This is a genomic window from uncultured Dietzia sp. (assembly GCF_937873725.1).
Taxonomy (GTDB): Bacteria; Actinomycetota; Actinomycetes; order Mycobacteriales; family Mycobacteriaceae; genus Dietzia.
Genome location: NZ_CALMYY010000101.1, coordinates 1 through 112,136 on the forward strand (window position 1 = coordinate 1; position 112,136 = coordinate 112,136).

Consider the following 112,136-nt stretch of genomic DNA (forward strand, 5'->3'; position numbering starts at 1 on the left):
TGGTACTGCACTCGCGAGGGTGTGGGAGAGTAGGTCACCGCCGAACACAATTTCACACGAGAGCCCCGATCGCCTTCCGCGACCGGGGCTCTCGTCATTTCACCCGTGCTGTGGGGTTCCCGGGGTGCGGCCGAGCGCGGCGTCCACGACACGACGGGCCAGTGGCGACGTGCGGAGATCCTCGAGGCCGACGAGCGCTCCCCGGCCGTCGGACAGGGGAACCCCCCAGTTGGGGTACTCGTCGGACGTCCCGGGCATGTTGACCGGCCGGCGGTCGCCCACCAGGTCCGCCACCGAGACCGCGCAGAGCAGCGAGGGGGTCGCGGACAGCATCGCGTGCAACGCCACCACCAGATCCTCGGGGCTGTCGCCGCGCAGGAGTCCGCGCCGGCGGGCGGCGTCCGCGTACGAGCGGATCTCCTCCCCGGCGCTGCGGCGCTCCTCGTCGGGATCGCCGGTCAACTGCCCCAGCTCGCGACGGATGTCCACGTGGACGAGATCCGCGTACCCGGCGGACGGGGGGAGATCGTGCGTCGTGACCGAGGCCATGCACAGCCGGCGGTAGCTCTCGGGGGGTAGCGGGCTGCTGTCCCGCTGCTCGAACCACATCACCGACGTCCCCAGGACCCCGCGCTCGGCCAGCACCTCTCGGACCCCGGGAGCGACGGTTCCCAGGTCCTCGCCGACCACCACGGCGCCGGCGCGCGCGGCCTCGAGCGCGAGGACGCCGAGCATCGCCTCGGAGTCGTACCGGACGTAGGTGCCCTCGGTGGGCGGGAGGCCGGCGGGGATCCACCACAGTCGGAAGAGCCCGAGGATGTGATCGATCCGCACCCCGCCTGCGTCACGCAGCGCGGCCCGGACGATGTCGCGGAACGGGCCGTAGCCCTGCTCGGCCAGGGAGTCCGGGCGCAACGGCGGCTGCGACCAGTCCTGTCCGCGCTGGTTGTAGACGTCCGGCGGCGCTCCCACGGTGACACCGCGGGCGAGCGAGCGGTGAAGTGCCCAGGCGTCGGCGCCGGTCGGGTGCACACCGACCGCCAGATCGTGGAGGATCCCCAACCGCATGCCCGCCTCGAGGGCCTTCCGCTGGGCCGCCGCGCGTTGCTCGGCGACCAGCCACTGCACCCACTGGTGGAAGCGGACCTCCCCGGCGTGATCCCGGGCGAAGCGCGCCACCTCGGGGGACTCGGGATCCCGCAGGGCCGCGGGCCACCTCGACCAGTCGGCGCCGTGTTCCGCCGCGAGCGCGCACCAGACGGCATAGCGGCCCAGTCCCGGTCCCTCGGCGGAGACGAAGTCCGCGAGACCGGACTCTCGCTCGGCCCGCCGCGGGGCGGCGAACAGGATCCGCAGCGCCTCGAGTTTGGCCGTCCACGAGGAATCGCGGTCGATGGTGTCCGCGAGGTTGGCGGGGTGCTGCGACTCCGCGAGCGCGTCCACCCTCGCCCTGTCGGCCGGCGGCAGCCCCGCGTATTCCGGGATCTCCTCCGGCCGCAGGTAGACAGGCGAGGCGAACCTGCGGGTGGTCGGCAGGTACGGGGACGGCCCCAGCGGAGGGAACGGCTCCCCGGCGTGCATGGGGTTGACCAGCACGAAGTCGGCGCCCAGGTCCCGGCCCGCCCACTCGGCCAGGGCGACCAGATCCGACAGGTCGCCGACGCCCCAGGACCGCGCCGATCGCACTTGGTAGAGCTGGGCGGCCAGTCCCACCGCGCGTCGCTCGTCGAGTCCGGCGGGGATGGGGATCGTGGGTGGTGAGACCAGGAGGGTGGACTCGGCGCGGTGCGAGGCGGCCTCTTCACCCTCGACGACGGCGAGGAGGCGATGCCACCCGGTCGGCAGCGACCCCGGGAGCCGGACGGCGAGGCGGTCGGTGAGCACGCCGTCGACCTCCCGCGACTGCTCGGGGGTGGGGGACGGGCGTAGCTCGAGGGGGGCGGATCCGTCCTCGAGGGCGATCGACAGGCGCACCCTCGCGCCGCGCGGGACGTGGACCGGGCTCGTGAGGGCGGTGCCCTGCCTGGCCACGACGGTCGGGGGCAGCACACGCCGCCAGGGGCGCAGCCGCACCTCCGTCAGGGCTTCACGGACGGCGGTGTCGCCCTCGTCGTCGTCGCGTCCGGTCTCCACCCCCATGGCGGCGAGGACCGCTCGGAGCGTCCGGGAGGAGATGTCCCGGTGGACACCGTGCGCGTCCTCGTAGCTGGTGGCGACCCCGCACTCCGCGGCGAGCTCGGCCAGGGCGGGGGGTACGGCGTCGATCGGGCTCACGTGTGTCCTCAGTGGTGGGGCGGCGGCTGGTCTCACGGCGTCACGGACGCGCAGGCTCCACTGTGCCACCGGTGCGTACCGGGTGCGGTGAGCCGAAACGGACCGCACTCCGAACCGCCCGGGAGCACCACGTAGTGTGAAGCGGAACACGTACCAGTTCCGCCCAGAGAAAGGCCGTGGACCACCCATGACCGAGGCATTCATCTACGACGCCATCCGCACACCGCGGGGCAAGGGTAAGCCCGGCGGCGCCCTCCACGGAGTCAAGCCCATCGATCTGGCCGTCGGGCTGATCGAGGAGATGCGTCACCGCTTCCCCGACCTCGACGAGAACCGGATCTCAGACGTGATCCTGGGCATTGTCAGCCCGCTCGGGGACCAGGGCATGGACCTGCCCCGCATCGCCGCGCTGGCCGCCAAGATGCCCGACACCGTCGCCGGTGTCCAGATCAACCGGTTCTGCGCGTCCGGCCTGAGCTCGATCAACATCGCCGCGCAGAAGATCCGCTCCGGCTGGGACGAGGTCGTCCTCGCCGGCGGCGTCGAGTCGATGTCGCGCGTCGCGATGGGCTCGGACGGCGGCGCCTGGGCCATGGACCCGGCAACCAACTACGACACCTACTTCTCGCCCCAGGGCATCGGTGCGGACCTCATCGCCACCATCGAGGGCTTCAGCCGCGAGGACGTGGACCGCTACGCGGAGCGCTCGCAGCGACTCGCCGCCCAGGCCTGGGACGAGGGGCGGTTCGACCGGTCCGTCGTGCCCGTCAAGGACATCAACGGCATCACCATCCTCGACCGGGACGAGCACATGCGCCCGGGCACCACCGTCGAGTCGCTCGCCGGCCTCAAGCCGTCGTTCGCCATGGTCGGCGACATGGGTGGCTTCGACGCCGTGGCGCTGCAGAAGTACCACTGGATCGAGGAGATCAACCACGTCCACCACGGCGGCAACTCGTCCGGCATCGTTGACGGCGCCGCGCTCGTGCTGGTCGCCTCCGAGAAGGCCGGCACGGAGATGAACATGGAGCCGCGCGCCCGCGTCGTGGCTTCGGCCACCTCCGGTGCCGACACCACCATCATGTTGACCGGCCCGACGCCGGCCGCGGAGAAGGCCCTGGCGATCGCCGGCCTGACCGCGGATGACATCGACCTCTGGGAGATCAACGAGGCGTTCGCGTCCGTCGTCCTGCGCTTCCAGAAGGACATGAACATCCCCGACGAGAAGCTCAACGTCAACGGTGGCGCGATCGCGATGGGTCACCCCCTCGGCGCGACCGGCGCCATGATCACCGGCACGATGATCGACGAGCTCGAGCGGACCGGCGGCAAGCGCGCCCTCATCACGCTCTGCGTGGGCGGCGGCATGGGTGTCGCCACCATCATCGAGCGCGTCTGATCCTGCCCACCGACACCACAGCCATACAGGAGTAGAAAACCAGTGAGCGACAACATGTTCCGGTGGGAGCAGGACGGCGACGGCTTCGTCACCCTCACCATGGATGACCCCGACCACGGCGCCAACACGATGAACGCCCGGTTCATCGACGACTTCACCACCACCGTCAACCGCATCGAGGCCGAGAAGGACTCGATCAAGGGCGTCGTGCTGACCTCGGCCAAGAAGAGCTTCTTCGGCGGCGGCGACCTCAAGTCCATGATCCAGGCGGGCCCGGCCGACGCCGAGGACCTGTACGCCCGGTCGATGGAGATCAAGGGCCGCATGCGCGCCCTCGAGACCTGCGGCGTGCCGGTCGTGGCCGCCATCAACGGCGCGGCCCTCGGCGGCGGCCTCGAGCTGGCCCTGGCCACCCACCACCGCGTGATGGCCGACGCCCGTGGCGCCAAGGTGGGTCTGCCCGAGGTCACCCTCGGCCTGCTGCCCGGCGGCGGTGGCATCGTCCGTACCGTGCGCATGTTCGGCCTGGCCCAGGCCGTGCCGAACATCCTCATGTCCGGCAGGTCCTTCGCGCCCGCCAAGGCACTCGAGATGGGCCTCGTCGACCAGGTCGTCGACGCCGACACGCTCATCGACGCCGCCAAGGCGTGGCTGAAGTCCGAGCCCGAGGCCACCCAGCCGTGGGACCGCAAGGGCTGGAAGCTGCCCGGCGGCACCATCACCCACCCGGCCCTGGCCGGCGTCCTGCCGTCCTTCCCGGCCAACATGCGCAAGCAGACCAAGGGTGCGCCCTCCCCGGCGCCGCGAGCCATCATGGCCGCGGCCGTCGAGGGGTCGCAGGTCGACTTCGCGACCGCCGAGAAGATCGAGGCGCGCTACTTCGTCTCGCTCGTCACGGGCCCCATCGCCAAGAACATGATCCAGGCGTTCTTCTTCGACCTGCAGCACTGCTCGTCGGGTGGCGCGCGGCCCACGGCCGCCGACGGCTCCGAGATCCCCAAGACCGAGTTCACGAAGGTCGGCGTCATCGGCGCCGGCATGATGGGCGCGGGCATCGCCTACGTGTGCGCGAAGGCGGGCATGGAGGTCGTGCTCAAGGACGTCGAGATGGCCGGCGCCGAGAAGGGCAAGGCCTACTCCGAGAAGATCGAGGCCAAGGCGCTCGAGCGTGGTCGCACCACCAAGGAGAAGTCCGACGCCCTCCTGGCCCGCATCACCCCGACCATCGATCCGCAGGATCTGGCCGGCTGCGACACGGTCATCGAGGCGGTCTTCGAGTCGCCCGAGCTGAAGAAGAAGGTCTTCCAGGAGATCGAGGGCATCGTCAATCCCGACGCGCTCCTCGGCTCCAACACGTCGACCCTGCCGATCACCGACCTGGCCACGGGCGTCCAGCGTCCCGAGGACTTCATCGGGATCCACTTCTTCTCGCCCGTCGACAAGATGCAGCTCGTCGAGATCATCAAGGGTGACAAGACCACCCCGGAGACGCTCGCCAAGGCCATCGACCTGACCCTCGCCATCCGCAAGGTGCCGATCGTCGTCAACGACTCGCGTGGCTTCTACACCTCGCGCGTCATCGGCACGTTCGTCAACGAGGCCATCGGCATGCTGGATGAGGGCATCGAGCCCGCCACCATCGAGCAGGCCGGCCGCATCGCCGGTTACCCGGCCGCGCCGCTGCAGCTGTCGGACGAGCTGAACCTCAACCTCATGCTCAAGATCCGTCAGACCGCGCGCGACGCCGCCGCCGAGGCCGGCGAGGAGTTCGTCGAGGTCGCCTCCGACCGCGTCACCGCCAAGATGGTCAACGAGCTCGAGCGGTCCGGCCGCCTCGCCGGTGCCGGCTTCTACGAGTACTCCGACGGCAAGCGCACGGGCCTCTGGCCCGGCCTGCGCGAGGCGTTCAACACCTCGCCGGACAACGCCCCGCCGCTGCAGGATCTGATCGACCGCATGATCTTCGCCGAGGTGCTCGAGACGCAGAAGTGCGTCGATGAGGGTGTGATCGAGGATGACGCCGACGCCAATATCGGCTCGATCATCGGCATCGGCTTCCCCGCGTGGACCGGTGGCACCCGCCAGTACGCGAAGAACTACTCGGAGCCGGGCGCCAAGGTCGCCTCGGGCTACAAGGGCTTCGTCGCCCGAGCCGAGGAGCTGGCCGCCAAGTACGGCGACCACTTCCTGCCCACCGAGTCGCTGAAGAAGCTGGCCGCAGAGCAGGGCTGATCCTGTTCCAGCCCCACTGAACCGCGCAGACGCGCGCGAGGCGGCCGCCCCCGGTGTTCCGGTGGCGGCCGCCGTCGTCGTCCCCGACCGCATCAGTCGGCGCGTACCCGGCCGCGACCGCAAGGTTTAGGCAAGGCTATCCAAAACTAGGTTAGGCTTGCCTCAGTAATCGTGTTAGTGTTCCCGCATGCTCAGACAGTGCTCAGGCTCCCTGCGGGTGGCGATCGTCTCCGCCCTGGCATTCACGCTTGCCTCCTGTGGGGCCGCGTCCGGCCTGGGGGGCGGCCCCGAGAAGATCTCCGGGATCCCGTCGGCCTCCCAGGTCACGGCGCTCGAGGACCCGCGCTCGTACCAGGGGCAGCTCGCGCTGCAGCTCACGGACGACCCGGTGGAACCCATCGCCGGCGACCCGGTGCCGCAGCTGCCCGCAGTGGTCACCGACAACCAGGGCACGGTCGTCGAGGTGGCGGACGTCTCCCGCGTCCTGCCGCTGGACATCTACGGGACCCTGTCGAGGATCGTGTTCGAGCTCGGCCTGGGCGACAACGTGATCGGCCGCGACATCTCGTCCTCCTTCCCGGAAATCGCCGACGTCCCGCTGGTGACCACCGACGGGCACCAGCTCAACGCCGAGGCGATCCTCGCGCTCAACCCGTCCGTGATCATCACCGACACCTCGCTCGGTCCGTGGGACGTGGTGCTGCAGCTGCGCGACGCCGGTGTCCCCGTCGTCGTCGTCGACTCCCACCGCTCCCCGGAGAACGTCGAGGCACTCACCGAGGCCGTGGGCGACGCCCTCGGCCTGCCGGAGGAGGGGCGCGCGCTGGGCGAGCGGACGCGCGCGCAGATCACCGCGACGCAGGAGTCGATCGCCACGATCACCCCGGAGTCCCAGACGCAGCAGCTGCGCACGGTGTTCCTCTACGCCCGTGGGGCGGCCGGGGTGTACTACATGTTCGGCCAGGACAGCGGCGCGGACGAGCTCATCTCCGCCGCCGGCGGGTACGACGTGTCCTCAGAGGTCGGGTGGAAGGGCGCCAAGCCCGCCAACGACGAGGGGCTGATCGCCGCGCAGCCGGACGTGATCATCATGATGAACAAGGGCCTCGACTCCGTGGGCGGAGTGGACGGGCTGCTGGAAAAGTTCCCGGCCATGGCCCAGACGCCCGCCGGGGCCAACGAGCGCGTCATCGCGATGAACGACGACCTGGTGCTGTCCTTCGGCACCCGCACGCCGGCGGTCCTCAACGCGCTCGCCGTGGCGCTCTACGCCCCCGACGCGCTGTGACCCTCACTGACGCGCGTCCCGCCGCCGCGCACGACCGCGCGCCCGAGACCGGCGGAACGAACCGCCTGCTCACCGGCGGTCTGTTGGTCGCAGGGTTGGCGGTCGCGCTGGTCGTGTTGGCGGTGATCGCCGCCGCGTCCGGCCAGTTGTCCATCCCGCCGAGCGAGGTCGCCTCGGGCTTCCTGCGCGGCGTCGGAATCGGCCTCGGCCCCGCCGAGAGCCATCCCCGCGCCGACGCCACCCTGTGGAGCGTCCGGTTCCCGCGGGTGGCCATGGCGATCGTGGTGGGCGCGGCGCTGGCCGTCGCGGGCGCCCTCATGCAGGGCGCCTTTGGCAACCCGCTCGCCGAACCCAGCGTGGTGGGCGTGTCCGCCGGCGCGGCGGTGGGCGCGGCGTCCGCGATCGTCTTCGGCCTCACCGCCTTCGGCCCCTGGACGAGCGTGGCCTGCGCCTTCATCGCCGGAATCGTCACCACCGCCGCCGTCTACCTCTTCAGCCGTAGCAACGGCCGGACCGAGGTGGTGACGCTGGTCCTCACCGGCATCGCGGTCAACGCGGTGGCCGGCGCGGCGCTGGCGTTCCTCATGTTCCTCGGCGACACCCAGGCCCGCGAGGAGATCGTGTTCTGGCAGCTGGGCAGCCTGAACGGCAGCCGCTGGGAGTACGTGCTCGTGGTGGCCCCGCTGGCCCTGCTCGGGCTGATCCTGGCGTCGCGCCTGGCCCGCTCACTGGACCTGCTAGCCCTGGGGGAGCGCCCGGCCCGGCACCTGGGAGTCGACGTGGAGCGGCTGCGGATCTACTCGATCCTGCTGGTGGGCCTTCTCACTGCCGCGGCCGTGGCGTTCTGCGGGATCGTCGCCTTTGTCGGCCTGGTGGTGCCGCACCTGGTCCGCATGATCGCCGGCCCCGGGCACCGGCTGCTGCTGCCCGCCTCGGCGCTGGGCGGCGCGGTGTGTCTGCTCGCCGCCGACCTGCTGGCCCGCACGGCTGTCAACTATGCCGAGCTGCCGCTGGGGATGGTGACCGCGGCCGTGGGCGGCCCGTTCTTCTTCTGGCTGCTCCACCTCACCCGTCGCACCGCAGGAGGCTGGGGATGACCGCGCACGCGACCCGCACGCCCGTGTTGCGTGCCGAGGGAGTGACCGTCCGGATCGGTGGCCGCGTGCTTCTCGACGCGGTGGACCTGGATGTCCATGCTGGCGAGGTGCTGGCGCTGGTCGGCCCCAACGGGGCGGGCAAGTCCACCCTGCTCGGCGTGGTGGCGGGGGACACGGCGCCCGACTCCGGCCGGACCCTCCTGGACGGCACGGACCTGCGCAGGTGGCGCCTGGGAGACCTCGCGCGGCGCCGGGCCCTGCTGACGCAGGCCAACTCCGTGGCCTTCCCGTTCAGCGTGCGGGAAGTGGTGGTCATGGGACGCGCGCCGTGGACCGGACTGCCCGAGGGGGACGACGACGAGCTGATCATCGACGAGTCCCTGGCCGCCACCGACACCACACACCTGCACCTCCGGACGTTCCCGACACTGTCCGGCGGGGAGAAGGCCCGGGTGTCGCTCTCGCGGGCCCTCGCGCAGCGCACCGGGATCCTGCTGCTGGACGAGCCCACCGCCGCCGTGGACCTGCGGCACCAGGAGATCGTGCTGGGGCTGGCGAGATCTGTCGCCGACGCCGGGGGAGCGGTGGTGGTGGTGCTCCACGACCTCGCGCTGGCCGCGGCGTGGTCCGACCGCATGGTGATGATCGCGGGCGGCCGGGTACGCGCCGAGGGCGCCCCGGCCGAGGTCCTCACGGCGGAGCTGGTGGAAGAGGTCTACCAGCAGCGGGTCCTCATCCACCGTCACCCGGTGACGGGGGACCTGCTGGTCACCCCGGACCGTCGGGGGCTTCGGCGTCCCGCCGTCTGTTCGCAGAGCACCCACCCGGGCGCCTGCGACCCCGTTCTCAAGGAGTTCTCATGACCCACTCCACGGTCCGAACGCCCCACGGCGCGAGTCGGCGCATGGTCGCCATGACGGTCGCCGCTGTGGTCGCCGCGCTGGGCATGGTCGCCGTGTCGGCCGGCACCGCGCAGGCGGTCGCGCGACTGACGGCGACGAGTTCGCTGAGCGGCGCGGTGGCCTCGACCTCGGGGCCCACCACGTTCACGGTGAGCGGGTCGGGCTTCCAGGCCGTCCAGGGCGGTTTCGGTGGCGTCTACGTGGGCTTCGGTTGGGTCAACGGATCCAACTGGGGCCCGTCAAAGGGCGGCGCCACCGGCACCTCCTACGACTACGTGCCCGACGAGCAGTCCAGAAGCAACAAGGGCTACCAGGCGTTCGTCGCGTTCCCGGGGTCGGAGACCTCCGGGGAGGCCCAGGGGACGATGGGCGCGGACGGATCGTTCCGCATCTCGCTCACGGTTCCCGGTCCCACGTTCACCGGTGCCGGCGGCAAGCGGATCGACTGCCGACAGGTCACCTGTGGGTTCCTCACCTGGGGGGCGCATGGCGTTCGCAACGGCGCGAACGAGTCGTTCACCCCGGTGACGTTCCAGGGCGGGGCGGCTCCGGCCGCGCCCGCGGAATCCGGGGCCGCGCCGGCGCAACCGTCCGCAGAGGCACCGGCCGCCGCGGGCCGCGCCGGGTCGGGCCGCACGGCGGACACCGCCGGGCGCGCGGGTCGGGCCCAGACCTCGATCGAGGCACAGGGCGCCCCCGCCGTCGTGGCGGGCGGCGCGGAGACGGGGGCTCCGGCGGCCTCGACGGGTGGCGCCGGTGCGGACGGCGAGGCCTCCATGCCGGCGGAGGGACCTGTGGACGCGACCGGCGGGACCACTCTCAGTGGCGCCGCGGTGATCGAGGTCGACCGCAAGTCGGCACGTGCCGGGGGAGCGATGGGCTTCGCCGCCGCCGGCTTCTGGCCCGGCGAGCAGGTGTACGTGGTGTTGGGCGACGGGCTCGCCGCGGTGGGTCCGGTGGTGGCGGGGGTCGACGGCGAGGTCGCCGGCGTGATCGTCCTGCCCGAGGGGATCGAGCCGGGGACACACGAGATCCGCGCGGCCGGCGCCGGCTCGGGCCTCGAGGCCACCGAGCGCTTCCCGTTGCGGGTGGACATCACCCCGGCCGCGTCGTCCAGCACGCTGCGCGACTCGATGAAATGGCTGTTCCTGGCGCTCGCCGCGCTGGCGCTGCTCGCCGTGGGCGCGTTCGTGGTCAAGCGCCGTCAGGATGCCGCCGATGACGCCGACGCGCAGACCACACACCCCACCACCGTCACGCAGGAAGAGGTTCAGCGATGACCAGGCAGATCTCCTCGACGCTCCGAGGCCCGCTCGCGCTGGCGCTGGCCGTTGTGCTCGCCCTGGCGGCGGCGCTGTGGGCACCCCCGGCACGCGCCGCCGCGGTGGAGATCGCCGACGCGGAGTTCCGGTGGGCGCTGAACAAGCAGAGCTCCGGACCGAGTCACGGCCCCGGACTGAACTTCTTGTCGGCGGGTGACATCTCGGGCGCCATCACCGGGCCCAACACGGTGATCGCGCCGTCCGACTGGAAGGCCACCGCCGGCGACGTCACCATCGAGAAGCGGGCGGCCAACGGATCGTCGGCTCCGGCCACCTGGGACGGCGTACTGACCGACCAGTCGGGTGCCGCGCTGTCCGCCTCGTCGAGCAGATACAGCAGCCTCGAGATGGTCTTCACCGGCGGTGAGGGCACGGTGGACCCGGCGGGCAAGACGGCGGAGATCGAGTGGGACGGCACCGTCTCGGTGCTGTACTACTCCGGGTTCGTCTACCTCACCATCAGCGATCCCGTTCTCACCGTCACCCCTTCGCGCGCCGTGGTGACGGCGACGCTGGGTGGGCATCGAAGTGACCGGGCCGACGCGTCGGAATGGACCAGGATGACGCCCAAGAAGGTCACCCTGGCAACCCTGGACCGTGACGAGGTCGGACTGTCTGATGAGACCGGGTTCTCTTCGCAGCCGGAGTACCGCGGCGTGTCCTATCCGCGGGCGGACAGCAGTACGCCCCAGGTCAAGACCGGGTCGGATTGGGGCGCATTCCCGGAGTCGTTCCTTGACTTCGCCAAAGAATCCGGAAGTGGTGGATTCTGGTATTCCACCGGCGGTTCTTCCGACGCCACCAAGGTGCCATCTCCGATTGTCGTGAGTTGGGATTCCGATAACCCGCACAGTGCGTCCGGCCCGGGCAGTGGGGGATCAGGTGGGTCCGGTGATCCGGGGGGCTCGAACGGGATCATCGGAGAGGTTCTCCAGGACACCGTCGAGGACATCATCCGCGCGGCGGGAACGGATGTCGCAGGGACTGCCGAGGCGTGGATGGACGAGGCGTGGAAGCCGCTGCAGCCGGACGCGGTCAAGGCCGCGCAGGCTGGTATCCCGGCCGCCGCAGGCGATTCCGGCGACTCGGGGGTCCTCGTGGAGGAGGAGTTCGCGGCGCAGTACGAGGAGTACTACGACGCCGGGGTCCCGATGACCGCCGGTACGGTGGGCGCCACCCTCGCGACCATCACGATCCCCGCATCCGGGAGCGCGCCCGCAGCGCCCGCAGCGCCCGCGACGCCCGCGTCGAGCCCCGCTGCTCCGCAGGCCGCGGCCCCGGTCGCGTCGAACCTGCCCCTCACCGAGGTGGCCTACGCACAGACTTCCGGCTCTTCGGAGACGGGGAACCCCGCCGCCCAGTGGCAGTGGTGGGTGGGGGGTGCTCTGCTCGCGCTCGCGGCAGGGCTTTTCTACCAGACAGTTCGCCGAAAGGACTGATGTGAAGACTTCTCGATCCAGGCTCGCGCTCGCCGGCCGCCGTGTCACGGTGCTGGGGGCGGCGGTCGCGCTGCTCTCCGGCGCCGCGATCGTCCCGGTGGCCAATGCCGACGAGGCAGGCCTCGGCGCACTGGTCAGCGCCGCGCTCCAGTCACTCACCTCGGCCTCGGCCCAGCAGGTCGATGGTCCCCGGGTGACGGTCTCGGAGACAACCCTCAGTGCGGACGGCGAGCACGATATCACCGTCTCCGGGACCGGCTTCAAGGATGCTTCCGTGGTCGCCAGCCGGCCCCCGCTGGCAGGGAAGAACCCGGGGATCTACGTGATCCTCGGAAAGTTCGCGGACGAGTGGCAGCCCTCTGCCGGCGCGGTGTCCTCGGCGCGGAAGGTGATCACGCAGTACTGGGCGGTCGACGCCGAGGACATGACGACCATCGGAGGGGCCGCGAGGGGGGCGATCGAGCTCGGCGCGGACGGCAGCTTCAGCACGACGTTCACCGTGTCCAAGGCGCTGGTGGACGAGGTGGCCGGCGGCGTGGACGGCAACCTGGGCATCTACACCTACGCCGGGGGCGGGGCGACGCACGCCGCGTGGGAGACCTACCAGCCGATCACCTTCGGTGAGTCGTCCCCCATGGGCTCGGTGCCGCTCGGCAGCCTCGCCGGGCTGCTGCCCAGCTGACTCCGACACCCTCGTGTCGGGGTCGCCGTCATCGGCCGGGGCCGGCAACTCCACACGCATGCTCGACTTCAACGAGTGAGGCCCCGGATCCGCGGTGCGGATCCGGGCCCTCACGGCAGCGGCGGTGCCTCAGCGGACGCCCGCAGCCTCCAGATCGAGGAAGATCTGGTGGTTGAGCTCGAAGGCGCGGGTGGCCGCGGCCAGCGCCGCCTCCCGGTCCGACTCGCTCAGGGGAAGGGCGTCGAGGGCGGCCCGGTACTCGTCCTTGTAGACCTTGGGCTTGTCGATCTCGAACTCGTAGAAGCTCAGCCCGTCCTCGACCCCGTAGTGGCGGCGGACCATGGTCTTGATGATCTGGCCACCCGAGAGGTCGCCGAGGTAGCGGACGTAGTGGTGTCCGATGAGGGCTGCGGGGTCCGAGGTGCACGCGCGGAGCTCGTCGACGTACACGTTGACGGCCGGGACGACCACGTCGCACGAGCGGCCCTGGGCGGCGTGAGTCTCCAGGTCGGCGCGAAGCGCATTCGTCCGGTCGAGGCGCGGGTCGAGGATCGCCGCCAGTCGGGGATCGTCGCCGGCGCCGCGGCACGCCGTCTCCAGCGCCTCGTAGACGGGGAGGGACTGCCGCAGAAGGGCCACCAGACCGTCCACCGTCCCCTCGCCCGACATCAGGCGGGTGATGAACGAGGCGTTCTCCGCCTGATCGTGGGCCGCCATCGTCGAATCGTGAAGCGCTTTCGACAGGGGGGCGGAAAGGGTGGTCACCATTGTTCCTCCGGGGTTGCTGTAGGGGAGAGGCTCAGGAGCCGAAGTTGAAGAGGTTGCCGAGCGAACCGAAGATGCTGCCGTTGTCGTCGTCGTTCTCGTCCGCGCCGTTGCACGGCGGCGTGATGTCCAGCACCACGGTGACCGGATCGAGCTGCGAACCGGCGGGGTAACTGCCGAACGCGGGGACGAAGTCGTTCCCGATGGTCGACGGAGTGGACGTGACGGTCACACGGCCGCCGGTCCGGAAGTTCGAGTCATTCGGCAGGGTGAAGGTGGCGGCGACAACCTGGGTGCCGCTGACGGGCACGGAGGGTGCACCGGGGGTCATGTTGAGCTCGTTGCCCTCGTAGTCGAGCTTGAGCACGCCCGTCGTCCCGGTGATCTCGACCGTCGGGTTGGACAGGGTCGTATCCAGGGCGCCCCCGTGGCCGCCGAAGTGGACGCTGCCGTCGCCGGAGGCGGTGGCGGCGTTCTTCCCGGTCACCGCGCCTTCGGAGATCGGCCACGCGAACCGGCCGTCGGCCCCGCGCTCGGCACCCTTGAAGGTGACGCCGTCGGAGAGGGTCCAGGTCCCCTGCGCGCCCGTCTGGAAGTAGCTCCGGAAGCTCTGCTTGAAGCCCCACTCGATGGAGCCGCCGGCGACCGAGTACGTGGTGACGGCGGGGTTGCAGGCGGGCGCGTCGGCGCCGGCGGCGGCCGGGATGGCGAGAGCGGGCAGGCAGATGAGGGCGGCGGAGGTCAGCGCGACGGCGGCCGACCGGGAAGCAGTGAGAGACATGTGGTGAATTCCTTCGAGGAATCATCCCGGGCGCCCGTTGCGCCCGGCGGAGTCGACCCCCCTCGGGCGGGAGGCAAGGCTTACCTTAGTAACAACTACTCAGGAAAGGCTAACCTAAGTCACCGATGTGATGTATCCCACACATTGACGGGTCCTCGCGGGTCACGATCGTGAGGACGCGACCCTGCCCATCCGCGCGATCGCCTCTGTGAGAAGCTCCTCCGAGCATGCGAAGTTCACGCGGGCGAAGCCCCTGCCCTCCGTCCCGAACGCCGGGCCGTTGCTCAGCGCCACGCGGCCCTCGTCGAGGAAGAACGCCGCGGGGTCGTCACCGAGGCCCGGGTAGCCGCGCAGGTCGATCCACGCGACGAACCCGGCGTCGGGACGACGCCACCGCGCGCGAGGCAGGTGCTCGGCCAGGAGCGTGTCCATGAGGTCGAGGTTGGCCGACAGGGCGGTCCGGAGCTCGTCCAGCCAGTCCAACGACTCCGTCAGCGCGGCCTCGGCGGCCAGCGCCCCGAAGTGCCCCACCGCGCCGGACAGGGCAGAGCGCCGGACGTGGAATCGCTCCGGGTTGCCGTTGACGACGAACGCGCACTTGAGGCCCGCGAGGTTGAAGGCCTTGGACGCCGACGAGATGGCCAGCCCCACCTCGCGAGCGGAGTCGGAGGCGGCCAGGAACGACCGGAACCCCACCCCGGGCATGGTCAGGGGCGCCCAGATCTCGTCGGAGACCACCACGGCGTCGTGCGTCGACGCCAGATCGGCGAGGGTGGCCAGCTCGTCTGGGCGGTGCAGCACGCCCGTGGGGTTGTGGGGGTGGCTGAGGAGCACGGCCCGGGCCCCGTCCGCCAACGCGCGCTCGATGCCCACCAGGTCCAGACGCGGGGCCTCGCCGTCGTGGTCGATCAACGGCACCGCGACCGGCGCCATCCCCACCCGCCTGATCCACGGCGCGAACGGCATGTACACCGGCGGTGTGTACACCACGCCGCTCCCGGCCGGGAGGATCCGGGCGAGGGACTCGCGGACGCCGACCCCCACGTCGTTGACGGGGACCACCGAGTCCTCGGGCACCTCGTGGCCGAACCTGGAGTAGTACCGCGCGCACACCCCGGAGAGTCGCTCGATCTCCGCGAAGTACCCGGTGTCTCCGTCGGCCACCGCGGCCGCCAGTCGGTCCCGGATCGCGGGCGCGAGCAGGACGTCGGTCTCGGCCACGAACAGGGGCAAGACGTCCTCGGGGTAGGCCACCCATTTCTGGCTCCGCCGCCTGCGGAGCGCGGACTCGGGGACATTCAGGGGGAACGGCACGGTGGCGCATCCTTCCGGGCGGCGGGCGATGGAACGGGCAGAGACCCAAGGGTAGTAGGGGCCCCGTGCTCACCGCGTCGGCAACCGCCCGTGAGCACACCGTGGCCGCCGGCGTGAGCGTGGTGGCCGGGTCCGCGCCGGTGGGCCCCGCGTCGCCTCCCACGATGCGTGCCGCGCTTTGAGGGCGGGTCGTGTCGTACCCGCGCGGTACGGTGAGTCAATCGAACACAGGTTCGTGCAGGGGGCTCGGGTGGAGGGGCCCGGGTGGAGGGGTTCGGATGGAGGAGGATCGTATGGCTGACCAGGGCGGGGTGTCGGCCCCGAATGTGCGGGCGGGATTCCGGGTGGGGTACCCGGAGCAGTCTCCCGCCTGCGAGTTCGGGGGCGGGGAGCCGGGGGACCTGCGCCGGGTGGTGCGGGAGCGCTACCGGGCCGAGGCGGCGGAATGGTTGGCGTTGTTCACCCTCTACAGGCGGGAGTCGGCCAGGTTGTCCGACGCGGTGCTGGCGCGGACCGCCGACTACGAGAGGGTCGAGGCGGCGGAGGCGGCCTGCGCCCTCTGGTGCGTGGCGGCTCCGGTGACCGTGGCCGCGACCCGGTACAGGGTGAAGGCGGCCATCCAGCTCTTCGAGCACCTGCCGTTGTTGGCGAGGTCGTTCCTGGACGGGAAGGTGCCGGGCTCGCTGGTCCAGCAGATCGTGTCCCGCACCTTCGAGGTCGACCCGCGGCTGTGCGCCGGGGTCGACGCGGGGATCGACCAGATGATCATCTCCGAGCTCGCCACCGGCGCGCGGATGTCGGCCAAGGCCGTGACCGCGGCGGTCGACGAGATCGTCATGCTCATGGACCCCGACGCCGTCCGCACCGCGGCGAGAGCGGCCAGGGCGGGCATCGGGGTCGACATCGAGGGGCTTCCGGGTGGGGTGGCCCGTCTGCTGGCTGTGCTGCCGGGGCCGGCCGCGGCGCTCGTCCACGCCCGGGTGGACAGGCTGGCGCGACGGATCCACGGGGCGCGTCCGTGCGACGACGACGGGGCCCGCCTGTCGTTGGGGCGCTGTCGTGCGGTGGCGCTGCTGGTGGCGGTCGCCGGGCGGGCGGGGCTACCGGCGGCAGGCGAGTCGGACGAGCTGGGTGGCATCGTCGACGCTGCACTCGGGTCCGAGGCGGCCGAGGCGGCCGGAGGGCGCACGGGCGCCGGCGGGGTGGCGGTGATGCTGCACACCACCCAGGAGGCGGTGGACCGGCCGTCCCCGATCGTCCCGGTGTGGATGTCGAGGCTCGGACTCGTGTCGTCGGAGGCGGTGGCCGGGGTCCTCGCGGCAGCAGGGAGGCTGTTCCCGCCCGGGGGGCCGGTTCAGCAGGTGCGGCCCGGCGACTGGTTGTCGTGGATAACCACTCCGCACACCAAGCCGGGCGGCACGCAGTGGGACGCCATCGCGGATGACCTCCCCGCCTACGCGCTCCGGTACCGGATCCCGGACTGGCTCAAGGCCAAGGTCAGGATGCGTGACGGCTGCTGCCGGTTCCCGGGGTGCAGTGTCCCCGCCGAGGACTGCGACGTGGATCACGTCCGACCGTTCCTGCACCGCGACCCGATCTCGGGCGGGTGGACCATCGAGGTCAACCTCGGCGCGATGTGCCGGAGCCATCACCGGCTGAAGACCCACGACGAGTGGACGGTGACGGTGGACCAGTACTCGGTGTTCACCTGGGTGGGACCAGACGGAAGCACGGCGCGGACGTATCCCTCCGGTCCGGCCTCCCGGATCGGGCTCGCCGGGGAGTTCTTCGGCGACCCGATGGCGGCGGACGACGAGGCCGGGGTCGGGGAGCCGGGCCCGGACCCGTCCGGCGCCGATCCCGGCGGGGAACCGGACCCGTCGGCGGAGCTCCTCGACGCCTGGGCACTCGACGACCTCGCCGCCGCGGACCTCAACGGCTGGGACCTGGACGGCCGGGACCTGCCTCCCGTCCGTCCCGCGGCGGCGTGAGTGGGCCGCTGCGGGGGTGCGGGCCTGGGTCAGTCGAGGGGGAGCAGGCTCGTGGGCAGGGCGCTGACCTCGTCGACCCGGTCGAGATTCTGCCGGAGGGTCTCCCATTCTCCGGCGGGAATCTCCTTGACCAGCCGGCGCAGGACGGTGGTGTCGGGGGTGGCCCAGGCGACGGGCATGGGAGAGATGAACTGGTACAGGTTGTCCCTGCCCCGCGCGCTGCGGTTGCCCACCACCGCGACGCAGGGGACGCGCTCGCCGACTCGGGTCTCGTGCCCGGGGATCTTCTCGCAACTGCGGGCGACCAGGACGGGGAGCTTACCGGCGGACCGGTCCACGGCGCGGTCGGCCAGGGCGAGCAGGGTCACACCGCGAGGCCGCACGTCGGCGATGACCGCCGGTATCAACTCGGACGTCGCGTAGGTCTGCGCCATCGACCCCATCTTGCGCGGGATGTACCAGATCATCGCCAGGCAGCCGAGGGCGAAGGCGCCGGCCATCGCGGCGATGAACCAGCCCCACGCGGCCGGACCGGAGTAGACGAGGACGGCGATCCCGGCGGCGAGGACGATGCCCCCCAGGATCCCGGCCGACCACTGCAGCCGCCTGACCTCGGCGAGGCTCTCGTTGTTCTTGCGGACCCAGGCGTCGTCCACGGGGAACTCGGCGAGGCGGTACTGCTCGTGCGGGGCGCGGGGGGTGCGATCGGCGGCCATGGGTCGAGTATCCCAGGTTTCCCGGTTCACCCGACCTCGGGGATCTCCGGGCCGAGCAGGTCGTCGGCGTCGACGATCCGATACGCGTACCCCTGCTCGGCGAGGAACCGCTGACGGTGGGCGGCGTACTCGGCGTCGAGGGTGTCGCGGGAGACCACGGAGTAGAAGTGCGCCTGGCCGCCGTCGTGCTTCGGCCGCAGCAGGCGGCCGAGCCGTTGCGCCTCCTCCTGCCGGGACCCGAAGGTCCCGGACACCTGCACGGCGACGCTCGCCTCGGGCAGATCGATCGAGAAGTTGGCGACCTTCGACACGACGAGCGTGGTGATTTCGCCGGCGCGGAAGGCGTCGAAGAGCTTCTCCCGCTCGCGGTTCGTGGTGGAACCCTGGATCACGGGCGCGTCGAGCTCGACCCCGAGCTCCGCGAGCTGGTCGAGGTACGCGCCGATCACCAGGGTCGGCGCGCCGGCGTGCCTGGCGAGGATGCTCTTGACCACCGGGATCTTGGTCCGGGCGGTCGAGCACAGCTTGTACTTGTCCTCGGCCTCCGCGGTGGCGTAGATCATCCGCTCGTTCTCGGTGAGCGTCACCCGGACCTCCACGCAGTCGGCGGGTGCGATCCAGCCCTGCGCCTCGATGTCCTTCCATGGGGCGTCGTAGCGCTTGGGGCCGATGAGGGAGAACACGTCGCCCTCCCGGCCGTCCTCGCGGACGAGGGTCGCCGTGAGGCCGAGTCGGCGTCGGGACTGCAGATCGGCGGTCATCCGGAAGACCGGTGCCGGGAGCAGGTGCACCTCGTCGTAGATCATCAGGCCCCAGTCGCGGGAGTCGAACAGCTCCAACGCGCGGTGCACACCCTTGGTCTTGCGCGTGACCACCTGATAGGTGGCGATGGTGACCGGTCGGATCTCCTTGCGCTCGCCCGAGTACTCGCCGATCTCGTCCTCGGTGAGCGTGGTCCGGGCCAGGAGTTCGCGCTTCCACTGCCGACCCGCGACGGTGTTGGTCACGAGGATCAGGGTGGTGGCCTTGGCCTTTGCCATCGCGGCCGCGCCGACCATCGTCTTGCCCGCGCCGCACGGCAGCACGACCACGCCGGACCCGCCGGCCCAGAACGAGTCCGCGGCCATCTGCTGATAGTCCCGAAGCTCCCAGGGCTCGGTCTCGGTGGACAGGTCGATGTCGTGGGCCTCGCCGTCGACGTATCCCGCCAGGTCCTCGGCAGGCCAGCCCACCTTGAGCAGTTCCTGCTTGATGCGGCCGCGCTCGGAGGGGTGGACGACGACGGTGTCCGCGTCGACCTCGGCCCCGAGCATGGGGGCGATCTTCTTGTGGCGCTTGACCTCGGCGAGCACGGCGGCGTCGAGGGAGATCAGGACCAGGCCGTGAACCGGGCTCTTGACCAGTTGGAGCCGGCCGTAGCGGGCCATGGTCTCGGCGATGTCCACCAGCAGCGGCTGAGGCACCGGAAAGCGCGAGTAGGTGACGAGCACGTCGACGACCTGCTCGGCGTCGTGTCCGGCGGCACGGGCGTTCCACAGCGCGAGCGGGGTGATCCGGTACGTGTGCACGTGCTCGGGGGCGCGCTCGAGTTCGGCGAACGGTGCCAGGGCCTGCCGGGCGTCGTTCGCCCGGTCGTGGTCGGTCTCCAGAAGCACGGTCTTGTCCGACTGGACGATCAGCGGTCCACCACTCACGTCGGTTCTCCTCGGTTCTCTCGGGCCCGCGCGGACCCGACCCTCCAGTGTCCCGGAAAATCGGGCGGCGGGTCGGGTCAGCGGGTCGGGTCAGCGGGTCGGGTCAGCGCGTCGGGTCGAGGTCCGCGACCGAGATCACGCGGTGCAGCGGCAGCGTCACGGTCTCGGCGGAGTCCGGCTCGATGCCCTCGATCCGCCCCCCGGCGACCGACGCCGGCACGACGATCCGCGACGTCGACCGGCCCTGAGCGTCGACCACGGAGACGGTCACCGCGGTACCGGTGCTCGCGGCCTCGTGCAGCCGGGCTATGGCGGCCTCGCCGGTGTATCCGGCACCGGTCCCGCCGCGGGCGGAACGGACGCGGTCCGCCGCACGCATCGCGGTGATCGCGGCGCGGAGCTCGGCGGGGGTGGCGACCCGCGTCGGGACGCGGGGTGCCCTCCGGGGTGCGGTGGCGGTGACGCGGGCGACGGGACGGGACAGCGCGACGACCGCGCCCGTGGTGTCCTCGACGACGGGCGCGAAGCCGTGCTCGCGCAGGGTCTCGACGAGGTCCAGCGGGCGGGCCTGGGAGACCAGGACCGTCGGGGCGACCGAGCGGAGCGAGCAGGCCTCGGCGACAGGGGATCCGAGGACGTGCGCGATCAGGGTGGGGTCGTCGCAGCGGAGGAACGACAACGCGGACCCCACCCGCAGCCGACCGTGCCGGCGGGCCACGTCCTCGATGAGGTAGTCCAGCGACTGTGGCACCGGGGTGATGGACGTCCTGGCCAGCAACTCCCGGATCCCGGCGGCCGTCCGGCCCGAGTCGAGCGCCCGGCGCAGGGAGTTCTCGGTGACCCGGTAGGTCGTGGCGGCCCCGGCCGACTCGACGTCGGCGAGTTGCGCGAAGTCCGCGGCGAGGTCCGGCACGAGCGGGCCGGGGGCGAGGATGGTGAGGTCGGCCTGGACGATCACCTCGGAGACCGGATCGGGCAGCGCCGCGGTGAGGACGGGCTCGAGATCGTCGGTGGTGGGGGAGCCTGCGGCGAGGAGCCTGGCCGCGGTGGTGGCGGTGGTCCCGACGACGAGGCCCAGCCGCCTCGCCTCGTCGACGGTCTCCGTGCACGGCCGGGCCCCCGCCCGCGAGAACCACACCGGCGAGAACCAGCGCACGACCTCCGGCAGCAGGGCGTCGCCGGGATCGGAGGCCGGGCCCAGCTCGGACAGGGCCCGCAGGACCCGGCTGCGTTCGGTCGGGGCCGGCGGGCCGACCGGGTCGCCCAGGGCGGGGACGGGGCCCCCGCCCTCGATCTGGGAGCCGACCCGCCACGCCGCGCGGGGCATCGACCACCAGGCCAGGACGAGCTCGGCCCACCGGCGCGCCGGCTCCCGGGCCGACCACACGTCGGCGGCCTCCGTGGGCGCCCACACCGAGTCGAAGCCCGTGTCGCCGACCTCGGTGTCCCCCACGGCGATCAACCCGGCCGCCGCGAGCACCTCGAGGAGCAGCGGGGGCTCGTGCTCCTCGAGGGCGGCGGCCCGGGCCACGCGGCGGAGCTCCCGGACACCCACGCCCCCGGCCTTGAGGGTGGCGGCCGGGGCGACGGACAGCGCCGAGAGCAGCGCGTCGCACCGATGGAGCAGGTCCAGCGCGGCCACGCCGCCGGAGGCGTCGAGTCCCGCCGAGGCAGCCCTGGAGGCCGCGGCGGGCGCCGACCAGGCGGGGGTGTGGAGGAGGGAGGAGCCGACCGGGCGGACGCCGTGCCGGGCCCGGTCCACCGCGTGGGCCCGGGGGACCACCACCTCGCCGTCGTCCCCGGTGACCTCGGCGAGTCCCGCCGCCGCCAGCTCCGCCGCCGCCGCGCGGACGGTGCCGGAGGCGCCGGCACCGAGGGAGCCGACCGGCGTCCGACCCCGGGCGATGGCCTCGAGGACCCCCACCGCGCCGGCGGACAACCCGGACCACGCGGCCTCGAGCGCGGCGCCGGTGGGTTCACCGGGATGGGGTGCGGTGACGGGCGCCGCGTCGATCGCGGCACCCGTGACGGGAACGATCCGGGCGTGCGTCTCCTCGCCCCAGATCAGCGCGAGGTCACGGAGGCCGCGGACGGCCGTGCGGAAGGCGTCCTCGTCGTCGTCGACCCCCACCCGCGCCGCCACCGCGGCGAGCGGGACGGGACCGGAATCGGCGCCGAGCGCCGCGGCCGTGGCCAGGATCAGCAGGTCCGGCCAGGTGAGCGTGCCGATCGCGCGTGCCGTGGATGCGGGCAGCCGGAGTCGCGAGGCGAGGACGTCCAGAGAGGCGGGGGGAGGGTTCGCCACGTCCGGGCGGAGCTCGCACAAGCGGACCAGGGCGTCGTCGGACAGGGCGGCCAGCCAGGCGGGGAAGTCGGGTTCACCCCTGGCGGCGTTACGTGGCGTGGAGCTCGAGGTGGGCATATCCGTCCAAGCCTAGTGAGAAGTCGCCCGGGGAGAATTCGTGTGGGTGGTATCGGACCCAGTTGCTGACGGATCGGGCGCGAGGTGAGAGACTACCCACGTGGCTGCCAAGAAACTGACCTACGACAACCCGGGATGGCCCGACGCCTCGTTCGGCGAGCACCCGGTGACCGAACTAGCTGCGCTGGTCGCGGGAGGACTGTCCCCGTTCGGACAGGAGATCTTCCCGCTGCCGCAGGAGCGCCTGCACTACATCCACCCGGTGACGGTGGTGAACAAGACCGTCCGATCACGCTGACAGCGGACGCCTGACATACCGGAACGGGCCGCTACTCCCTGTGGGGAGTGGCGGCCCGTTCCGGTGTTGGTCGGGTCGACCGGTATCAGTTGCCCAGGTACGTGGCGAAGAAGCTGTCCACGGCCGCCTGGTTGCCCGCGTAGGCGGCGTCGATCGCGGCCTTGTTGGCGTGGTAGCCGGGCGTGATCGGCAGCTCCAGGCCGCGGCCCTCGGCGAACGCGCTGAGCGTCGCGACGTGGTCTGCGGCGGAGACCGCAGCGGGGGCGGCGGGCGCGGCTGGGGCGGCGGGGGCGGCCGGGGCCGGCTGGGCCACGTCACGCGGCGTCGGGGCGGAGTTCAGGCCCAGCTTGGCCGAGCAGGCGGGCCATGCGCCCCAGCCCTGGCCGGCGAGGGTCTTCTCGGCGATCGCGATCTGCTGCTCGCGGGTGGCCTGGTTGGCGGTCGGCGCGTACTTCGTGCCGCCGTAGGCCGCCCAGGTGCTCGGCGAGAACTGCAGCCCGCCCTGGTAGCCGTTGCCGGTGTTGATGCCCCAGTTGCCGCCGGCCTCGCACTGCGCCAGACGGTCCCAGTCGGAGTCCGGCGCGGCGTTGGCGGCCGGCGCCAGGGCGAGCCCGGCGGCCGAGAAGGCGGTGCCCGCGAGGACGACCTTGACGGCCGTCTTCGGGGCGGAGGTCACGGTGGCGGTGCGGTGGCGTCCGGTGTAAGAGGTCATGTGCGCGTCAGTCCTTTTCACTCTGTGCCTACGAGGTGAGCTGTCGGGTTCGGACGAGTGCGCCCGGCCGCCTTCCGGCGGCTTAACCCCAAGGCGACCGATGGTCGCCGGCCCGTGGTGGGCCCTGTCGGGTCCCCCGTCCCCGCCCGGTAACGGTTGATGAGGCATCGTCCGCAGGGCGGAGTTCGGAGGTGCGGCCGACGCCAACTCGCTGACGAGTATGCACTGAACAGTAGCGGCCTGATGCGGGATCGTCACCATTCCGAGATAAATCCGGGGCGCGCGGGAGGTGGCCAGGCGTTGTTATCTACTCGTTACCTGGGGGTTCTCCGGCGGATCCCGGGAAGGTGGGTTCGGTCACACCCGGGGCGGACGCGACCCGAGGATCGCGTACAGCAGGCCCAGGAGGAAGCCGACCGGGGTGAAGATCATCGCGCCCACGTAGAGCAGGGTGGGCGCGTCGCGGCCGATGACGAGCGGGGTCAGGGCGGCGAGGATCGTGAACACCACGCCCACCGAGAAGACGATCAGCGCCGCGACGAACAGGCCGCGGCGTCGCGGGCGGACCCGGGCGGGCCCGCTGGAGTCGGGCGCCCAGGGGTCGGGGTCGTCCGCGGGCCGTCGATCGTCAGGGGTCACACGGGGAGGGTACCGGCCCCGGAGCGGCGGTGACGAACGCCGAGGCGCGGGTACGCTCGGGGATTCGTGGAGGTCGTTGCTCGCGCGCCTGTGGGCGCGCGCGTGGAGACCGCTGGTGGAGACTCGGTGGAGAGGTGGATCGCGGTGCCCAGCGGCAGGGTGAAGTGGTACGACCCGGAGAGGGGCTTCGGCTTCCTGTCCCAGGAGGACGGCGAGGACGTCTACGTCCGGGCCGACGCGCTCCCGGCAGGGGTGGAGTCGCTCCGGGCCAGGCAGCGCGTGGACTTCGACATGGTCTCCGGCCGCCGCGGCCCCCAGGCGCTACGCGTGGTGGTCCACGACGAGCCGGCCGTCGCCGAGGACCGTGCACCGCGTGGCGGACCCCGGCGCTCGGCGGACGAGCTGCACGGGATGGTCGAGGACATGATCAAGGTGCTCGAGACGACCGTTCAACCCGAGTTGCGGCGAGGTCACCGGCCGGACCACAAGGTGGCATCCCGTGTGGCGACGGTGCTCCGCGCGGTCGCCCGCGAGCTGGACGCGTGACCTCCGGCGTCACCCCTCGTACGAGAAGCCGATCGACCACTCGCCGTTGACGATCGTCTCCGACCCGTCGGCCGCGTAGGTGAACGTGACCGCGCGGATCACCACACCGTCGATGCGGCCCTCGTCAGGGGTCGTCACGGGGATGAGGAGCTGGCCGGGGCCGCCCGGCTCGATGGTGTACGTGCGCTCGCCGCCGGCGCGGATCTCGTAGACGTCGAGAGTCGCCCGCTGGAGCTCCACCGGCAGCCGGACCGTGAGGGTGTGTTCACCGTGGATGGTGAACTCACCCACGGGGTTGGAGTAGCTGTTCCCGTCGAGATCCGTGGCGGTGAAGGGGAGCACCGAGGTGTGGCCGCGATCGGTGGCGACCGTGATCTCGGGTATCGCCCCGTACCGGGACGCCGAGCCCTGCCACGCCCCCGCGATCGCGGCGAACATGACGATCATCCAGGCGAGGATCGCCCACGAGACGGGGCGGATGCGGGGGCCGGGCCGGGGGGCTGCGCTGCGAGACTTCACTCCTCCATTCTGCCGAGCAGCCGGGCTCCGAATGCACGGGGGTCGCGCGGTGCCCCCGGGAACCTCGGCCGGTTGCCCCCGAGGCCCGGAACGAGCGTCGACCCGCGGGCGGTGAGAAGCGACTGGGTGAACAGCAGCGCGCCGACCGCCGCGATCACGGAGAAGCCGACGGTGAAGTCCGGCGGGAGCAGGACCCCGAGTGCGCCGCCGGTGACCCACGCGAGCTGGAGGGCAGTCTCGGACCTGCCGAACGCGGACGAGCGCGCCGCGTCCGGGATGTCGGTCTGGATCGAGGCGTCGAGCGCGACCTTGCCGAGCGCGCTGGACACCGCGGCGATGAGCGCGAGGGCGGCCGCGGCCCAGACGGTGCCGAGGAACGCGCCGACGACGGCCGCCGACAGCGCGGCGCCCGCCGCGGTGGCCGTGATCCGGCCCGGTCGCCCCAGCGGCAGGCGCGCCCCCGCCGCGTTCCCCGCGAAGGTGCCGATTCCGCCGGCCACACCCGCGATCGCGAGGATCCCCGCCTGTTCGGCAGCCGACGCGTGCTCCTGGGCCTTGGCGACGAACGCCAGGAACAGGGTGAGGAACCCGGTCATGAACCGGATCATCGACACGGCCCACAGGTCGGCGAGCACGTGGCGACCGAGCGGGCGGGTGAGGACCGTCCTGAGGCCGCCGGTCAGCGAACCGTGGCGGTCCATGCGCAGGGTCGCGGACTCCTCGTCGGGGGACGCCTCGGCCCGGGCGGGGATGGTCATGGCGACGTACGCGGCCACGAGCGCGACGGCGGCGAGCAACCACAGGGCGGCGGCGGAGTCCCACACCCACGACACGGCGCCGGCCACGGCGCCGGCGATCAGCGAGCCACAGACGTGTCCGAGCACGGTGAGCCGTGAGTTGGTGCGGACCAGGTCGAGCGCCGGCGGCAGGACGTGCGGCGTGATGGACGCCTTGACCACGCCGAAGGTCTTGGATAACACGAGCATGCCCAGGGCGAGCGGGTACAGCAGCCAGGAGTCGAAGTTGAGCGCGAGGATCACGGCGAGCACCGCGCGGAGGGTGAAGGTCAGCGAGACCGTCAGTCGACGTCCGCCACGCAGGCGGTCCAGGGCCGGGCCGATCACCGGGGCGATCAGTGCGAACGGAGCGACGGTGACGAGCAGGTAGAGCACGACATTGCTCCGCGACTCGGCGGTGGCGGCGGCGAAGAACAGCGTGTTGGCCAGGGCGACGGCGAGGATCGCGTCGCACGCGAAATTCGCGACGGTGACGTAACTGAGCTGTGAGAGCCCGGAACGGTCCGCCCCGTCGGCGTGGAAGACCCGCCGGACGCCCCGCCCGACCGTGGTCGCGGCCCGTCGGGCCGGTCCGGGCGCACCCGCGTCTGGCTCACCCAATGAGGCGCACCTCGTACAGGGAGGTCCACATCTTCCCGGTGAGCAGGAGATTCCCGGAGCCGGGCAGCGCGGCGATCCCGTTGAGGACCCCGTCCGCGCTGGCGGGTCTCGGCTGTTCGAGGGAGGAGGCGTCGTAGATGGCGGTGACCGCGCCGGTGGCGGGGTCGATCCGGAGGATCTCGTCGGTCATCCAGACGTTGGCCAGGATCGATCCGTCGGCGCATTCGAGCTCGTTGAGCCGGGAGACCGGGGTGCCGCCGGCCGTCACGGAGAGGGTCCCGGTGGGTTCGAAGGTGACCGGGTCGCGAAAGGTCAGCTCGTCCGAACCGTTGCTCATGACGAGCCCCGTCCCGTCGAAGCACAGGCCCCAGCCCTCGCCCTGGTAGGGAACCGCGGAGCGGATCTCGAGGGTCCGGGGGTCCCGATTGTGGGCGACACCATTGTTCCAGGTCAGGGTCCACAGGGTGTCCGGGGTGACGGCGAGGCCTTCTCCGAACTCGTCGGCGGCCATCGGCACGGAGACCGTGGGTGCGCCGCCCCCCAGCGGGCGCCGCTGCACCAGGGAGCGGCCGTACAGGCCCGTCGACTCGTAGATCTCGTCACCCACGACCTGCAGGCCCTGGGTGAACAGCGCCGGGTCGTGCGCCAACGTCCTGATGACCTCCACCGAACCCCGGGTGGGCTGCGGATCGGCCGGGCCCACCTGCACCGTGCCGGCCGCGCCGCCCGGCGCACCGGAGGAGCCGGCGGAGCCGGACCCGGCGGGCATGCTGGACGACGCCAGCGAGGGGCCCGTCGACGTGGTGCCCGCGGTGTCGTCGGAATCGCCCCCCGAACACGCGGCGACCGCGCCGACGAGGCAGAGGGAGACCGCTACGGAACCGGCGTGACGAAGAGCGTTGCGCATGCCCCCAGGATGCCGCACGACGGGCCGGGCCGTGACCCCGACTCGACGACGCGCATAATGGGACGGGTGAACACCGAGGTAGGCACGGACCAGGAGTCGGGCTCCGTGGGCGGCGGGCAGGCGTCGGACTTTGACGACACGCTGCGCGAGCGGCTCGCCTCCGGCGCGGACGTGGCCCGGGCGGCCGTCGAGGAGTTCGCCACCGACGGGGTGGGCGAGCATCTAGGGTGTGTCGTCGACGCGCCCTTCACCACGACCCACAGGTTCGCCTCCGACCTCGCCGGATACCGGGGATGGTACTGGGCCTGCGTGCTGGCGCTGGTCCCCGGTGGCGACCTGACCGTCGACGAGATCTCGCTGCTTCCCGGCGCGGACGCCGTCGTCGCCCCGGAGTGGGTGCCGTGGGAGAAGCGCATCCGCCGGGGAGACCTCGGGGCGGGGGACCTCCTGCCGCCGGCGGAGGACGACGATCGCCTGGTCCCCGGGCAGATGCTCAGCGGGGACGAGGAACTGGACGACCTCGCGGGTCCCGTCGGCCTCGGTCGGCCGCAGCACCTGAGCCTGGAGGGGCGCTCGGCCGCCGCCGCCCGCTGGGCGGCCGAACGCGGGCCGGACAGTGAGATCGCGCGCGGGGCCAAGTTCCACTGCGGCTCGTGCGGGTTCCTGGTGCCCGTCGCCGGCTCGCTGGGGTCGATGTTCGGGGTGTGTGCCAACGAGTACTCCGCCGACGGGCAGGTGGTCCACCTCCAGTACGGCTGCGGTGCCCACAGCGATGTGCAGGTCAGCGTCGATCCCGCGATCCCCGCCCCGGTGGCGTACGACGACGACGCCGTGGACGTGGTGGTGCTCCCGCAGCAGTTGGCGGCGTCGGCGCGGGCACGGAGCGGGGCGGAGAACGACGATCCCGGCTCCGCAGGTACGGACTCGGCCGCCACCGACTGACGGCGGTCAGGAGCGGTCGAAGTCGAGGCCCTGCTGGGCCCCCGCGCTGCCCCTGAGAACAGCCCGGCGCTGCAGGGCGTAGACGAGCGTGCCGAGCGCGCCCACACCGACGCCGACCCCGCAGAGGATGACGGTCCGCATGTCGACCTCGTCCATGAGCATCTGTGCCAGCAGCGCGATGGTCCACGCGAGCGTCCCGATGATGACGACCGGTCGCGGGTCCAGCAGATAACCCGGAATCCGGGGCGCCTGCTGGTCGGTCGACGGGTCCGTCATGACCGTGACGGTACCGCAGGAGACCGGGCGGTTACTCTATGACGGTTCCTCACCCATTGCCAGGAAGGTCGCCAGATGTCGCAGAGCACCGGGGCCCCGTCGCCGCCCTCAGCCCGGATCGGGGCGATCGACCGGTACTTCAAGATCAGCGAGCGCGGCTCGACGGTGTCCCGCGAGGTCCGCGGCGGTCTCGTCAGCTTCTTCGCGATGGCCTACATCATCGTCCTCAACCCGCTGATCCTCGGCTCGGGCGTGGACGTCGACGGCAACCGGCTGTCGATCGTCGAGATCGCCGCGGTCACCGCCTTCACGGCCGGCGTGATGACGGTGGCGTTCGGCGCGATCGCCCGCTACCCCTTCGCGTTCGCGACCGGCCTGGGGATCAACTCGCTCGTCGCGGTGACCATCGCCAAGCAGGTGACGTGGGCGGAGGCGATGGGGCTCGTCGTGATCGAGGGCCTCATCATCGTCATCCTGGCGGTGAGCGGCTTCCGCAAGGCCGTCTTCGACGCCATCCCGGCGGACCTCAAGGCCGCCATCGCGGTGGGCATCGGGCTGTTCATCGCCATGGTCGGCTTCGTCGACTCGGGCTTCGTCCGCCGGATCCCGGACGCCGCGGGCACCACGGTCCCCGTGGGGCTGGGGATCGAGGGGTCGATCGCCTCGTGGCCCACCGCCGTGTTCGCGTTCGGGCTCCTGCTCTGCGGCGTGCTCGTGGCCCGCCAGATCCGCGGCGGGATCTTCATCGGAATCGTCGTCACCACCGTGGTCGCCGCGGTCGTCGAGGCGATCACCAACGCCGGGCCCTCGTTCGTCGACGGCAGTCCCTCGCCCACCGGGTGGAACCTCGCAGTCCCCGGCATCCCCGACTCGCTCGGCGGCCTGCCCAACCTCTCCCTCATCGGGCAGGTGGACCTCCTCGGAGCGTTCGTCCGGATCGGCCCACTGGCGGCGGGGCTGTTCGTCTTCACCCTGCTGCTCGCCAACTTCTTCGACGCCATGGGCACGTTCACCGGCCTCGGCAAGGAGGCCGGGCTCATGGATGAGCAGGGGAACCTGCCCAACATGAAGACCGCGCTCGTGGTCGAGGGCGTCGGCGCCGTCGCGGGTGGCTTCACCTCGTCGTCGTCCAACACGGTCTTCCTGGAGTCGGCGACCGGTATCGCCGAGGGCGCCCGCACCGGACTGGCCAACATCGTCACCGGCGGACTGTTCCTCCTCGCGATGTTCTTCACGCCGCTGTACGAGGTCGTCCCGGTCGAGGCGGCGGCCCCCGCGCTCGTGGTGGTCGGCGCGCTCATGATGTCGCAGATCGTCCAGATCGACTTCACCAAGTTCTCGATCGCGCTTCCCGCCTTCCTCACGATCGTCACCATGCCGTTCACCTACTCGATCGCCAACGGCATCGGCATCGGGTTCGTGGCATGGGTCGTGATGGCCTCCGCCACCGGCAGGGCCCGGTCCGTGCACCCGTTGTTGTGGGTGGTCGCGGCGGCGTTCCTGGTCTACTTCGCGATCGGGCCCATCACCGACGCGCTGGCCTGACCGGGGCGCCGGAAGTGCTCGTCCTGGACGTCTCCGATCCCGCCGACCCGCGACTGGACGACCTGCGCGACCTCAACCACTCCGATCGGCGTCCCGACCTGCCGGGCGGCCGCGGCCTGGTGATCGCAGAGGGCACGTACGTGGTGGGCCGGATGCTGCTGTCGCGGTTCCGCCCGCACATCCTCCTGGGCACCGACGCGCGGCTGCAGCAGCTGCGTCGCGAGGCGGCGGTTGAGGACTGGGACGCCGACGAGCGGGCCGGCGACGCGGTGTACCTGCGGACCACCAAGGACGTGCTCAGCGAGGTGATCGGGTTCCGGTCCAGCCGCGACATCCTCGCCGCCGCGGATCGGCCGGCCCCGCTCGCGGTCCACGACGTGGTGTCCGGGGCTCGCACGCTGGTGGTGCTGGAGGGCGTCAACGACCCGGAGAACCTCGGGGCGATCTTCCGCAACTGCGCGGCCCTCGGGGTCGACGGGGTGCTCTTCGGCGCCTCGACCGGGGACCCGCTCTACCGTCGTGTCGTCCGCGTGTCGATGGGCCACGTGCTCCGTCTGCCGTTCGCGCACCTGCCCGGGACGCCGACCACCTGGCAGCGTTCGCTCGACGACCTGCGCGGTCAGGGATTCCGGACCGTGGCGCTCACGCCCTCGGGGGCCGTTCCGCTGTCGCGGGCCGTCGACGCCGAGAAAGTGGCGTTCGTCCTGGGCGCCGAGGGGCCCGGGCTCACCGAGCACGCGATGCAGGCCTGCGATGTCCGGGCCACCATCCCGATGACCGCGGGGACGGATTCGCTCAACGTGGCCACGGCCGCGGCGGTGGCGTTCTACGAGAGGTCGCGGGAGAGCTGAGCGGGCAGCCCCGGCACTCGGGCCTGTGCTGCGGGAATGGACCAATCGCCCATCGCGAGCCGCGCGAGAACAGACAGAGGGGCAGCGCAGGTCGAAGGGGCAGCGCAGGTCGGCTCTACCGCCGGTTCGACAGCCGGCGGCTCATGGCGGCGCGCGCCCGGCGCACGGCGTCCCGCGCGGCCCCGGCGACCCTGCGGACGGCCACCGACCCCGGTGGGGAGGCCCGGGCCACCGCGGGTACGAGGGGAGCCCGCTCGTAGTCGTCGTCGACGTAGGGGGTGGACCGGTCCGGGACCGGCTTCCCGGCGCCGGCGTGGCGCCGGGTGGCGGCATGGAGTTCCGCCCGACCGGGTGACCCCACCACGTGCACGGCCGGGCCCGCGGGCGGGGTGTGCGGGCGGACCTCACGGCGACCGTCGGTGGCGAACCCGTGGACCGGGACATCGAGCCCGCCCGGGTCCAGGTCGAAGCCCAGCCAGTCGCGGTGCGCGGCGTGGAGGAGCGACGACGGCGAGAACGGCAGCGCGAGCGGGGTGTCGTCGGCCCCGTCCAGCGGGAACTCGCCGGCCCAGTAGGGCCGCTCGAACGGGAGCGGCATCCCCTCGTCCTCGATGATCCGGTCGTCGGCCCCCGCGAACGAGCGGACGAGCCGGCCGGATTCCCAGCGGGCGAACCCGCTGACGCCGGAATCGGGCTCGTGGGAGAACAGGAGCACCGTGGGGGCCTCCACCAGCCTCAGCCACCTGTCGGAGGTCGCCGAGGGCGACACCGGGTCGTCGAGCAGCGTCTGGACCACCGTCAGCCCGGGGAACGAGCCCACGTAGATCTCACCGGGCCCGGTCGAGGCCGAGCGGTTGAGGGGGAACGCCCCCAACGAGGCGACGGTGACGGTGGGGTGGAGCCTGGAGAGGAGGCGCCGGGCGAAGCCGGGGTCGGACGGGTGGCCGGAACGGATCGGCGCAGCCGGGTCGTCGGTGTCGAGATACCAGAATGTGGCGACGTGGTGGCCCATGACGAGGCGTCAGTCGTCCTTGCCGCGGACTCCGAGCAGGACGTCCTCCCAGGACGGCATGGTCGGGTGGCGGCGGGATCCGCGGCGCTCGGGTTCGGTGGGTGGGTGCTGCAGGAATTCGTCGTCCTCCACGGGGGTGACCGCGGCGGGCGGGGTGAGCTCGGGGCGCCGGGCCGGTTCGACGGGGACGGGCCGAGGGTCCTGCGGCGTCGGCGCCGCCGAGTTCGGGACCGCCCGGATGGGAGGGGGACCGGAGGGGAGCGGGGGAGGGGACGCAACCGTGCGGAGGGCGGTCGCCCGGGAGGGGTCGAGGATGCCCTCGGCCTGGTCGTCCAGCGGACGCGCGGATCCGCCGTGGGAGTCGGGCAGGAAGGACCACGTGGCGGAGGCGTCGTCAGACAGGCCCGCCGGCCACGAGGTCCGCACCACCCAGCCGCCGGCCCGGTCCCGCCAGGCGTCCCAGGCCACCAGGTCGGGGTCGATGCCACGGCGGTCGAGTGCGGAGTGGACGCGCTCGGCGAGCGTGTCGAGTGCCGGGCCGTCCGGGAGCACCGGGTGCGCGGACCGCGCGAGGTCGGCCGCGTTGGCGCGTTCGAGGAGAACGGGAACGGCGAATCCCTCGATCCGCGACAGCGGGACCCCGGCGTCGGAGGCCACGTCCTCGGGGGAGGCTCCGTGACGGATGCGGTCCTGGATCTCGCGGGGACGCAGCGTGCCGGTCACGGGAACCCGCTCGCGGCCGCCGGGGGGGAGCGACTCGCCCCGGGCCGCGGCGCGGAGCCGGTCGTCGAGGGGGAGGGAGAACGTCTCACCCGAGTCCGGGACCTCGCACTCGACCACCGACGACTCGGGGTCGACCCCGACGATCCTCAGCTTGCGCATGCCGCCTCCTCGACTTCTCACGGCCCCGTCGACGGCCCAGCCGGCGCGCACCCGGGTCCTGGGCGTTCCCCACATGGTAGGGCAGCGCAGCCCACCCGGCACGGTGACGGGCCGGGTGGGCTGCGGAAATTCTGCGCCGGGACGGGGGGGAGCGTCAGCCGAGCCGGCCCACCACGTGGTCGATGCAGCGGGTGAGCTGCGTGACGTCCTCGGGGTCGATGGCCGGGAACATGCCGATGCGCAGCTGGTTGCGGCCGAGCTTGCGGTACGGCTCGGTGTCGAGGATGCCGTTGGCGCGGAGGGTCTTGGCGACCTTGGCGGCGTCGATCCCCTCGTCCAGGTCGATGGTGCCGACGACCTGCGAGCGGTGGGCCGGCTCGGACACGAACGGCGTGGCGTAGTCGCTGGCCTCCGCCCAGTCGTAGAGACGCGAGGAGGAGTCCTTGGTCCGCGCCACACACCAGTCCAGTCCACCCTGGGTGTTCATCCACTCGATCTGGTTCGCGAACATCAGCAGCGTGGCCACGGCCGGGGTGTTGTACGTCTGGTTCTTGGCCGAGTTGTCGACCGCGGTGGGCAGCGACAGGAAGTCCGGGCACCAGCGGTCGGTGGCCGCGATCTCGGCGACGCGCTCGAGGGCGGCCGGGCTCATGATCGACACCCAGATGCCGCCGTCCGAGGCGAAGCACTTCTGCGGCGCGAAGTAGTAGACGTCGGCGTCGTTCATGTCGACGGGCAGGCCGCCGGCGCCGGAGGTGGCGTCGATCGCGACGAGCGCGTTCTCGGACCCGGCCGGCCGGGTGACGGGGACCATCACGCCCGTCGAGGTCTCGTTGTGGGCCCAGCCGATGAGGTCGACCGACGGGTCGGACGTGGGCTCGGGGGCGGAGCCCGGATCCGCGGAGATGACGATCGGGTCGGCCAGGAACGGTGCGCCTCCGGTGACCTTGGCGAACTTGGACGAGAACTCCCCGTAGGTCAGGTGGAGCGACTTCTCGCGGACCAGCCCGAACGCGGCGGCGTCCCAGAACGCGGTGGTGCCGCCGTTGCCCAGCACGACCTCGTAGCCGTCGGGGAGGGAGAACAGCGAGGACAGGCCGTCGCGCACCCGACCCACGACGTTCTTGACCGGCGCCTGCCGGTGGCTCGTGCCCATCACGGCGGTGGCGGCGTCGGACACGGCCGCGATCTGCTCCGGACGGACCTTGGACGGGCCGCAGCCGAAGCGCCCGTCGGCGGGCTTGAGGTCGGCGGGGATGGTGGGCAGCTGATCGCTCATGCGTGGGGTGGCCGTTCCTTGTCGTGGGATGGGAATCGTCTCCATGGTAGTCGGGGGAGCCGTCGGGTCGGAGTAGCGTCTGGGGGCATGGAGGATCCAGCACTCGAACCGGCGGATTTCGACACGATGCGGGTCGGCTACGGCCTGCACAGCAGGTTGGACGTCGCCGACCTCGACGGCGACTGGCTGCCGCTGTTCACCGTGTGGCTCGACGAGGCGGGGCGCCGAGGCGTGCGGGAACCCAACGCCATGGTGCTCGGCACCGCCGGTGCCGACGGCCGGCCGTCGACCAGGACGGTCCTGTGCAAGGGCGCGGACGCGCGGGGGCTGACCTTCTTCACCACGACGAGCTCGCGCAAGGGCGCGCAGTTGGCGGCGTCGGGACACGCGTCCGTCACGTTCCCGTGGTTGGTCGTCGAGCGTCAGGTCCACATCGAGGGCCGGTGCGATCCCCTGGACCGGGCGGACAGCCTCGCGTACTGGCGCACCCGGCCCCGGGGGTCGCAGGTGGCGGCGTGGGCCTCCGAGCAGTCGCAGCCGGCGGAGTCCGTGGAGGAGCTGGAGTCCCTCTTCGCCGTCGCCGAGGAGCGGTTGGCGGGCGTCGACGAGATCCCGATGCCCGACCGGTGGGGAGGCTATCTGTTGACCCCGGAGCGGGTGGAGTTCTGGCAGGGCGGCCGGGACAGGTTCCACGACCGGGTCGAGTGCCTGCGCGGGGACGGCGGGTGGACCGTCCGCCGGCTCCAACCCTGAGCGGGACCGGACTGGGGGGACCGGCGCGGAACGCCCTTCGGAACGGGAGCCCTCGTCACGGTAGGGTGTGGCACAGCACATTCGTGGCGGGATTCGACCGCCGGGACCAGTCGTCGGAGAGGGAATCGCGTGACCGCAGGCTCGAACGGTTCGGACCGCAAGGCAACACTGTCCTACCCCGGCGGTGAACTCGAACTAGACGTGGTCGATGCCACCATCGGAAGCGACGCGGTGCAGCTCGGCCCGCTGCTTGCCAAGACGGGGATGACCACCCTCGACGTGGGGTTCGTCAACACGTCGGCCTGCACCTCGTCGATCACCTACATCGACGGTGGCGAGGGGATCCTCCGGCACCGTGGATACCCGATCGACCAGCTCGCGGACAACGCCTCCTTCCTCGAGGTCTCGTATCTGCTGATCTACGGTGAGGACCCCAGCGAAGCGCAGCTCGCGGAGTTCACCGAGAAGGTCCTCGGCCAGACCACGCTGCCCGGCCAGATGATGCCCCTGCTGCAGGCGTTCCCCCGCGACACCCACCCCATGCCGGTCCTCTCCGCCGGCGTGAGCCTGTTCGGTACGCACGGCGACGACCTGGACATCGATGATCCCAAGGCCGTCGACCTGGCCACCGCCCGTCTGCTCGGCCGCGGCCCGACGCTCGCCGCCGCCATCGAGCGCATCCGCAGTGGCCAGGAGGCCATCGACCCGGATCCGTCGCTCGGATATGTGGGCAACTTCCTCCGCATGATGTTCGGCCCGGACTACGAGATCACCGACGAGGTCTCCAAGGCCCTCGACATGCTCCTGGTGCTCCACGCCGACCACGAGCAGAACTGCTCCACCTCCACGGTGCGCATGGTCGGCTCGTCCGAGGCCCCGCTGTACGCGTCCATCACCGGCGGCATCAACGCCCTGTACGGCCCGCTGCACGGCGGCGCCAACCAGGCGGTCCTGGAGATGCTCGAGCGGATCCAGGCCGAGGGTGGCGACGCCACCGACTACATGGACCGCGTCAAGAACAAGGTCGACGGCGTCAAGCTGATGGGCTTCGGGCACCGCGTCTACAAGAGCTACGACCCGCGCGCCCAGATCGCCAAGAAGCACGCGCACTCGCTGCTGTCGCACAGCAACGACCCGCTGCTGGAGATCGCGATGAAGCTGGAGGAGACGGCGCTCGCCGACGACTACTTTGTCGAGCGCAAGCTCTACCCGAACGTGGACTTCTACACCGGTCTGATCTACCGGGCGATGGGCTTCCCCACGGAGATGTTCACCGTCCTGTTCGCGCTCGGGCGGATGCCCGGCTGGATCGCCCACTGGCGTGAGATGCGCGAGGATCCGTCCACCAAGATCAACCGCCCGCGTCAGGTCTACACCGGCCCGGCCGAGCGGACCTTCACCCCGATCAGCCAGCGCTGAGCCCGGGAATCCGACTCCAGGAGGAGCCACATGGACAAGCCCGAGATCGACATGCCGACCGGCCCCGCCCCCACGGGCCTCGTCAGCGAGGACCTCACGGTGGGTGAGGGCGCCGAGGCCGTGGCCGGCGGCAAGGTCACCGTGCACTACGTCGGTGTGGACTTCGAGACCGGCGAGCAGTTCGACTCGTCGTGGGATCGCGGCGAGTCCATCACCTTCCCGCTCAACGGCCTCATCCAGGGCTGGCAGGAGGGGATCCCCGGCATGAAGGTCGGCGGTCGCCGCCAGCTGGTGATCCCGCCGGACAAGGCCTACGGCACCTCCGCGGCACTGCACCCGCTCGGCGGCAAGACGCTCGTCTTTGTGATCGATCTGATCGACGCCTGAGTAGACCCTCGCGCGCTCCGCTCGCCCCGCACTCCCGTCGGAGTGCGGGGCTCCGAGCTCAGATGCGGTAGGTCGAGCACGCCGGTGCAGTATCCGCGCACCTTCCGGACGGATGTCCATGGACCTAGTATTCCGGGTGTACCGGCGGTGACCAGCACCGCGGACCTCCAGGAAGGCATTCGTCATGATCACTGCCCCCCGCATCGCCCGCCGCGCGCTCGCCGCCGCCGCCGTTCTCGGAATGACCGCCGGCGGCCTCGCCCTGGCCGGGCCGGCCACCGCCTCCGCGGTGCCCCGGGTCGAGACCGTCTCCGGGGCCACCTACGTGAGCTTCGACGACCTCCCGTCGTGGCAGTTCGACTCCGTCGAGGACGTCGCCGATGAGGTCAACCGGATCCTCCCCGGCGAGGAGGAGGTCGTCTTCGCGGTCAACAAGAGGGGCCCCCGCTCCGCGATCGGCGTGTTCGCGCCCCGTCGTAGCGGCATCTCCCTGGCGGTCGAGTGCGATCCCGAGGTGGACACGTGGGACTCCTACCTCGGCGGCTCCTGCTCGGGCAACGAGGAGTCGCTCCCGGTCCGGTAGGTCGCCGGCTGGAGAGCCGCGCAGCCTAGCCCTGCTGCCGCAGGAACGGGGCGAGGTCCTCCAGCACCTGCGGGTCCTCGATCGTCGACGGCACGGGAACATTCTCCTGGCCGTCGGCGATCTGCCGCATGGTCTTGCGCAGGATCTTGCCCGAGCGGGTCTTGGGCAGGCCCTGCACCACCGTGCAGTCGCGGAACGTGGCCACCGCGCCGATGTCCTCGCGGACCATCGTCACCAGTTCCGACCTGAGCTGCTCCGGGTCGCGGACCTCGCCGGCCTTGAGCACCACGTAACCGACGGGCCGCTGGCCCTTGAGTTCGTCCCTGACGCCGATCACCGCGACCTCGGCGACAGCCGGGTGCTTGGCGATCACGGCCTCCATGGAGCCCGTGGACAGCCGGTGCCCGGCGACGTTGATGACATCGTCCGTCCGGCCCATGACGTAGACGTAGCCGTCGGAGTCGATGAACCCGCCGTCACCGGTCGAGTAGTAGCCGTCGAACACGGACATGTAGGAGGAGACGAATCGCTCGTCGTCCTCCCACAGGCCCAGGAGCGTGCCCGGGGCCATCGGTAGCTTGATGACGAGGTTCCCCTCCTCCCCGGCGGCGAGTTCGTTGCCCTCGCCGTCGAGGACCCGCAGGTCGTACCCGGGCACGGCGACGGTCGGGGAGCCGGCCTTGATGGTCATGGGGTCCAACCCGCGGAGGTTGGAGGCGATGGGCCAGCCGGTCTCGGTCTGCCACCAGTTGTCCACCACGGGCTTGCCGAGCTTGTCGGTGGCCCACTGGTACGTCTCGGGGTCGAGGCGCTCGCCCGCACAGAACAGGGTGTGCATGCCCGACAGGTCGTACTTGCCGATCTCCAGGCCCTCCGGGTCCTCCTTGCGGACGGCCCGCACCGCGGTGGGGGCCGTGAAGAGCGCGACGGCCTTGTGCTCCGAGATCACACGCCAGAACGCGCCCGCATCGGGGGTGCCGACGGGCTTGCCCTCGTAGATGATCGAGGTCGCCCCCACGAGGAGGGGCGCGTAGACGATGTACGAGTGCCCGACCACCCAGCCGACGTCGGAGGCCGACCACCACACGTCTCCGGGCCGCACGCCGTAGACGTTCCACATCGACCACGCGAGCGCGACCGCGTGCCCGCCGTTGTCCCGGACGACGCCCTTGGGCATGCCCGTGGTGCCGGAGGTGTAGAGGATGTACAGCGGGTCGTTGGCGGCGACGGCGACGGGACCCGCCGGTTCCGCGACGGCCACGGCGTCGTCCCAGTCGGTCCACGTGACGCCGGGGGTCTCGGGGAACACCTCGTCCGGGAAATGCTCCGCGCGCGAGGCGACGATCACGGCGCTGGGGCTCGCGTAGCTGAGCCGGAGGGCCTTGGCCACCATGGGGAAGTAGGGGATCCTGCGGGTGGGCTCGATGCCGCCGGTGGCGGTGACGATGACCTTCGGCCGGGCGTCGTCGATCCGGATCGCGAGTTCCGGGGCGGCGAATCCGCCGAACACGACGGAATGGATCGCGCCGAGGCGGGCGCAGGCGAGCATGGCGACCGCGGCACGGGGGATCATGGGCATGTAGATGACGACCCGATCGCCCCTGCCGACGCCCTCGGCGCGAAGTGCGCCGGCGAAGGCCTCCACCTGGTCGAGCAGTTGGGAGTAGGTGATGGTCTCCTTGACCCCGGTGACGGCGGAGTCGTAGATGTACGCGGCCTGGTCCCCCCGGCCCGCCTCGATGTGGCGGTCGATGCAGTTATACGACGTGTTGAGCTCGCCGTCCGGGAACCAGCGGTAGAAGGGCGGCCGGGACGAGTCGACGGCGGTGGTGGGCTGCCTGGTCCAGTCGATACCGCGGGCGGCGTCCAGCCAGAAGACGTCGGGATCGGTGATCGAGAGCCGGTGGGCGTCGGCGTAGGTCGACGGGGTCGGGGAGTTCGACATCGGGCAGGCCCCTCACGTACGGGAGTGTGCCGCCGATCGGTGCCGGCGGACTGTGACCCGGTTCACTCTAGCGCCAGGCCCAGGTGGCGATACCTGGACATGCGTTCGGCGTACCTCCGCTCGGGGGGGAGGCGCCGGACCTCCATCAAGGCCGAGGCCACGGCGTCGGCCAGGCGGTCGCAGAACGCGTCGGGCTCATCGGCGGCGTCGGGCCGCTCGGGGACCACGACGTCGACGATCCCCGCCGCGTGGAGGTCCGCCGAGGTGATGCCCTGCGTTCGCGCCACCTCCGCGGCGCGGGACGTGGTGTGGTGGAGGATCGCGCTCGCACCCTCGGGTGGCAGTGGCGCGAGCCACCCGTGTCTGGCGCACAGCACCCGGTCGGCCGGGAGCATGGCCAAGGCGGCGCCACCGGTGCCCTGACCCAGGATCACCGAGACGGTCGGGGTGGGGAGGGTGACGAGGTCCGCCAGGCTGCGGGCGATCTCGCCCGCGAGGCCGCCCTCCTCCGCCTCGCGGGACAGCGCGGCGCCGCGGGTGTCGATGAGCAGGACCAGCGGGACCCCGACCTCCGCCGCGATCCGCATCCCCCTGCGGGCCGAACGCAGGGCCGACGGGCCGAGCGGGCTCGATTCGTTCTCCGCGTCGCGGTCCTGGGCCAGGACCACGGCGGACTGTCCGCGGAATCGCGCGAGCGCGAGCAGGAGCGAACCGCTGTCCTCGCCCTGACCGGTTCCCGAGAGCGGGACCCGGTCAGGCGCGACGCGCGCGAGGAACGACCGCGCGCCGGGTCGGTCGCCGCGGCGGGAGCGGGTGATGGCGTCCCACGCGTCCGGCGGTCCGGCCTCATCGGTCTCCGGCGGGCGGACCGGCCCGGGAGGTGGGGCCGGCTCGTCGTCGGACGGCGGGTCCTCGCACAGCACCCGCAGCGCCATCGCGGTGAGGTCCCGCACCCCCTCCGGTGGGACCACTCCGTCGATCATCCCGCGGCGCGCGAGGTTCTCCGAGACCTGGACGCCCTCGGGGAAGGGGGCCTGGTAGAGCGCCTCGTACACGCGGGGGCCGAGGAAGCCGATGAGCGCACCGGGTTCGGCCACGGAGACGTGCCCGAGTGATCCCCAGGAGGCGAACACCCCGCCGGTGGTGGGATGTCGCAGGTAGACGAGGTACGGAAGCCCCGCGGACTTGTGCCCGGCCACCGCCCCGGAGATCTTGACCATCTGGAGGAACGCGATTGTGCCCTCCTGCATCCGGGTGCCGCCGGACGTCGGCGACGCCAGGACCGGGAGCCGCTCCGCCGTGGCGCGCTCGATCGCGGAGACGATCCGCTCGGCGGCCGCGATGCCGATCGATCCGGCGAGGAAGTCGAACTCGCAGGCGATGAACACCACCCGCCGGCCCCTCAGGGTGCCCTCGCCGGTGATGACCGCCTCGTCGACGCCCGAGGACCGCGCCGCACGCTCGAGCGCGGCGGCGTACCCGGGGACCGAGTCGACCTGCGTCGAGCGCACCGGAGCCCTGTCCCAGGACCGGAACGAGCCGGCGTCGAGGACCAGGTCGAGGATCTGCAGAGCTCCGGTTCGCGCCATGACCGCATCGTACGGTGGGGGCGCTCACCAGCGGGTACCGTCATCGAAGGGGTGCACGACCGTACCCCCATCCCGCAGAGGAGGCCCCCGCCGCCATGATCGTCACCGGAAGGGACGGTGCAGTCGCCGTCGTCACCATCGACCGCCACGCCACCCGCAACGCCCTCGACGCGCAGGTGTGTACCGCCCTGCGCGAGGCCATCGAGTCCGCCGGCGCACTCGCGGAGGCCGAGGACCCGGTGCGCGCCATCGTCGTCACCGGGGCCGGGACCGCCTTCTGTGCGGGCGCGGACCTGTCCGGCGGGGTCTACAACACCGACTTCTACGAGGCCCACGCGGCGATGCTCCGCGCCGTGGAGTCCGTTCCCGTCCCTGTCGTGGCGGCCGTCAACGGTCCCGCGGTGGGTGCGGGGGTCCAGCTCGCGCTGGCGGCGGACCTCAGGGTGGTCGCGCCCGGGGCGGTGTTCGCCGTACCGGTGGTCAAGGTGGGGCTGGCCCTGGACAACTGGACCATCAAGCGGCTGGCCAACGTCGTCGGCGGTGGGCACGCCCGGTCGGTGCTCATGACCGCGCGACCGGTCGGTGCCGAGGAGGCGGCTCGCATCGGGCTGGCCAACGAGATCGGTGGGCTGGACACCGCGATGGAACTGGCGGCCGAGATCTCCAGGTTCGCCCCGCTGAGCCTGCGGCACATCAAGTCCGTGATCAACGACGACGACGCCCGGTTGCTGCCGCGGGACGAACACACCGAGCTCCAGCAGCGGGCCTGGAGCAGCGACGACATGGCGGAGGCCCGCGCGGCCCGCGCGGAGAAGCGACCCCCCGTGTTCCGGGGACGGTGACCCGGGCCGCACGTGCGGCCAGCCCCACGTGAGGTGACCGCACCCCCCCGATGGGGGCGGCCGTCGGGCGGTCTTCGCGCAGTTCATTTGCGTTGCCGGGGCGGGGTTCTGCGAAACTCCTGTGTCTCGTGTCACACTCTCTCCGTCACTGTCTGTGAGGTGCACCACAACAGAGGTGCGGCTCGAGCGATCTGAAACGGAGGACCCCCGTGTCCCAACCAACTGATCCGCCGACGGGGGGGCCACCCCGGCGCACGCCGGAAGCGCCGGAATTCGCGGCGATGCGCACCAGCCCGGAGTTCGAGGAACTGCGAAGCCGCTTCAGGTCGTTCGTGTTCCCCATGACGATCGCGTTCCTCGTCTGGTACTTCCTCTACGTTCTACTGTCGATCTACGCGACGGGCTTCATGGGCTCGCGAGCGTTCGGGAACATCACCTGGGGTCTCATCATCGGGTTGGGGCAGTTCGTCACCACGTTCCTCATCACGTTCCTCTACATCCGGTTCGCCAACCGGGAGATCGATCCCCGCGCGGCAGCGATCCGCCACGAGCTGGAAGGTGAGGTGGCCTGATGGGCGACTGGCTGATCAACATCAACGAACTCGTCCCGGGCGAGCAGGTCGGCAGCACCGTGCTCAACATGGTCGTCTTCGGCGTCTTCATCGTCATCACGATGACCCTCGTGCTGAGGGCCTCCAAATCGACCAAGTCGACCAAGGACTTCTACACCGGCGGTTCGAGCTTCACCGGACCCCAGAACGGGTTCGCGATCGCCGGCGACTACCTGTCGGCGGCCTCGTTCCTCGGCATCGCCGGCGCCATCGCGATCAACGGCTACGACGGCTTCCTCTACTCCATCGGCTTCCTGGTGGCCTGGCTCGTCGCCCTGATGCTGGTCGCGGAGTTGATGCGCAACACGGGCCGATTCACGATGGCGGACGTGCTGAGCTTCCGGCTCAACCAGCGGCCGGTCCGGATGGCCGCGGCCCTGGCGACCCTCGCGGTGTGCCTGTTCTACCTCATCGCCCAGATGGCGGGCGCGGGTGGCCTGGTCGCCCTTCTCCTCAACATCGACGACTCGACCGGGCAGGCGATCGTCGTCGCGGTCGTGGGACTGCTGATGATCGTGTACGTCCTGGTCGGCGGCATGAAGGGCACCACCTACGTCCAGATGGTCAAGGCGGTCCTGCTCGTGGGCGGCGTGTTGATCATGTGCATCCTCGTGCTGGTGGCCGCCCGCGGCAACTTCTCCGCGCTGCTCGGTGAGGCGGTGGCCAACTCCGGCAAGGACCTGCTCCAACCGGGTCTGCAGTACGGCGCCACCGAGACCAGCAAGCTCGACTTCGTCTCGCTGTCGATCGCCCTGGTCTTCGGCACCGCCGGTCTCCCGCACGTGCTGATGCGCTTCTACACCGTCCCGACGGCCAAGGAGGCGCGCCGGTCCGTGACCTGGGCGATCGTCCTCATCGGCGGCTTCTACCTGTTCACCCTCGTCCTCGGCTTCGGCGCGGCGGCGATGGTGGGGCCCGAGGTCATCAAGGCGGCGCCGGGCGGCGTCAACTCGGCGGCACCGCTGCTGGCGTTCGCCCTCGGCGGCGAGATCTTCCTGGGCATCATCTCGGCGGTCGCCTTCGCCACCATCCTCGCGGTGGTGGCCGGACTGGCGATCACCGCGTCGGCGTCGTTCGCCCACGACATCTACAACGGCGTGATCAAGCACGGCAAGGCGACCGAGAAGGACCAGCTCCGGGTCTCCAGGATCACCGTGGTCGTGATCGGCCTCGTGTCGATCGTGATGGGGATCGGCGCGATGGGTCAGAACATCGCGTTCCTCGTGGCGCTCGCCTTTGCCATCGCGGCCTCGGCGAACCTGCCGACGATCCTGTACTCGCTGTTCTGGAAGCGGTTCAACACCACCGGCGCCCTGTGCTCCATGTACGGCGGCCTGATCACCACCCTGGTGCTGATCGCGCTGTCGCCGGCCGTCTCCGGCAGTGAGAAGTCGATGATCTCCAGCGTGGACTTCTCCCTGTTCCCGCTGTCCAATCCGGGCATCGTGTCGATCCCGCTGGCGTTCCTGCTGGGCATCATCGGTACCTTCCTCGGCAAGAAGGACGAGTTCCCCGAGAGGCGGATCGAGATGGAGGTGCGCTCCCTCACGGGTGTCGGTGTGGAGAAGACGATCTCGCACTGACGGATCCGCACTGACGGACGCGTCCCGGCGCGACCCACCACCGGCCCGCCCGACCGCCACAACGGTCGGGCGGGCCGCGTCATGTCCACGGGAGGGCTACCCTCGGGGACCACCACACGTAATCGAAGGCGGTAGCGATGTATCCCGGACAGGACGACCAGACACGGCGGATGGGGCAGCAGCCGGAATCCCGCGCGTATTCGCAGGCCGGCGGGAACCCCGCGTACGACGAGCCCTACGCGACCGACCCCGGGTATCCGGAGCGCCGCGAACCCCGCGGCCCGGCGCTCGACGTGGGGAAGTTCGTCGGCAGCGTCGCCGCCACCGCGCTGGTCGCGGCGATCGCCGGGTGGCTGATCTCGTGGGTGGTCGACGCGGTGTTCACCAGGTTCGGTCACCAGTGGGCAGGCGGCGGCAACACCCCCACCATGTACGCCGTGTACGGGGCGGTGGCGGCGCTCCTGGCGGGCCTGCTCTGGTACCTCCTGCTGGTGGGTACCGCGAACCCCCAGCAGTTCTTCTCGTGGACCGTCGGGCTCCTCATCGTGGCCGCGGTGGCCCTGCCCCTGTTGGTCACGGTCCCGTTCCTTGACGGTCTGGCGGCGGCGATAGTGCACCTGCTCATCGGGCTGCCGATCCTCGCGCTGACCGGGTCGCTCAACGCCACCCTCCGGCGCTGACGATCGGAGGGGGCACGTGGTGCCCTCGAGAGGAATCGAACCTCCGACACCGGCTTTAGGAGAGCCGTGCTCTATCCACTGAGCTACGAGGGCGGGAACCGGGGAGAGTCTAACTGATGGCCGGGGCGGGCGTGGCCGCGAGTTGGAGCGACGCACCGCGGCCGGTAGGGTAGACCGCTGGCGTCCGTGTCGTCCCCGTCGCCGGGGATCGACGGACCGCCTCCGCGGGTCACCACCGGCCGCCGCGCGAGGGGGAGGGCGTCCGTCCGGCCGGCAGCCCTACTAGATAGACAGAGGTATCGCCTGTGTCCACGTATGCCCCCAAGCCCGGGGACGTGACGCGCGCCTGGTACGTCATCGACGCCACCGATGTGGTTCTCGGTCGACTCGCCGTCCAGGTCGCCAACATCCTCCGCGGCAAGCACAAGCCGCAGTTCGCCCCGAACGCCGACACCGGCGACTTCGTCATCATCATCAACGCCGACAAGGTCGCGATCTCGTCCAACAAGCGCGAGCGCGTCTTCCACCACCGCCACTCCGGTTTCCCGGGCGGGCTCAAGTCGCAGTCCCTCGGCAAGGCCATGGAGACGCGCCCGGACCGCGTCGTCGAGAAGGCGGTCAAGGGCATGCTCCCGAGCAACAAGCTCGGCAATGCCGTCGCCTCCAAGCTGAAGGTGTACGCGGGTCCCGAGCACCCGCACGCCGCCCAGCAGCCCGTGCCCTACGAGATCAAGCAGGTGGCCCAGTGACCGACGAGAACATCACCCCCGAGGCCGAGGTCGCCGACGACACCGTGGCGGATCTCGCCGCCGAGGTCGCCGAGGACTACAGCGAGGCCGACTACGCCGGTGGCACCGAGTACGACTCCGGCACCGAGACCCAGCTGGCGCCGATCGTCACCTCCGGCCCGACGCAGGCCGTCGGCCGCCGCAAGGAGGCCGTCGCCCGCGTCCGCCTCGTGCCCGGCTCCGGCCAGTTCACGCTGAACGGTCGCACCCTCGAGGGCTACTTCCCGAACAAGGTGCACCAGCAGCTGGTCAAGTCGCCGCTGGTGCTAGTCGAGCGCGAGGAGCAGTTCGACATCGTGGGTCTGCTCCACGGTGGCGGGCCGTCCGGGCAGGCGGGCGCGTTGCGTCTGGCCATCGCCCGTGCGCTCATCGAGTACGCCCCGGACGATCGCCCGGCCCTGAAGAAGGCCGGCTTCCTTACCCGGGACGCCCGCGCCGTCGAGCGCAAGAAGGCCGGCCTCAAGAAGGCCCGTAAGGCCCCGCAGTACTCGAAGCGCTGATCTCTCCCGCCGAGATCGCGTCACCCAGAGCAGGTTCCCGCACCGCGCGGGGGCCTGCTCTGGTCCTTTCCAGGACGCTGTCCCCTCAGCGGTTATCCTGACCGAGGCCCGAACGCCGACTGTCGGCGGCAATGCTCACACGGTGAACATCAGCGGCGCGAACGCGCACACCCGAATCCGGAGGATTCACGACATGACCCGACTCTTCGGCACCGACGGGGTCCGCGGACTGGCCAACCGGACGCTCACCGCGGACCTGGCGCTGCGGCTCGGAGCCGCCGCCGCGGCCGTCCTCGCGGCGGAACGCGACCACGACGGCACCGTCACCGCCCGCCCGCTGGCAGTGGTGGGACGGGACCCGCGCGTCTCCGGCGAGATGCTCGAAGCCGCCCTCTCGGCAGGCCTGTCCAGCCAGGGCGTCGACGTGCTCCTGGTGGGCGAGCTGCCCACCCCGGCCGTCGCCCACCTCACCGCCCAGCACGGGGCCGCGCTCGGCGCGATGATCTCCGCCTCGCACAACGCCATGCCGGACAACGGCATCAAGTTCTTCGCCGCCGGCGGGCACAAGCTCGGCGACCACGTCGAGGACGCCATCGAGTCCGCGCTCACCGGTGAGCCGATCACCGGCCCGACCGGTGACGCGATCGGCCGGATCAGCCGCGCCTGCCCCGCAGACGCCCTGGACGGCTATGTCGGCCATCTGCTCAGCGCCACGCCGGGTCGGCTGGACGGCCTCGTCGTCGTCGTCGACTGCGCCAACGGCGCCGCCAGCGACGCCGCGCCGCGCGCCTACCGCGAGGCCGGCGCCACGGTGATCGAGATCCACGCCAGCCCCGACGGCTACAACATCAACGACAAATGCGGCTCCACCCACCTCGACGACGTGCGCGCCGCGGTGGTCGAGCACGGCGCCGACCTCGGCCTGGCGCACGACGGCGACGCCGACCGCTGCCTCGCCGTGGACGCCGCCGGCGAGGTGGTCGACGGCGACCAGATCATGGCCATCCTCGCCCTCGCGATGCGCGACTCCGGCGAGCTGGCGGAGAACACCCTGGTCGCCACCGTGATGAGCAACCTCGGACTCAAGGTCGCCATGCGCGAGGCGGGCATCGAGATCGCCGAGACCAAGGTCGGCGACCGGTACGTGCTCGAGCGGCTGCGCGAGGGCTCCTACAGCCTCGGCGGCGAGCAGTCCGGGCACCTCGTGCTGCCCGCGCACGCCACCACCGGCGACGGCGTCCTGACCGGCCTGCGGATCATGGCGCGGATGGCCGAGACCGGCAAGAGCCTCGCCGAGCTGGCCGGCGTCATGACCGTCCTGCCGCAGGTGCTCATCAACGTGCCCGTCGGGGACAAGGCCGCAGTGGCCGCGTCCGGCGCCGTGGCCGATGCCGTGGCGGCGGAGGAGGCGACGCTCGGTAGTGCCGGCCGCGTGCTGCTGCGCCCGTCGGGGACCGAGCAACTCGTCCGCGTGATGGTCGAGGCGCAGGACCCCGACCTCGCGCAGGGCGTCGCCGAGCGGCTCGCGGACGTCGTCGCCGCGGTCTGAGCCGGTCGGGGAGGGCGCCGGTTCAGCTCCCGGTGAGGCCCTTGACCAACTTGAGGAGCGGCGGGGTGCTGGGGACGAGGTCGTCCCCCTCCTCGTCCAGCATCTCGTCGGTCACCGTGACGGCGCCCTTGAACCCGGCGTCGGGGTCGGCGAACGCGGCGTAGGCGTCGTCCCCCGCGAGCGTGGCCAGCAGGTAACCGGCGAGAAGCGGCCGCACCGTGCGCTGCGTGCGGTGGTCCGGGTCGGCCAGGCCGACGTACTTGAGCAGCGGGGCGCCCTCGACCAGTCCCGGCTCGATCGCCTTGGCCATGCGCCGGTGCACTATCGGCCCGCGCCACGCCAGGTGGAGTGCGCGCGCGTCCTCGGCGTGGACGCCGCCCGACGCGGACAGCAGCAACGCGGGGGCGTCGATGGTCACGGCGCGATCGGCGGCCGCGGGGACGGTCTCCGTGGGGAAGAGCATCGCCACCGCGTCGATGTCCGTGCGCTGGGACGCCAACAGGGCGCCGACCCCTCCGCCCAGCCCGTGGCCGACCAGGCCTATCCGGCGCGCATCGGCGCGGACCGCCCCCCGTCCGAGGGTGGCCTGGAGGGCGTCCTCGACGGCGGCCGACAGGTGGTCGGCGTAGTGCTGGTGGTGCGGCCGGACCGACGTGTCGGTGGCCGGTGCCACTACGACGAAGCCCCACGACGCGAGGTGCTTGAGGGTGTCGACGTAGTGACGGGGGGCCTTGGTCCAGTCGTGCGCGAAGCCCACCAGGGGTGCGGGCGACGACGCGTCCCGGGGGACGAACACCGTGCCGGGGGTCCCGGTGAAGCCGAGATCGCCGGTGTCGACCCCGTGGGGGCCCCGGCGACTGAGCGTCTCGAGCAGTTCCTTGGTCTTGATGGCCACGGGGCCAACAGTATCGCCTCCCGCGCACGGACGGTGCCGGGGAGCCGGGTCGGCGTGGCTACACTTAGCGCCCATGTGCGGAATCGTCGGTTATGTGGGGCATCAGGCTGCCCTCCCCGTTGTGGTCGAGGCCCTACGGCGGATGGAGTACCGCGGATACGACTCGTCCGGGGTGGCCATTCTCGACGGGTCGGGCTCGTCCCGGGTCGAGAAGAAGGAGGGCAAGCTCGCCAACCTCGAGGCCGCGCTCGACGCCGCCGGCCGGGACGGGTTCCCGGGCACCACGGGGATCGGCCACACGCGGTGGGCCACCCACGGGCGCCCGAGTGACCGCAACGCCCACCCCCACGTGTCGGGGGACGTGGCGATCGTGCACAACGGCATCATCGAGAACTTCGCCCCGCTGAGAGCCGAGCTCGAGGCCGCGGGCGTCGAGCTGGAGTCGGATACCGACTCCGAGGTCGCCGCGCACCTGTTGGCCCGCGAGATGTCTTCCGGCCCGAACGCCGGGGACTTCGTCGCCGCGTGCCGCGCCGTGCTCAACCGCCTCGAGGGCGCGTTCACGCTGGTGTTCAGTCACGCCGCCCACCCCGACACCCTCGTCGCCGCCCGTCGCTCCACCCCGCTCGTGCTGGGCGTGGGGGAGGGGGAGATGTTCCTCGGGTCGGACGTCGCCGCGTTCATCGAGCACACCCGCGAGGCGGTGGAGCTCGGCCAGGACAACGTGGTGGTGCTGCGGGCCGACGGATACGAGATCACCGACTTCGCCGGTGAGCCCTCCGAGGGCCGTCCGTTCCACATCGACTGGGACCTCGCCGCCGCCGAGAAGGGCGGGTACGACTACTTCATGCTCAAGGAGATCACCGAGCAGCCGGCGGCCGTGGCGGACACCCTCCTCGGCCATTTCCAGGACGGCCGCATCGTGCTGGACGAGCAGCGGATGAGCGACCAGGAACTGCGGGACATCGACAAGGTGTTCATCGTGGCCTGCGGCAGTGCCTACCACTCCGGGATGGTGGCCAAGTACGCGATCGAGCACTGGACGCGGCTGCCGTGTGAGGTCGAGATCGCCTCGGAGTTCCGCTACCGCGACCCCGTGCTGGACCGGTCCACCCTGGTGGTGGCGATCTCCCAGTCCGGCGAGACCGCCGACACCCTCGAGGCGGTGCGACACGCCAGGGCGCAGAAGGCCCGCGTGTTGGCGGTGTGCAACACCAACGGCTCGCAGATCCCCCGGGAGGCCGACGCCGTGCTCTACACGCACGCCGGCCCCGAGATCGGCGTGGCGTCCACCAAGGCGTACCTCGCGCAGATCACCGCCAACTACCTCGTCGGCCTGGCGTTGGCGCAGGCCCGCGGCACCAAGTACCCCGACGAGGTGGCCGCCGAGTTCCGCCAGCTCGAGCAGATGCCGGCCCTCATCCAGCAGGTCGTGGACTCCCTGGAGCCGGTCCGCGAGATCGCGCGGGAGCTGGCCGACTCCAAATCCGTGCTGTTCCTCGGTCGTCACGTCGGCTACCCGACGGCGCTCGAGGGCGCGCTCAAGCTCAAGGAGCTCGCGTACATGCACGCGGAGGGTTTCCCCGCCGGCGAGCTCAAGCACGGCCCCATCGCGCTCATCGAGGACGGCCTGCCCGTCTTTGTGGTGATGCCCCCCGTCGAGGGCCGCGGGGTCCTCCACTCCAAGCTGGTGAGCAACATCCAGGAGATCCGGGCCCGCGGCGCGCGGACCATCGTGATCGCCGAGGAGGGTGACGAGGTGGTGCGGCCGCTGGCGGACCACTTCATCCCGATCCCGGCCACGACCACGCTCCTGCAGCCGCTGCTGGCCACGATCCCGTATCAGGCGTTCGCCGCCGAGGTGGCCGCCGCCCGCGGCTACGACGTGGACAAGCCGCGCAACCTGGCCAAGTCCGTCACGGTGGAGTGACCCGTCCGCGAGACTGACGGTCATGAGGCGAGCACACCCGGTCGAGGCGATCCGGGCCGCCGAGCGCCCGCTTCTCGAGGCGGCCGAGGCATCCGGTGACCCGGACGCCGTGATGCGTCGCGCGGCCGCGGGCGTCGCCCACCACACCGCCGCGCTGCTGCGCTCGAGGTCCGGCGGCGTGTTCGGCCGGTCGGTCCTGCTGATCGTGGGCAGCGGGGACAACGGTGGGGACGCCCTGTACGCCGGCGCGATGCTGCGGGCCCGGGGCTGCCGCGTCGAGGCGGTCCTGCTCGACCCGGCCCGGGCGCACGCGCGGGCCCTCGCCGCGTTGCGGCGTGCGGGGGGGCGGGCGGCCGGGTTCCGCGCCGGGCCCGGTGCCGGGGCCACCCCGCCCGACGTGGTGATCGACGGGGTCGTGGGCCTGGCGGGCAGCGGCCCGCTGCGGGAGCCGGCGGCGGGGATCGTCGCCCACCACGCCGCGGCGGGGGTCCCGTTCGTGTCGGTGGATCTGCCGAGCGGGGTCGACGCGGACACGGGAACGGTCCACGACCCGCACGTGCCGGCCCACGTCACCGTGACCTTCGGCGCTCTCCGGCGGGCCCACCTGCTGGCCTCCCCGGCGTGCGGCCGGGTCGAGGTGGTGGACATCGGGATGGGCGGGATCCCCGCCGGACCGCGATCCGTCCGCCGACCGGACCGCGCGGAGGTCGGCCGGTCGTGGCCGGTGCCCGGGCCGGGCGACGACAAGTACAGCCAGGGCGTGGTGGCGATCCGCGCCGGTTCCGACCGCTTCCCCGGGGCGGCCGTCCTCTGCGCCTCGGCGGCGGTGGCGGCGACCTCGGGGATGGTGCGCTACGTGGGTTCGGGCTCGGGCGCGGTGCTCGCTGTCCGGCCCGAGGTGGTGTGTCACCCGTCGGTGGCGGAGGCGGGGACCGCGCAGGCCTGGGTCGTGGGCCCGGGTGCGGGCACCGGCGCCGAGGCCGTGGCCGACATCGACGCCGTCCTCGCGCACGGGCTGCCGACGGTGCTCGACGCCGACGCCCTGACCTGCGTCGCCGCCCACCCGGTCCTGCTGCGCGGCGTCGCCGCGTCGGTGCTGCTCCCCCCCCACGCGGGGGAGTTCGACCGCCTCACCGGCGGGTGGGACCGGGCGGACCGGGCCGGGGCCCTGCGCCGGTACGTCGCCGGTCTACGAGACCGGGGGATCAACGCGACGGTGCTGCTCAAGGGACGCGTCACGCTTGTCGACGACGGCGAGACGACCTGGTCCGTCGACGCCGGCTGCTCCTGGGCCGCCACGGCAGGCTCCGGGGATGTGCTGTCCGGGATAGCCGGGGCGTTGCTCGCGGGCGGCAGGGGGGACGGTCGGGCCGCGGCGTGGCCGGCGGTCGCGGCGGCGGTGGAGCGCGCCGGCGCCGCCCGCGCCGCCGCGGTGCGAACGGGCGGGGCGGGCGCGCCGATCGGTGCCACCGACCTGCTGTCCGCACTCCCGGGGGCGATCTCCTCGCTCCGCGATGAATGAATCGCCACCGTCGCCGCTGTTTGGCATAATGGACAAAATGGGTCTGATTGTCCCGCCGGCGCCGTGCCGCGCCGAGATCGATCTGGACGCGATCGAGCACAACGCCCGCGTCCTGCTCCGGTCTGCCCGCGGCGCGCGGGTGATGGCCGTGGTCAAGGCCGACGCCTACGGCCACGGTGCCGTCCCGGTCTCCCTCGCGGCGCTGCGCGGGGGTGCGGACGCCCTCGGGGTGACCACGATCGGGGAGGCGCTCGAACTGCGCGGGGCGGGGATCGACGCGGAGATCCTGGCCTGGCTCTACTCGGCCGGCGACGACGTCCGTTCCGCTCTGGAGGCAGACGTGGACCTCGCGGTCCCCGGGCCCGGTCACCTCGACACCATCCTCGACGCCGCGCGCCGCACCGGCCGCCGCGCCCGGGTGACCCCCAAGATCGACACCGGGCTCGCCCGCTCCGGGATCACGCTGGACGACTGGCCCGCCGTCCTCGACAGGCTGGTGGACGCCTCGGAGGAGGGGCTCATCGAGGTCACCGGGTTGATGGCGCACTTCGCGCATGCCGACGACCCGGGGAACCCGGTGATCGACCAGCAGGTGGCGCGGCTGCACGAGTGCGTGGCGCAGGCCCGCGCGCGCGGCCTGGACTGCCCCGTCAACCACCACGCCAACTCGGCCGCGACGCTGACCCGCCCGGAGGACGGCTTCGAGATGGTCCGGCCCGGGATCGCCCTGTACGGGCTCTCCCCGGTCGACGACCCGGGGGTGGAGCTCATTCCGGCCATGACGTTCTCGGCGGAGGTCCTGATGACCAAGCGGCTGGCGGCCGGTCAGGGTGTGAGCTACGGGCACACCTGGCACGCGCCCCGCGACACCACGGTCGCGCTCGTGGCGGCGGGGTACGCCGACGGGGTGTGGCGCCTGCTCTCGGGCAGGCTCGACGTCTCGATCGGTGGCCGTCGGTACCCGAACGTCGGTCGCGTCTGCATGGACCAGTTCGTCGTGGACCTCGGGCCGGACCCGGGTGACGCGGTGCGGGCGGGCGACACCGCGGTCCTGTTCGGTGCGGGTTCCGACGGGGGCCCCACGGCCGCCGAGTGGGCGCGGGCCCTGGGGACCATCCACTACGAGGTCGTCACCGCCGTCCGCGGCCGGGCGAGCCGCCAGTACGTTCTCAGGGGGCACCACGTCCCCGGGGGCAACGGTGTCCCCGGGGGGCACAGGGAGGGTCAACGATGAGCGAGAACCAGGACACCGCGGATCGTCGCGGGGGTAGGCCGCGGATCCGGTTGCCCCGCCGCCCCACCCGGACCCCGGGGGAGGAGCCGGTCGAGGTCCGGCCCCCCGAGCTCGTCGGCGGGGATCCGGCTGACGTCGAGGCGGTGGCCGAACAGATCCGCACGCCCGGCGGCCTGGCCGCGGGGCTCAGCGCACTCGGGGCGGCCACCATCGGATCCGTCGGCACGCTCCTGCCCGGGCGGCGGGCCAACGACCCGTGGGCGGGCGAGGACATGTGGGAACTGGGCGTGGACCGCGGCTCGATGGTCGCCGCCTCGGACGGCGTCCCGCTGGCCGTGCGCGAGGCCGGGCCGACCGACGCCCCGATGACGGTGGTGTTCGCCCACGGCTACACGCTCTCGATGGATTCCTGGCACTTCCAGCGCCGGCACCTGCAGGACCGGTTCGGGTCCGAGGTCCGGATGGTGTTCTACGACCAGCGCGGTCACGGCCTCAGCGGGAAGAGTTCCCGTGCCAACTCGACCATCGCGCAGCTCGCCTCCGACCTCGACACGGTCGTCTCGGCGACGGCCCCGACGGGCCCGATCGTGGTGATCGGTCACTCCATGGGGGGCATGACCGTCATGGGCTACGCCGCCCGCCACCCCGGGTCCGTCCGCGAGCGGGTCCTGGGGGTGGGGCTGGTCGCCACCGCCATGGCCGAGCTGTCCGAGGCGGGGCTCGGCGCGGTGCTCGACAGCAGGACCGTCGCCAGGGTCGCGGGTCTCGCCGGACGGACCCCCGGCGTGTTCACCGGCGGGCGACGAGCCCTCGGCGCGCTCATCTCCCCGTTCATCTACGGTGGCTCGTTCGGCGACCCGGCCAGGATGAGCCCGACCGTCGCCAGGTTCGTGGACAAGCTCATCGCGTCGACCGACGTGCTGACCATCGCGAACTTCTTCGAGACCCTCACCCAACACGACGAGACCGCCGCGATGCCCGTGTTGCGGTCCGTGCGCACCACCGTGCTGTGCGGCGACCGCGACCTGCTCACCCCGCTCGACCGGTCCGTGGACATCGCGGAGGCGCTGCCGGACGCGGAGTTCGTCGTGGTCCCGGGGTGCGGTCACATGGTGATGATGGAGGAGCCCGCACACGTCTCCGAGGTCCTCGGTGACCTCATCGCGGACGCGATCGTCGAGTGGCGCACGCGTATCCGCGCCGCCGAGGAGAACGGCGGCCCCCCGGCGGGGCACAGCAAGGCCTCGTGACGATCGGGGTGCCGGGGGAACGCGAGTTGCCCTCGGTGGAGCACACCCACGCGCTCGGGGCGGAGCTGGCCGGACTGCTGCGGGCCGGGGACGTGGTGGTGCTCGACGGGCCCCTCGGCGCGGGCAAGACCGCGCTCGCCTCGGGGATCGCCGCCGGGCTCGGGGTCCGCGGGCGCGTGACGTCGCCGACCTTCGTCATCGCGCGCCGCCACGCGCCGGGAACCGCGGACGGGCCGGGGCTGGTCCACGTGGACGCGTATCGCCTGCTCGGGGGCGAGGACCCCCACGGCGGTCGGCCCGGCCGGGCGGACCTGGCCGACCAGCTCGAATCGCTCGACCTGGACTCCGCGCTGGACCGCGACGTGGTGGTGGTCGAATGGGGCGCGGGGTTCGTCGACTCCCTGGTCGCCGACCCGCTCGTCGTCACGCTGAGCCGCGGCGAGGACACGGACGTGCGCTCGGCGGTCTGGCACCGGGCCGGGGGCGCGCCGGGCCCGGCGGTACCCTGACCGGTGTGCTGGTCCTCGCCGTAGACACCTCCACCCCCGCCGTCACCGCGGGGGTCTGCCGCCTCGTGCGCGGCGACGGCCGCCCGGTCGTCACCACCCTCGCCTCGCGGGTCACCGAGGACGCTCGCGCCCACGCGGAGCTGCTCACCCCCCACATCCTCGACAGCCTCGCCGAGGCGGGACTCGCCCCGGCCGAGCTCGACGCGGTGGTGGTGGGGGTCGGTCCCGGGCCGTTCACCGGGCTGCGGGTGGGGATGGCCACCGCGGCGGCGTTCGCGGACGCGATCGGGCGACCGGTGTACGGGGTGGTCTCGCTCGACGGGCTCGCGGAGACCGCGCGCGCCGCCGGGGTGGTCGGCGAGCTCGTCGTCGTCACCGACGCCCGGCGCCGCGAGGCCTACCACGCGCGCTACTCCGCGGACGGCGCCCGCGTCTCCGGACCGACGGTCGGCCCCGCCGCCGACATCGCGGTGGAGGGCGTCGACCACCTGGTGGGCGACCCCGCCCGGCTCGCCGAGGTCGTCGGCGCCGCGTCCCCGGCCGCGGCGGGTCTGGTCGCGCCCGGCCCGGTCTCGCCGGACCCCGCCGGGCTCGTCAGGGTCGCGGCCGGAGACCTGCTGCGCGGCGTGACCCCGGCCCCGCTCGAACCCCTCTACCTCAGGCGGCCGGACGCGGTTCCGCCCCGCAGGGTGGAGCCGTCGCGGGCGTTGCGGGGCGTCGACCGCAGTGGCGGCCCGCGCCGATGAGCGGGACGGATCCGGACGGGGTGGTCTACGGGCCGCTCACCGCCGAGGACGCGACGGGCTGCGCCGGCCTCGAGCGGATCCTGTTCGCCGGTGACGGGCCGTGGTCGGCGGCGGCGTTCCTGTCCGAGATCGGGTCCCGCCACACCACGTGCGTGGCGGCCCGGGCGGGCGAGCGGCTGGTCGGGTACGCGGTGCTCGCGGCGCTCGGGCGACCGGGCGACCGGGAGTTCGAGGTGCACACCATCGGGGTCGACCCCGCGTACCAGGGGCGGGGGATCGGGCGCACGATGCTCCGTCGCCTGCTCGACCTGGCGGACGCGGAGTCCGCACCGGTGGTGCTGGACGTGCGCACCGACAACCTGCCGGCGCGATCGCTGTACCTCGCGCACGGCTTCGAGGTGGCGGGGGTGCGGCCCCGCTACTACCGGCCGAGCATGGCCGATGCCTACCTGATGGTCCGGTCCGCGGTGCCCCGGGCGGGGCACCGCGACACCGAGGAGGGGAGTGGCCCGTGAGAACGGTCATGGGGATCGAGAGCTCGTGCGACGAGACGGGGGTGGCGGTCGCGCGGATCCACGACGACGGTCGGGTCGAACTGCTCTCCGACGTGGTGGCCTCGTCGATGTCCGAGCACGCGCGGTTCGGCGGGGTGGTTCCCGAGATCGCCTCCCGGGCACACCTCGAGGCGCTAGTGCCGACGGTCCGGGGGGCGCTCGCCGACGCGGGGGTCGACCGGCCCGACGCCGTCGCCACGACCATCGGACCCGGGCTGTCCGGAGCGCTGCTGGTGGGCTCGTCGGCGGCCAAGGCCTACGCGGCGGCGTGGGGGACGCCGTTCTACGCCGTCAACCATCTGGTCGGGCACGTGGCCGTGGCGGGATTTGACGGTGACCCGCTCGGCGAGTGCGTGGCGCTGCTCGTCTCCGGCGGGCACACGCAGCTGCTGCACGTGACGTCGTTGACCGAGCCCGTGGTGGAACTCGGCTCGACCGTCGACGACGCGGCGGGGGAGGCCTACGACAAGGTGGCGCGGTTGCTGGGCCTGGGCTACCCGGGCGGTCCGGCGATCGACAGGCTCGCCGCGTCCGGCGATCCCGCGGCCATCGCGTTCCCGCGCGGCATGACCGGCCCCCGGGACGCGCGTCACGACTTCTCCTTCTCCGGGCTCAAGACCTCCGTCGCGAGGCGGATCGAGGCCGCGGAGCGGGACGGCGTCCGGGTGGACGTGGCGGACGTCGCGGCCTCGTTCCAGGAGGCCGTCGCCGACGTGCTCACCATGAAGGCGGTCCGGGCCTGCACCGACCTCGGCGTGGACACGCTCCTAGTGGGCGGAGGGGTGGCGGCCAACTCCAGGCTCCGGGAGTTGGCCGCGCAGCGGTGCGCCGAGGCGGGCATCACCCTGAGGGTCCCCCGCCCACGCCTGTGCACGGACAACGGGGCGATGGTGGTGGGCGTGGCGTCGGCGCTGTTCGCCTCGGGGGCCGAGCCCAGCGCCCTCACGGTGGCCGTCGACCCGGGGCTGCCGGTCGGGGTGACGCAGGTGAGGTGAGGCCTGCCCGGGTGTTCGCCCTCGGCGAATCGGGCCGATCGGGCACCCGGGGCACTTGAGTGCTGGCACTCGCACATATAGAGTGCCAATAGGCATGGACCCGGCCGCGTCACCCGCGACGACGCCACCCCGGATCCCGCCCCCCAGAACACACATCACCATCTACACACGGAGGATCCATCGTGGCGATCAAGCCGCTTGAGGACAAGATTCTCGTCGAGGCCACCGCTGCCGAGACCACCACGGCGTCCGGCCTCGTCATCCCGGACACCGCCAAGGAGAAGCCCCAGGAGGGCACCGTGGTCGCGGTCGGCAAGGGCCGCTTCGACGAGGACGGTGACCGCATCCCCATGGACATCAAGGAGGGTGACAAGGTCATCTACTCCAAGTACGGCGGCACCGAGATCAAGTACGAGGGCAAGGAGTACCTGATCCTCTCCTCGCGCGACGTTCTCGCGGTCATCGACTGACGTGAGCTCGTAACCCCCGCCCCGGTGGCGCCGGACAGTGACCGGCCCCGCCGGGGCGGTGGTGTCTCACGCTGCTCGTCCCGCCCGTCCCGAACACCCTTTTTCTCCCCAGGAGTCCATCCATGTCCAAGTTGATCGCGTTCGACGAGGAGGCCCGCAAGGGCATGCTCGCCGGTGTCGACGAACTCGCCGACACCGTCAAGGTCACGCTCGGCCCCAAGGGTCGGCACGTCGTGCTGGCCAAGGCCTTCGGTGGCCCCACCGTCACCAACGACGGCGTCTCCATCGCCCGCGAGATCGAGCTCTCCGAGCCGTTCGCGAACCTCGGTGCGCAGCTGGTCAAGAGCGTCGCCACCAAGACCAACGACGTCGCGGGTGACGGCACCACCACCGCGACCGTGCTGGCCCAGGCCCTCATCCGTGAGGGTCTGCGCAACGTCACCGCCGGGTCCAACCCCATGTCCATGGGCAAGGGCATCGAGAAGGCGTCGGCGGCGGTCGTGGAGTTCCTCAGGTCCGCGGCCACCCCGGTCTCCGGGTCCGAGGCCGTGGCCCAGGTGGCCACGGTGTCCTCGCGTGATCCCGAGATCGGTCGCATGGTCTCCGAGGCCATGGACGCGGTCGGCGTCAACGGCGTCGTCTCCGTGGAGGAGTCGCAGGGTCTGCTGACCGAGGTCACCGTGACCGAGGGCATCGCTTTTGACAAGGGCTACCTCAGCCCGTACTTCGTCACCGACCCCGACGAGCAGAAGGCCATCTACGAGGACGTCCTGATCCTCCTGCACCGCGAGAAGATCAGCTCCCTCCCCGACCTCCTCCCCCTCCTGGAGAAGGTCGCCGAGACCGGCAAGCCGCTGCTCATCGTGGCCGAGGACGTCGACGGCGAGGCGCTGTCGACCCTGGTCGTGAACTCCATCCGCAAGACCCTCAAGGCCGTCGCGATCAAGGCCCCGTACTTCGGGGACCGGCGCAAGGCGTTCCAGGACGACCTGGCGATCGTCCTCAAGGGTCAGGTCGTCAGCCCCGACCTGGGCATGAAGCTCTCGGACTGCGGCCTCGAGGTGCTCGGCCACGCCCGCCGCGTGACCGTGTCCAAGGACGAGACGATCATCGTCGACGGCGACGGTGACCAGGCGGACGTCGACGCCCGGGTGGCGCAGCTGCGTCGCGAGGCCGAGGCCACCGATTCCGACTGGGATCGCGAGAAGCTCGAGGAGCGCATCGCCAAGCTCTCCGGCGGAGTCGCCGTGATCCGCGTGGGCGCGGCCACGGAGACCGAGCTCACCGAGCGCAAGCTGCGCGTCGAGGACGCGGTCAACTCGGCCAAGGCCGCGGTCGAGGAGGGCGTGATCGCCGGTGGCGGTTCCGTGCTCGTCCAGGCCGCGGCCTCGCTCGAGCGGCTGGCCGCGGACACCGCCGACGCCGACGAGGCCGTGGGCGTGAACGTGGTCCGCAAGGCGCTCTCGGCACCGCTGTTCTGGATCGCCGCCAACGCGGGCGAGGACGGCTCCGTGGTGGTCAACAAGGTGTCCGGCCTCGGCCCGCGGGACGGCTTCAACGCCGCCACCGGCGAGTACGGCGACCTGGTGTCGGCGGGGATCATCGACCCGGTCAAGGTCACCAGCTCGGCGGTCGTCAACGCCTGTTCGGTCGCGCGGATGGTCCTCACCACCGAGACCGCGATCGTCGAGAAGCCCGAGGAGCGGGGCGGCGACGCTCACTCGCACGCCGGCCATTCTCACTGACATCGGGCGAGACCGGGCCCCGGCCACCGCGACAGCGGGGCCGGGGCCCGTTCCCCTTTGTCGGGCGGGCGTGTGGTCTCATGACGGCGTCAACGGTTACGCTGGACTCTCACGAGATGACCTCCGGCCCAGGGGTCACGCACGTATCCTGTGCCCACGTCCCGAGAGACACCCGCGGGCCGCGCGTGGGACCACGACGTCCGGCGTCGTTCACCACGACAGAAAGGCCGTGCCCCGTAACACACCCGTGTAACGAGAGGCCCCCCGAATTCGATGACAGGTATAGCAGACGAGTTGGAACTCGCCGTCGCAGACGCGGTCAAGGGAGACCGGACCGCAGCGGCGCGGGTGCTCGAACTCGTACGTCCCGGTGTGGTGCGCTATTGCCGCTCCCGCGTCGGGGGTGCGGAGAGGGTCAACCTGTCTGCTGACGATGTCGCGCAGGAGGTGTTGATCGCGGTGCTCTCGGCGCTGCCGGGATATCGCGATCAGGGACGTCCCTTCATGGCGTTCGTGTACGGGATCGCAGCCCACAAGGTTGCGGACGCCCACCGGGGAGCCGCACGGAACAAGTCGGATCCCGTGGAGTACCTCCCCGAGGTGCTCTCGACGGACACGGGGCCGGAGGACCACGTCCTGGACGGCGAGGTGACCAGGGCGATGAGCCGTCTGCTGGGGACCCTGCCGGAGAAGCAGCGGGAGATCATCCGGCTGCGAGTGGTGGTCGGTCTCTCCGCGGAGGAGACCGCGGAGATCGTGGACAGTACGGCCGGTGCCGTGCGCGTCGCCCAGCACAGGGCGATGAAGCAGCTCCGGGCACGGCTCGAGAAGGACGGAGAGGAGCGATGGCGATGAACGACGACGAAGTGGATCCCGGCACCCGGGACGACGACGCCTCGCTCACCGACGAGAGGTGCGAGCCGGGCGAGGTGGAGCGTGACGACGCGCTCCTCGACGCCCTCGCGGCGGGCGACCGGCCCGCGTCCGAGGACCCGCTTCTCGCCCTGTTGTCGGACTGGCGCGCCGAGGTGGGCGCCGCACCCCTGCCCGGGTTGCCGAGCGCCGAGGAGATCGAGATCGCCCTCGCGCCCAACGTCTCCCGCCTGTGGCCGCGACGCGGCTGGGCGAAGTCCCACGAACATCACCACGGGCAGCGCCCGGCGCTCTGGCAGGCGGTGACCGGTGCCGCCGCCGTGGCCGCCGTGATCGTCGGGGGGCTGTCCGTCGCCGCGCACAGCGCGATGCCGGGTGACCCCCTGTGGGGGTCTCCAAGACGATCTTCTCCGATCGCGCCGGCGAGGTGGAGCTGGTCAGCGACCTGACCGAGCACCTGGCGGCGGCGGACCTGGCCGCCCGCGAAGGTGACCGGGACACGGCCGAGCGACTCCTGGACGAGGTGACCGACCGGCTGGACGAGGTCGCGGACGCGTCGGAGCGGGTCGAGTTGATGAAGCGTCGCGACGCGATCATGAGGGACCTGAGCCGGGTCACCCCGAGCGCGGTCCCGTCGCCGGCCCCCGCTCCCGTCCCGGCCCCGGGGCCGGGACCGGGTGTCGCCACGCTCGTCCCGGGGATCCCGGTTCCGCTACCGACGAACCTCATCCAGCCGCCCCCGCCCGGTATCCCGGTGATCCCGCTGCCCCTCGACGGGTTGCGGATCCCGACCACGCTGCAGATCCCGATCGACACACAGCGGCTGCAGGACTTCCTGTCACCCACCACCGGGCTGGAGGAGTCGGATGAGGACGAGTCGGTCACGCCGACCCCGTCCCCCACGCGGACCACCGTGACCCAGGTCCCGACCCCGTCGACGAGTCCGGCCAGCGACCCTCAGACAGCGCAGTCGAGCCAGCCCGCCAACTGAGGGCACTCATCGACACGGGCCCCGCCCGCACCGTCGCCGGTGCGGGCGGGGCCCGTGTCGTCAGCGGGTCGGCAGGCGCCGGGTCAGCGCCGCCAGTTGAGGCGCCGCGGACGCATCGCGCGAACCCCCTCGACGTATCCGCGGCAGAACTCCCACGTGGCGTAGTCGTCCGGGATCGGATCGAACGCCGGCTCGTGGGGCAGCACCGATCCGTCCAGGAGGAGTTGCATGAGGTTGGCGCGGAGCATGTCCCACTCGTGGTAGTGCTCCTCGTCGCAGTCCTCGCACTGCACGGCGACGCCCTTGACCCCGGTCGGGGCCAGGAGTTCGCGGAACTCGGCGAGATCGGCCAGATCCTCCTCGATCGCGAGCCGTTCGTCGGGATCGAGCGGACCGGAGGGGGAACCGTCGTCGACGGGATCCAGCCCGGCCAGTTCCGCGGCCGGGTCGTCCGGATCGCCGGCGAAGGGGTCGGGCGGCATGCCGTCTCGTAGCGGATCGTTCACACCCCCACCGTACCCGTGACCACCACCTCGCGGGGCCGACGGTTCGAGCCGAAGAGCCCGGACGCACTATCCTCGGGGAAAGCAGTGAGACCACCACCAGGAGGACGGCAGATGAGCGAGTCGCGAGGCCCCGTACGCACCGGCGGCGACGATCCGAGCAAGGTCGCCATGGTGGGCCTTACCTTCGACGACGTGCTGCTTCTCCCGGCCGCCTCCGAGGTCGTCCCGAGCGAGGTCGACACGAGCACTCGTCTCACCCGGGACATCACGCTCCGCGTCCCGCTGGTCTCGTCGGCCATGGACACCGTGACCGAGGCGCGCATGGCGATCGCCATGGCCCGCCAGGGCGGGATCGGGGTGCTGCACCGGAACCTGTCGGCCGCGGACCAGGCGGCACAGGTGGACACGGTCAAGCGATCGGAGGCCGGGATGGTCACCGACCCGGTGACCTGTTCGCCCGCCAACACCCTCGCCGAGGTCGACGAGATGTGCGCCCGCTATCGGATCTCCGGCCTTCCGGTCACCGACGAGCGCGGCGAGCTGGTGGGGATCATCACCAACCGTGACATGCGATTCGAGGTCGACAAGTCCCGGCGGGTCGACGAGGTCATGACCCGCGCGCCGCTGGTGGTCGCCCGCGAGGGCGTCACGGCGGAGGCGGCGCTCGGGCTCCTGCGCCGTCACAAGATCGAGAAGCTGCCGATCGTGGACGGCGACGGTCGGCTCACCGGGCTCATCACGGTCAAGGACTTCGTCAAGACCGAGAAGCACCCGGACGCCACCAAGGATTCCGACGGGCGGCTGCGGGTGGCGGCCGCGATCGGCACGGGCGAGGACGCCTGGCAGCGCGCGGGCATGCTCACCGAGGCCGGGGTGGATGTCCTGGTGGTGGACACCGCGCACGCGCACAACCGGAACGCCCTCGAGATGGTCGCGCGCGTCAAGCGCGACCTGGGGGACCGCGTCCAGGTGATCGGGGGCAACCTCGCCACCCGCGGCGCGGCCCAGGCCATGATCGACGCGGGCGCGGACGCCATCAAGGTGGGCATCGGCCCCGGTTCGATCTGCACCACCCGCGTCGTCGCGGGCGTGGGCGCTCCCCAGATCACGGCCATCCTCGAGGCGTCCGTCGCCGCGCAGGCGGCGGGCATCCCGGTGATCGCCGACGGCGGCATGCAGTACTCCGGCGATGTGGCCAAGGCCATCGCCGCCGGGGCGTCCGCGTGCATGTTCGGTTCGCTCCTGGCGGGCTGCACCGAGTCGCCCGGGGAGCTCATCTTTGTGGACGGCAAGCAGTACAAGGTCTACCGCGGCATGGGCTCGCTGGGCGCGATGCGTGGACGCGGCAAGCGGGGCCAGGAGAAGTCGTACTCCAAGGACCGGTACTTCCAGGACAACGTCCTGTCCGAGGAGAAGCTGGTGCCCGAGGGCATCGAGGGGCGGGTCCCCTACCGGGGCGACGTCGCGCAGGTGCTGCACCAGCTCACCGGGGGGTTGCGGGCGGGTATGGGCTACACCGGCTCGGCCACCATCCCGGACATGAACCGCGCCCAGTTCGTCCAGATCACCGCGGCGGGCCTCAAGGAGAGCCACCCCCACGCGATCCAGATGACCGTCGAGGCACCCAACTACACCATCAAGGACTGAAGGCGCGTGCGAGACGTCGTGGAGATCGGAATGGGCCGCGAGGCCCGTCGGATGTACGGGCTGGGCGATGTGGACATCGTTCCCTCGCGCCGGACCCGCAGTTCCAAGGAGGTGTCGACGGCCTGGCAGATCGATGCCTACCGGATGGACATCCCCGTGATGACCCACCCGACTGACGCGGTGGTCTCCCCGGCCTCGGCGGTGGAGTTCTCCAGGCTGGGTGGTCTGGCGGTGCTCAACGGTGAGGGGTTGTGGGCCCGGCACGCGGACCCCGAGGCCGCGATCGCTCAGTTGCGTGAGATCGCGCTCGAGGACGTGACCGGTCACCGGGCGGTGGCGCGTCTGCAGGAACTGCACCGCGCGCCGATCGACCACGACCTGCTCGCCGCCGCGGTCACGAGGATCCGGGACGAGGGGGGGACCGTCGCCGTCCGGGTGTCCCCTCAGCATGCCCGCGCCCTCACCCCGGGCCTCGTCGCGGCCGGCATCGACATGCTGGTCGTCCAGGGCACGATCATCTCCGCCGAGCACGTGAGCGGAGAGGACGAGCCCCTGAACCTCAAGGAGTTCATCGGGGGACTCGACGTGCCGGTGATCGCCGGCGGTGTCGTGGACCACAAGACCGCCCTGCACCTCATGCGCACGGGCGCGGCCGGCGTGATCGTCGGCTACGGCGGCGTCGACGGTGTCACCACCACCGGCCAGGTGCTGGGCATGGAGGTCCACATGGCCACCGCGATCGCCGACGCGGCGGCCGCGCGCCGTGACTACCTCGACGAGACCGGTGGGCGCTACGTCCACGTCCTGGCCGACGGTGACATCTACACCTCCGGGGACATCGCCCGCGCGGTGGCCTGCGGCGCCGATGCCGTGGTGCTGGGCCCGCTCCTGGCCGGCGCTCTCGAGTCGCCCGGTGGCGGCGTCTACTGGAACTCGGTCTCCGCCCACCCCAAGGTCCCCCGCGGCCACGTCGCGGAGATCGACGAGGAGACGGCGCTGGCCCCGCTGGCGGAGGTTCTCGAGGGGCCGACGAGCGTCCCGGACGGGACCCGCAACCTCATGGGCGGCCTGCGCCGGGCGATGGCCAAGTGCGGGTACTCCGACGTCAAGGGATTCCAGAGGGTGGACCTGTCCGTGCGTCCGTGACCCGCCGGGGCGGCACGCCGGCGCGGAGGCGTCTGGACAAAACGAACCCTACTGTCGGGTAAGTTCGCGGTTCCTCGGGTAGTGTGATCCACATCCTCGACCACCCAGGGAGTTCCACCATGACGTCACACACGCCGTCGCCGTCGCCCTCGACCGCCGACCCCGCCGTGAGCACCGATACCGATGTCATCGTGATCGGGTCGGGATTCGGGGGAAGCGTCACGGCGCTCCGCCTGTCGGAGAAGGGGTACCGGGTCACGGTGCTCGAGGCGGGCCGCCGATTCGAGGACGCGGATTTCCCCAAGACCTCGTGGCGGCTCAACAGGTACGTGTGGGCGCCCAAGCTCAAGCTCTTCGGGCTCCAGCGCGTGCACATGCTGCGCGACGTGATGATCCTCGCGGGCGCGGGAGTGGGCGGCGGGTCACTGAACTACGCCAACACGCTGTACAAGCCGTCCACCCCGTTCTTCAAGGACCGGCAGTGGGGGCACATCACGGACTGGGAGGACGAGCTCACCCCGTTCTACGACCAGGGTCGCCGCATGCTCGGCGTGGTCACCAACCCCACGCACACGCACTCGGACGAGGTCATGAAGTCGGTCGCCGAGGACATGGGCGCGGGGGACACCTTCGTCTACACCCCGGTCGGCGTGTTCTTCGGCGAGAAGACCGGTGGCGAGGGCAAGCCGGGGCAGACCGTCAAGGATCCGTACTTCGGCGGGGCGGGGCCGGACCGCCCCGCCTGCATCGAGTGCGGAGAGTGCATGACCGGGTGCCGCCACGGCGCCAAGAACACGCTGTTGAAGAACTACCTCGGCCTGGCCGAGCGCGCCGGTGCCCGGGTGCTCGACCGGACGACCGTCAGCGGCCTGCGCGAGCGCGGCGACGGCACGTGGGAGGTCACGTGCGAGCGCACAGGCGCGTGGACCGCCCGCGGCAAGCGCACCACCACCATGACGTCCGCCCACGTGGTGGTGGCCGCGGGAACCTGGGGCACCCAGCACCTGCTCCACTACGCCAAGGACGACGGGTCGCTGCCCAAGCTGTCCGACGCGCTCGGCAATCTCACGCGCACCAACTCGGAGTCGATCCTCGGGGCGATGCGGCCGAACTACATGCCGGAGCAGGACTTCTCCGAGGGGGTGGCCATCACGTCGTCGTTCCATCCCCGGCCCGACACCCACATCGAACCGGTCCGGTACGGCAAGGGCTCCAACGCCATCGCCATCCTGCAGACCCTGCTGACCGACGGTGACGGGCCGCTGCCGCGGTGGCGGACCCTGCTGAACGAGGTCCGGCGTGAACCGCGGATGTTCCTCCAGCTCTTCTACCTGCGGCGCTGGAGCCAGCGGTCGGTGATCGCCCTGGTCATGCAGACCCTGGACAACTCGCTCCAGACCTCGGTCAAGCGCGTCGGTCCGTTCCGGTACGTCACCAGCACACAGGGCCACGGCGAGCCCAACCCGACGTGGATCCCCGCCGGCAACGAGGCCACCCGCAGGATGGCCGAGAAGATCGGCGGACTCCCGGGTGGCACCTGGGGCGAGATCGCGAACATGCCCCTGACCGCCCACTTCCTGGGCGGATGCGCGATCTCGGATTCGCCCGAGGCCGGTGTCGTCGACCCGTACCACCGGGTGTGGAACTACCCGACGATGCACATCGTGGACGGTTCCGCGATCTCGGCCAACCTCGGCGTCAACCCGGCCCTGAGCATCACCGCGCAGGCCGAGCGGGCCATGTCCCTGTGGCCCAACAAGGGCGAGGCCGACCCCCGGCCCGCCCAGGGGGAGCGCTACCGGCGCGTGGCACCCGTGCGGCCCGCGGCCCCGGTCGTCCCGGAGGCCGCGCCCGGCGCGCTCCGCCTGCCCATCGTCGGGGTCAGCTGACGGAGCGCGGGCCGCTCAGTGGCCGCTGAGCTCGACCAGTTCGGCGAAGGCCGACTCGATCCCCCGCGCCACGACGTCCGGGTCGGGCACGAGGTGTTCGCACGAGATCACGCCCAGGTCGATGCGCCCGTCGATCGACACGCCGGTCACGGACAGCCCTGCACCGTGCAGGAGCGGACCGAACGGGTGTATGTGGGTGATCCGTGCGCCGAGGAAGTAGAGGGGGGTCCGGGGCCCGGGGACGTTCGAGATGATGAGGTTGTAGACCACCGGGTGGAGGTCGGCGAGCCGGAGCGACTCGTACGCCCGCATCCCCACGGCGAGGAGTCGGCCGGGACTCATCCGTCCCCAGTCGTCGAGCAGGGCCGGCCGTAGACTCGCGGCCTGCCGCTTGGCGGTCACGGCCGCGGAGCTGATCCGGTGGTACCGCTCGATCGGGTCGTCCACATCCGTAGCGAGCGAGGCGAACATCGCCGACACCTGGTTGGCGCCCGTGGTCACGAGGTCCTCCCGGGTGGACACGGGGACCACCGCCACCAGGGACGAGGCGGGGACGTCCCCGTTGGCCTCGAGGTAGGACCGGACCGCGCCGCCGATCACGGCGAGCAGGACGTCGTTGACCGTCCCGCCCAGGCGCCTCGTGACCGACTTGACGGCGTCGAGGTCGAGCGAGGCGGTGGCCACCGCCCGGTGCGGGGTGAGCGAATGGTTGAAGATCGTCCGCGGCGCGGTGAACGGCGCGGGCATCGACTCGCCTCGCCCCGCCCGGCCCCGGGCCCGCGTCATCACCGCGGGCACGGACAGGGTCTCGGGGAGCAGCCGCAGGAACGCCAGCGGTCGCCCGAGCAGGTCCCGGGCGCCACCCGCGATGAGCTGGAGGGAGTTGGCGCGGCCGACGTGGGTGCGGACGAGGTCGGGGTCCTGCGCGGGCGTGGAGGCGTCGGTCGCGGCGAGGGTGGCGAGCAACTCCGCCGCGAGTATGCCGTCGATGAGCGAGTGGTGGACCCGGCAGAACGCGGTGACGGTCGGGGCGTCGGGCCCGCCCCGCTCGATGATCCACACCTGCCACAGGGGGCGGGAGGGGTCGAGCGGGGTGGAGGCGAGCCTGCCGCACGTGGCCAACAGCTCGTCCTCGGCACCGCCCGGTCCGAGCTCGATCCGGCGGACGTGGTTGCCGATGTCGAAGTCGTAGTCCTCGACCCACGCCGGGTGGCCGAGGTTCCACCGGGAGTCGTGGACCTTGCGACGGAACGGGGGGATGGCCTTGACCCGCCGGGCGAGTCCCGAGCGCAGGCGTTCGAACGAGTACCCCTCCTCGATCGTGGAGACGTCGAGGTGGACCACGCCGTTGATGACCATCATCTGCTCGGCGGTCTCGAGGTAGAGGAAGCTGGCGTCGAGCCCGGTCATCCGTTGCACGGCTCACTCCTCCCCGGACATCGTGGGCTCCGGCGCCGCCTGTCGCTGCCTGGTGAGCGACAGCAACCGGTCCATGGACTCGCGGACCCCGTCGGCGAACAGGTCCGGATCGGGGACGAGGTGCTCGCACGCGTTGATCCCCACGTCGAGCTGGCCGCCCAGGGACATCGCCGTCACGGACAACCCGGAGCCGTGCATCAGCGGGCCCAGCGGATACATGTGCTTGACCCGGGCGCCGAGGAAGTCCAGCTTCCCCCTGGGGCCGGGGAAATTGGAGACGACGAGGTTGTGCACGACCGGGTGCAGGTCGGCCAGGTGGAAGTCGCCGTACAGGCGCATCAGCAGCGACAGGGGCGCGGCCGGGGCCAGGGTCGCCAGGTCCTGGATGAAGTCCGGGCGCATGCCGCTCCTGGTCTGCTTCTTGCCGCGGCGGGTCCGTGCGGACACCGCCCGCAGGCGCTCGACCGGGTCCGGGATGTCGGTCCCCAGCGAGGCGAACAGCACGGTCACCCTGTTGTTGCCCTGGGTGCCGTCGTCGTCGCGCGTCGAGACGGGGACGACGGCGATGAGCGGCTTCTCGGGCAGGTCGTCGTAGAGCCTGAGGTAGCGGCGGAGCCCTCCGCCCACCACCGTGAGGAACACGTCGTTGACGGTGACCCCGAAGGCGGACTTGATCTCCTTGATCTCCGTCAGGTCGAGCGTCGTCCCCCAGACCGCCCGGTGCGGGGTGATGGTCGCGTTGAAGCGGGTCCTCGGGGCGGTGAAGGGCGCGGCCTTGGGCGCCACCTCGTCGTCGGCCTCGACCGCCTCGTGCGTCCCGGTGCCCGCGCCGGCGTCCGGGTCCCGGACCTCCCGCGGCGCGGTCTTCTTCCCCGCCGCCCTCGTCCCGGCGGCCTTCCGCAGCCGGATCGGCAGCATGGCGGCCTCGGGCAGTAACCGGGCGATGGTGACCGGGCGGCGGACGTAGAAGTCCCACAGCCCGCCGGTGATCAGCTGGAGCGGGTTGGCACCTCCGGCCTGGGTCCGGACGAGGTCGAGGTCGCGGGAGGAGGGCTTCTGCCCGGCGGCGCTGAGCTTGCGGAGGACCGCGGCGCTGCTCGTTCCGTCCAGCAGCGCGTGGTGGGCGCGGAAGAAGACGGCGATGGTGCCGGGAGCGGCCAACCCCTCCAGCACCCACATCTCCCAGAGGGGCCTCGACCGGTCGAGCGGGCGGCTGCTCAGGGTTCCGCACATCTCGAACACGGCGTCGTCGTCGCCCGGCGCGTCCACCACGACGCGTCGGACGTGCTGGGTCACGTCGAGGTCGTACTCCTCCACCCACGCGGGGTGGCCGAGGTTGAGGGGCGAGTCGTAGATCTTCCGGCGGAACTCGGGGATCTCCTTGACCCGGCGCGCGAGCTCCGTCCGGACCCGGTCGAAGGTGTACTCGAAGTCCAGTGCGGAGACGTCGACGATGAGGATCCCGCCCACCACGAGCATCTGTTGCGAGGTCTCCAGGTACAGCAGGCTCGCGTCGAAACCCGTCATCCGCTCCATGGTGACTTCCCCCGTCGGTCGTGGTGGCCGCCAGAGCCCGGCCCCGTGCTGTGGTCCAGTGTGGACGGCTCCACCCGTCGCGTGGGGCGAGTTCGGTGGACGGGGTCCGACGCCTAGACTCTGGTCCGTGGCCGAGAACGCGCAGACCGACTCCCAGATCACCGCCGAAGCGGCGGCCCCCCGCCCCGTCCTGGTCGTCGACTTCGGCGCCCAGTACGCGCAACTCATCGCCCGCCGGGTGCGCGAGGCGAGGATCTACTCCGAGGTGATCCCCTACACCGCGACGGTGGACGAGATCCGGGCCAAGGATCCGGTGGCCCTGATCCTGTCCGGGGGCCCCGCCAGCGTCTACGCCGAGGACGCCCCGTCGCTCGATCCGGCCGTGCTGGAGCTCGGGCTCCCCGTGTTCGGCATCTGCTACGGCTTCCAGACCATGGCCGGCGCGCTGGGTGGGGAGGTCGCGCACACCGGAAGCCGCGAGTACGGGCGCACCGACGTGACGGTGTCCGGCGGGCTGCTGCACGCGGGCCTGCCCGAGCACCACCCGGTGTGGATGAGCCACGGCGACGCGGTCACCACCGCGCCCGAGGGGTTCACGGTCACCGCGACCTCCCCGGGGGCACCGGTGGCGGCGTTCGAATGCGTCGAGCGCCGGATGGCCGGCGTCCAGTACCACCCCGAGGTCCTGCACTCGCCGCACGGTCAGCAGGTGCTCACCCGCTTCCTCACCGAGGTGGCGGGCCTGGAGCCCACGTGGACCGCGTCCAACATCGCGGACCAGCTCGTGGAGGCCGTCCGCGAGCAGGTCGGCGACGGCCGGGCGATCTGCGGCCTGTCCGGTGGCGTCGACTCCGCCGTCGCGGCCGCGCTGGTCCAGAAGGCCATCGGTGACCGCCTCACGTGCGTGTTCGTCGACCACGGTCTGCTGCGCGCGGGGGAGCGGGAGCAGGTGGAGAACGACTTCGTGGCCGCCACCGGCGCCCGCCTCATCACGCTCGACGACTCCCAGACCTACCTCGGGCACCTGGCCGGCGTGACGGACCCCGAGTCCAAGCGCAAGATCATCGGCCGCGAGTTCATCCGGTCGTTCGAGCGGGCCGTCACGCAGGCCCTCGAGCTCCAGGGCTCCGACGACGGCCCGGCCTCCTCCGTCGACTTCCTCGTGCAGGGGACCCTGTACCCCGACGTGGTGGAGTCCGGCGGGGGCGCGGGCACGGCCAACATCAAGAGCCACCACAACGTGGGCGGGCTGCCCGACGACATCGAGTTCTCCCTGGTGGAGCCGCTGCGCCTGTTGTTCAAGGACGAGGTCCGCGCCGTGGGCCGCGAGCTGGGACTGCCCGAGGCGATCGTCGGCCGGCACCCCTTCCCGGGACCGGGGCTGGCCATCCGGATCGTCGGCGCCGTGGACCGCGACCGGCTCGAGACCCTGCGCGCGGCGGACGCGATCGTGCGCGAGGAGATGACCGCCGCGGGCCTGGACTCCTCGGTGTGGCAGTGCCCGGTGGTGCTGCTGGCCGACGTCCGATCGGTGGGCGTCCAGGGCGACGGTCGCACCTACGGTCACCCGATCGTCCTGCGCCCGGTCAGCTCCGAGGACGCCATGACGGCGGACTGGACCCGCGTGCCGTACGAGACGCTCGCGCTGATCTCGAGCCGCATCACCAACGAGGTCCCGGACGTCAACCGCGTGGTGCTGGACGTGACCAGCAAGCCGCCGGGCACCATCGAGTGGGAGTGACCCGGGCGCGGCCCTGACGCGGCCCCGGGGGTCAGCGGCGCACGACCATCGCCAGCCCGACCAGCACCAGCAGCACCAGTGCGGCGGAGACCACCACGGTGGAGGTGAGCATGGGCGCGCCCAGGATCGCCCAGACGGCGACACCCAGGGAGAGCAGCCCCGCCACCGCGAGGACCGGTGACCCGGGCCGTTCGCGCCGCGGCACCGGGGTGGTGCCGGTCCCGTAGGGGAGCGGATCGTGGAGCGGCCGGTCGGGGACGGTGGTCATGTCGGGGCTCCCGGTGGTGTGGTCGTGGGCGTTCTGGTCGGCGTTCCGGTCGGCACGATCCGCGTCGCTCATCGGGTCACCTCGACGTCGCCGAGATTTGTCGTGACGTCGAGGGTCAACACGGGGCCACCGGCGTCGGGTCCCGCGCTCTCGGGGCACTCCACCCGGCCGATGTCGGTGCGGCAGGTCGCCTGCACGTCGAGCCCGGCGGGCAGGAGGACCCGCACCTCGCCGACCTCGTTGGTGATGCGGTAGCCGCGGTCGCGGTCCAGGACGAGCCCGCGCATGTCCACCGTGACGTCGCCGAACTCGTGGGTCACCGGGGTGTCGAGCTGGGCGGGTCCGGTGATCTCGACGCGCAGGTCGCCGGCGCCCTCCCAGCCGCCCTCGGGGACCTGGATCAGCGACGCGAGCAGCACGAACCCGGCGAGTGGGCCGGCCACCACCAGCAGCCCGTGCCCCGTGCGGGTGACGGCGCCGACGAGCAACCCGACCGCGACCACGGCGAGGGCGATCGCGGCGATCCTGGTCGGCTCGAGCCAGGTCACCCCGCCCAGGGTGGTCAGCCCGACGGCGACCGCCACGGCGATGAGCGCCAGCCCGAGGGTGACCGTGGTCAGTCGGGACCGGGGCGGGGCCGGCGGGGCGTCGGGGAGGGGGGTGTACGCGGGGTCGGGGAGATCCCAGGCGAACGGCGCGGCGCCGAGGGGGTCCCACGAGGGTGGGACGGGCGGGCCGAACGGGGCGCCGGGGTCGGCGACGTCGGGGGCTCCGGTGCCCGCCGAGGGGGGCCGCACGGCGGTCGCCTCCGCCCACCCTGCCGGCGGCGTGGGGGTGCGACGGTGGAGTGCGTACCACCCGACGAGCATGGCCGCGGCCAGGAGGAACCCGGCGCCGACGAAGAAGGCCTCACCGGAACCGCCGAAGGTGGGGGCGCTGAGGAGGACGACGACGACGAGGACGACGGCGGTCGCCTTGGATCCCGATGCCCGGCCCTTCCCGAGCAGCGCCTCCCCCTTCGACACCTCGTCACCGGCCGAGCGCAGGAGCAGCCAGGCCAGGGCGTACAGGAACACCCCGGCCCCGCCCCAGAGCGCGGCGATCACGAACGCGATGCGGAAGAGGACGGGGTCCACGCCGTAGCGCCGACCGAAGCCTCCGCAGACCCCGGCGATCCTGGAGTCGTCCGGCGTCCGGACGGGTCGGGTGCGCCACAGGGAGCGGAGCTCGGAGGTGAGGTCGGGACTACTCGTGCTGGACATGATCCCATCGTGCTCGGCCGGGCGGGCGGACGCATCGGGGACCGACCCTGAGATCCGGACCCCGGGAACCTCGGGGTCGGACCCCGATGCGCCCCCCGGGGTCCGTCTGTGACCATGGCGTACATGAGTGAGGATACGGTCGAGCACCCGGCGCGGACCCCGGTCGCGCGGCCGGTCGGGGCCCGGTGGTACCCGACGCTCGACCGGATCCCGGACGGCGCCGTGGTGGCGGGGGTGTGCGCCGGCCTCGCCGACCATCTGGGGGTGCGGGTCACCTCCGTCCGCCTGGCGATGGTCCTGCTCGCCACGCTGTCCGGCGCGGGCGTGCTGCTCTACGCCGCGCTGTGGGCCCTCACCCCGTCCGGGGCGGCCCGGGAGGGGGCCGCCGCGCCGGACGGGCGCGAGCGGCGACGCGGAATGGCGCTGGCGGCCGTGGGGCTGGCGGGTTCGGTGCTGTCGATCATGCTGACCACCGCGACGGGACTGAACGTCATGGTCCCCGTCCTCGTCGTGGCCCTGGGAGCCGGGCTGGTCTGGCAGCAGTACGACGGTGGGGGGAGGGTCGCCCCGCGGTCCGTCGTCGACTGGGCCAGGGTCACCGCGGGTGCCACCCTCGTCGTCGTCGGTCTCGCCGTCGTGGTGCTCGGCCAGGTCGAGTTCGCCGCCCTGCGGTCGTCCCTCCTCGCGGTGCTGGTGACCCTCGTGGGGGTGGTGCTGCTCAGCATCCCGGTGGGGCTTCGGCTGTGGCGGTCGTTGGAGGAGGAGCGGGCGGCCCGGATCCGCGAGGCCGAGCGCAGCGAGATCGCCTCGCACCTGCACGACTCCGTGCTGCAGACGCTGGCGTTGATCCAGAAGCGCTCCGACGAGCCGGGGCAGGTGCTGCGGCTGGCCCGCCGGCAGGAGCGCGAGTTGCGGCAGTGGCTCTTCGGCGCCGGGTCCCGGATGTCCTCGGGCGCGACCACCGTGGCCGGGGCCGTGGAGGTGATCGCGGGAGACGTCGAGGACGCCTACGGGCTGCGCGTGGACCAGGTGGTGGTGGGCGGTGACGGGCCGGTGGGCGAGGTCGGGGAGGCCGTACTGGGGGCCGTCCGCGAGGCCCTGGTCAACGTGGCCAAGCACGCCGGCGTCGACACCGCCGACGTCTTTGTGGAGAACGACGGCCGGGTGCTCAGCGCCTTCGTCCGCGACCGCGGGTGCGGTTTCGACCCCGAGGCGGTGGACGGCGACCGGCACGGGTTGGCCCGGTCCATCCGCCACCGGGTGGAGAGCCGGGGCGGCACCGTGGCGGTGCGCAGTACGCTCGGGCGCGGGACGGAGATCCGGATCGAGATGCCGCTGGAGGGCGAATGACGGACGCACCGGAGGTCGACGGCAGGGCCAGCAGGGTCTTCCTCGTGGACGACCACGCGGTGTTCCGCAGCGGCGTCCGCGCCGAACTCGCCGGCCAGGCCGGGGTCGAGGTGGTGGGGGAGGCGGGCTCGGTGGCCGAGGCGATCGCCGGGATCGGCCGGGTCCGGCCCGATGTGGTCCTGCTGGACGTCCACATGCCCGACGGCGGCGGCGTGGCCGTGCTCCGCTCGGTGCTCGGGTCCGACCCGGGTCGCGTCGCCGAACCCGCCCGGGCCCCGGAACCGACCTTCCTCGCGCTGAGCGTCTCGGACGCCGCCGAGGACGTGATCGCCGTGATCCGGGCCGGAGCCCGCGGCTACGTCACCAAGACCATCTCCGGCGACGAGCTCGCCGACGCCGTGCGCCGGGTGGCCGACGGCGACGCCGTGTTCTCGCCGCGACTGGCAGGCTTCGTGCTGGACGCGTTCGCCCGCGCCGCCCCCGGCCCCGAGGATCGCGGCGAGCCCGTCCACGACCCCGAGGTCGACTCCCTCACCCCGCGCGAGAAGGAGGTGCTCCGGCTGCTCGCCCGCGGCTACACCTACAGGGAGATCGCCGAGGAGCTGTTCATCTCGGTCAAGACGGTGGAGACCCACGCCTCCAACGTGCTGCGGAAGACCCAACAGTCCAACCGGCACGCGCTCACCCGCTGGGCGCAGTCCCGCCACCTCGACTGAGCGTTCCCCGCCGCCCGCCACCGGTGCGCCGCTACCGTGGTCCACGTGAGTGGACCGCGCGACATCCCGGTGTGCATCATCGGCGACTCGTTCGTCGCCGGCTTCGGCGACGAGACCGGCTGCGGCTGGACGGGGCACCTGGTCGCGGAGGGTGCCCGGGTGGGCCTGCGGCTCGACGCCACCGTCGCCGGGATCGGCGGGGACACCTCGGAGATGATCCTGGCCCGGTGGGGCGAGGTCGACCGGCGGCTGGCCTCGTGGCCGGGGACCGCGGTGATCGCGGAGTTCGGGGTGAACGACGTGTTTGTGCACGAGGGAGCGCTCCGCGTCGACGAGGCGGGGACGGTCGCGGCGTTGCGCGGGATGATCGCCCGGGCTCCCGAGGGGCGGTTGCTGGTGGTGGGCCCGCCGCCGGTGGTGTGGGAGGACGTCAACGAGCGGATCGCCGCCCGGTCCACCGCGATGGCCGCCGTCTGCGCCGAGACCGGGGTGCCGTACGTGCCGACGTTCGACGCCATCCTGTCCGGGCAGGCGTGGATGCGCGAGGTCGCGGCCGGTGACGGGGCGCATCCCGGGGCCGGCGGGTACGAGGAGTTCGCGGGGGTCGTCTCCGGCCCGGTGCTCGACTGGCTGCGGGCCCTCTGACTCAGCGGGCCCTCTGACTCAGCGCAGTATCTCGAACTGCCCGGACACCGCCCGCAGCGCACCCGCGCTGCGGGCGAACTGTTCCCGTTCGGTGGCGTCGAGCTCCAGCTCCACCACGCGCTGCACGCCGGTCCGGCCGATCACCGCGGGGACGCCGATGAAGATCCCGTCCTGCCCGTACTCGCCCCGCAGCAGGGTGGAGACCGGCAGCGACACCTGCTCGTTGCGCAGGACGGCGCGGGTGATGCGGGCCAGGCCCATGCCGATGCCGTAGCTGGTGGAGCCCTTGGAGTCGATGATCCGGTAGGCGGCGTCCCTGGTCTCGCCGAAGATCTGCGTGAGCCGCTCCCGCTTGGTCGGGTCCCCGTCGAGGTCCCGGCGTAGCGGCACCCCGGAGACGTTGGCGGAGGAGAAGACCGGCAGCTCGGAGTCCCCGTGCTCGCCGATGATCGAGGCGTGCACGCTCATCGGGGCGACGCCGTAGTACTCGCCGAGCATGAACCGGAAGCGCGCCGAGTCGAGGATCGTGCCCGAGCCGATCACCTGGGCGGCGGGCAGGCCGGAGTAGCGCCACGTGGCCTGGGCGAGGATGTCCACGGGGTTGGTGGCCACCAGCAGGATGCCGTCGAAACCGGTGGCCATGACGTCTCCGACGATCGCCTCGAAGATCGTCATGTTCCTGCCCACCAGGTCCAGCCGGGTCTCGCCGGGCCGCTGGGCCGCGCCGGCGCAGATCACCACCATGGTGGCGTCCGTGCAGTCGGCGTAGGCCCCCTCGGTGACGAGGGTGGGCGAGGGCGCCCACACGACGCCGTGGTTGAGGTCCATGACCTCGCCGGCCAGTTTGTCGCGGTCGATGTCGATGATGGCGAGGTGGTCCGCCAGTCCCTGGTTGACGAGCGCGTAGGCGTAGGCGACGCCCACGTCCCCGGCGCCGATGAGCACGATGCGGTTCCCGATGGAGGCCTTCATGGTCACCGAGGGTAGGCGCTCGGTGTGAACGAGGGGCGACGACGACGAGGAAAACCCGTATCGAACAGGTGTTCTTGCGCTGTGTCGTACCCGTGGTGTTCACTGTTCGTGGTAGTCGAAAAATAGTTCGATTGGCGCGCCGGTCGGCGTGTCGTCCGAGGCGGGGGGTTCCGGTGATGGTAGTGAGCGCTTCTGTTGCCGACCCGGCGACTCCGGGCCTGTCTGACCTCGGCACCGCGGATCGTGTCGCCGAACTGCGTCGGCGTCTCGCCGCGATGCCGGGTGGGGGTCCGCCCGCGGCCACGCGTTCGGGTGCGCCCGTGGAGGCGGTCCCGGCTGGTCCCGCCGCTCCGGGCGCCGCCCCCGCCGTTCCGGGCGTGGCCGGGGGTGGGGGGGGGGGGGGGGGGCCCCCCCGGCCCCCCGTGGGGGGGGGGCGGGGGGGGGGGGGGCCGGGTGGGCCCCCGCCGCCCCGGGCGCCGCCCCCGCCGTTCCGGGCGTGGCCGTTCCGCGCGCGGTGGCGTCCCTGCTGCCGGGCGGGGTGCTGCCCGCCGGCCACGTCACGGTGGTGTCCGGCGGGGCCGGCCTCCGGGTGGGTCTGCTGGCCGCGGCCACGGCGGCCGGGGCCCGGTGCGCGGTCGTGGGCTGGCCGGAGTTGGGTGTGGCGGCGGTGGCGGAGCAGGGCGGCCGGCTGGACTGCCTGGCGTTGGTCCCGGACGCGGGGCCGGACCCGGCCGCGGTGGTGTCGGTGCTGCTCGACGGGCTGGACCTGGTCCTGCTGGGGCCCGCCGTCGCGGCCGTCCCCCCGTCCCGGGCCCGCGTGGTCGCGGGTCGGGTGCGGGCGGCGGGCGCGGTGCTGCTCGTGGGTCCGGGTTGGCCCGGCGCGGAGCTCGTGCTGGCGGGCCGGCACTGCCGCTACGGCGGACTGGGCACGGGCGCGGGCCGGCTGGCCTCCGTGTCCACCACGGTGCGGTGCTCCGGGCGGGCGGCCCCGTCCCGGACGGCGGAATGGGTGGCGGCGGGATGAGCCCGCGGGTCATGGCGGTGTGGTGCCCGGACTGGCCGGCGGTCGCGGCGGCCCGGGCCGAGGGGCACGGTCTGCATCTGCCGCTCGCGGTGGTCGGCCCCCGCGGGGTGCTCGCGTGCAACGCCGTCGCGCGGGGTGTCGGGGTGCGGCGCGGGCTGCGCCGGCGCGAGGCGCAGTTCCGGTGCCCGGAACTCGTCGTGGTGGCGGCGGACCCGGGGCGGGACGCCGTGTGGTTCGAGCCCGTGGTGCAGGCGCTGGACGCCGTGGTCCCGGGCATCGAGGTGCTGCGGCCCGGGCTGTTCGTGTTCTCGGCTGCCGGGGCGCTCCGCTTCCACGGCGGTGTCGAGGAGGTCGTCACGCGGGTCGTGGATGCGGTGGCGGCGGCCGGGACGGAGTGCCAGGTGGGGTTGGCGGACGAGCTGCCCACGGCCGTGCTCGGCGCGCGTGGCTCGGCGCTGCTGGAACCGGGTGGGGACGCCGGCTATCTCTCCGGCCTGCCCGTGGAGGCGCTCGTGGTGGAGCCGGCGCTGGGGGATCCGGACGAGCTGTCCGAGCTGGTCGGGCTGCTGCGCCGGCTCGGCGTGCGGACGCTCGGGGACTTCGCCGCCCTCCCGCCGCGGGACGTCGCCACCCGTTTCGGCGGGGCGGGTGCGGTGGCGCACCGCCTCGCGCGCGCCGTGCCGTGGCGGCCCCCGTCGGTGTCCGCGGTGCCCACGGGCTCGGCGGTCGAGCACCGGTGCGAGCCGCCCCTGGAGCGGGTCGACGAGGCGGCGTTCCTCGGCCGCCGGCTGGCGGGGGAGCTGCACGCCGTCCTCGCCTCGGCGGGGGTCGCGTGCCTGCGCCTGTCCATCACCGCGCGGATCGAGGGGGGAACGGAGGTCCACCGGGTGTGGCGCTGCTCCGCGCCCCTGACCCCGGAGGGCACCGCCGACCGGTTGCGGTGGCAGCTGGAGGGCTGGCTCACGGGTACCGCGATCGCGGGCGGTGCCGGCGGGGCCGTCACCGCCCTCGTCCTCGAGCCGGTGGAGGTGGTCCCCGCGGGCCGTGTGCAGGAGGGGTTGTGGGGTGAGGCGGGCCTGGCGGAGGCGCGCGTCCACCGCGCGCTCGTCCGGGTCCAGGGCCTGCTCGGGCCCGAGTCCGTCCGCGTCCCCGTGGCGGTGGGCGGCCGCGGTCCGGGCGATCGCGTGCGGTCCCTGCCGTACGGGGACGCCCCGGCCGATCCCGTCACCACGGGCCCGTGGCCGGGGGCGCTACCGGCGCCGTCGCCGTCGGTGGTGTGGCCGGGTCCGGGCTACCGGTTGGAGCTGCGGGAGGGTCGTGACCCCGGGGCCGGGGTCGTGGCGGGCGTCCCCCTCGCCGGGGGAGTCGTGCTGCGTACCGCGGCGGGGGCCGCCGTCGGGGTGGGCCCGCGGGGCCTTCTCACCGGGCGGCCCGGGTCGATCGAGGTGGGCGGCCACCGGTGCGCGCTGCTCGGGTGGTCCAGGCCGTGGCCCATCGACGAGGCCTGGTGGGAGCCCGCGCCCGGTGGCGGGCCCCGTCGACCGAGGGCCCGGATGCAGGTCGTCCCCGAGCTGACGGCGGCGTTGCTGCTCTGCTGCCTGCTCGGGGACGACCAGGGGCGCTGGACGGTCGAGGGGGTCTACGAATGAACGGGCACGCGGGCCCCCTCGGTCGTCGGGCCGGTTCAGCGATCGATGTCCACCACGAGGCGGGTCGGGTTCTGCAGGAGGAAGGCGGAGAAGGCGCGGTCCGTGCCCTCGAGCCCGATCACGGCCTGGGCCTGACCCTCGAACTGCCCGGCGAAGGCGACCCCGGCCACCCCGGTCGCCTCGTCGGCGGTGACGGTGCCCACGGCGACCTCCGTCATGTCGGTCTCGGTGGGCAGGACCTGGTCGCGGATCGTCACCTGGAGGAACGAGTCGCCGGCCACCTCCACGGGGAAGCCGCTGCCCTGCTGCGCGGGGGCGGCGACGTAGTCCACGGAGTACCCCGGAACCCCCTGGCCGTCGAGTTCAAAGACCACGCGGTCCCTGCCCTGGTAGTCGCCCACGCGGATCTCGGTCACGACGAGCCGGGCGCGCTCGACGCCGTCCTCGCTCTTGGGTGCGGAGTCCGCGGGCGAGGGGTTGGAGGTCTCGGTCTCGTCCTGTGCCAGGGACCGGGCCAGTGCGGCGGGAGAGGATCCCGCGGTGGTCGTCTGGCTCGTGGCGGGGGCGTCGGTCGAGGAGTCGGCCCCGCATCCCGCCAGGGCCAGGGACGCGGCGGCGGTGAGGGCGGCGGCCGCGACGAGGCGGCGATGTCGGGTGCGCATGCCCCCAGCTTAAGTCCCTCTGGTCACTTTTGTCCCACAAGGTGTCTACAGTTACAGCCTTCTCCCGGGTGGGGCACCATGGGGGCGTGTCAGATATCGATCCCACCCTCCGCCCGGCCTGGTGTTCCTTCCAGTCGACCGACGAGCCGCCGGCCGGCACCGCCGCCCACGAGCAGTCGTGGGTGCTGCTGGAGGTCCCCGGACGCTGGGGCCGCGACATCTTCGACGGTGAGGCGTTGGGTGCGGACCTGTCGCAGCGCCTCGAGCAGCACGTCGCGGCCTGCGGATCCCGCATGCTCTTCATCCGGCGGCCCGGCAGGGAAGGCCAGCAGCTCGACCGGCACCGCTTCTATCTCTGCGACACCCGCCCCGGCCGGCGGAGCATCCGCACCGGCCGCGTCGACGGCCCCGCGGACATGCTCGGGCTGGACCTCACGCCCGGCGCGCACGTGGCCGGCACCCGCGAGGTCGCCGCGCCGGTCCCGCTCGTGTGTACCCACGCCAAGCGCGACCAGTGCTGCGCGGTGCGGGGGCGCCCGGTCGCGGCCGGGCTCGAGGCGCTCGTCGGTGGGCGGCTGGCCGCGCTCGATACCGACGCCGCGGTGTGGGAGTGCTCCCACACCGGGGGGCACCGCTTCGCCCCGGTACTCCTGCTGCCCGGCACCGGGTACACCTACGGGCCCGCAGAGACGGCGGAGGCGGCCCGGATCGTCGAGGCCGAGCTGGACGGCCGGGTGGTCACCGACAATCTGCGGGGACGCAGCACGTGGCCGCCGGTCGGGCAGGTGGCGGAGGTCGCCGTCCGGGACTCCGGCGTCGATGCGGGGATCGACGACCTCGTCGTCGTCCTCGACCCCGTCGACCCGGGCGTGGCCGTGGTCCACCACACCGACGGACGCGCGTGGCGCGTCGAGGCCGGCACGCGCCCGCTCCCGCCGCGCTCCCAGAGCTGCCGCAAACCGCCCACCGACGCCTCGGCGTGGGTCGTGGAGACCCTCACCCCGCTCTGACCGTCCCCACCGGCACCGGGCGGGTGGGTCCCGGTGAACTGGTACCACGGACCCGGGACCTGGTCGGAGCTCGAGCGCGTCCTGTCCGGGCGGCCCGGCCCGCGCGGGCCGGAGAACCCGCATCCCGGTGACGGCAGCGACGCCCCCGCCTGGTCGCGGAAGCGGGGTGGGTACACGCCGCCGGAGCGGCCCCGGACGCCGGGGCGCGTGCCCTACGCGGAGTTGCACGCCCACACCGCCTTCAGCTTCCTCGACGGCGCCTCCTCCCCCGAGGCCATGGCGGAAGCCGCCGCGGAGCTGGGGCTCACGGCGCTCGCGATCACCGACCACGACGGGCTGTACGGGGTCGTCCGCTTCGCCGAGGCGGCCGCCGAGCTCGGGCTGGATACGGTGTTCGGAGCCGAACTCTCCCTCCAGGGTGGCGAGCACCTGCTGGTCCTGGCCCGCGGCGGGGAGGGGTACCGGCGGCTCTCGCGCGCGATCGCCCGCGCCCACCTCAGGGGCGGCGCCAAGGGGGAACCGAGATATGAGCTCGCCGAGCTCGCGGAGGCCGCCGGTGGCCACTGGTACGTCCTCACCGGGTGCCGCCGGGGTCGGGTGCGGCGGGCCCTCGAGCGGAACGGGCCGGGCGCGGCCGGGTTCGACACCGGGGGTGCCCGCGCGGCGCTGGCCCAGCTCGTCGCGCTGTTCGGTCGGGACAGGGTGGTCGTGGAGCTCACCTGCCACGGAGTCCCCGAGGACACCGAGCGGTGCGATGCGCTGGCCGCGCTCGCCGCGGAGTCGGGGCTGCCCGTCGTGGCCACCACCGCCGCGCACTGCGCGGGGCCGGAGGATGCGCGTCTGGCCTCCGTCATGGCGGCGCTCGGGGCGCGCAACGCCCTGGAGACCCACGCCGCGCACCTGCCCGCGGCCGGCGGGGCGCACCTGCGCTCGGGGGAGGAGATGGCGGAGCTGTTCGACCGCTGGCCCGACGCCGTCGCCGGGGCCGCCAGGCTGGGCGGGGAGTGCGCGTTCGACCTGAGGCTCATCGCCCCCGAGCTGCCGCCGTTCGACGTCCCCGACGGGTACACCGAGGACACCAGGCTCGCCGAGCTCACCTACGCCGGGGCCGGACGACGCTACGGGACGCGCGAGGAGGCGCCGGAGGCGTACGCCCAGATCGACCGCGAGCTGCGGGTGGTCGCCGACCTGGGCTTTCCCGGGTACTTCCTCGTGGTCCACGACATCGTGGAGTTCTGCCGTCGGGAGGGCATCCTCTGCCAGGGCAGGGGCTCGGCCGCCAACTCGGCGGTCTGTTACTCCCTGGGGATCACCAATGTCGACCCGGTGGGCGCGCACCTGCTGTTCGAGCGGTTCCTGTCCCCGGAACGCGACGGCCCGCCCGACATCGACGTGGACATCGAGTCCGGCCGCCGGGAGGAGGCCATCCAGTACGTCTACGCCCGCTACGGGCGGGACCACGCCGCGCAGGTGGCCAACGTCATCACCTACCGGGGGCGGTCGGCGGTGCGCGACGTCGCCCGCGCGCTGGGCTACTCCACCGGGCAGCAGGACGCGTGGTCCAAGAGCGTCGACCGGTGGTCGGGACTGAAGAACAACGAGCGCGAGGCCACCGAACACGCCGTCCCGCCCGACGTCCTCGCGCTGGCCCGGCGGCTCGTCGGTCTGCCCCGGCACCTGGGCATCCACTCCGGGGGCATGGTGATCTGCGACCGACCGGTGGCCGACGTGGTGCCCGTCGAGTGGGCGCGCATGCCCGGGCGGACCGTCCTGCAGTGGGACAAGGACGACTGCGCGGCGGTCGGGCTGGTCAAGTTCGACCTGCTGGGACTCGGCATGCTCACCGCGCTGCACCACGCCATCGACCTCGCGGCCGAGCACAAGGACCTCGAGGTGGACCTGGCCAGGCTGGACCTGGCGGACCCGGCGATCTACGACATGCTGTGCCGGGGCGACTCGGTGGGCGTGTTCCAGGTGGAGTCCCGTGCGCAGATGGCCACCCTGCCCAGGCTGCGGCCGCGGACGTTCTACGACCTGGTGGTGGAGGTGGCCCTCATCCGGCCCGGCCCCATCCAGGGCGGGTCCGTGCACCCCTACATCCGTCGTCGCAACGGGCGGGAGAAGGTGGTGTTCGACCACCCCGCGCTCGAGACGGCCCTGGGAAGGACGCTGGGCATCCCGCTGTTCCAGGAGCAGCTCATGCAGATCGCCACCGAGATCGCGGGGTTCTCCGGTGCCGAGGCCGACCAGCTCCGCCGGGCGATGGGGGCCAAGCGCTCGCCCGAGAAGATGTCGCGGCTGCGGGAGCGGTTCTTCTCGGGGATGCGGGAACTCCACGGCATCGGCACGAGCCCGCCCGGGACGCCGGAGACGGGCCCGGAGGTGGGGGAGCGGATCTGGGAGAAGATGTGCGCCTTCGCCAACTACGGCTTCCCCGAGAGCCACTCCCAGTCCTTCGCGGCGATCGTCTACTACTCGGCGTGGTTCAAGTGCCACCACCCGGCGATCTTCTGCGCGGCCCTGCTGCGCAGCCAACCGATGGGCTTCTACTCGCCGCAGTCGCTCGTGGCCGACGCCCGACGCCACGGCGTCACCGTGCACCGGCCGTGCGTCAACCGTTCCCTCGGCGGGGCCACCTGCGAGAACCGGGGCACCGAGGTGCGGATCGGCCTGGAGTCCGTGCGGGCGATCGGCGCGGATCTGGCCACGGCGATCGCGGACGAACGCGACACCCACGGACCCTTCACCTCTGCCGGTGACCTCTCCGGACGCACCGGGCTGACCGTCCGGCAGATGGAGGCGCTCGCCACGGCCGGGGCGCTCGACTGTCTCGGCACGGGCGGCCGGCGGGGGGCCCTGTGGTCGGCGGCCACCGCGGCCCGCGAGAAGCCCGGCATGCTGCCCGGACTCAGCCAGGTCGACGCCCCGGCGCTCCCGGGCATGAGCGTCCTCGAGCTCACCTCCGCGGACCTCGCGGCCACCGGCATCAGCCCGGAGGAGTACCCGACCGTCCACGCGCGGCCGTGGCTCGACTCCCGCGGCGTGTGCACCACCGCCGGGCTCGCCCACGTCCCCGACGGCAGCCGCGTGGAGGTCGCCGGGGCGGTCACCCATCGGCAGCGGCCCGCCACCGCGGAGGGCGTGACCTTCCTCAGCCTCGAGGACGAGACCGGGATGACGAACATCGTGTGCTCGGTCGGGCTGTGGGCGCGCTACCGGCCGATCGTCTCCTCGGCCCCCGCGCTCGTCGTCCGGGGGACCGTGGAGAACCGGTCGGGCGCGGTCAGCGTGGTGGCGGACAAGATCGAACGGCTCCACCTGGGCATGGCGATCGGGCGCAGCCGTGACTTCCGGTGACCGCCGCCCGCCCCCACGACGAGCGCCCGCCCCCACGACGGGCGTCAGTCCCCGTCCCCGAACCGCGCGGGCACCCCGAAGGCGGCCCGGCGGGAGGCGCGCCGGAGCGCGCCGAGCACCGCCGTGGCGGTCACCGCGATGAGGATCCCGGTGAACACCGCGCGGCCCAGATCCCATCCCATCGAGGTGGAGAGGGTGAACAGGACGAAGCGGTGGAGGTTCTCCGCGACGGGGGCTCCGGCGACGAAGGACACGGCGGTGTCCGGACCGATCGTGAACGGCCAGAACGACAGGTTCATGAGGAACCCGTAGCCGAACGCCGCCACCGCTCCGTACATCACGAGGAGCAGCACCTCGGCGCGCCCGCGGACGCGGGGGAGCAGGCCCGCGCCGAGCCCGACCCAGGACGCGGCGAGCATCTGGAACGGCAGCCACGGTCCGACCCCGCCGGTGAGCAACGCCGAGGCGAACAGGGTGGTCGAACCGAGGACGAATCCGAAGGCGGGGCCGAACACGCGCCCGCCGAGGATGAGGACGAAGAAGACGGACTCGAAGCCGGCCGTGCCCGCACCGAGAGGGCGGACCGCGGCCCCCACCGCGGTGAGGACGCCGAGCATCGCCACCGCCTTGACGTCGAGCCCGCCCTCGGCGATCTCGGCGAGCACCACCGCGATGAGCAGCGGCAGGCAGAGGGCGAAGAACAGGGGAGCCGCGGCGTCGCCGGAGAAGGTGGACCCCGGCCCGACGAGCAGCGGCCAGAGGAACATCGCCAACCCGGTCAGCGCGACCAGGACCAACGCGACGACCGACCGGGGGCGAAGCGGCACGACGGGCCTCATCGCGGACCGCCGGGGAGCGCCGCCTCGACGTCGGCGAGGGTGAGCCACCGGCTGTCGTCCTCCACCCCCGAGGTGATCTTGGCCACCTGGGGAGCGTAGGCGGGGGAGCCCGCGAGGATGTCCGTGGCGGGACCGTCGGCGACGATCTCGCCCGCGGCCATGACGAGCACCCGGTCCGCGCACGACGCCGCGAACTCCACGTCGTGGGTGGCCACCACGACGCAGTGGCCGGTCGCGGCCAGGTGCCGGAGGGCCGAGGACAACGCGGCCTTGGCGGTGTAGTCCAGGCCCCGGGTGGGCTCGTCGAGGAGGATCACCCCGGGCCGCGCGGTGAGCTGGATCGCCAGCACGAGGGACAGCCGCTGGCCCTCCGAGAGGTCGCGCGGATGGAGCTCGTCCGGCACCCCCGGGGCGAGGGTGTCCAGGGTCCGCCGGGTGGTCCCCGGGTCGGAGCCGGTCTCGGCGTCGGAGGCGGCGAGCTCCCGGGCGACCGTCGGGTGGCACAGCAGGTCGGACGGCGACTGAGGGACCAGCCCGACGAGGCGGCGGCGCGTCGGCGCCGGGAGATCACGCGGGTCGGTGGCCCCGGGATCGCCACCGGGCACCCGCACCCGCCCTCCCGTCCGCCGCCCCGTGCCCTGCAGCGCCCACAGGAGCGTGGACTTGCCGCAGCCGTTGCGTCCCATGAGGGCGCAGACCCGGCCGGGGTCCAGGCTGAGGTCGACGCGGTCGACGGCGCGCACCTCGCCGAAGTCGACGACGATCCCGTCGGCGCGCAGGGCCGGTGTGCCGGAGCACCCGCGGCCGGCTCCGGCTCGGGCTCCGGACCCGCTCGGAGCGGGCTCCTCGGAGTCGAAGAGCTCCCGGCGCAGGCCGGTCCCGACTCGGCGGGCGTCGCGGATGGACAGCGGCAGCGGACTCCATCCGGCCCACCGACCCAGTTGGACCACGGGTGGGGCCACATCGCTCGAGCTCATCACGGTACGGGGATCACCCACGAGGACCCGGCCGTCCGGGCCGACATGGGCGATCCGGTCGACGTACTGCAGGACGCGCTCGATTCGGTGCTCGGCGATCACCACGGTCACGCCGAGGTCGTGGGCGAGCCGGGTGACCGTGGACAGGACGTCCTCCGCGCCGTTGGGGTCCAGGGCGGATGTCGGTTCGTCGAGCACGACGAGGCCGGGCCGCGTGGTGAGGACGGCACCGAGCGCGACGCGCTGCTGCTGGCCACCCGAGAGTTCGGCGAGCGGGACGTCGCGCAGTTCGGCGATGCCGAGCAGGTCGAGGGTCTCCTCGACCCGCTTGCGCATGAGGGCGCGGCCGAGTCCCAGCTGCTCCATCCCGTAGGCGAGTTCCTCCTCGACGGTGTCGGTGACGAACCCCGAGATCGGGTCCTGCCCCACCACCCCCACCACGTCGGCCAGCGTGCGGGGCGGATGGGCGCGGGTGTCCCGGCCGAGCACCCGGACGGTCCCGGACAGGCGGCCGCCCGTGAAGTGCGGGACCGCCCCGGTCATCGCCCCCAGCAGGGTCGACTTGCCGACCCCGGTGCGGCCGATCACGAGCAGGATCTCGCCCTCGTCGAGGCTGAGGCGGACGTCGCGCAGGACGGGTGGGATGAGCCTGCCGTCGTGCTCGTACTCGACGGTGACCCGGTCCAGCTCGAGGACGGGGTCGGTCGACCACGGGGTCCGGCCGGTCCGGAATGAGGGGGCGTCAGACACGGTGGGCCTCCTGGCGTTTGGGGGCCCCGCGCGACGGTCGCCTCGAGGCGGTCGGCGGGGGGGGCGGAGTGAGTAATCCCGGGAGCGCGGCCACGCCGAGACCGGCCAGGACGAGGACCGGCACCCCGGGTGCCGCCAGCGGGTACAGCGGCACGGACAGCGAGGAGGGATCGAGGTGAGCGGCCACGGCGGTGGCGGCGAGGGCCACCGCCCCGCAGGCGACCGTGACCCACTCGGGCCGGGCCCACGGGTCGCGCCGGTAGGTCGTGACGGTACGGCGGCGACCGGCCAGCGCGAGCCCCCCGGCGGCGGCGGCGAGTCCGGCACACAGGAGCGGGATCCCCACCTCGGCGGGCAGGGTCCCGTCGAGGACCACGTAGGTCCCCACGCAGGCGCCGCACAGCCCGGTGAGGGTGAGCGCCGCGGTGAGACGGCGTTCGGCGGCGGGCGTCCGGGCGCGGCGCCCGTAGCCGCGGGCATCCATGGAGGCGGCCAGTCGGAGCGAACGGTCGAGGGTGTCCTGAAGGACGGGAAGGGCGGTGCGCCCGAACGCGCGGGGGCCCCGCGCCGGTTCCCCGCGCAGCGCCCGGGCGTGGCGGACCCGGAACACCGACTCGACCAGCTGCGGCGCGACCGACACGGCGATGACCAGGGCGGTACCGACCTCGCCGAGGGCCGACGGGAGGGACCGGACGAGGCGGCGCGGGTTGGCCAGGGAGTTGGCCGCACCGACCGCCACGAGAATGACGGCGAGACGGGCCCCCGCGAGAGCCGCCCCGACCAGCCCCTCGAGCATGACGGGCCCGAGGACCGTGATCCCCGCCGCCCAGTCCGGGAGCTCGACCTCGGGCAGCGGGAGGACCAGGATCTCCCCGGTCTTGAGTCCCACCAGGACGTGCATGACCACGCGGATGGCGATCACGACGCCGGCCAGGACCAGATAGAGCCGAAACGCCCGCGCCCACGGGGTGTCGAGGCGGCGGGCCGCCACCACGTAGCCGAGCACCGCGACGATCGTCGCCAGGACGACGGGGTTGGTGGTCATCCCGGCGATCCCGGCCAGGGACAGAGCCCAGATCCACCAGGCCCAGGGGTGGAGCGCCCGGCGCCGCGAGGTGCGGTGCCGGGCGCCCACGATCCCCGACGGGGTCGCGTTCACTGCCGGGATCGGCGTGCCGCCACCGCGCCGGCCGCGACCAGCGCCGCCAGGAACCCGGCCGCACCCACGTACGGCCACGGGGAGATCCCGCCGCCGTCCGCGTTCTGCGCGAGGACCTCCTGGCCGACGGTGTCGGTCCCCGCGCCGGGGGCGGCGGCGAGCGCGTCCCCGCCGGGGGCGCCGCTCTCGTCGGTGACCTCGGCGGCGTCCGGGGCGGCGGGCAGGTCCGCGGGGACCGGCGTGTCCGGGCCGGCCGGTTGGCCCGGACGGGCAGGTTCGGCCGGGCCGGCCCGGGACCCCGCGTCGGCGACCGGCGGCGCGCCGGTGCCCGCGTCGTCGGGGGGAGAGGCCGCGGCCCCGGCGTCCGGTCCTGCCGGCGCGCCTGCGAACCCGGCCCCGGGTCCGGGACCGGCCGGGGGGCCGGCGTCCACCGCCGTCGGGGCCGGCGGCCGTGTCGTCGCCCTGGTGACCTGGTTGCCGCCGGACGGCGTGGTGGTCCGCGGCGGCGTCGACGAGCTGGACGGCCTCGTCGTGGCGACCTGGGTCCTCGGTGCGGTGGGAACGGACCCGGGACGGGCGCCGTCGCCGAACGCCCACCCCTCGACCGTGCCGGCGGCCGCCGTGCGTGCGGAGGCCCCGAGGGTGCTGTACTGCCAGGTCCCCCCGAGTGGGGCGTGATAATAGGCCCAGTACGAGTCGGCCGGGGGGGTCGTCACGCACGGGTCGGACGCCGGTGTGCCGTTGATGCGGCAGATGAACCCGGGCTGGGTCTGCACCATCGTCACGGAGAAGCCGGCACGCCGGAGGGTCGTCAGACCGTCCAGGCCCGCCGGCGCGCAACCCGTGCCCTGACCGGCCACGACCACCGTCACCTCGGTCACCGCGCAGGGGGTGGCCTGCGCCCGCGCCTGAGGCGCCGGGGCGACCACCCCGCAGAGGACCGCCACGGCGCCCGCCGCGAGCGCGGCGACGGGGACCTGTGAGAGGCGACGACGACGAGCGCCGCCACTGCTGACCGTCATCACAGACCCAGCGATCCCAGCGAGCCGGTCCCGGACGGGCCGCCCGCGCCCGCGCAGTCCAGCGCACCGGGAGCGGCGGCGTTCCCGGCCGCCGAGACGGTGACGTACGACTGGCCGGACAGGCCGACGGCGGCCTGCGCGGTGGTGCGCCGGACCTGGTCCGACGACTCGGTGGCGGCCAGGGCGGCGGCGTCGTAGGCGATCCCGCCCCGCAGCGCGGCGGGGGAGTCGCAGCCGAAGAACAGGGAGCCCAGGAACGAGCGGGCGCGGCCCGCGCGGGCCGTGTCGCCCGCGGCGGCGAACGCCGCGGCGGCCAGGCCCGTGCTGTTGCCGTTGGGGGCCGAGGTCGGGCCCGCGCCGCCGACGCCGCCGTCGGCGCCCATCCGGTCGCCGAGGTAGGCGACGGCCTCGGCCACGTCGGGGTCGGTCCGGTCGGACGCGGCGACCAGCGCCTGGACGGCCATGGCGGTGGCGTCCGGATCGGAGACACACGGTGTGGTGCCACCGAGGTCCAAGCGGAACCCGCCGTCCTGGCACTGCTGATCGCGCAGGAAGTCGACCGCGGACGCGGCGGGGCCGCGGTCGACCCGGCTCAGGCCGATGATCGCCCACGACTGGCCGAGGGTGTTGGAGTAGTCGCCCCACTCGGAGACGTCGCTGAACCTGCCCGACGGGGTGAGGGTCGAGTCGAGGCGGGCCACCAGGTCCACGCCGCCGAACGAGGTCGGCGGCACGCCCTGCGAGGCGGCCACGACGAGCAGCTTGCCCGTGGCACCGGCGTAGGTCTCGCCCCCGGCGCCGATGTAGCCGCCGACGTTCTGCTGCAGGTAGGCCGTCGTGGCGTCCGCCTGGGCGCGGCCCGCGCCGATCGCGTTGAGCGCCAGCACGGCGTCCGCGGACAACCCGTGATCCGGGTAGTCGATGCCGTCGAAGGTCGTGGAGAAGTGGTCGCCGCCCGAGGCGAGTTGGGCGGAGAGGAACCCGGAGACCGAGGAGAGCTCGCCGGCGTCCAGCGGGGCGGCGGCGGAGGTGGCGACGCCGGTCGACAGGGCGACGCCCACGGTGACGAGGACCGCGCTCGTCCGTGAGAGCAGCGCCCGGCGACGGGGTGCGTGGGTCAGGGTGGTCATGAGCCGTGAGGGCCTTTCGCAAGGCGGACGCCCACGGCACGACCGATCGCCCCCGACGGGGATCCCGGAAGCTCCGTACCGTGTCATCCGACGGTGTGGAGCCGAAACGTCGTTCCTCGGGCATTCCGACTCGTCGCGTCGAGCGCGACCTACGGTTGCGGGCCAGTGCCGGGTTTTGACCGGCTTCCCCCGATGGAGAACGTGCGGCGTGGCCTGATGGCCACATCCGGAGAGTAGATCATGGCGGGGCGCGGCGGCCGGGCAGGTCTCGGCCGCCGGCGATCCGGCGTACGTTCGGTGCCATGAGCGACCCCTCCGCCGGAGCGTCCCCGACCGCCCTCGACGACCTGCGCGCCCGCCTCGGCGGCGCGAGCGTGGTCACCGACCCCGACGTGCTCCAGGGCTACCGCCAGGACTGGGCCAAGGCGCCCGACCCGGGAATGCCGCTGGCGGTGGTGAGGGCCCGCACCACGGAGGACGTCCAGGAGGTCATGCGCTGGGCGAGCGAGCACGGCGTCCCGGTGGTGCCCCGCGGCGCGGGCTCCGGCCTGTCCGGGGGCGCAACGGCCGTAGAGAGCGGGATCGTGCTCTCCACCGAGCTCATGCGCGACGTCGTCGTCGACCCCGTCACCCGCACCGCGACCGTCCAGCCTGGGCTGCTCAACGCCGAGGTCAAGCGCGCCGTCGCCGAGCACGGGCTCTGGTACCCGCCGGATCCGTCGTCGTACGAGATCTGCTCGATCGGCGGCAACATCGCCACCAACGCCGGCGGCCTGTGCTGCGTGAAATACGGGGTGACCACCGACTACGTGCTCGGGCTGACGGTGGTGCTGGCCGACGGCACCGCGGTCCGGCTCGGCGGCGCCAGGCTCAAGGACACCGCCGGGCTGAGCCTGACCAAGCTGTTCGTCGGAAGCGAGGGCACGCTCGGCATCGTCACCGAGATCATCCTCCGGCTCCTGCCGGAGCAGCCCCCGCGCTCCACCGTCGTGGGCATCTTCCCCGACGTGGTGGCGTGCAGCGAGGCGGTGCTCGCGATCACGCGCCGGATCCGCCCGGCGATGCTCGAGTTCATGGACACCGTCTCCATCCGCGCCGTCGAGGCGGACCTGCGGATGGGCCTGGACACCACCGCCGGGGCGATGCTGCTGGCGCAGTCCGACCTCACCGGCGCCGACCGGCAGGCAGAGACGGAGTTCATGGCCGAGGCGTTCCGCGCGCACGGCGCCACGGAGGTCGTGTCCACCGACGACCCCGACGAGGGCGAGCAGTTCACGGTCGCGCGTCGGGCCGCGTTCACGAGCCTGGGCAAGATCGGCTCGCTGCTGCTCGAGGACGTGGGCGTCCCGCTGCCCGCCCTGCCGCGGCTGGTCGCGGGCATCGAGGAGATCTCCGCGCGGCTCGACGTCCCGATCGCGCTGGTCGCCCACGCCGGGGACGGCAACACCCACCCCATCATCGTGCTGTCCGACGACGACCCCGACCTCGCCGCCCGCGCCCAGCAGGCGTTCGGCGAGGTGATGGACCTGGCCATCTCGATGGGCGGGACGATCACCGGGGAGCACGGCGTCGGCAGGCTCAAGGCCCCGTGGCTGCCGGCCCAGCTCGGGCAGGACGTCATGGCCCTGAGCCGCCGGATCAAGGACGCGATCGACCCCCAGGGGATCCTCAACCCCGGCGCGATGTTCTAGCCCGGGCCCACGGCGGGGTCAGGCCACCTCGTCGTCGTCGTCCGCCACCACCCGGACCCGCACCGCGGCGGCGACCGGCGTCCCCACCTGCACGGTCTCCCCGCCCAGCGACACCGCGATGATCCCGAGCTCGACCTGCCGGGAGACCACCTCGACCCGCGAATCCGGCCGCAGGCCGATCTCGGCGAGGTGCCGCAGGACGGTGTTGTCGCGGTCGGACACCCGGGTCACCACCCCCGAGGCGCCCTCGGGGACGCGGTCGAGGGGGACGTCGCCGAGCGGATCGACGCGCCCGTCGCGCGTGGGGATGGGGTCGCCGTGGGGGTCGCGGCGCGGATGGCCGAGGAAGGTGTCGAGCGCGTCGACGAACCGATCCGAGACCACGTGCTCGAGGGCGTCGGCCTCGGCGTGGACCTCGTCCCACGGGTAGTCCAGGCAGCGGGCGAGGAACGTCTCGATGATCCGGTGCCGCCGCACCATCGCCACCGCGAACGACCGCCCCGCCCGGGTGAGCTCCACGGGCGCGTAGGGACGGTGGTCGGCCAGGCCCATCGCCACGAGCTTGCGGACCCCCTCGGTGACGGAGGAGGGGGACGCGCCGAGGCGGTCGGCCAGGGCGCCGGAGGTGACGGGGTCGCCGCCGGAGCCCAGGGCGTGGGCCGCCATGAGGTAGGACTGGATGGTCGGGGTGAGGTCGGCGAGGCCGCGCGGTGGATCGACGGTCATGCCGCCATCATCCCCGCCCGCCGCGCGCGGGCGCTCGCCGCGGCCCGGGGGAGGACGCCGCGCCGGGGCGCGAACAGCTGCGCGGCCGTGAAGATCGCGGCCTGGGTGAGGACCACCACCGGGCCCGGGGGGAGGTCGGCGTAGTAGCCGACGTACAGGCCGGTCACGCCCCCGACCAGGGCGACGACGACGGCGAGGACCATCGTCGACCGCATGGTGTCGGCGAGCAGCTGCGCGGTCGCGCCCGGGATGATGAGCGTGGCCACCACGAGGATCACCCCCACCGACTGCACGCCGGCCACCGTGGCCGTGGCGAGGGTGACCAGCAGGAGCGCGGTCAGGGCCCGGGTCGGCAGGCCCAGGGTGTGGGCGTGGAGCCGGTCGAAGGCCAGCATGATGAGGTCGCGCCGGAAGGCCAGCAGCACGGTCACGGTGAACGCCGACACCACCAGGACCTGGACGAGGTCGGAGTCGCGGATGCCGAGCACGCTCCCGAAGAGGATCGAGTGCAGGTCCCGCTGGCTGGGGAACCGTGCGATCAGGACCAGGCCCAGGGAGAACAGGGCGGTGAACACGATCCCCATCGCCGTGTCCTCACGCACCGTGCCGCCCTCCCGGACCGCCCCTATGAGCGCGACCGCGACCAGGGCGGCGACGAGCGCCCCGACCGCGAACGGGATGCCGGTCATGGACGCGATCACCACGCCGGGAAGCACGGCGTGGGACACGGCGTCGCCCATGAGGGACCACCCCATGTGGACCAGCCAGCAGCTCAGCAGCGCACCCGCCACTCCGGAGGCGGTCACCACCAGCAGGGCCCGGCGCATGAACTCGTAGCCCATCGGCTCGACGAGCAGGTCGATCATGACAGCGCCCCCTCGGTGGCCGCCGGACGGTCGGCGGGGTCGGGCAGACGCGCCCCGAGGAGCGTCGACAGGATCTGCGGGGTGGTGGTCTCGGCGACCGGGCCGTGGGCGATCAGGCACCCGTTGAGCAGGGCCACCGAGTCGGCGAGCCGGTCGACGGTGGCCAGGTGGTGGGTGGAGACCACCGCGGTCCGCCCGGAGGCGGCCAGCTCGCGCAGGACGTCGACGTAGACCTCCTCGCTGCCGGCGTCCATGCCGTTGAACGGCTCGTCGAGCAGGAGCAACGCCGCCTCCTGGGCGAGGCAGCGGGCCAGGAGGACGCGTCGCCGTTGCCCGCCGGAGAGCTCGCCGACGCGGCGACCGGCGACGTCGGCCAGGCCGACCCGGTCCAGGGACTCGTCGACGGCCAGCCGGTCGAGCGCGGAGGGTCGGCGCCAGGGCCCGGTGAAGCGTCGACGCCCCTGCATCACCACCTCCGCCGCGGTGACGGGGAAGCGCTCGTCCAGGGCATCGGACTGGGGCACCGCGGCCACCAGCCCGGTGCGCAACGCGCGCCGCACGGGCGCGCCGAGGACGCGGACCGACCCGGTGGTCGGGGAGACCGTGCCGAGCAGGACGTTCAGCAGGGTCGACTTCCCGGAGCCGTTGGGGCCGAGCAGGACGGTGATCGCGCCGGTCGGCACGGAGAGCGAGACGGAGTCGAGGGCGCGGACCCGACCGCGGTCGACCGTCAGGTCCGTGACGACGGCGGCGGGTCCGCCCGTGGTCGGCGGGTGGGGCAGTGGCCGGTCGGTCATGACGTCAGCTCCCGGGTGATGGTCTCGAGGTCGTGGTCGAGCAGGTCCAGATAGGTGGGGACGGGGCCGGTGGGTGTGGACAGGGAGTCCACGTAGAGGAGGCCGGCGAGCCGGCTGCCGGTCTCGTCGGCGACCTGTTCCATGGCGGCCCCGGAGACGGTCGACTCGCAGAAGAGGGCGGGGATCCCGCGGTGGCGGACCTGGTCGATCAGGGCGGTGACCTGGCGCGGCAGGCCCTGGTTCTCGCTGTTGACCGGCCACAGGTACAGCTCCTCCAGGCCGAGGTCCCGGGCCAGGTACGGGAACGCGCCCTCACAGGTGACCAGGACGCGTCGGTCGGCCGGGACGGCCGCGACGGCCGCGCGCGCCCGGGTGGCCAGGCGCTCCAGGTCGGCGATGTAGCGGTCGGCGCGAGCGGCGTACTCCGGGGCTCCGTCCGGGTCGACCTCGCCGAGGGCGGTGGCGATCGTGCGGATGTAGACGGCCCCCTCGTGGGGGGACATCCAGGCGTGGGGGTTAGCGCGGCCGGTGTGGTTCCCCGAGCGCACGGGAATCGGGTCGACCTCCGCGCCGGCCACGACGTGGCGCGCGTCGGTGCCGTCGATGAACCGCAGCAGCCAGTCGTCGAGGCCGAGCCCGTTGCTCAGGACGAGGTCCGCACCCTCGACCCTCCGGAGGTCGTCGACCGTCGGTTCGTACTGGTGGACGTCCGCGCCGGGGGTCGTGACGGACTCCACCCGGACCCGCTCGCCCCCGACCCGCCGGGCCATGTCGGCGAGGATCGTGAAGGTGGTCGCCACCACCACGGGGTCCCCGGCGTGGACGGGGCGAGGCGTGCCACCCGGGTCGCGCACACCCGCGACGTCCGGGGTGCACGCGGACGCCGCCGTCGTCGTCACGAGGGCGACGGCGAGCGCGGCGGACGACGCGAGGGCACCACGGTGGATACGGGTACCGAACGGCCTAAATTTCGGCATGCCGAAATTCTAAGTCATGAGGCGCCGAATCTCCTCCCGCCGGCGTACCCCTGTTGCCGCCACGCCTCGTAGACCACCACCGCGGCGGCGTTGGACAGGTTCATGGACCGGCGGCCCGGCAGCATGGGGATCCGCACCCGGGCCGTCACCCGCTCGTCGGCCAGCACCTCCGCCGCGAGGCCGGTGGGCTCGGGGCCGAACAACACCACGTCGCCGGGGGCGAACCGCACCTCCGGGAGGTCCAGCTCGGCGTGCGCGGTGAAGGCCCACACCCGCGCCGGGAGCAGCCTGGCGTAGGCGGCCTCGAGATCCACGTGGACCTCCACGTGGGCGAGATCGTGGTAGTCGAGGCCGGCGCGGCGGAGCTGGGGTTCGGACAGGTCGAAGCCCAGCGGACCCGCCAGGTGCAGCTCGCATCCCGCGCCCGCCGCCATCCGGATCGCGTTGCCGGTGTTGGGTGGGATGCGGGGACGGTCGAACAGCACTCTCACGCCACTTCCGGTCATGGGGCCATTCTCGCAATGCCCTACCGCCGACGCCGAGGGGGAGTGGGATACTGGCGGTCGTGACCGCGATCAAGCTGGACGGCAAGCTCACCCGCGACGAGATCGTCGCCGACCTCACCACCCGCGTGGCAGCGCTGCGGGACAAGGGCATCACCCCGGGACTGGGTACGGTCCTCGTTGGCGACGACCCGGGGAGCCACTCCTACGTCAAGATGAAGCACCGCGACTGCGAGGAGGTCGGCATCGCCTCGATCCGCCGGGACCTGCCCGCGGACACCACCCAGGCGGAGCTCGAGGCGGTGATCGACGAGCTCAACGCCGACCCCGCGTGCACCGGCTACATCGTCCAGCTGCCGCTGCCCGCGCACCTGGACGAGAACGCGATCCTCGAACGGATCGACCCGGCCAAGGACGCCGACGGTCTGCACCCGGTCAACCTCGGCAAGCTGGTGCTCAACGAGCCCGCGCCGCTGCCGTGCACGCCCAACGGGTCCATCCACCTGCTCCGCCGCTTCGGGGTGGAGCTCGACGGGGCGCACGTCGTGGTGATCGGCCGGGGACTCACCGTGGGCCGTCCGATCGGGCTGATGCTCACCCGACGCAGCGAGAACGCCACCGTCACCCTGTGCCACACCGGCACCCGGGACCTGGCGGCCGAGACCCGGCGCGCCGACGTGATCGTGGCCGCCGCCGGCGTCGCCCACATGCTCACCCCGGACATGGTCAAGCCCGGCGCCGCCGTGCTCGACGTGGGCGTGTCCCGGGTCGACGGCAAGCTCGCCGGCGACGTCCACCCGGACGTGTGGGAGGTCGCGGGGGCGGTCTCGCCCAACCCGGGCGGGGTGGGGCCGCTCACCCGGGCGTTCCTGCTGGCCAACGTGGTCGAGCGCTGCGAGCGGCTCGCCGCCGACGCCTGAGGCGCGGATGACCCACCCCGCCCCCGGACGGCCCCTGCCGACCGATCACCGCCCCGGCCGCACGCGACCGGCGCGGTTGACGTGGGCGCAGATCCGGGCCCAGTGGCCCCTCGCGCTGGTCCTGGCCGGGCTGGCGGTGGCGTTGGGCTTCGTCCTGTTCGAGAGGTGGCGGCGCGGGGCCTTCCTCCTGGGGCTCGTGGCGTTGGGCGCGGCCGCCCTGCGCGCGGTGGTGCCCGCCGAACGCGCGCGGCTGCTCGGGGTGCGGGGCAAGGGGTTCGACGTGGCGTTCTACATCGCGGTGGGGGTCGTGGTCCTGTGGCTCGCGACGTCGATCGACGCGCTCGGGACGGGCTGAGTCGGCCCCGGGCTCAGCGCAACCGCAGGGGGACGCCCTCCCGGACGTGGTCGCGGACGCCGTCCGACAGGAGCAGCGAGCCCATCGCCACCAGGGCCAGCATCGAGAGCACGGTGCCGACCACCGAGAGGAACGAGATGCTGTCCAGCACCATCCGCGCGAGCGAACTCGCCGCGAGCAGGAGGACGGCCACCCCGATGACCACCCGGGCCGCACGGTGGGCGCGCCACAGCAGCGCGGCACCGACGATGAGCAGGACCCCCAACACGAACGACGACGCGGCGGACACCGCCAGCGGCCCGAACCCGGCGGTGTCGCGGCCGCCGCTCGCCGTGGCGGTGATCCCGAGGAACGTCGCGAACCCGATGGACACGCCGATGATCCCGAAGCCGACGGACAGCCCCCCCAGTCCGAGCGCCGCCGGCCGCGGCGTGCGGGCGTCGTCGGTCACGAGTGCCCCCGCGTCCGGTCCGGGGTGCCCTGCGCCGCGAGCTCCAGCGTCCGTTCGAGCATGGGGCCCACCACCTCGGACTCGGTGAGGAATCCGTCGTGCCCGGCCGGGCTGTCGATCACGACGAGCGGGTCCGCGGCGGGCAGCAGCGCGGCCAGCTCCTCCTGCTGACGCAGCGGGTAGAGCCGGTCCGTGGTGACCCCGCCGATCACGCACGGCACCGGGCAGGACCGCAGGGCCTCGTCCACGCCACCGCGGCCCAGGCCCACGTCGTGACGGTTGAGGGCGTCGGTGAGCAGGACGTAGGTGCACGCGTCGAAGCGCGAGACGAGCTTGCCCGCCTGGTGGTCGAGGTAGGACTGGACGGCGAACCGCCCCGACATGGACAGGTCCTCCCCGCGCGGGTCCTCGCCGGGCTGCGGGCGGTTGGCAAAGCGCTCGTCCAGCTCCCGCTCGCCGCGGTAGGACAGGTGCGCGATCCGCCGGGCGATGCCCAGTCCGGTCACCGGGGTGCGGCCGGTGCCGTGGTAGCCGCCCTGCTGCCAGTGCGGGTCGGACGTGATGGCCATGATCTGCGCCGTCTGGACGCCGATCTGGTCGGCCGAGGCGCGGGCGCCGACCGCGAGGACGCACCCCGCGCCCACGCGGTCCGGATGGGAGACCATCCACTCGAGCGCCCTGGCCCCGCCCATCGAGCCGCCGATCACCGCGGCCCAGCGCTCGACGCCCAGGAGGTCGGCCAGCACCCGCTCGGCCTCGACCATGTCCCGGACGGCGACGGCGGGGAAGCGGGCCCCCCAGTAGTGGCCGTCCGGGTGGAGGGAGCTCGGACCCGTCGACCCCCGGCACCCCCCGAGGGCGGTGACGGGCAGGATGGAGTAACGATCGGTGTCCAGCGGCAGCCCGGGCCCGACGAGCCCGTTCCACCAGCCGGGGGTCGGGTGCAGCGAGTCGACGGTCCCCACCACGTGCGAGTCGCCGGTGAGGGCGTGCTCGACCAGCACGATGTTGGACAGGTCGTCCGCGATCCGGCCCCACCTCTGCACCGCGAGGGTCACCCCCGGGAGGACCACACCCGTGACCAGCGTGAGATCGCCGAGGGCGACGTGGCCGAGGGTGCCGTCGCCCGGGGGTAACAGCGCGCGCGGATCGGTGGGGCGCATCAGGCGGACCGGCGTCAGGAGATCGCGGCGAACCCGAGTTCGAGGTCGCCGATGATGTCGTCGATGGCCTCGATGCCCACGGAGAGGCGGATGGTCGCGCTCGTGACGCCCGCGATCGCGTTGGCCTCCGGGGTTCCCTGCGAATGGGTGGTGGTGAAGGGGTGGCACACGAGCGAGCGGACGTCGCCGATGTTGACCAGGCAGGAGTGCAGCTTGAGCGCGTCGATGAACTTCCACGCCTGGGCCTTGATGTCCTCCTCCGACGCGCCCTCCGCCGCGGCGAGGTCGAACGTCACGATCGCGCCGGCGCCCTTGGGGGACAGCGTCTTCTGCAGCGCGTTGTAAGGCGAGGAGGCCAGGCCGGCGTACTGGACCTTGGCCACGTCCGCGCGGGCCTCCAGCCATTCGGCGACCGCCTGGGCGTTGGCCACGTGGCGCTCGACCCGCAGGCTCAGCGTGTCGATGCCCTGCGCGAGCGTCCACGCGTTGAACGGCGACGCCGCGGCGCCCGTGTCCCGCAGGAGGGTGACGCGGGCCTTGAGGGCGAGCGCGGGCGCCCCGAGGTCGGCGTAGACCAGGCCGTGGTACGCGGGGTCGGGGGTGGTGAAGGACGGGAAGACGTCCTCGCCGTCGCGCTGCACGCGCCAGTCGAACCTGCCGCCGTCGACCAGGACGCCGCCCAGGGAGGACCCGTGGCCGCCGAGGTACTTGGTGGCGGAGGACACCACCACGTCGGCACCCAGCTCGAGCGGACGGATGAGGTACGGGGTGGCCACCGTGTTGTCCACCACGAGCGGCACCTGGTTGGCGTGGGCGACCTCGGCGATGGCCGGGATGTCCAGGATGTCGTTGAGCGGGTTGGAGATGGACTCCGCGTAGAACAGCTTGGTGTTGGGCCGGACCGCGGCCTGCCAGGAGGCGGGATCGTCCGGGTTCTCCACGAAGGTGGTCTCGATGCCGTACTTGGGCAGGGTGTGCCGGAGGAGGGTGTCGGTACCGCCGTAGAGGCGGGGGGAGGCCACCACGTGGCCGCCCGACTGGGCGATCGCCTGGATGGCGGCGGTCTCCGCCGCCTGCCCCGACGCGAACAGCAGGCCGGCGACGCCGCCCTCGAGGGAGGCGATGCGGTCCTCGACCGCCGCGACCGTCGGGTTGGTGATACGGGTGTAGATGGGGCCCATCTCGGCGAGGGCGAACCTCGCGGCGGCCTGCTCGGCGTCGGCGAAGACGAACGAGGTGGTCTGGTAGATCGGCAGGTTGCGGGCGCCGGTATCGGAGTCGATGGGCTGCCCCGCGTGGATCTGGCGGGTCTCGAAGGCCCAGTCTGCGTTGCTGTTGTCGTACGTCATAGGGGCGGAGCCCCTCCTCTCGTCAGAAGGGTCCGGCCGCATCACGACAGCGGACCCGCGCTTGCCTGGTCACCCGGACGGGTGTCGGCCAGGTCGTCTCCCGGGGCACCCCACCGCGGTGGAGGGTTGCCGTCCAGCAAGCCGGGGCTTGATGCTGGAACTCATGACCTGGGGAGAGGTTAGCCTAAGTCCTCGGGCCGCTGCAACGAGGGGTGTCGGGGCGCAGCGGCCTCGTCCGGGCCGCCCGTGTCAGTAAGATGAGACCCACGTCACGATGCGCTGCCGACAACGCCGACCCGACGAGGGTGCGCGCGGGAAGAGGGTCCGATGTCGAAGATCAAGGTCGAGGGGACCGTCGTCGAGCTCGACGGCGACGAGATGACCCGCATCATCTGGAAGTTCATCAAGGACGAGCTCATCAACCCGTACCTCGACGTGGACCTCGAGTACTACGACCTGGGCATCGAGAACCGGGACGCGACCGACGACCAGGTCACCGTCGACGCGGCGGAGGCCATCAAGAAGCACGGCGTGGGCGTCAAGTGCGCCACCATCACCCCGGACGAGGCCCGCATGGAGGAGTTCGGGCTCAAGCGGATGTACCGCTCGCCCAACGGCACCATCCGCAACATCCTCGGCGGGACGATCTTCCGGGCGCCGATCATCATCTCCACCGTCCCGCGTCTCGTGCCGGGCTGGACCAAGCCGATCATCGTCGGCCGCCACGCCTTCGGCGACCAGTACCGGGCCACGGACTTCAAGGTCCCCGGGGCGGGCAGGGTCACCATCACCTACACGCCGGCCGACGGGTCCGAGCCGATCGAGCACGAGGTGGTGGAGTTGCCGGAGGACGGCGGCGTGGTGATGGGCATGTACAACTTCACCAAGTCCATCGAGGACTTCGCGCGCGCCTCGTTCAACTACGGGCTGGACCGCGACTACCCGGTGTACCTGTCCACCAAGAACACGATCCTCAAGGCCTACGACGGAGCGTTCAAGGACATCTTCCAGGACGTCTACGACCGCGAGTTCAAGGAGCGGTTCGAGACGGCGGGGATCAGCTACGAGCACCGCCTCATCGACGACATGGTGGCCTCCGCGCTCAAGTGGGAGGGTGGGTATGTCTGGGCCTGCAAGAACTACGACGGGGACGTGCAGTCCGACACCGTGGCCCAGGGCTTCGGCTCGCTCGGCCTCATGACCTCCGTCCTGCTCACCCCGGACGGGAAGACCTGCGAGGCCGAGGCCGCCCACGGCACCGTGACCCGCCACTTCCGCCAGCACCAGGCCGGCAAGCCCACCTCCACCAACCCGATCGCCTCGATCTTCGCGTGGACCCGCGGCCTCGAGCACCGCGGCAAGCTCGACGGCACCCCGGAGGTCATCGAGTTCGCGCACCAGCTCGAGGACGTGGTGATCAAGACCGTCGAGGACGGGCAGATGACCAAGGACCTCGCCGGCCTCGTCGGCGACGAGCAGGCCTACCTCACCACCGAGGAGTTCCTCGCGGCGCTGGACCAGAACCTGCAGAAGGCGCGCGCCTGACCCGACGCCACCACGAACCGTCCGCGCCGGTGCGAGGTGGGCTACCGTGCGTGGACAGTGGTCCACAACACTCGCGGACCGGCCGAACGACCGACCGAGCACCCGAGGAGCCCCCGTGGACCAGAGCCCACTGATCGAGATCGGCCTGCCCGTCGCGCTGGCGATCATCATGGTCGGGATCGGACTCAGCCTCACCAGGTCGGATTTCGAGGTCCAGGCCCGGTCGCCCTGGGCGACGATCGTCGGCCTGGTCGGGCAGCTCGTCCTGGTGCCGTTGGTCGGCATCGGCGTGGCCCTGCTCTTCGACCTGACGCCGCTGCTGGCCCTCGGGGTGGTGCTGGTGGCAGCCTCGCCCGGCGGCGCGACCTCGAACCTCATCACCTACCTGGCCCGGGGCAACGTCGCGCTGTCGATCATCCTCACCGCCATCGCCTCGGTCGCGGTCATCCTCACCCTGCCGCTGTGGTTCGACGTCGGCGCCCGCGTCATCCCCGGCGCCGCGGAGTTCGAGGTCTCGGTCCCGCTGGCCCAGACCTTCGGGCTGCTGCTCGGGGTGATCCTCATCCCGGTCGTCCTGGGCATGATCCTCAGGGCGAGGAGGCCCGCGCTGGCCGACCGCATCGAGCGCTTCGTGGGCCTCGTCGGACTCGTCGTGCTGGTCCTGCTGATCGTGGGCATCGTGCTCGGGGAGCGGGACCGGATCGTCGACCTCATCGTCTCCGTGGGCCCGGCGGTGATCGTGCTCAACCTCGCCCTGATCGCCGTCGGCGGGCTCGCGGCCTGGGTGTGCAGGCTCGGCCGGGCCGAGCAGATCGCGATCGCCGTGGAGATGGGCATCAAGAACACCACCCTGACCATGCTCATCGCGTTCACCGTCATCGGGATCGAGGAGGTCGGGCTCGCGGCGGCCGTGTACAGCATCGTCATGTACGTCACCACCTTCGGGTTGGTCTACGGTGGCCGTCGTCTCATGCGCACGGCAACCTGAGCCGACCGGGCCGGCGGGCGGAGCCTGCCCCCGGGGCCACGAACCCCGCCGCCGCCGCCGCCGCGCTCTCCCCGCGCCGCGTGCAGGTGGCGATCCTCGCCCTGGCGCTCGGCGGGTTCGGCATCGGCGTCACCGAGTTCGCGGCGATGGGCCTGCTACGTTCGATCGCCGATGACTTCGGGCTCACCGAGCCCCGGGCAGGACAGGTGATCACCGCCTACGCGCTCGGCGTGGTGGTGGGGGCGCCACTGCTCACGGTGTGGACGTCCCGGTGGCGGCGGCGCACCCTGCTGCTGGTGCTCATGGCCCTGTTCACCGTGGGCAACGTCGTCGCCGCCTTCGCCCCCACCGCGGGGACACTCGTCGCGGCCCGGTTCGTCGCGGGCATCCCGCACGGCGCCTACTTCGGGGTCGCCTCGCTGGTCGCGGCCTCCCTGGCCGGGCCGGGTAGACAGGCGCGGGCGGTCTCCATGGTGCTGCTCGGCCTGTCGGTCGCGAACGTGATCGGTGTCCCCGCCGCGACCTGGCTCGGGGAGGCGATGGGGTGGCAGGCCGCCTTCCTCGCAGTCGGGGTGATCGGCGCACTGACCGTGGCGGCCATCCTCGTCGTCGTCCCCGAACCCACCGGGACGGTGGTCGTGCGCGCCCGCGAGGAGCTCGCCGCGCTGGCGCGGCCCCAGGTCCTGGCCACGCTCGCCGTGGGGGCGGTGGGGTTCGGCGGCATGTTCGCGGTCTACACCTACATCCAGTGGACGATGGTCGACGTGGCCGGGATCGACCGCGCGTGGATGCCCGCGGTGCTGGCCGTCTACGGGCTCGGCATGGTGGCGGGGAACCTGGCGGGCGGGGTGGTTGCCGACCGTGACCTCGACCGGGGGCTGCTCGCGATCGCCGCGGCCATGACCGTGATCCTCGCCCTGTTCTCGGTGGCCGCGCACCACCCCGTCACCGCCGTGGTGGGCCTGTTCCTGGTGGGGAGCACCGGGTCGGCGATGGTGCCCGGGCTGCAGGCCCGGCTCATGCGCCACGCCGGCCGCGGTCAGACGCTCGCCGCCTCGCTCAACCACTCGGCGCTCAACGCGGCCAACGCGCTGGGGGCGTGGCTCGGCGGCGCGGTGATCGCCCTGGGGTTCGGGTACACCTCCCCGGCGCTCGCGGGCGCGGGCCTGGCGGCGGTCGGCCTGGGGATCCTGGTGGCGGCGGTGTCAGGGCCACGCCGGCACCGTCATCCCTAGTCCGCCATGCCGAGGAAGACGATCATGCTTCGTTCCAACGCCCGGAGATGCTCCGGCTCCAGCGTGCCGATCCGTTCCCGCACCCGATCTCGAGGGGCGGCGGTGAGCTTGTCCACCATGAGCCTCGACGTCTGGACGAGACCGTTGTGCGGGGACGGCTCGACCACGGGCCGGAAGAGCGGCGCCTCGGTCGGATCAGTCGTCAACGGACACACCACCACCGAGGCCGTGGCGTCGAATCGGTCATCCTGCACGATGACCACCGGGCGGGGTTTGCCCGCGTAACCGGGTCCCGACGCGACCCAGATCTCTCCTCGCCGCACCTGTCAGTCGTCGTCCCAGTCCGAGGCCAGCGACTCGATGAAGCTCTGATCCGAGGACTCCTGTGCACTCGCCGCGACCGCTGCCGACTGCTTGTGGGCCTCGGCGCTGAAGCCCGGCCACGTCACGTCGGGGACCCAGATCTGAATCGGCCGTAGTCCCTGCGCGCGGAGGCGCTCGCGGTGTCGACGAACCCGGTCCGTGGTACTCACGGTGGTCATGTTACATGTAACGGTCATCGGCGCGGGGGTGCTGCTCCGAGGCCGTCTCCGGAGGTCGCGGTGGCTACGATGACGGCCGTGAGCCTCACCGTCAGCACCGTCAACGTCAACGGGATCCGCGCCGCCGTCAAGCAGCGCTCGGAGACCAACCTGGGGTTCCTGCCCTGGCTGGAGAGCAGCGGGGCGGACGTGGTCGCCCTCCAGGAGGTCCGCGCCGACGAGGACCAGGCCCGCGCGGCGCTGGCCCCCGCGCTCGACTCCGGGTGGCATCTCATCGGTTCGGCCTCGTCGCTCAAGGGGCGGGCCGGCGTGGCGATCCTGTCCCGGCACGAGCCGGCGGAGGTCCGCATCGGCCACGGCGACCCGGAGTTCGACGAGTCCGGCCGCTACATCGAGGCCGTCTACCCGGGCGCGATCGAGGGGGAGACCGTCACCGTCGCCAGCCTCTACCTGCCCTCGGGCACCGCGGACACGCCCAAGCAGGACGAGAAGGACCGCTTCCTGGCGAGCTTCCGGGAGCACCTGGCCGAGGCCGCGGCGGTCGTCGGCGCCCGGGCCGGCCACGAGATGATCATCTGCGGCGACTGGAACATCGCTCACCGCGAGGCCGACCTGAAGAACCACAAGGGCAACCACAAGACCTCCGGCTTCCTGCCCCACGAGCGCGACTGGATGACCGACGTGCTCTCGGGGGACAGCGGCTGGCACGACGTCGTCCGCCACCGCCGCCCCGACGAGGTCGGCCCGTACTCGTGGTGGTCCCAGCGCGGCAAGGCCTTCGACAACGACGCCGGCTGGCGGATCGACTACCACGTGGTGTCCGACGGCCTGGTCCATCGCGCGGTCCACGACCGGGTGGACCGCGCGGGCGCCTACGACCTGCGGTGGTCCGACCACGCGCCGGTCACGGTCGTCTACGAGTGAGGCGGCCGTCGTGAGGAGACGTCGATGAGCGGCGCCGTGAAGGCGGTCCTGGCCCTGGTCGCGGGGGTGATCCTGACCTTCGCTGTGGTCTCGTACACCGGCGGCGGGACCGGGGACGCCGGACCCGGGAGCGTGGGGGACGGGGGGACGACGACGAGCTCGGCGACCTCGTCCGGCCCCGCTCGGGACGAGTCGTCCGATCCGCCGGACACGGCCTGGTCGGCGGCCGTTCCGGCGCACGTCCTGGACACGCTCGCCCTGATCGACGCAGGGGACTGGCCCGACGCCGCCGACGCCCCCGGCACCCGGGGAGGCGACCGCTTCGGCAACCGCGAGCGCCTGCTCCCGCGGGCGGCCGCGGACGGATCTCCCGTGGCCTACCGCGAGTGGGACGTCAACCCCAAGCCGCGGGGCGGCGGCCGGGACGCCGAGCGGATCGTCACCGGCAGCGACGGGTCGGCCTGGTACACCGCCGACCACTACTCCTCGTTCGTCCGGATCCGGTGAACCCGGCCAGGGAAGGATTCCCGATGCTCGACTTCCACGCGCTCGCCTCCGAGGCCCGCACCGCGGCGTCCTCCGCCTTCGAGGTCACCGGTCCGCTGCCCGAGGTGCCCGCCGACCTCGCGCCGGTGGCCGGAGTCCGACGGCTGAGCGGCACCAGGATGGCGGACCTGGACGCGCTGTACGACGAGACGTCGGCGGCGCTGCAGTTCCCCGACTACTTCGGCCGCAACCTCGACGCGCTTGACGAGTGTCTCCGTGACCTCGACCTCCCCGAGTCGCCAGGCGGAACCGTGATCCTCGTGGTGACCGACGCCGCCGCCATGCTGGAGGCCGAACCGGGTCGTCGGGAGTGGTTCGGTGAGGCCGTCGCCGACGCGAACGAGGTCCGCGCCGGGCGGGGGACGGGTCCCCTCGTCGTCGTCTACTCCGTTCCTCCCGGCACCGACCCCGGGGACCGCTGGTGGCGCTGAGCCGACGCCCGTGTGCCGAGCCGGATCGATTCCGGGCCGTACCCTCGGGCCCATGACCACGTTCGCCACCGCCGACCGTCCCGACCGCGCCGGGCTCGAGGAGTTCCTCCGCCCCCGCCACCGCGCCGTGCTGATCACCCGGCGGGGGTCCGGTGGGCTCCAGAGCTCGCCCGTGACCTGCGGGATCGACGAGGCGGGCCGCCTGGTGGTGGCGACCTATCCGCAGCGGGCGAAGGTGGCCAACATCCGCCGCGACCCGGCCGTGAGCGTGTGCGTGCTCTCCGACGAGTTCACCGGCCCGTACGTGCACCTGGACGGCGCGGCGGAGATCGTGGACCTGCCCGAGGCGGTCGAGCCGCTGGTCGAGTACTTCCGCTCGGTGGCGGGCGAGCACAGTGACTGGGACGAGTACCGCGCGGCGATGGTCCGGCAGGGCAAGTGCCTCATCCGGGTGACGATCGACCGCTGGGGCCCGGTCGCCACCGGCGGCTTCCCGCCGGAGCAGGGCCGGCCCGACCGCGGATGAGGTGGTGAACGGCGGCGCCCCGGCCCCGTGGGAGAATGGACGCCATGTCTGAGCAGCCCTCCACCGCAGCGCCCGCCACACGCCAGCGGGTCCTGTCCGGCATCCAGCCCACCGCCGACTCCTACCACCTCGGCAACTACCTGGGCGCGGTGCGGCAGTGGGTGGACCTGCAGGACGGCTACGACGCCTACTACTTCATCCCCGACCTGCACGCGATCACGGTCAGGCAGGACCCCAAGGAGCTGCGCGAGCGGGTCTTCCGCGGCTGCGCGCAGCTGCTCGCGCTGGGCGTGGACCCCGCCCGCTCGGTGCTGTTCGTGCAGTCCCACGTGCCCGAGCACGCCGAGCTGGCCTGGGTGCTGGGGTGCATCACCGGGTACGGCGAGGCCGCCCGGATGACGCAGTTCAAGGACAAGGCCGCCAAGCAGGGCACCGAGGGCACCACCGTGGGGTTGTTCACCTACCCGGTGCTCATGGCCGCCGACATCCTGCTCTACCGCCCGCACCTGGTCCCGGTGGGGGAGGACCAGCGCCAGCACCTCGAGCTCACCCGCGACCTGGCGATGCGGTTCAACTCCCGCTACACGAAGACCTTCGTGGTGCCCGAGGGCAAGATCCTCGAGGGCTCGGCCAAGATCTACGACCTGCAGGAGCCGACGGCCAAGATGAGCAAGTCGGGGGACAACCCCAAGGGCATCGTCAACCTGCTCGACGACCCGAAGGTCTCCGCCAAGCGGATCCGCGGCGCGGTGACGGACAACGACGGCGAGATCCGCTTCGACCGCGAGATGAAGCCCGGCGTGTCCAATCTGCTGACCATCCAGTCCTCGTTCACCGGACGCCCGGTGGCGGACATCGTGGCCGACTACCAGGCGGCCGGGGCGGGATACGGCGCCCTGAAGACCGACACGGCCGATGCCCTCGAGGCCTTCGTCACCCCGCTGCGGGGCCGGTTCGACGAGTACATGTCCGACCGGGCCGAGCTCGAGCGGATCCTCGCCGACGGCGCGGAGCGCGCCCGGGCCGTGGCCGGTCCGGTGCTCTCGCAGGTCTACGCGGCGGTCGGGTTCACCGCCCCCCGCCGCGGCTGAGGCGCCGCGCGCCTCAGGGCTCGCGGGTGCCCTGTTGGAAGGTCTGGCGCCACGATCCGCCGGAGCGGACCCACACCGAGCTGCGCAGGATCGAGCCGCCGTCGGCGCGCTCCCGCCACACCAGCAGGACGGCGTCGGCGCCCACCTCGCGCGCCTCGATGATGTCCATCGTCCGCTCAGCGTGAACCACGTCGGGTGAGTCGGCGGAGTCCAGACGCTCCTGCCGCGTCCGGACCTCGCCGCGGGCGCACACGTGACTCCACGACGGGTCCAGGAGGGCGGAGAGTGCCGCGCGGTCGCCGCGGACCGCGTCGGTGAGCAGCGACCGCTCGAGCCCCACCACCTGGTCCACGGCGGAGCCGGACGGGCGGGCCGGGCCCGGATCGGCGGGGCCGTCCATCGAGAACAGATCCGGTTCGGCCGCCGCGGCCGCCGCGGGTCGACGACCTCCGTCGGCGGCCGGGGGAGCGGCGGGATCGTCACCGGCGCCGACGCCCCTGGAGTCGGGGAAACCGGGGCCCGCCTCGGGAGCCTGCTTGGAGGCGTGGGCCCGCGCCGCCGCGTTGGCCAGCGCGTCTGCCTTCTCGTTGAGCTCGTGACCCGCGTGGCCCTTGACCCACTCGAACGTGACCTGCCGCCCGCGCATGGCCTCGTCGAGGGCCTTCATCACCTCGACGTTGAGCACGGTCTTGCCGTCGGCCTTCTTCCAGCCCTTGCGCTTCCACCCGGCCATCCACTTGGTGATGGAGTTGATGACGTACTGCGAATCGCACAGGATGTGGAGCGGCTCCGGGGAGTGCGCGGTCTGACGCAGGAGGTCCAGGACGGCGGTGAGCTCGCCCTGGTTGTTGGTGCCGCGGGACCAGCCGCCGCTGCGCCACCGGTCGTCGTCGATGTACCAGGCCCACCCGGCCGGGCCGGGGTTTCCGAGAGCGGAGCCGTCCGCGGCGGCGATGATCGTCACGACATGCGATCCTGCCATCGACACGAGCGCGGCCGCCCACCGGACCCGCGCCGTGGCGGGGGATCGGTGGGCGGCCGGAGCCGGTCGACTATCCGTACAGTTCGTCGGGCCCGATGTCGTCGAGCTCGATCTCCGGGGACCGCGTGGCCTCGTCGAGGCGCGCGGCCCGGGCGGCCTCCCGCATCTCGATGGCGTCGGTGACGAAGTCGCCGACCTCCTTGACGACCGAACCGATCGCGTCGGTGATGATCACGGCGATGCGGCCGACGAGCGAGGCGCCCGCCTGGATGCCCGCCTGGACCTGGTCCTTGTTGCGTTCGAAGTCGCCCATGGGGCTGCTCCCCTCGTCGGTGGTGTCCACGAAGGTACCCCGGCTCAGGCGGCCGGTGTGATCTTCCTGCGCTCGATGATCACGGCCGGGGTGTCCGCCGCGGTGGGAGGAAGCGGGAGCGCCAGGCGGAACATCTTGGACCACACGTTGGCGACCTGCTTCCACATCGGGCCGGTCGTGTAGGGCAGGCCGTATTCCTGGCAGAGTGCCCGCACCTCCTCGGCGATCTCCGGGTAGCGGTGCGCGGGCAGGTCGGGGAAGAGGTGGTGCTCGATCTGGTGCGACAGGTTGCCGGTGGCCAGGTGCATGAGCGGGCTGCCCGAGATGTTGGCCGAGCCGAGCATCTGACGCACGTACCACTCGCCGCGGGTCTCCTCGGCCGTCTCCTCCTGGGTGAACACCTGCGCCCCGGAGGGGAAGTGGCCGCAGAAGATCACCGAGAACGTCCACACGTTGCGGACGACGTTGGCCGTGAGGTTGCCGGCAAAGGTGAGCGGGAACAGCGGGCCGGTCAACGCCGGGTGGACGATGTAGTCCTTGGCCACCTGCCCGCGGATCTTGCGCACCCAGCCGCCGATGAGGCTCTTGACGTCCGACCACTTGCGCTTGCCCTTGAGCACGTTGTCGTACTCCAGGTCGTGCGCCATCACGCCCCACTCGAAGAGCATCATCAGGGCGAACGCGTACACGGGGTTGCCCAGCCGCAGCGGGTTCCACGGCTGCTCGTACTCCATGCGCAGCAGGCCGTACCCGATGTCGCGGTCCAGGTCGAGGATGTTGGTGTGCGTGTGGTGCATGTAGTTGTGCGAGTGGCGCCACTGGTCCGACGGGCAGACGTTGTCCCACTCGAAGCTGGAGGAGTGGAGCATGTCGTCCTGCATCCAGTCGTACTGGCCGTGCATGACGTTGTGGCCGATCTCCATGTTGTCGAGGATCTTCGACGCGCTCAGCGCGGCCACCCCGGCGAGCCAGGCCGGCGGCAGGAAGCCGAGGAACATCAACCCGCGGCCGGTCAGCTCGAGCCGGCGCTGGAGGCGGACCACGCGCAGGATGTAGTCGCGGTCGGCGGTGCCGAGGTCGGCCGCCACGCGGTCGCGGATCGCGTCGAGCTCGCGGCCGATGATCTCGACCGACTCGGCGGACAGGACGACGGGCTCGGGGGCCGAGGGGTCGGCGACCTCCGTCGGTTTCTTGGAACGGATGGCGGGGAGCTGCAGGAGAGTCATGGGGAAGGTCCTTCCGGGTGGTCCGAATGGTGCTGGGGTCAGGGCGGTCTAGAGCTCGATCTCGACGTCGCCGACGGGTGCGGAGACGCAGATCTGGACGTGGCACCCCGGTTCGGTGTCGACCACGCCGGTCCGCAGGTCCCGGGTGGCCCCGGAGACGCGGACGGCGGTGCAGGTGTGGCAGATGCCCATGCGGCATCCGTGCTTGGGGCGCAGGCCCGCGGCCTCGGCGCCCTCGAGGAGGGTGGTGCCGGCGTTGGGGGCGGAGACGCCGCTGAGGAGGTGGGTCACGGTGCCGCCGTCGCCCTCGGGGACGGGGCCGGTGGTGGCGGAGAACCGCTCGCGGAGGACGTCGGAATAGCGGTCGGCGCCGAGCGCCTCCCGCAGCCCCTCGGCGAGGCCCTCGGGTCCGCAGAGGAACACGGTCGCGTCGGCGTGCCAGGGTGCCACGGACTCGAGATGCCCGGGGGTGAGGTGCCCGGACAGGCCCGCCGGGGACGCCTCCCCGGCGGTCTCGACCACCTGCACGTCGACCCCGGCGCGCGAGAGTTCCTCGATCCGGTCGGCAAACGGGACGTCCCCGGCTCGACGGGCGTAGTGGAGCCAGGCCACGCGGCCCGGGTGCCGCTCGGCCGCGAGGGTCGAGGCGATGGAGAGCATCGGGGTGATCCCGCTCCCTCCGCTCACCAGGAGGACGTCGGCCGGCCGCTCCTCGGGCAACGCGATCTCGCCGACCGGGTCGCCCAGGAGCAGGCGCATCCCGGGGGCGGCCTCCGCCCACAGGTGCTCGGAGACGACGCCGCCCGGGTGGCGTCGGACGGCGATGGTCGCCAGCCGGTCCTCGCGGGACGCCGGGTCGACGGGCGAGTAGTGGCGGCGATGGATGACGCCGTTCACCACCACGCCGATCTGGAGCGCGGCGCCGGGCGCGGGCCGGTCGACCCCGGCGGGCAGGCGGAGCGTGAGGACGGTGACGTCCGGCACCGGCCGGTCGACCGAGACGACGGTGGCGCCGGTCGAGTCATCGGACCAGGTCACGCCCAGCGAACGGATGTAGTGCTCGACCGGGTGCGGGGTGAGCAGGGTGCGCGTGATCCTGCGCGAGAAGAGACGGTTGATGGTCGGGGCGGTCATGGGGACCTCCGGAAGGTGATGGTCGGTGTGGTCGGGCGCCGTCGGACGCGACCTCCTGCCGTGATGCGCGAACCGCGTCCGGGAAGGAGCGGCCGCGCTACGGGGGCGCGTCCATCCGGGTCGACCACCGGACGGTTTGAGTGTACATACGTTCTCTCAAATGGAAAGGGGTCTGCAGTGTCGCCCGGGCCACTGGGCGGCGGCGGGGGCGTCGACGTGCGAGGATGCGCGAAGAGCGATAGCATTACCGGCGTGTCGGCGCCCAGATCGCGAGCGGAGCAGAAGCAGCACACGCGTGCACTCATCGTGGCCGCCGGCCGGGAGGCGGTGGCCACCCGTGGGTTCGCCGGGCTCGTGGTCCGCGAGCTCGCGCGCGAGGCCGGCATCGTGCCCACCGCGTTCTACCGGCACTTCGATTCCGTGGACGCCCTGGCCTCCGAGCTCGCCGCCGGGGCCGCCGAGGCCCTCGGGATCTTCGTCGACGACCTCGCCTCCTCGACGAGCCCGGACCCCGTCACCGACTGGCCCGCCCGGGCGACCGCGGCCGCGACCCGCGACCCCCAGACCTGGTCGGTGCTCGCCCGCGGGCTGGTCGACACCGCCCACCCCGACCACCGGGTCCTCGCGGCCGCCGTCGATTCCGCCCGCCGCCGGCTGGGGATCACCCTGGGCCGGCTCGAGACGCTCTCCGGTGCGGACGGCGTGGCCGTCGACATCGCGGCCGACCTCGTCGTCGTGGTCCTCCTCAGGCTTCTCGTGGAGGTGTCTGTGGGCCACGACGCCCGCGCGGCCGCCGACGACTGCTCCGGACGCCTGCGGGTGATCCTCGCGGGCGCCGGCACCGTCTCCTGAGCCGTCCCGTCCCGCCCCGGCCCGCCGCGGGGGGACGGGCGGTCAGCGCCGCGAGCGGACCGCCAGCGCGGCACCGGCCAGCACGACCAGCCCGGCCACCCCGACCGCCGTCCACGGGCCGACGCGCTCGAGCGCCGAGGCGCCCGCGACGGTCGCGGAGCCCTGCCCGGCCGAGCCCTGACCGACAGAGCCCTGACCGACAGAGCCCTGACCGACCGAGCCCTGACCGACCGAGCCCAGCGGGCCGGAGGCGAGGTTCTC

General features: G+C 72.5%; 107 protein-coding genes, 1 tRNA gene and 3 riboswitches (1 of these 111 running past the window's edge). Of the genes, 61 read left to right on the forward strand and 47 right to left on the reverse strand.

Annotated features, from left to right (window positions below; translation table 11 throughout):
• Positions 1-99: 99 nt before the first annotated feature.
• Positions 100-2,274, reverse strand: coding sequence for a 4-alpha-glucanotransferase (malQ, locus tag Q0444_RS10400; RefSeq protein ID WP_299023193.1), 2,175 nt, complete (start codon positions 2,272-2,274; stop codon positions 100-102).
• A 187-nt stretch (positions 2,275-2,461) separates the two neighbouring features.
• On the opposite strand from malQ, the gene Q0444_RS10405 reads away from it, so the two are divergent.
• The 8 genes from Q0444_RS10405 to Q0444_RS10440 all read left to right on the forward strand — a co-directional run bounded on the left by Q0444_RS10405 (position 2,462) and on the right by Q0444_RS10440 (position 12,635).
• Entirely contained in the window at positions 2,462-3,673 is a 1,212-nt protein-coding gene (locus Q0444_RS10405) for an acetyl-CoA C-acetyltransferase (RefSeq protein WP_291080751.1), read from the forward strand.
• A 42-nt stretch (positions 3,674-3,715) separates the two neighbouring features.
• Entirely contained in the window at positions 3,716-5,905 is a 2,190-nt protein-coding gene (locus Q0444_RS10410; protein WP_299023194.1) for a 3-hydroxyacyl-CoA dehydrogenase NAD-binding domain-containing protein, read from the forward strand.
• A gap of 187 nt (positions 5,906-6,092) precedes the next feature.
• Positions 6,093-7,193 (forward strand): hemin ABC transporter substrate-binding protein, encoded by a 1,101-nt coding sequence (locus tag Q0444_RS10415; protein ID WP_299023195.1) that lies wholly within the window; start codon positions 6,093-6,095, stop codon positions 7,191-7,193.
• Entirely contained in the window at positions 7,190-8,290 is a 1,101-nt protein-coding gene (locus tag Q0444_RS10420) for an iron ABC transporter permease (protein ID WP_291080757.1), read from the forward strand. Before Q0444_RS10415 ends, Q0444_RS10420 begins: the two co-directional genes overlap by 4 nt.
• Positions 8,287-9,153 (forward strand): heme ABC transporter ATP-binding protein, encoded by an 867-nt coding sequence (locus tag Q0444_RS10425; RefSeq protein WP_291080759.1) that lies wholly within the window; start codon positions 8,287-8,289, stop codon positions 9,151-9,153. Before Q0444_RS10420 ends, Q0444_RS10425 begins: the two co-directional genes overlap by 4 nt.
• Positions 9,150-10,472: a hypothetical protein gene (locus Q0444_RS10430; RefSeq protein ID WP_299023196.1), complete on the forward strand. Its 1,323-nt coding sequence runs from the start codon at positions 9,150-9,152 to the stop codon at positions 10,470-10,472. The genes Q0444_RS10425 and Q0444_RS10430 overlap by 4 nt, the downstream gene beginning before the upstream one ends.
• Positions 10,469-11,953, forward strand: a complete 1,485-nt coding sequence (locus Q0444_RS10435) for an HtaA domain-containing protein (RefSeq protein ID WP_299023197.1) — start codon at positions 10,469-10,471, stop codon at positions 11,951-11,953. The genes Q0444_RS10430 and Q0444_RS10435 overlap by 4 nt, the downstream gene beginning before the upstream one ends.
• Before the next feature lies 1 nt (position 11,954).
• Complete coding sequence (locus Q0444_RS10440; RefSeq protein ID WP_291082313.1) at positions 11,955-12,635, forward strand: hypothetical protein; 681 nt, start codon at positions 11,955-11,957, stop codon at positions 12,633-12,635.
• A gap of 129 nt (positions 12,636-12,764) precedes the next feature.
• Here Q0444_RS10440 and Q0444_RS10445 read toward each other — a convergent pair whose 3' ends face one another.
• The 3 genes from Q0444_RS10445 to Q0444_RS10455 all read right to left on the reverse strand — a co-directional run bounded on the left by Q0444_RS10445 (position 12,765) and on the right by Q0444_RS10455 (position 15,495).
• On the reverse strand, positions 12,765-13,403 hold the full coding sequence (locus tag Q0444_RS10445) for a heme oxygenase (biliverdin-producing) (protein ID WP_291082311.1): 639 nt from the start codon (positions 13,401-13,403) through the stop codon (positions 12,765-12,767).
• A 31-nt stretch (positions 13,404-13,434) separates the two neighbouring features.
• A complete protein-coding gene (locus Q0444_RS10450) occupies positions 13,435-14,181 on the reverse strand; it encodes an HtaA domain-containing protein (RefSeq protein ID WP_291082309.1) in 747 nt (248 codons plus the stop codon).
• Positions 14,182-14,343: 162 nt separating this feature from the next.
• The gene (locus Q0444_RS10455) at positions 14,344-15,495 is read right to left on the reverse strand and encodes a MalY/PatB family protein (RefSeq protein ID WP_291082306.1); all 1,152 of its coding nucleotides are present in this window, start codon (positions 15,493-15,495) and stop codon (positions 14,344-14,346) included.
• A gap of 293 nt (positions 15,496-15,788) precedes the next feature.
• On the opposite strand from Q0444_RS10455, the gene Q0444_RS10460 reads away from it, so the two are divergent.
• A complete protein-coding gene (locus tag Q0444_RS10460; RefSeq protein WP_291082303.1) occupies positions 15,789-17,486 on the forward strand; it encodes an HNH endonuclease signature motif containing protein in 1,698 nt (565 codons plus the stop codon).
• 29 nt (positions 17,487-17,515) lie between these two features.
• Here the strand turns inward: Q0444_RS10460 and Q0444_RS10465 are convergent, their stop codons facing one another.
• The 3 genes from Q0444_RS10465 to Q0444_RS10475 all read right to left on the reverse strand — a co-directional run bounded on the left by Q0444_RS10465 (position 17,516) and on the right by Q0444_RS10475 (position 22,318).
• Positions 17,516-18,202, reverse strand: a complete 687-nt coding sequence (locus tag Q0444_RS10465) for a DUF3239 domain-containing protein (RefSeq protein WP_291082301.1) — start codon at positions 18,200-18,202, stop codon at positions 17,516-17,518.
• Positions 18,203-18,228: 26 nt separating this feature from the next.
• The gene (locus tag Q0444_RS10470) at positions 18,229-19,896 is read right to left on the reverse strand and encodes a DNA repair helicase XPB (protein ID WP_291082298.1); all 1,668 of its coding nucleotides are present in this window, start codon (positions 19,894-19,896) and stop codon (positions 18,229-18,231) included.
• Between the two features lie 103 nt (positions 19,897-19,999).
• Entirely contained in the window at positions 20,000-22,318 is a 2,319-nt protein-coding gene (locus Q0444_RS10475) for a helicase-associated domain-containing protein (protein WP_299023198.1), read from the reverse strand.
• Between the two features lie 100 nt (positions 22,319-22,418).
• Here Q0444_RS10475 and Q0444_RS10480 point away from each other — a divergent pair, with 100 nt between their 5' ends.
• On the forward strand, positions 22,419-22,616 hold the full coding sequence (locus tag Q0444_RS10480) for a hypothetical protein (protein ID WP_291082292.1): 198 nt from the start codon (positions 22,419-22,421) through the stop codon (positions 22,614-22,616).
• 85 nt (positions 22,617-22,701) lie between these two features.
• On the opposite strand, the gene Q0444_RS10485 is transcribed toward Q0444_RS10480, so the two are convergent.
• Positions 22,702-23,328 (reverse strand): transglycosylase family protein, encoded by a 627-nt coding sequence (locus tag Q0444_RS10485; RefSeq protein WP_299023199.1) that lies wholly within the window; start codon positions 23,326-23,328, stop codon positions 22,702-22,704.
• A gap of 11 nt (positions 23,329-23,339) precedes the next feature.
• Positions 23,340-23,496, reverse strand: a riboswitch (cyclic di-AMP (ydaO/yuaA leader).
• Positions 23,497-23,685: 189 nt separating this feature from the next.
• Complete coding sequence (locus Q0444_RS10490) at positions 23,686-23,967, reverse strand: hypothetical protein (RefSeq protein ID WP_299023200.1); 282 nt, start codon at positions 23,965-23,967, stop codon at positions 23,686-23,688.
• A 144-nt stretch (positions 23,968-24,111) separates the two neighbouring features.
• Between Q0444_RS10490 and Q0444_RS10495 the strand changes: the two genes are divergently transcribed.
• Positions 24,112-24,513 carry a cold-shock protein gene (locus tag Q0444_RS10495; protein WP_291082289.1) on the forward strand — a complete coding sequence of 134 codons (402 nt, stop codon included), beginning with the start codon at positions 24,112-24,114 and terminating at the stop codon, positions 24,511-24,513.
• 9 nt (positions 24,514-24,522) lie between these two features.
• Here the strand turns inward: Q0444_RS10495 and Q0444_RS10500 are convergent, their stop codons facing one another.
• The 3 genes from Q0444_RS10500 to Q0444_RS10510 are packed head-to-tail and all read right to left on the reverse strand — an operon-like array spanning position 24,523 to position 27,336.
• Positions 24,523-25,032: a DUF2771 family protein gene (locus tag Q0444_RS10500; protein WP_291082287.1), complete on the reverse strand. Its 510-nt coding sequence runs from the start codon at positions 25,030-25,032 to the stop codon at positions 24,523-24,525.
• The gene (locus Q0444_RS10505; protein WP_299023201.1) at positions 25,029-26,429 is read right to left on the reverse strand and encodes an MFS transporter; all 1,401 of its coding nucleotides are present in this window, start codon (positions 26,427-26,429) and stop codon (positions 25,029-25,031) included. Before Q0444_RS10505 ends, Q0444_RS10500 begins: the two co-directional genes overlap by 4 nt.
• Positions 26,422-27,336 carry a glutaminyl-peptide cyclotransferase gene (locus Q0444_RS10510; protein WP_299023202.1) on the reverse strand — a complete coding sequence of 305 codons (915 nt, stop codon included), beginning with the start codon at positions 27,334-27,336 and terminating at the stop codon, positions 26,422-26,424. The genes Q0444_RS10505 and Q0444_RS10510 overlap by 8 nt, the downstream gene beginning before the upstream one ends.
• Positions 27,337-27,393: 57 nt before the next feature.
• Here Q0444_RS10510 and Q0444_RS10515 point away from each other — a divergent pair, with 57 nt between their 5' ends.
• Complete coding sequence (locus Q0444_RS10515) at positions 27,394-28,278, forward strand: DUF3027 domain-containing protein (RefSeq protein ID WP_291082318.1); 885 nt, start codon at positions 27,394-27,396, stop codon at positions 28,276-28,278.
• A 6-nt stretch (positions 28,279-28,284) separates the two neighbouring features.
• On the opposite strand, the gene Q0444_RS10520 is transcribed toward Q0444_RS10515, so the two are convergent.
• The gene (locus Q0444_RS10520; RefSeq protein WP_291082282.1) at positions 28,285-28,554 is read right to left on the reverse strand and encodes a DUF2530 domain-containing protein; all 270 of its coding nucleotides are present in this window, start codon (positions 28,552-28,554) and stop codon (positions 28,285-28,287) included.
• A gap of 75 nt (positions 28,555-28,629) precedes the next feature.
• On the opposite strand from Q0444_RS10520, the gene Q0444_RS10525 reads away from it, so the two are divergent.
• Positions 28,630-30,099 (forward strand): NCS2 family permease, encoded by a 1,470-nt coding sequence (locus Q0444_RS10525; protein WP_299023203.1) that lies wholly within the window; start codon positions 28,630-28,632, stop codon positions 30,097-30,099.
• Positions 30,100-30,113: 14 nt separating this feature from the next.
• Positions 30,114-30,950 (forward strand): RNA methyltransferase, encoded by an 837-nt coding sequence (locus tag Q0444_RS10530; RefSeq protein ID WP_299023204.1) that lies wholly within the window; start codon positions 30,114-30,116, stop codon positions 30,948-30,950.
• 115 nt (positions 30,951-31,065) lie between these two features.
• On the opposite strand, the gene Q0444_RS10535 is transcribed toward Q0444_RS10530, so the two are convergent.
• The 3 genes from Q0444_RS10535 to serC all read right to left on the reverse strand — a co-directional run bounded on the left by Q0444_RS10535 (position 31,066) and on the right by serC (position 34,123).
• Positions 31,066-31,962 carry a DUF6928 family protein gene (locus Q0444_RS10535; RefSeq protein WP_291082439.1) on the reverse strand — a complete coding sequence of 299 codons (897 nt, stop codon included), beginning with the start codon at positions 31,960-31,962 and terminating at the stop codon, positions 31,066-31,068.
• A 9-nt stretch (positions 31,963-31,971) separates the two neighbouring features.
• Positions 31,972-32,844, reverse strand: a complete 873-nt coding sequence (gene sepH / locus Q0444_RS10540; RefSeq protein ID WP_291082437.1) for a septation protein SepH — start codon at positions 32,842-32,844, stop codon at positions 31,972-31,974.
• 154 nt (positions 32,845-32,998) lie between these two features.
• Positions 32,999-34,123 (reverse strand): phosphoserine transaminase, encoded by a 1,125-nt coding sequence (gene serC, locus Q0444_RS10545; RefSeq protein WP_291082434.1) that lies wholly within the window; start codon positions 34,121-34,123, stop codon positions 32,999-33,001.
• An 87-nt stretch (positions 34,124-34,210) separates the two neighbouring features.
• Between serC and pdxH the strand changes: the two genes are divergently transcribed.
• The 4 genes from pdxH (at position 34,211) to Q0444_RS10565 (ending at position 37,265) form a co-directional block, all read left to right on the forward strand.
• Positions 34,211-34,876: a pyridoxamine 5'-phosphate oxidase gene (gene pdxH, locus Q0444_RS10550; RefSeq protein WP_291082431.1), complete on the forward strand. Its 666-nt coding sequence runs from the start codon at positions 34,211-34,213 to the stop codon at positions 34,874-34,876.
• A 129-nt stretch (positions 34,877-35,005) separates the two neighbouring features.
• A complete protein-coding gene (locus tag Q0444_RS10555; RefSeq protein ID WP_291082428.1) occupies positions 35,006-36,295 on the forward strand; it encodes a citrate synthase in 1,290 nt (429 codons plus the stop codon).
• Positions 36,296-36,325: 30 nt separating this feature from the next.
• Positions 36,326-36,682 carry an FKBP-type peptidyl-prolyl cis-trans isomerase gene (locus Q0444_RS10560; protein ID WP_291082425.1) on the forward strand — a complete coding sequence of 119 codons (357 nt, stop codon included), beginning with the start codon at positions 36,326-36,328 and terminating at the stop codon, positions 36,680-36,682.
• 184 nt (positions 36,683-36,866) lie between these two features.
• Positions 36,867-37,265, forward strand: a complete 399-nt coding sequence (locus Q0444_RS10565; protein ID WP_291082422.1) for a hypothetical protein — start codon at positions 36,867-36,869, stop codon at positions 37,263-37,265.
• Between the two features lie 25 nt (positions 37,266-37,290).
• Here the strand turns inward: Q0444_RS10565 and Q0444_RS10570 are convergent, their stop codons facing one another.
• Complete coding sequence (locus tag Q0444_RS10570; protein ID WP_291082419.1) at positions 37,291-39,210, reverse strand: propionyl-CoA synthetase; 1,920 nt, start codon at positions 39,208-39,210, stop codon at positions 37,291-37,293.
• Between the two features lie 62 nt (positions 39,211-39,272).
• Positions 39,273-40,799 carry a carboxyl transferase domain-containing protein gene (locus Q0444_RS10575; protein WP_299023205.1) on the reverse strand — a complete coding sequence of 509 codons (1,527 nt, stop codon included), beginning with the start codon at positions 40,797-40,799 and terminating at the stop codon, positions 39,273-39,275.
• Between the two features lie 95 nt (positions 40,800-40,894).
• On the opposite strand from Q0444_RS10575, the gene Q0444_RS10580 reads away from it, so the two are divergent.
• The 4 genes from Q0444_RS10580 (at position 40,895) to Q0444_RS10595 (ending at position 44,515) form a co-directional block, all read left to right on the forward strand.
• A complete protein-coding gene (locus Q0444_RS10580; RefSeq protein WP_291082413.1) occupies positions 40,895-41,641 on the forward strand; it encodes an enoyl-CoA hydratase in 747 nt (248 codons plus the stop codon).
• 281 nt (positions 41,642-41,922) lie between these two features.
• Positions 41,923-42,213: a DUF485 domain-containing protein gene (locus Q0444_RS10585; RefSeq protein ID WP_291082410.1), complete on the forward strand. Its 291-nt coding sequence runs from the start codon at positions 41,923-41,925 to the stop codon at positions 42,211-42,213.
• The gene (locus Q0444_RS10590; protein ID WP_299023206.1) at positions 42,213-43,835 is read left to right on the forward strand and encodes a cation acetate symporter; all 1,623 of its coding nucleotides are present in this window, start codon (positions 42,213-42,215) and stop codon (positions 43,833-43,835) included. The genes Q0444_RS10585 and Q0444_RS10590 overlap by 1 nt, the downstream gene beginning before the upstream one ends.
• A gap of 137 nt (positions 43,836-43,972) precedes the next feature.
• Complete coding sequence (locus Q0444_RS10595) at positions 43,973-44,515, forward strand: hypothetical protein (protein WP_291080709.1); 543 nt, start codon at positions 43,973-43,975, stop codon at positions 44,513-44,515.
• Positions 44,516-44,532: 17 nt separating this feature from the next.
• On the opposite strand, the gene Q0444_RS10600 is transcribed toward Q0444_RS10595, so the two are convergent.
• Positions 44,533-44,608 (reverse strand) — tRNA-Arg (locus tag Q0444_RS10600).
• A 212-nt stretch (positions 44,609-44,820) separates the two neighbouring features.
• Here Q0444_RS10600 and rplM point away from each other — a divergent pair.
• The 3 genes from rplM to glmM all read left to right on the forward strand — a co-directional run bounded on the left by rplM (position 44,821) and on the right by glmM (position 47,352).
• Positions 44,821-45,264 carry a 50S ribosomal protein L13 gene (gene rplM / locus Q0444_RS10605; RefSeq protein ID WP_299023207.1) on the forward strand — a complete coding sequence of 148 codons (444 nt, stop codon included), beginning with the start codon at positions 44,821-44,823 and terminating at the stop codon, positions 45,262-45,264.
• Positions 45,261-45,803, forward strand: a complete 543-nt coding sequence (rpsI, locus tag Q0444_RS10610; protein WP_291080705.1) for a 30S ribosomal protein S9 — start codon at positions 45,261-45,263, stop codon at positions 45,801-45,803. Before rplM ends, rpsI begins: the two co-directional genes overlap by 4 nt.
• A 193-nt stretch (positions 45,804-45,996) precedes the next feature.
• The gene (gene glmM / locus Q0444_RS10615; protein ID WP_291080703.1) at positions 45,997-47,352 is read left to right on the forward strand and encodes a phosphoglucosamine mutase; all 1,356 of its coding nucleotides are present in this window, start codon (positions 45,997-45,999) and stop codon (positions 47,350-47,352) included.
• Positions 47,353-47,374: 22 nt separating this feature from the next.
• Here the strand turns inward: glmM and Q0444_RS10620 are convergent, their stop codons facing one another.
• Positions 47,375-48,247 (reverse strand): chlorophyllase/cutinase-like alpha/beta fold protein, encoded by an 873-nt coding sequence (locus tag Q0444_RS10620; protein ID WP_291080701.1) that lies wholly within the window; start codon positions 48,245-48,247, stop codon positions 47,375-47,377.
• Positions 48,248-48,320: 73 nt separating this feature from the next.
• Here Q0444_RS10620 and glmS point away from each other — a divergent pair, with 73 nt between their 5' ends.
• The 13 genes from glmS to Q0444_RS10685 all read left to right on the forward strand — a co-directional run bounded on the left by glmS (position 48,321) and on the right by Q0444_RS10685 (position 61,066).
• Positions 48,321-50,177 (forward strand): glutamine--fructose-6-phosphate transaminase (isomerizing), encoded by a 1,857-nt coding sequence (gene glmS / locus Q0444_RS10625; RefSeq protein WP_291080699.1) that lies wholly within the window; start codon positions 48,321-48,323, stop codon positions 50,175-50,177.
• A gap of 22 nt (positions 50,178-50,199) precedes the next feature.
• Complete coding sequence (locus Q0444_RS10630) at positions 50,200-51,699, forward strand: bifunctional ADP-dependent NAD(P)H-hydrate dehydratase/NAD(P)H-hydrate epimerase (protein WP_299023208.1); 1,500 nt, start codon at positions 50,200-50,202, stop codon at positions 51,697-51,699.
• A gap of 37 nt (positions 51,700-51,736) precedes the next feature.
• The gene (gene alr, locus Q0444_RS10635) at positions 51,737-52,933 is read left to right on the forward strand and encodes an alanine racemase (RefSeq protein ID WP_299023209.1); all 1,197 of its coding nucleotides are present in this window, start codon (positions 51,737-51,739) and stop codon (positions 52,931-52,933) included.
• Positions 52,930-54,183 (forward strand): alpha/beta fold hydrolase, encoded by a 1,254-nt coding sequence (locus Q0444_RS10640; protein ID WP_299023210.1) that lies wholly within the window; start codon positions 52,930-52,932, stop codon positions 54,181-54,183. Before alr ends, Q0444_RS10640 begins: the two co-directional genes overlap by 4 nt.
• A complete protein-coding gene (locus tag Q0444_RS10645; RefSeq protein WP_291080691.1) occupies positions 54,180-54,692 on the forward strand; it encodes a tRNA (adenosine(37)-N6)-threonylcarbamoyltransferase complex ATPase subunit type 1 TsaE in 513 nt (170 codons plus the stop codon). Before Q0444_RS10640 ends, Q0444_RS10645 begins: the two co-directional genes overlap by 4 nt.
• 5 nt (positions 54,693-54,697) lie before the next feature.
• A complete protein-coding gene (gene tsaB / locus Q0444_RS10650) occupies positions 54,698-55,438 on the forward strand; it encodes a tRNA (adenosine(37)-N6)-threonylcarbamoyltransferase complex dimerization subunit type 1 TsaB (RefSeq protein WP_291080689.1) in 741 nt (246 codons plus the stop codon).
• Positions 55,435-55,953 carry a ribosomal protein S18-alanine N-acetyltransferase gene (gene rimI, locus Q0444_RS10655; protein WP_291080687.1) on the forward strand — a complete coding sequence of 173 codons (519 nt, stop codon included), beginning with the start codon at positions 55,435-55,437 and terminating at the stop codon, positions 55,951-55,953. The genes tsaB and rimI overlap by 4 nt, the downstream gene beginning before the upstream one ends.
• A gap of 8 nt (positions 55,954-55,961) precedes the next feature.
• Positions 55,962-56,987, forward strand: coding sequence for a tRNA (adenosine(37)-N6)-threonylcarbamoyltransferase complex transferase subunit TsaD (gene tsaD, locus Q0444_RS10660; RefSeq protein ID WP_299023232.1), 1,026 nt, complete (start codon positions 55,962-55,964; stop codon positions 56,985-56,987).
• Positions 56,988-57,169: 182 nt separating this feature from the next.
• Positions 57,170-57,457 carry a co-chaperone GroES gene (gene groES, locus Q0444_RS10665; RefSeq protein WP_017837219.1) on the forward strand — a complete coding sequence of 96 codons (288 nt, stop codon included), beginning with the start codon at positions 57,170-57,172 and terminating at the stop codon, positions 57,455-57,457.
• A gap of 122 nt (positions 57,458-57,579) precedes the next feature.
• Positions 57,580-59,202, forward strand: a complete 1,623-nt coding sequence (groL, locus tag Q0444_RS10670) for a chaperonin GroEL (RefSeq protein WP_291080682.1) — start codon at positions 57,580-57,582, stop codon at positions 59,200-59,202.
• Positions 59,203-59,475: 273 nt separating this feature from the next.
• Positions 59,476-60,057, forward strand: coding sequence for a sigma-70 family RNA polymerase sigma factor (locus tag Q0444_RS10675; protein ID WP_299023211.1), 582 nt, complete (start codon positions 59,476-59,478; stop codon positions 60,055-60,057).
• The gene (locus Q0444_RS10680; RefSeq protein ID WP_299023212.1) at positions 60,054-60,524 is read left to right on the forward strand and encodes an anti-sigma-D factor RsdA; all 471 of its coding nucleotides are present in this window, start codon (positions 60,054-60,056) and stop codon (positions 60,522-60,524) included. The genes Q0444_RS10675 and Q0444_RS10680 overlap by 4 nt, the downstream gene beginning before the upstream one ends.
• Positions 60,461-61,066, forward strand: a complete 606-nt coding sequence (locus Q0444_RS10685) for a hypothetical protein (RefSeq protein ID WP_299023213.1) — start codon at positions 60,461-60,463, stop codon at positions 61,064-61,066. The genes Q0444_RS10680 and Q0444_RS10685 overlap by 64 nt, the downstream gene beginning before the upstream one ends.
• Before the next feature lie 83 nt (positions 61,067-61,149).
• On the opposite strand, the gene Q0444_RS10690 is transcribed toward Q0444_RS10685, so the two are convergent.
• Positions 61,150-61,548, reverse strand: coding sequence for a DUF5319 domain-containing protein (locus tag Q0444_RS10690; protein ID WP_291080715.1), 399 nt, complete (start codon positions 61,546-61,548; stop codon positions 61,150-61,152).
• A gap of 135 nt (positions 61,549-61,683) precedes the next feature.
• On the opposite strand from Q0444_RS10690, the gene guaB reads away from it, so the two are divergent.
• The 3 genes from guaB (at position 61,684) to Q0444_RS10705 (ending at position 66,254) form a co-directional block, all read left to right on the forward strand.
• Entirely contained in the window at positions 61,684-63,219 is a 1,536-nt protein-coding gene (gene guaB / locus Q0444_RS10695) for an IMP dehydrogenase (RefSeq protein ID WP_291080677.1), read from the forward strand.
• Positions 63,220-63,225: 6 nt separating this feature from the next.
• Complete coding sequence (locus tag Q0444_RS10700) at positions 63,226-64,365, forward strand: GuaB3 family IMP dehydrogenase-related protein (protein ID WP_291080675.1); 1,140 nt, start codon at positions 63,226-63,228, stop codon at positions 64,363-64,365.
• Between the two features lie 119 nt (positions 64,366-64,484).
• On the forward strand, positions 64,485-66,254 hold the full coding sequence (locus Q0444_RS10705; protein WP_299023214.1) for an FAD-dependent oxidoreductase: 1,770 nt from the start codon (positions 64,485-64,487) through the stop codon (positions 66,252-66,254).
• 15 nt (positions 66,255-66,269) lie between these two features.
• Here the strand turns inward: Q0444_RS10705 and Q0444_RS10710 are convergent, their stop codons facing one another.
• Entirely contained in the window at positions 66,270-67,664 is a 1,395-nt protein-coding gene (locus Q0444_RS10710) for a wax ester/triacylglycerol synthase family O-acyltransferase (protein ID WP_299023233.1), read from the reverse strand.
• Between the two features lie 12 nt (positions 67,665-67,676).
• Positions 67,677-69,200 carry a wax ester/triacylglycerol synthase family O-acyltransferase gene (locus Q0444_RS10715; protein ID WP_299023215.1) on the reverse strand — a complete coding sequence of 508 codons (1,524 nt, stop codon included), beginning with the start codon at positions 69,198-69,200 and terminating at the stop codon, positions 67,677-67,679.
• Between the two features lie 136 nt (positions 69,201-69,336).
• Between Q0444_RS10715 and guaA the strand changes: the two genes are divergently transcribed.
• Positions 69,337-70,950, forward strand: a complete 1,614-nt coding sequence (gene guaA / locus Q0444_RS10720; RefSeq protein ID WP_291080669.1) for a glutamine-hydrolyzing GMP synthase — start codon at positions 69,337-69,339, stop codon at positions 70,948-70,950.
• Between the two features lie 31 nt (positions 70,951-70,981).
• On the opposite strand, the gene Q0444_RS10725 is transcribed toward guaA, so the two are convergent.
• Positions 70,982-71,290 (reverse strand): hypothetical protein, encoded by a 309-nt coding sequence (locus tag Q0444_RS10725; RefSeq protein WP_291080667.1) that lies wholly within the window; start codon positions 71,288-71,290, stop codon positions 70,982-70,984.
• Positions 71,287-72,480: a PspC domain-containing protein gene (locus Q0444_RS10730; protein WP_291080665.1), complete on the reverse strand. Its 1,194-nt coding sequence runs from the start codon at positions 72,478-72,480 to the stop codon at positions 71,287-71,289. Before Q0444_RS10730 ends, Q0444_RS10725 begins: the two co-directional genes overlap by 4 nt.
• Before the next feature lie 123 nt (positions 72,481-72,603).
• Between Q0444_RS10730 and Q0444_RS10735 the strand changes: the two genes are divergently transcribed.
• Genes Q0444_RS10735 through Q0444_RS10745 form a run of 3 tightly spaced genes read left to right on the forward strand, consistent with a single transcriptional unit; the run spans position 72,604 to position 75,191 of the window.
• Positions 72,604-73,830 carry an ATP-binding protein gene (locus Q0444_RS10735; protein ID WP_299023216.1) on the forward strand — a complete coding sequence of 409 codons (1,227 nt, stop codon included), beginning with the start codon at positions 72,604-72,606 and terminating at the stop codon, positions 73,828-73,830.
• Complete coding sequence (locus tag Q0444_RS10740) at positions 73,827-74,546, forward strand: response regulator transcription factor (RefSeq protein WP_291080661.1); 720 nt, start codon at positions 73,827-73,829, stop codon at positions 74,544-74,546. Before Q0444_RS10735 ends, Q0444_RS10740 begins: the two co-directional genes overlap by 4 nt.
• 45 nt (positions 74,547-74,591) lie before the next feature.
• Positions 74,592-75,191, forward strand: coding sequence for a GDSL-type esterase/lipase family protein (locus Q0444_RS10745; protein WP_291080659.1), 600 nt, complete (start codon positions 74,592-74,594; stop codon positions 75,189-75,191).
• Between the two features lie 18 nt (positions 75,192-75,209).
• Here Q0444_RS10745 and Q0444_RS10750 read toward each other — a convergent pair whose 3' ends face one another.
• On the reverse strand, positions 75,210-76,163 hold the full coding sequence (locus Q0444_RS10750; RefSeq protein ID WP_291080657.1) for an L-lactate dehydrogenase: 954 nt from the start codon (positions 76,161-76,163) through the stop codon (positions 75,210-75,212).
• A gap of 496 nt (positions 76,164-76,659) precedes the next feature.
• Here Q0444_RS10750 and Q0444_RS10755 point away from each other — a divergent pair, with 496 nt between their 5' ends.
• Both Q0444_RS10755 and Q0444_RS10760 read left to right on the forward strand, forming a co-directional pair.
• Positions 76,660-77,187 carry a hypothetical protein gene (locus Q0444_RS10755; protein ID WP_291080655.1) on the forward strand — a complete coding sequence of 176 codons (528 nt, stop codon included), beginning with the start codon at positions 76,660-76,662 and terminating at the stop codon, positions 77,185-77,187.
• The gene (locus Q0444_RS10760) at positions 77,184-78,836 is read left to right on the forward strand and encodes a DNA polymerase Y family protein (RefSeq protein ID WP_299023217.1); all 1,653 of its coding nucleotides are present in this window, start codon (positions 77,184-77,186) and stop codon (positions 78,834-78,836) included. Before Q0444_RS10755 ends, Q0444_RS10760 begins: the two co-directional genes overlap by 4 nt.
• Positions 78,837-78,871: 35 nt before the next feature.
• Here Q0444_RS10760 and Q0444_RS10765 read toward each other — a convergent pair whose 3' ends face one another.
• On the reverse strand, positions 78,872-79,498 hold the full coding sequence (locus Q0444_RS10765) for a hypothetical protein (RefSeq protein ID WP_291080651.1): 627 nt from the start codon (positions 79,496-79,498) through the stop codon (positions 78,872-78,874).
• 86 nt (positions 79,499-79,584) lie between these two features.
• Here Q0444_RS10765 and Q0444_RS10770 point away from each other — a divergent pair, with 86 nt between their 5' ends.
• A complete protein-coding gene (locus Q0444_RS10770; protein ID WP_299023218.1) occupies positions 79,585-80,508 on the forward strand; it encodes a sucrase ferredoxin in 924 nt (307 codons plus the stop codon).
• 33 nt (positions 80,509-80,541) lie between these two features.
• Positions 80,542-83,865: an error-prone DNA polymerase gene (locus tag Q0444_RS10775; protein WP_299023219.1), complete on the forward strand. Its 3,324-nt coding sequence runs from the start codon at positions 80,542-80,544 to the stop codon at positions 83,863-83,865.
• A 44-nt stretch (positions 83,866-83,909) separates the two neighbouring features.
• On the opposite strand, the gene Q0444_RS10780 is transcribed toward Q0444_RS10775, so the two are convergent.
• The 5 genes from Q0444_RS10780 to Q0444_RS10800 are packed head-to-tail and all read right to left on the reverse strand — an operon-like array spanning position 83,910 to position 89,742.
• The gene (locus Q0444_RS10780) at positions 83,910-84,692 is read right to left on the reverse strand and encodes an ECF transporter S component (RefSeq protein ID WP_299023220.1); all 783 of its coding nucleotides are present in this window, start codon (positions 84,690-84,692) and stop codon (positions 83,910-83,912) included.
• Between the two features lie 8 nt (positions 84,693-84,700).
• Positions 84,701-86,431: an ABC transporter ATP-binding protein gene (locus Q0444_RS10785; protein WP_299023221.1), complete on the reverse strand. Its 1,731-nt coding sequence runs from the start codon at positions 86,429-86,431 to the stop codon at positions 84,701-84,703.
• Positions 86,424-87,590: an energy-coupling factor transporter transmembrane protein EcfT gene (locus Q0444_RS10790; RefSeq protein ID WP_299023222.1), complete on the reverse strand. Its 1,167-nt coding sequence runs from the start codon at positions 87,588-87,590 to the stop codon at positions 86,424-86,426. The genes Q0444_RS10785 and Q0444_RS10790 overlap by 8 nt, the downstream gene beginning before the upstream one ends.
• Complete coding sequence (locus Q0444_RS10795) at positions 87,587-88,612, reverse strand: hypothetical protein (RefSeq protein WP_299023223.1); 1,026 nt, start codon at positions 88,610-88,612, stop codon at positions 87,587-87,589. Before Q0444_RS10795 ends, Q0444_RS10790 begins: the two co-directional genes overlap by 4 nt.
• Positions 88,612-89,742, reverse strand: coding sequence for a prenyltransferase/squalene oxidase repeat-containing protein (locus tag Q0444_RS10800; RefSeq protein ID WP_291080856.1), 1,131 nt, complete (start codon positions 89,740-89,742; stop codon positions 88,612-88,614). The genes Q0444_RS10795 and Q0444_RS10800 overlap by 1 nt, the downstream gene beginning before the upstream one ends.
• A 118-nt stretch (positions 89,743-89,860) precedes the next feature.
• Positions 89,861-89,932, reverse strand: a riboswitch (cobalamin riboswitch).
• Between the two features lie 112 nt (positions 89,933-90,044).
• Here Q0444_RS10800 and Q0444_RS10805 point away from each other — a divergent pair.
• Entirely contained in the window at positions 90,045-91,433 is a 1,389-nt protein-coding gene (locus Q0444_RS10805) for an FAD-binding oxidoreductase (protein WP_291080854.1), read from the forward strand.
• 18 nt (positions 91,434-91,451) lie between these two features.
• On the opposite strand, the gene Q0444_RS10810 is transcribed toward Q0444_RS10805, so the two are convergent.
• Genes Q0444_RS10810 through Q0444_RS10830 form a run of 5 tightly spaced genes read right to left on the reverse strand, consistent with a single transcriptional unit; the run spans position 91,452 to position 95,305 of the window.
• Positions 91,452-92,159 carry a metal-dependent transcriptional regulator gene (locus Q0444_RS10810; RefSeq protein ID WP_299023224.1) on the reverse strand — a complete coding sequence of 236 codons (708 nt, stop codon included), beginning with the start codon at positions 92,157-92,159 and terminating at the stop codon, positions 91,452-91,454.
• Entirely contained in the window at positions 92,156-93,025 is an 870-nt protein-coding gene (locus Q0444_RS10815) for a metal ABC transporter permease (protein ID WP_291083214.1), read from the reverse strand. Before Q0444_RS10815 ends, Q0444_RS10810 begins: the two co-directional genes overlap by 4 nt.
• The gene (locus Q0444_RS10820) at positions 93,022-93,822 is read right to left on the reverse strand and encodes a metal ABC transporter ATP-binding protein (RefSeq protein WP_291083211.1); all 801 of its coding nucleotides are present in this window, start codon (positions 93,820-93,822) and stop codon (positions 93,022-93,024) included. The genes Q0444_RS10815 and Q0444_RS10820 overlap by 4 nt, the downstream gene beginning before the upstream one ends.
• Positions 93,819-94,799, reverse strand: a complete 981-nt coding sequence (locus tag Q0444_RS10825) for a metal ABC transporter solute-binding protein, Zn/Mn family (RefSeq protein WP_299023225.1) — start codon at positions 94,797-94,799, stop codon at positions 93,819-93,821. Before Q0444_RS10825 ends, Q0444_RS10820 begins: the two co-directional genes overlap by 4 nt.
• Before the next feature lie 14 nt (positions 94,800-94,813).
• Positions 94,814-95,305 carry a tRNA (cytidine(34)-2'-O)-methyltransferase gene (locus Q0444_RS10830; protein ID WP_291083205.1) on the reverse strand — a complete coding sequence of 164 codons (492 nt, stop codon included), beginning with the start codon at positions 95,303-95,305 and terminating at the stop codon, positions 94,814-94,816.
• A gap of 59 nt (positions 95,306-95,364) precedes the next feature.
• On the opposite strand from Q0444_RS10830, the gene Q0444_RS10835 reads away from it, so the two are divergent.
• Positions 95,365-96,222: a bifunctional methylenetetrahydrofolate dehydrogenase/methenyltetrahydrofolate cyclohydrolase gene (locus Q0444_RS10835; protein ID WP_291083201.1), complete on the forward strand. Its 858-nt coding sequence runs from the start codon at positions 95,365-95,367 to the stop codon at positions 96,220-96,222.
• Positions 96,223-96,229: 7 nt separating this feature from the next.
• Positions 96,230-96,577 (forward strand): DUF3017 domain-containing protein, encoded by a 348-nt coding sequence (locus tag Q0444_RS10840; RefSeq protein WP_291083198.1) that lies wholly within the window; start codon positions 96,230-96,232, stop codon positions 96,575-96,577.
• Positions 96,578-96,590: 13 nt separating this feature from the next.
• Here the strand turns inward: Q0444_RS10840 and Q0444_RS10845 are convergent, their stop codons facing one another.
• Genes Q0444_RS10845 through Q0444_RS10855 form a run of 3 tightly spaced genes read right to left on the reverse strand, consistent with a single transcriptional unit; the run spans position 96,591 to position 99,540 of the window.
• On the reverse strand, positions 96,591-97,028 hold the full coding sequence (locus tag Q0444_RS10845; RefSeq protein ID WP_299023226.1) for a hypothetical protein: 438 nt from the start codon (positions 97,026-97,028) through the stop codon (positions 96,591-96,593).
• Entirely contained in the window at positions 97,025-98,191 is a 1,167-nt protein-coding gene (locus tag Q0444_RS10850) for a homoserine O-acetyltransferase (protein ID WP_299023227.1), read from the reverse strand. Before Q0444_RS10850 ends, Q0444_RS10845 begins: the two co-directional genes overlap by 4 nt.
• A gap of 14 nt (positions 98,192-98,205) precedes the next feature.
• The gene (locus Q0444_RS10855) at positions 98,206-99,540 is read right to left on the reverse strand and encodes an O-acetylhomoserine aminocarboxypropyltransferase/cysteine synthase family protein (protein ID WP_299023228.1); all 1,335 of its coding nucleotides are present in this window, start codon (positions 99,538-99,540) and stop codon (positions 98,206-98,208) included.
• A gap of 52 nt (positions 99,541-99,592) precedes the next feature.
• A riboswitch (SAM riboswitch) is annotated at positions 99,593-99,709 on the reverse strand.
• A 158-nt stretch (positions 99,710-99,867) separates the two neighbouring features.
• Here Q0444_RS10855 and Q0444_RS10860 point away from each other — a divergent pair.
• The 3 genes from Q0444_RS10860 to Q0444_RS10870 all read left to right on the forward strand — a co-directional run bounded on the left by Q0444_RS10860 (position 99,868) and on the right by Q0444_RS10870 (position 103,308).
• Entirely contained in the window at positions 99,868-101,085 is a 1,218-nt protein-coding gene (locus Q0444_RS10860; RefSeq protein ID WP_299023229.1) for an NADP-dependent isocitrate dehydrogenase, read from the forward strand.
• Between the two features lie 115 nt (positions 101,086-101,200).
• Positions 101,201-102,073 (forward strand): bile acid:sodium symporter family protein, encoded by an 873-nt coding sequence (locus tag Q0444_RS10865; protein ID WP_291079893.1) that lies wholly within the window; start codon positions 101,201-101,203, stop codon positions 102,071-102,073.
• 80 nt (positions 102,074-102,153) lie between these two features.
• The gene (locus Q0444_RS10870) at positions 102,154-103,308 is read left to right on the forward strand and encodes an MFS transporter (protein WP_299023230.1); all 1,155 of its coding nucleotides are present in this window, start codon (positions 102,154-102,156) and stop codon (positions 103,306-103,308) included.
• On the opposite strand, the gene Q0444_RS10875 is transcribed toward Q0444_RS10870, so the two are convergent.
• Positions 103,305-103,631: a type II toxin-antitoxin system PemK/MazF family toxin gene (locus tag Q0444_RS10875; RefSeq protein ID WP_291079897.1), complete on the reverse strand. Its 327-nt coding sequence runs from the start codon at positions 103,629-103,631 to the stop codon at positions 103,305-103,307. The two genes, Q0444_RS10870 and Q0444_RS10875, sit on opposite strands and share 4 nt — an antisense overlap.
• A 3-nt stretch (positions 103,632-103,634) precedes the next feature.
• Positions 103,635-103,841, reverse strand: coding sequence for an antitoxin MazE-like protein (locus Q0444_RS10880; protein ID WP_291079899.1), 207 nt, complete (start codon positions 103,839-103,841; stop codon positions 103,635-103,637).
• Positions 103,842-103,928: 87 nt separating this feature from the next.
• On the opposite strand from Q0444_RS10880, the gene Q0444_RS10885 reads away from it, so the two are divergent.
• The 5 genes from Q0444_RS10885 to trpS are packed head-to-tail and all read left to right on the forward strand — an operon-like array spanning position 103,929 to position 107,368.
• The gene (locus tag Q0444_RS10885) at positions 103,929-104,774 is read left to right on the forward strand and encodes an exodeoxyribonuclease III (protein ID WP_291079901.1); all 846 of its coding nucleotides are present in this window, start codon (positions 103,929-103,931) and stop codon (positions 104,772-104,774) included.
• 24 nt (positions 104,775-104,798) lie between these two features.
• A complete protein-coding gene (locus Q0444_RS10890) occupies positions 104,799-105,281 on the forward strand; it encodes a ribonuclease domain-containing protein (protein WP_299023231.1) in 483 nt (160 codons plus the stop codon).
• Between the two features lie 23 nt (positions 105,282-105,304).
• Complete coding sequence (locus tag Q0444_RS10895; RefSeq protein WP_291079905.1) at positions 105,305-105,751, forward strand: barstar family protein; 447 nt, start codon at positions 105,305-105,307, stop codon at positions 105,749-105,751.
• 52 nt (positions 105,752-105,803) lie between these two features.
• Entirely contained in the window at positions 105,804-106,277 is a 474-nt protein-coding gene (locus tag Q0444_RS10900) for a PPOX class F420-dependent oxidoreductase (protein WP_291079907.1), read from the forward strand.
• 44 nt (positions 106,278-106,321) lie between these two features.
• A complete protein-coding gene (gene trpS / locus Q0444_RS10905; protein ID WP_291079909.1) occupies positions 106,322-107,368 on the forward strand; it encodes a tryptophan--tRNA ligase in 1,047 nt (348 codons plus the stop codon).
• Between the two features lie 13 nt (positions 107,369-107,381).
• Here the strand turns inward: trpS and Q0444_RS10910 are convergent, their stop codons facing one another.
• The 4 genes from Q0444_RS10910 to Q0444_RS10925 form a co-directional block, all read right to left on the reverse strand.
• Positions 107,382-108,332, reverse strand: a complete 951-nt coding sequence (locus tag Q0444_RS10910) for a ribonuclease HI family protein (protein WP_291079911.1) — start codon at positions 108,330-108,332, stop codon at positions 107,382-107,384.
• A gap of 88 nt (positions 108,333-108,420) precedes the next feature.
• Entirely contained in the window at positions 108,421-108,663 is a 243-nt protein-coding gene (locus tag Q0444_RS10915; protein ID WP_291079931.1) for a hypothetical protein, read from the reverse strand.
• A gap of 44 nt (positions 108,664-108,707) precedes the next feature.
• Positions 108,708-109,889 carry an acyl-CoA desaturase gene (locus Q0444_RS10920; RefSeq protein ID WP_291079913.1) on the reverse strand — a complete coding sequence of 394 codons (1,182 nt, stop codon included), beginning with the start codon at positions 109,887-109,889 and terminating at the stop codon, positions 108,708-108,710.
• A gap of 48 nt (positions 109,890-109,937) precedes the next feature.
• Positions 109,938-111,023 carry a flavin reductase family protein gene (locus Q0444_RS10925; RefSeq protein ID WP_291079915.1) on the reverse strand — a complete coding sequence of 362 codons (1,086 nt, stop codon included), beginning with the start codon at positions 111,021-111,023 and terminating at the stop codon, positions 109,938-109,940.
• A 252-nt stretch (positions 111,024-111,275) separates the two neighbouring features.
• Here Q0444_RS10925 and Q0444_RS10930 point away from each other — a divergent pair, with 252 nt between their 5' ends.
• Complete coding sequence (locus Q0444_RS10930) at positions 111,276-111,875, forward strand: TetR/AcrR family transcriptional regulator (protein WP_291079917.1); 600 nt, start codon at positions 111,276-111,278, stop codon at positions 111,873-111,875.
• A gap of 42 nt (positions 111,876-111,917) precedes the next feature.
• Here Q0444_RS10930 and Q0444_RS10935 read toward each other — a convergent pair whose 3' ends face one another.
• On the reverse strand, positions 111,918-112,136 hold the end of the coding sequence (locus Q0444_RS10935; RefSeq protein WP_291079919.1) for a D-alanyl-D-alanine carboxypeptidase family protein. 1,248 nt of this gene lie beyond the right edge of the window; only the last 219 of its 1,467 coding nucleotides appear in the window; its start codon lies beyond the right edge, outside the window; its stop codon occupies positions 111,918-111,920.

Bases quoted from the DNA above. Each gene is read 5' to 3' on its own strand.
- groL (WP_291080682.1), top strand. From the start codon at position 57,580: ATGTCCAAGTTGATCGCGTTCGACGAGGAGGCCCGCAAGGGCATGCTC.
- Q0444_RS10760 (WP_299023217.1), top strand. From the start codon at position 77,184: ATGAGCCCGCGGGTCATGGCGGTGTGGTGCCCGGACTGGCCGGCGGTC.
- Q0444_RS10630 (WP_299023208.1), top strand. From the start codon at position 50,200: ATGAGGCGAGCACACCCGGTCGAGGCGATCCGGGCCGCCGAGCGCCCG.
- Q0444_RS10850 (WP_299023227.1), bottom strand. From the start codon at position 98,191: ATGCGCCCCACCGATCCGCGCGCGCTGTTACCCCCGGGCGACGGCACC.
- Q0444_RS10915 (WP_291079931.1), bottom strand. From the start codon at position 108,663: ATGGGCGACTTCGAACGCAACAAGGACCAGGTCCAGGCGGGCATCCAG.
- Q0444_RS10575 (WP_299023205.1), bottom strand. From the start codon at position 40,799: ATGGCGCGAACCGGAGCTCTGCAGATCCTCGACCTGGTCCTCGACGCC.
- pdxH (WP_291082431.1), top strand. From the start codon at position 34,211: ATGGAGGATCCAGCACTCGAACCGGCGGATTTCGACACGATGCGGGTC.
- Q0444_RS10925 (WP_291079915.1), bottom strand. From the start codon at position 111,023: ATGACCGCCCCGACCATCAACCGTCTCTTCTCGCGCAGGATCACGCGC.
- Q0444_RS10535 (WP_291082439.1), bottom strand. From the start codon at position 31,962: ATGGGCCACCACGTCGCCACATTCTGGTATCTCGACACCGACGACCCG.
- Q0444_RS10430 (WP_299023196.1), top strand. From the start codon at position 9,150: ATGACCCACTCCACGGTCCGAACGCCCCACGGCGCGAGTCGGCGCATG.
- Q0444_RS10675 (WP_299023211.1), top strand. From the start codon at position 59,476: ATGACAGGTATAGCAGACGAGTTGGAACTCGCCGTCGCAGACGCGGTC.
- Q0444_RS10820 (WP_291083211.1), bottom strand. From the start codon at position 93,822: ATGACCGACCGGCCACTGCCCCACCCGCCGACCACGGGCGGACCCGCC.
- Q0444_RS10525 (WP_299023203.1), top strand. From the start codon at position 28,630: ATGTCGCAGAGCACCGGGGCCCCGTCGCCGCCCTCAGCCCGGATCGGG.
- Q0444_RS10895 (WP_291079905.1), top strand. From the start codon at position 105,305: ATGCTCGACTTCCACGCGCTCGCCTCCGAGGCCCGCACCGCGGCGTCC.
- Q0444_RS10640 (WP_299023210.1), top strand. From the start codon at position 52,930: ATGAGCGAGAACCAGGACACCGCGGATCGTCGCGGGGGTAGGCCGCGG.
- Q0444_RS10485 (WP_299023199.1), bottom strand. From the start codon at position 23,328: ATGACCTCTTACACCGGACGCCACCGCACCGCCACCGTGACCTCCGCC.
- Q0444_RS10815 (WP_291083214.1), bottom strand. From the start codon at position 93,025: ATGATCGACCTGCTCGTCGAGCCGATGGGCTACGAGTTCATGCGCCGG.
- Q0444_RS10710 (WP_299023233.1), bottom strand. From the start codon at position 67,664: ATGACCGGGCTCGACGCCAGCTTCCTCTACCTCGAGACCGCCGAGCAG.
- Q0444_RS10520 (WP_291082282.1), bottom strand. From the start codon at position 28,554: ATGACGGACCCGTCGACCGACCAGCAGGCGCCCCGGATTCCGGGTTAT.
- Q0444_RS10795 (WP_299023223.1), bottom strand. From the start codon at position 88,612: ATGACGGTCAGCAGTGGCGGCGCTCGTCGTCGTCGCCTCTCACAGGTC.
- Q0444_RS10690 (WP_291080715.1), bottom strand. From the start codon at position 61,548: ATGCCGCCCGACCCCTTCGCCGGCGATCCGGACGACCCGGCCGCGGAA.
- Q0444_RS10460 (WP_291082303.1), top strand. From the start codon at position 15,789: ATGGCTGACCAGGGCGGGGTGTCGGCCCCGAATGTGCGGGCGGGATTC.
- Q0444_RS10715 (WP_299023215.1), bottom strand. From the start codon at position 69,200: ATGACGGGTTTCGACGCGAGCCTGCTGTACCTGGAGACCTCGCAACAG.
- Q0444_RS10750 (WP_291080657.1), bottom strand. From the start codon at position 76,163: ATGAAGGCCTCCATCGGGAACCGCATCGTGCTCATCGGCGCCGGGGAC.
- Q0444_RS10740 (WP_291080661.1), top strand. From the start codon at position 73,827: ATGACGGACGCACCGGAGGTCGACGGCAGGGCCAGCAGGGTCTTCCTC.
- Q0444_RS10830 (WP_291083205.1), bottom strand. From the start codon at position 95,305: ATGACCGGAAGTGGCGTGAGAGTGCTGTTCGACCGTCCCCGCATCCCA.
- rimI (WP_291080687.1), top strand. From the start codon at position 55,435: ATGAGCGGGACGGATCCGGACGGGGTGGTCTACGGGCCGCTCACCGCC.
- Q0444_RS10465 (WP_291082301.1), bottom strand. From the start codon at position 18,202: ATGGCCGCCGATCGCACCCCCCGCGCCCCGCACGAGCAGTACCGCCTC.
- glmM (WP_291080703.1), top strand. From the start codon at position 45,997: ATGACCCGACTCTTCGGCACCGACGGGGTCCGCGGACTGGCCAACCGG.
- Q0444_RS10510 (WP_299023202.1), bottom strand. From the start codon at position 27,336: ATGCGCAACGCTCTTCGTCACGCCGGTTCCGTAGCGGTCTCCCTCTGC.
- Q0444_RS10570 (WP_291082419.1), bottom strand. From the start codon at position 39,210: ATGTCGAACTCCCCGACCCCGTCGACCTACGCCGACGCCCACCGGCTC.
- Q0444_RS10445 (WP_291082311.1), bottom strand. From the start codon at position 13,403: ATGGTGACCACCCTTTCCGCCCCCCTGTCGAAAGCGCTTCACGATTCG.
- alr (WP_299023209.1), top strand. From the start codon at position 51,737: ATGGGTCTGATTGTCCCGCCGGCGCCGTGCCGCGCCGAGATCGATCTG.
- Q0444_RS10415 (WP_299023195.1), top strand. From the start codon at position 6,093: ATGCTCAGACAGTGCTCAGGCTCCCTGCGGGTGGCGATCGTCTCCGCC.
- Q0444_RS10920 (WP_291079913.1), bottom strand. From the start codon at position 109,889: ATGACTCTCCTGCAGCTCCCCGCCATCCGTTCCAAGAAACCGACGGAG.
- Q0444_RS10825 (WP_299023225.1), bottom strand. From the start codon at position 94,799: ATGCCGAAATTTAGGCCGTTCGGTACCCGTATCCACCGTGGTGCCCTC.
- Q0444_RS10515 (WP_291082318.1), top strand. From the start codon at position 27,394: ATGGGACGGGTGAACACCGAGGTAGGCACGGACCAGGAGTCGGGCTCC.
- Q0444_RS10585 (WP_291082410.1), top strand. From the start codon at position 41,923: ATGCGCACCAGCCCGGAGTTCGAGGAACTGCGAAGCCGCTTCAGGTCG.
- Q0444_RS10735 (WP_299023216.1), top strand. From the start codon at position 72,604: ATGAGTGAGGATACGGTCGAGCACCCGGCGCGGACCCCGGTCGCGCGG.
- Q0444_RS10560 (WP_291082425.1), top strand. From the start codon at position 36,326: ATGGACAAGCCCGAGATCGACATGCCGACCGGCCCCGCCCCCACGGGC.
- Q0444_RS10855 (WP_299023228.1), bottom strand. From the start codon at position 99,540: ATGACGTACGACAACAGCAACGCAGACTGGGCCTTCGAGACCCGCCAG.
- Q0444_RS10595 (WP_291080709.1), top strand. From the start codon at position 43,973: ATGTATCCCGGACAGGACGACCAGACACGGCGGATGGGGCAGCAGCCG.
- Q0444_RS10725 (WP_291080667.1), bottom strand. From the start codon at position 71,290: ATGAGCGACGCGGATCGTGCCGACCGGAACGCCGACCAGAACGCCCAC.
- Q0444_RS10435 (WP_299023197.1), top strand. From the start codon at position 10,469: ATGACCAGGCAGATCTCCTCGACGCTCCGAGGCCCGCTCGCGCTGGCG.
- Q0444_RS10730 (WP_291080665.1), bottom strand. From the start codon at position 72,480: ATGTCCAGCACGAGTAGTCCCGACCTCACCTCCGAGCTCCGCTCCCTG.
- Q0444_RS10810 (WP_299023224.1), bottom strand. From the start codon at position 92,159: ATGACCGTCGATCCACCGCGCGGCCTCGCCGACCTCACCCCGACCATC.
- serC (WP_291082434.1), bottom strand. From the start codon at position 34,123: ATGAGCGATCAGCTGCCCACCATCCCCGCCGACCTCAAGCCCGCCGAC.
- Q0444_RS10450 (WP_291082309.1), bottom strand. From the start codon at position 14,181: ATGTCTCTCACTGCTTCCCGGTCGGCCGCCGTCGCGCTGACCTCCGCC.
- Q0444_RS10860 (WP_299023229.1), top strand. From the start codon at position 99,868: ATGTCGAAGATCAAGGTCGAGGGGACCGTCGTCGAGCTCGACGGCGAC.
- Q0444_RS10565 (WP_291082422.1), top strand. From the start codon at position 36,867: ATGATCACTGCCCCCCGCATCGCCCGCCGCGCGCTCGCCGCCGCCGCC.
- Q0444_RS10705 (WP_299023214.1), top strand. From the start codon at position 64,485: ATGACGTCACACACGCCGTCGCCGTCGCCCTCGACCGCCGACCCCGCC.
- sepH (WP_291082437.1), bottom strand. From the start codon at position 32,844: ATGCGCAAGCTGAGGATCGTCGGGGTCGACCCCGAGTCGTCGGTGGTC.
- glmS (WP_291080699.1), top strand. From the start codon at position 48,321: ATGTGCGGAATCGTCGGTTATGTGGGGCATCAGGCTGCCCTCCCCGTT.
- trpS (WP_291079909.1), top strand. From the start codon at position 106,322: ATGTCTGAGCAGCCCTCCACCGCAGCGCCCGCCACACGCCAGCGGGTC.
- Q0444_RS10900 (WP_291079907.1), top strand. From the start codon at position 105,804: ATGACCACGTTCGCCACCGCCGACCGTCCCGACCGCGCCGGGCTCGAG.
- Q0444_RS10590 (WP_299023206.1), top strand. From the start codon at position 42,213: ATGGGCGACTGGCTGATCAACATCAACGAACTCGTCCCGGGCGAGCAG.
- Q0444_RS10680 (WP_299023212.1), top strand. From the start codon at position 60,054: ATGAACGACGACGAAGTGGATCCCGGCACCCGGGACGACGACGCCTCG.
- Q0444_RS10890 (WP_299023231.1), top strand. From the start codon at position 104,799: ATGAGCGGCGCCGTGAAGGCGGTCCTGGCCCTGGTCGCGGGGGTGATC.
- Q0444_RS10425 (WP_291080759.1), top strand. From the start codon at position 8,287: ATGACCGCGCACGCGACCCGCACGCCCGTGTTGCGTGCCGAGGGAGTG.
- guaB (WP_291080677.1), top strand. From the start codon at position 61,684: ATGAGCGAGTCGCGAGGCCCCGTACGCACCGGCGGCGACGATCCGAGC.
- Q0444_RS10580 (WP_291082413.1), top strand. From the start codon at position 40,895: ATGATCGTCACCGGAAGGGACGGTGCAGTCGCCGTCGTCACCATCGAC.
- Q0444_RS10800 (WP_291080856.1), bottom strand. From the start codon at position 89,742: ATGACCACCCTGACCCACGCACCCCGTCGCCGGGCGCTGCTCTCACGG.
- tsaD (WP_299023232.1), top strand. From the start codon at position 55,962: ATGGGGATCGAGAGCTCGTGCGACGAGACGGGGGTGGCGGTCGCGCGG.
- Q0444_RS10805 (WP_291080854.1), top strand. From the start codon at position 90,045: ATGAGCGACCCCTCCGCCGGAGCGTCCCCGACCGCCCTCGACGACCTG.
- Q0444_RS10840 (WP_291083198.1), top strand. From the start codon at position 96,230: ATGACCCACCCCGCCCCCGGACGGCCCCTGCCGACCGATCACCGCCCC.
- Q0444_RS10475 (WP_299023198.1), bottom strand. From the start codon at position 22,318: ATGCCCACCTCGAGCTCCACGCCACGTAACGCCGCCAGGGGTGAACCC.
- Q0444_RS10765 (WP_291080651.1), bottom strand. From the start codon at position 79,498: ATGCGCACCCGACATCGCCGCCTCGTCGCGGCCGCCGCCCTCACCGCC.
- Q0444_RS10405 (WP_291080751.1), top strand. From the start codon at position 2,462: ATGACCGAGGCATTCATCTACGACGCCATCCGCACACCGCGGGGCAAG.